Raw genomic sequence first — 113123 nt, forward strand, 5'->3', positions numbered from 1 at the left:
AATTCTCAGGGGTGATGAATTGGAGGGGGAGGACCTTCAGAATAACCACGCCCTCTTCCCGCCTCCATCGTTTTTACACGCTGTAACATCCCCCGCGAGGTTTTATCAACTGGTCAAGCCTTTAAGGCGAGATGCTAACTTTTTGTTACGTCCTTCAGCCTCATGTCAGCGATGCGGACATTTCACTTGCCAATACAGAAGCGCGAGAAGATCACCCCCAGCAGGTCGTCCGGCGTGAACCTGCCGGTGATGCTGGACAGACGCTCCTGCGCCAGGCGCAGTTCCTCGGCGAACAGGTCCAGCGCATGCTCGCCGGCCTCGTTGTCGAGGGCGGCGTGGGCGGCGGCGTGCTCCAGGTGTTCGCCGGCCGACTTCAGCGCCAGCAGGTGACGCTCGCGCGCGAGATAGCGCGACTCCACCGTCTGCTGCCAGCCGGCGATGCGCAGCAGTTCGCCGCGCAGCAGGTCGATGCCCTGGTCTTCGGCGGCCGAGACGTAGATGTGGGTGGCGTCCGGCATCTGGTCTACCGCCGGCTTGTGGCCGGAACGGTCGATCTTGTTCCAGATGCGGATGATGGGCACGCCTTCGGGGAAGCGCGCGGTGATCTTCTCGTCTTCCAACGTCGGGCCACGGTCGGCGTCGAGCATGTGCAGGATGACGTCGGCCTTGGCCACTTCGGCCCAGGTGCGTTCGATGCCGATGCGCTCGACTTCGTCGGGACCGCTGCCGTCCTCGCCCGCCTCGCGGATGCCGGCGGTGTCGATGATGTTCAGCGGCATGCCTTCGATCTGGATGGTCTGCGTGACCTTGTCGCGCGTGGTGCCGGCAATCGGCGTGACGATGGCCACGTCCGACCCGGCCAGCACGTTCAGCAGCGAGGACTTGCCGACGTTGGGCTTGCCGGCCAGCACCGCGTTCAGGCCGTCGCGCAGCAGCGCGCCCTGGGCGGCATGCTTGAAGACGTCTTCCAGCGTGGCGCGGATTTTGGAGAGCTGGCCGCGGGCGTCGGACTGCTTGAGGAAATCGATCTCCTCTTCGGGAAAGTCCAGCGTGGCCTCGACCAGCATGCGCAGGCTGGTGACCTGCTCGACCAGTTCATGGATCACCTTGGAGAAGGCGCCCGAGAGCGACTCGGAGGCCGACTTGGCGGCCGCCTCGGTGGTCGCCTCGATCAGGTCGGCGACGGCCTCGGCCTGGGCCAGGTCGATCTTGTCGTTCAGGAAGGCGCGCTGGGTGAATTCGCCCGGCTCGGCCAGGCGCAGGCCGATCTCGGCGCCGGCTTCGACGCAGCGCGCCAGCAGCATCTGCATCACCACCGGGCCGCCGTGGCCCTGCAGCTCCAGCACGTCTTCGCCGGTGTAGGAATGCGGCGCGGGGAAATGGATCGCCAGCCCCTGGTCGATGGCGCTGCCGTCGGCGCGGCGGAACGGCAGGTAGGTGGCGTGGCGCGGCTGCAGGCTGTCGCGGCCGCACAGGGCCGCAATCACCGGCGCCAGGTTCTTGCCGGAAATGCGGACGACGCCGATGCCGCCGCGTCCGGGCGCGGTGGCGATGGCGGCAATGGGGGAAGAGTCGAAAGTCATCGTGCTTCTGTCTTGTTGTGGTCTCAGGTCTTGCCGGCCCGGCGCATGCGCCCTCCCCGGCAAGACTCAATGTTAAGGCCTGTGAAGAATTTGCAGCCGAAAAAAAACCCGTGATTTCCACGGGTTCTCTTCGTTGCCGGCCCCGGGGCGCGGAGCCGGCGCAACATGTGGAGCGTATTACTTGGTCTTGCCGCTCTCGATGTTCTTGGTGATCACCCATTGCTGCGCGATCGACAGGATGTTGTTGGTCACCCAGTACAGCACCAGGCCGGACGGGAAGAAGAAGAACATGAACGAGAACACCAGCGGCATGAACATCATGACCTTGGCCTGGACCGGATCCGGCGGGGTCGGGTTCAGCTTGGTCTGCAGGAACATCGATGCCGCCATGATGATCGGCAGCAGGCCGATCGGCATGTTGAAGTACGGGATGGTGCCAAACAGCGTATCCGGTGCGGTCAGGTCATGGATCCAGCCCAGCCACGGCGCGCCGCGCATTTCCACCGACGCCAGCAGCGCCGAGTACAGGGCGATGAACACCGGGATCTGGATCGCGATGGGCAGGCAGCCGCCCAGCGGATTGATCTTCTCGGTCTTGTACATCGCCATCATTTCGCGGTTCATGGCCTGCGGATCGCCCTTGTGGCGTTCGCGGATGGCCTGCATGCGCGGTGCGACCGCCTTCATCTTGGCCATGCTGCGATACGACGCGGCCGACAGCGGGAAGAAGACCAGCTTGATCAGCACGGTCAGCAGGATGATGGTCCAGCCCCAGTTGCCGACGACGGCATGGATGTGGGTCATCAGCCAGAAGATCGGCTTGGCGATGATGGCAAGGTGGCCGTAGTCACGCACCAGGTCCAGGCCGGGGGCGATGGCTTCCAGGGTCTTGTTGACGGTCGGGCCGGAATACAGCTGCGCGTCCGAGGTCAGGCTGGCATTGGGCGCGATGGTGCCCAGCGGCAGCTTGACGCCGACGCGGTAGAGGTTGGGCGAGACCTGTTCAGCATAGATGTCGCGCTGGGCCTGCTGCGGCGGGATGATGGCCGACACGAAATAGTGCTGCACCATCGCGATCCAGCCGTTGTCGGCCTTCTTCACGTGCTCTTGCTTGCCGGTGGCGATCTTCTCGAAGTCCAGCTTCTCGAACTTCTCGGCCTCGGTGTAGACCGCCGGGCCGGTGAAGGTGCTGTAGAAGTGCGACTCGCCGCCCGGCTTGTTGCCGTCGCGCACCAGCTGCAGGTACAGGGTCGGATTGATCGCCGCGGCCGTGGTGTTGGTCACGGTATGCTTGACGTCGATCAGGTAGCTGCCGCGCTTGAAGGTGAAGGTCTTGGTCAGCTTCACGCCATCCTGTTCGGCATTGAACACCAGCTGCACGGTGTCGCCATTGCTCAGCGTGCGCGGACCGGATTCGGCGGCAAACAGGGTCTTGTGGTTGGGGAAGGCGCCACCGATCAGGCCGCTTTCGGCCAGGTAGGTGTGGCCGGCAGCGGAGTCGAACAGCACCAGGTTCTTGGTCGGATCCACCACGTCGCGCTGGTTCAGCAGCTCCAGGCGCTTGAGTTCGCCGCCGACGGTGTCGAAGTCGGCCTTGACCACGTCGGTGGTGATGGTGATGGTTTCACCCTTGGCTGCGGCGGCGCCGGCAGCCGGCACAGCGGCGGCGGACGCCGGGGCGGCCGTGCCGGCCTGCGGCACCGGCGAGCCGGTCGGGCTGGCGGCGGGGGCTGCCGGGTTGGCGGCGGCCTGCTCCTGAGTCTGGTTGGCCGACGGGAAGAACATCGACTGGTGTCCGTTATGGCGCATCCAGCTGTCCCACAGCAGCAGCAGGGAGAAGGAGAATACAACCCACAGGACGGTACGTTTGATATCCATATGCGTATTGATTGGTTCAGGAGTGGCTGCAACCGTCAGCGGCCACAGTGGGAGAAACTCGCGCAGCAGAACGCTGCGGCGGAGAATTCGGGGAAACGGCGGATGCCTCGGATTGCGCCGATGCCTCCGGAGAACCGGGCACCGGATCGAGACCGCCGGGATGCCAGGGGTGACACTTGCACAAACGCTTGCCTGCCAGGAGACTGCCCTTGAACGCGCCATGGATCCGCACGGCTTCGGCGGCATAGTCGGAACAGCTGGGATAGAAACGACAATTCTGCCCGAGGAACGGGCTTACTCCCAGCTTGTAGGCGCGTAACAGCAGGAGCAAAGGCGTTTTCATCACTTCCTATTTCCTGGCAAACGCTGGCGCGTTCGTCAAAAAGGCGAACAGTTGCGCCAGTTCGGCCCGCAATGCCGCCTTCAGGGCGGAATTGGTGGCTGGGTCGCGCTTGGCGTTGACCGGGCGCGACAGGCGCACGATGCAGTCGACGTCGGGCAGCGAAGCCTGGCGAAACAGCTCGCGCGTGGCGCGCTTGATCGTATTGCGGGTCACCGCGCGCGGCGCGAACCGCTTGGCTGCAACCACCCCGAGGCGCGCCTGCGGCAGGCTGTTGCGACGCGCGTACAACACGAAATGCTCCGTGCGATGGACAGGGCGCAAACGAAAAACGGATGAAAATTCATCCGTTTTAACGATTCGCCGATCGCGGGGGAAGTCGCCTGATTGAAGCGGTGAACGAACGTCCGTCACGCGAAACGGCAGCGCAATGCCCCGGCTTAAACTGCAGCCAGACGCTTGCGGCCCTTGGCGCGGCGAGCGTTGATCACGGCACGGCCGCCACGGGTTGCCATACGGGCACGGAAACCATGGGTACGCTTGCGACGCACGACGGAGGGTTGGTAAGTACGTTTCATGTTGGACTCGCTTAGTTGGGCTGCTTATTCAGCAAACATCAAAATTAAATCGGAATTCTGGAACCGCTTTCAATGTGCCTCGGGTTCCCACCCTGCATCACCGATACCCCTGCTGCCAGTTATCCCGGGCAGCCCCTGCATCGCTGACACCATTTGTTGGCCCCGCTTTGTCTTCTTGTCTTTATACGTGTGTATTCCGACCGGTCAAAAGCTGAAACAGCACTGCGACGGCACCGTGCGCAATTCTTCAGATGGTGAACCCTGAATTAGACTGCATTTTCTACTTACCTGTCAATGACTTATGCGCTTTCCGGGCGAGCCGGCGACGCTTGCGACGCACTTTCGCGCAAGAACGTGGCGGATTTGCCAAGCGCGACCGTGGCGCGCGGCGACAAAGTTTCCCGGATGACATCGTCCGGGCTTGCCGTTGTGCGGCAGCTGCTGCAACACCGGCGCACAGAAAAGATTCCTCCAGGCAATCAACGACCCGGTGCACGACGATGCCGGCGTTCGCTGCCGGACGCTGCGGCGCCTGCCGATATGTTCTAAAGAATTTCCGCCGTCCCCGCCGTCCTCGCCTGCCCCGCACTGCGATCAAAACGCGGCGCGCGCATATGCACATGCGCAAATCGCGCGCACCCGGCTTCCTGGGTCCCGCGATGAGGCTGATCAGCAACACTCAGTGCGGCAGGAAGCTGCCGTTACAAAAAAATATCCGCGCGCCGCCATCGTCGCCTGCGCATGCATATGCAGCCGGCGCCACCTCATCGCTGACGACGCAAGAAGGCAAATCGCCGGCAGCGCGCGGCAAGATTTTCCCTATCTGGCACGATTCCAGCTATAACGGAAAGGCGGCCGGCGACGCGGGCCGCGCGGGGGATCAGGCGATGCGGCGCGGGGAGCACAGGAGAGCGCCGAGGAGCGCCGCAACAGGCCGCAGGAGGTTGCGGGCGGGAGTTGAAAACTCCATTGTCCGGTCGCTTGTCCATGTTCGCCATCAGGGTTTTCACCATGGCGTGATGCGCAAAAATAGCGCACTGTGAAGTCAACCGCGGCGTCAGGCCGCACATTGAAAGAGCATGGGGAAGACGCATCTTCACGCAATCCGGCAAACGACCGACGCGCTGCCTGGCGCAGGCGATCTGCCCATTCCTGCAAGAAGGGATGCAAAACGCTGGCTGTTTGCCGCTACGCGAAAATAAATCCGACCTATGCTGAAACAAAGAAGGTGCGATTCGATCAGTAGCAGGAAGAGAAAAGGAATAGAATAAAAACGAGTTTTATCGCATCGCGCTGTTGATGCTACGGCTTTCAAAGAACACTTCGGCAATGGCCTTTTTCCAGAGTCACCGACGCGTTCTTTGATAACCGCAGATGGCAAGTCCAAACAACTAAATTCTGTTTCGTATTTTCGTTGCGACGGAGGTGGTATGGATATCTACAGCAGCTTTGCAAGCCGGTTCGACAAGACCAGAGAAGAAGAATTTTCGCTTGAAGAGTATCTGAATCTTTGCAAGAACGATCCGGCGGTCTATGCATCTGCTGCCGAACGGATGCTGATGGCCATCGGTGAACCCGAGAAGGTGGACACCCGGGAAGACCCGCGCATGTCACGCATCTTTGCCAACAAGGTCATCAAGGTCTATCCGGCCTTCAAAGAGTTCTACGGCGCCGAGGAAGTCATCGAGCAGGTGGTCGCCTACTTCCGCCATGCCGCGCAAGGCCTGGAAGAAAAGAAGCAGATCCTGTATCTGCTGGGTCCGGTCGGCGGCGGCAAGTCTTCCATCGCGGAGCGCCTGAAGCAGCTGATGGAACAGGTGCCCTTCTATTCCATCAAGGGTTCGCCGGTCAACGAATCGCCGCTGGGGCTGTTCGACTACGACGAAGACGGCGGCATCCTGGAAGAACAGTACGGCATCCCGCGCCGCTATCTCAAACCCATCCTGAGCCCCTGGGCCGTCAAGCGCCTGCACGAGTACAACGGCGACATCCGCCAGTTCCGCGTGGTCAAGCGCTATCCGTCCATCCTGCGCCAGATCGCGATCTCCAAGACCGAACCGGGCGACGAGAACAACCAGGACATCTCCACCCTGGTGGGCAAGGTCGACATCCGCAAGCTGGAACAATATTCGCAGGACGACGCCGACGCCTACAGCTACTCGGGCGGCCTGTGCCTGTCCAACCAGGGCCTGCTGGAATTCGTCGAGATGTTCAAGGCGCCCATCAAGGTGCTGCACCCGCTGCTGACGGCCACCCAGGAAGGCAACTTCAAGGGCACCGAGGGCTTCGGCGCGATCCCCTTCGACGGCGTCATCCTGGCCCACTCCAACGAGTCGGAGTGGAAGGCCTTCCGCAACAACAAGAACAACGAGGCGCTGCTGGACCGTATCTTCATCGTGAAGGTGCCATACTGCCTGCGCGTGTCCGAAGAGATCAAGATCTACGAGAAACTGATCCGCAGCTCCTCGCTGTCCAAGGCCACCTGCGCGCCGGGCACGCTGAAGATGATGGCGCAGTTCTCGGTGCTGACGCGCCTGAAGGAACCGGAAAATTCCAGCCTGTTCTCCAAGATGCAGGTCTATGACGGCGAGAACCTGAAAGACACCGATCCCAAGGCCAAGTCCTACCAGGAGTACCGCGACTACGCCGGCGTGGACGAAGGCATGAACGGCATCTCGACGCGCTTCGCGTTCAAGATCCTGTCGCGCGTGTTCAACTTCGACACCACCGAAGTGGCGGCCAACCCGGTGCACCTGATGTATGTGCTGGAGCAGCAGATCGAGCGCGAGCAGTTCCCGCAGGAGACGGAGCAGAAATACCTGTCCTTCGTGAAGGACACGCTGGCCTCGCGCTACGCCGAGTTCATCGGCAAGGAAATCCAGACCGCCTATCTGGAGTCGTATTCGGAATATGGCCAGAACGTGTTCGACCGTTACGTCACCTACGCCGACTTCTGGATCCAGGACCAGGAATACCGCGACCACGACACCGGCGAGAGCTTCGACCGGGCCTCGCTGAACGCGGAGCTGGAAAAGATCGAGAAGCCGGCCGGCATCAGCAACCCCAAGGACTTCCGCAACGAGATCGTCAACTTCGTGCTGCGCGCGCGGGTCAACAACGGCGGCAAGAACCCGCTGTGGACCAGCTACGAGAAGCTGCGCGTGGTGATCGAGAAGAAGATGTTCTCCAACACCGAAGACCTGCTGCCGGTGATCTCCTTCAACGCCAAGGGATCGACGGAGGAAATGCAGAAGCACGAGGACTTCGTCAACCGCATGGTCAGCAAGGGCTACACGCCCAAGCAGGTGCGCCTGCTGTGCGAATGGTACCTGCGCGTGCGCAAGTCCTCCTAAGCGCCGCGCACGCGCGCCGGCGGCCCGATGCCGGCGCGCGTCGCAGCGAGCCTTCGGCGCGCCCCTCGCCTTGGTGCGACAGGCCGCCGACCACTAGCAGGAGAACCGAGTGCTGCATCAGATCATCGACCGCAGGCTAGCTGGCAAGAACAAGAGCATTGCCAACCGGGAGCGCTTCCTGCGGCGCTTCAAGGGGCATATTCAACGTTCGGTGGCGGACGCCGTGCGCGACCGCAGCATCACCGACCTCGACAAGTCCAAGAGCATCAGCATCCCGCGCAAGGATGTCTCCGAACCCTTCTTCCATCACGGCAAGGACGGCCGCCGCGAGGCGGTGCATCCGGGCAACGAGGATTACCTGCAGGGCGACCGTATCCCGCGCCAGGGCGGCGGCGGGGGCGAAGGCGGCAGCAGCGCCAGCAATGACGGCGAGGGCCAGGACGACTTCAGCTTCGAACTCACGCGCGAAGAATTCATGCATTACTTCTTCGAGGACCTGGAGCTGCCGCGGCTGGTGGAAACCAACCTGCTGACGGTGCCCAACTGGAAGAACATGCGCGCGGGCTATTCGGTGGACGGTTCGCCCACCAACATCGACATCGTGCGTTCGCTGCGCAGCTCGCTGGGACGCCGCATCGCGCTGGGCGCGCCGCTGCAGAACAAGCTCGACGAACTGGAACTGCAGCTGGCCGAACTGAACCGCGATCCCAACGAGCACCTGGCGGAGATCAAGCTGCTCGAGGAAGAGATTCACCACGTGCGCTCGCGCATCTGGCGCATTCCCTTCATCGATCCGTTCGACCTGCGCTACGTCAATCGCGTGCGCCAGCCGCAGCCGTCCTCGCGCGCCGTGATGTTCTGCGTGATGGACGTGTCGGGCTCGATGGACGAGCAGCGCAAGGACTTGTCCAAGCGCTTCTTCATCCTGCTCTACCTGTTCCTGACCCGCAACTACGAGCACATCGAGGTGGTCTTCATCCGCCACCACACGCGCGCCGACGAGGTCGACGAGAACACCTTCTTCCACTCCCAGGAAAGCGGCGGCACCGTGGTTTCCAGCGCGCTGGAACTGATGCACGACATCATCACCAAGCGCTACTCGCCCAGCGAGTGGAACATCTACGGCGCCCAGGCCTCCGACGGCGACAACTGGAACGACGACTCGCCCAAGTGCCGCGACATCCTGGAGAACAGCATCCTGCCGCTGACGCGCTACTTCGCCTACATCCAGGTGGCGGAGCCGGAACAGAACCTGTGGACCGAATACCTGCAGCTGATCGAATCGCACCCGCACTTCGCGATGAAGAAGGTGCAGTCGGCCGCCGAGATCTACCCGGTGTTCCGCGAACTCTTTGAAAAGCAGGTGCACGCATGAATACCCGCTTCAAGTACGATCCGCTGCCATGCCCGTCGGACTGGAGCTTCGACCTGATCGAGCGCTACAACGACGAGATCGCGCGGGTGGCCAAGGGTTACCAGCTGGATATCTATCCGATCCAGCTGGAGATCATCTCGGCCGAGCAGATGATGGACGCCTATGCCTCGCACGGCATGCCGGTGAACTACCGGCACTGGTCCTACGGCAAGCATTTCATGCTGACCGAGCGCGACTACAAGCGCGGCCAGATGGGCCTGGCCTATGAGATCGTGATCAACTCCGATCCCTGCATCGCCTACCTGATGGAAGAGAACACGATGACCATGCAGGCGCTGGTCATCGCTCACGCAGCCTACGGCCACAACTCCTTCTTCAAGGGCAACTACCTGTTCCAGCTGTGGACCGACGCCAGCGCCATCATCGATTACCTGGTGTACGCGCGCAACTACATCGCCGAGTGCGAGGAGCGCCACGGCTTCGAGCGCGTCGAGGAGCTGCTGGACTCCTGCCATGCGCTGATGAACTATGGCGTGGATCGCTACAAGCGCCCGCAACGCCTCTCGCTGTCCCAGGAGCAGGCGCGCCAGCGCGAGCGCGAGGCGTACGCGCAATCGCAGGTCAACGAACTGTGGCGCACGCTGCCGGCCAAGAAGGAGGCCGCGGCGACCCAGACCGAAGAACGCTATCCCGCCGAACCGCAGGAGAACCTGCTGTATTTCGCCGAGAAGAACGCGCCGCTGCTGGAGCCCTGGGAGCGCGAAGTGGTGCGCATCGTGCGCAAGGTCGGGCAGTATTTTTACCCGCAGCGCCAGACCCAGGTGATGAACGAAGGCTGGGCGACGTTCTGGCATTACACGCTGCTCAACACCCTGTATGACCAGGGCCGGCTGACCGACGGCTTCATGATGGAGTTCCTGCATTCGCACAGCAACGTGGTGTTCCAGCCGCCCATCACCAAGCCCTACTACAACGGCATCAACCCGTATGCGCTGGGCTTCTCGATGATGAGCGACATCCGCCGCATCTGCGAGAACCCCACCAGCGAAGACCGCGAGTGGTTCCCCGACATCGCCGGCAAGAACTGGCTGGAGACGCTGCACCATGTGATGCGCAACTTCAAGGACGAGAGCTTCATTGCCCAGTATCTGTCACCCAAGCTGATGCGCGACATGCGCATGTTCGCGGTGCTGGACGACGAGGCGCGCAGCGAGATGGAAGTCTCGGCCATCCACAACGAGCGCGGCTTCCAGTACGTGCGCCAGGCGCTCTCGCGGCAATACGACATCAACCACCGCGAGCCCAACATCCAGGTCTGGTCGGTCAACACGCGCGGCAACCGCAGCCTGACGCTGCGTCACTTCCGCAGCGACGGCCGTTCGCTGGGCGAGAGCACCAACGAAGTGCTGCGCCACATGGCGCGCCTGTGGCAGTTCGACGTCTACCTTGAGAGCGTGGACGACAACGGCTACATCGTGCAGCGCTACGAATGCGTGGCCGAGAACCGGTATATGCTGCGGCCATGACCGCGACGCTTTCCTTCACAACGGCGCGGCGGAGCTGAACATGCCCGCCGCGCCCGCCACACCCCGCCCGCCGATCTCGGCGCAGACCATCCCGCTGTTCCCGCTGGCCAGCACGCTGTTCCCGGATGGGCGGCTGCCGCTGCAGATCTTCGAGGTGCGTTACCTGGACATGATCGCCAAGTGCATCGCCGAAGGCAGCGGCTTCGGCGTGGTGGCGCTGACCGAGGGTGCGGAAGTGCGGCGACCGGGACAGACCGAGCGCTTCGTCGGCGTCGGCACGCTGGCCAGGATCCGTGAATGGTCGACGCCGTCGGTGGGCCTGATGCGCATCGCATGCAGCGGCGCCGAAAGATTTCGCATCCTGCAGGCCGAGCAGCAGAAGCACGGCCTGTGGACCGCGGAAGTGGAGATCATGGAAGCCGACCACGCGGTGGCCATCCCCGACGAACTGAAGAACACCGCGCAGGCGCTTGAACACCTGCTGCAGTCGGTCATGCGCCAGGGCCTGCCCGAGGGCGAGGTGCCGATCGCGCAACCGTTTCGCCTCGACGACTGCGGCTGGGTCGCCAACCGCTGGGCCGAGATGATGCCGGTGCCGGTGGAGATCAAGCAGAGCCTGCTGGCGTTGGACAATCCCCTGCTGCGCCTGGAGCTGGTGCAGGATGCGCTGGATGAACTGGGCTGGCTGAAATAATCCGGCGCGAAACGATCGCGCCTACGGCGCCACGCCGCTGATGCCGGCCTCGGCCAGCAAGGCCGACATGCCCGACCAGAAGATCTGGATGCCGATGCACAGCAGGATGAAGGCCGACAGGCGCAGCACCACCATCGTGCCCAGGCGCCCCATCAGCTTCACCAGCTTGTGCGCGTAGTTGTAGCACAGGAAAATCGCCATCGCCGTCAAGGCCGCGCCCAGCGCGGCGCTTCCCACCGAGATCACCCAATCCAGCAAGCGCGTGGGCGTGTTCGCGCCCAGCGTGATCGACGCCGCGATGGTGCCCGGGCCGACCGTCAGCGGAAAGCTCATCGGATAGAAGCTGCGCGCCTTGATCTCGTCGTCGGGCAGGTCTTCATCGTCGTAGGTCTTGGCGACCTGGTTGGGAATGGAGCTGTCCTGGCTGTTGTCGTTGAGCAGCTTCCAGCCCGACACCGCCACCAGCAGGCCGCCGCCCACCCGCACGATGGGCAGGGAAATCCCGAAGAACGTCAGCACGTGCGAGCCGATGAAGATCGCTGCCACCAGCATGAACCAGCAATTGATCGCAACCTGGCGCGCGATGCGCTTTTCGGTGCTGCGGCTGACGTTGCCCAGCAGGTTGGCGAACACCGGCGCGATGCCCAGCGGGTTCAGGATCGGCAGCAGCGTGATCGGGATCAGGACGACGGCTTTGAGGAAGAGGATCAGCATGGCTGTGGCGGCGGGACGTTGTTCGAATTTTCTGTTGAAGTCATCTGCGCACAGCGTAGCCGAAAGCGCCGTGGCTGCCAACCGCAGCCACGACGCCGAACCGGCGCTCAGGCCGCCTTCAGTCGCGCGCCGCGCACCCGCGTCAGCAACAGGAAGGCGATGGCGAAGTTGAGCAGGTTCCAGCCGATGCCGTTGGCGAAGGCCGCATGATAGGAACCGGTCATGTCGAAGATCTTGCCCGACATCCAGCCGCCGATGGCCATGCCGAACATGGTGGTCATGATCACCGCGCCCACGCGCTGCCCGGCTTCGGCCGCCGGGAAGTACTCGCGCACGATGATGGCGTAGGACGGCACGATGCCGCCCTGGAACAGTCCGAACAAGGCCGAAATCACGTACAGCGACGCCAGGCTGTCGAACGGCAGGAACAGCAGCAGCGACACGCCCTGCAGGAAGGAGCCCAGCAGCAGCGTGCGCAGCCCGCCGATGCGGTCGCAGATGGCGCCCGACACCAGCCGGCTGACCACGCCGCAGGCCAGCATCAGCGACAGCATCTGCGCGCCGCGCGCCGGCCCGTAGCCGAGGTCGCCGCAGTAGGCGACGATGTGCACCTGGGGCATGGCCATGGCCACGCAGCAGGCGATGCCGGCCACGCACAACAGCAGCTGCGCCGCGCCGGGGGACAGGCCGAACGGCCGGTTGCCGGCAGCGGCGCGGGCCGCGCCCGCGGTGGCCATCTGCGCCGGAGGACGCGCGCGCATCAGCAGCGCCAGCGAACACATCACCGCGGCGCACACGATGCCCAGGCCGATATAGGTCTGGCGCCAGCCGACCGCCTCGACGAAATGCTGGACGATGGGCGGCCAGATGGCGCCGCCGAGATAGTTGCCGCTGGCGCATACGGCCACCGCGATGCCGCGGCGCTTCAGGAACCAGAGCGAGGTATCGGCCACCAGCGGCGAGAACGTCGATGCCGTGCCCAGGAGGCCGATCAGGATACAGTGCGCCGCCATGAAGGCCCAGATGTTGGGCGCCAGCGCCGCCGCGATGAAACCGCCGCCCAGGCAGGCGCCGCCCAGCAGCAGCGGTTTCATGATGCCGGACCTGTCGGCCATGCGGCCCATCATCATGCCGCCCACGCCCACGCCCAGCATGGTCAGGGTGTAGGGCAGCGAAGCCAGCCCGCGGTCGACGCCGAAATCGGCCTGCACCGCCGGCAGCACCACCGCCATCACGTACATGCCGCTGGCGCCGACGATCATCAGGATCAGCGTGATGAACAGCCGCATGGCGGCGTAAGGCGAGTCGACCTGATGCCGGCCGGCGGCCTGGCTGGATGGGCTGGAATCCACTGTTTGTCTCCGTGTTCTTGTATTGGGCCTGGGTGGCGCGTCGCTTGTTATTGTCGTTTCGGCATCATGCCGGACGGGATGGGGACGCGAGCGGGACAGACTAACACGGGGGAATTTCTCTTGCTGGGGGCGCCGCTGCGGCGCGGCCGGCGATGCTGCACGACCCACGCCCCACGACGCCGGGCGCCGGCGGCGTTGACGATCGGGCCGCCCCGCGCCTTGCCGCCCTGCCGCGCACAAGACGCCCGCCAACAAAAAAGCCGCCTTGTTACAGGCGGCCTTGTCGGCAATTCAAGCGGGAAGCGGCCTTACAGCCAATGCGAACGCACGTGATAAGGGTGCACCTGGTCGTACCCGCTGCGCTCCTTCTTTTCCGCGATCTTCTGCAGCATCTGCAGCCCGGCCTCGTGGCCGTCCACCACCAGGCGCTTGCCGCCGCCGCGCTGCCGGGAACCGCCCCAGGTCTGGGTCAGGATCCAGTCGCCCAGCAGATCCTGGCCGAGATCGACCGTAAAGGTGGTGCGCGCCTGGTCGGAGAAGTGCAGGCGCGTCGCCCCCGTGACGGGCAGCGAATGGGTGGCGTTGTCGGCGGAATCGATCATTTTGCTGGATGATAGCAGGACGGCGGGCGAGGATGATAGCAGGACGGCAGCCGAATTCAAGTCCGGGCCGACGGCTTGCAACACTGCGGCAAACCCGCCGGCCCGGCGTCCAAAACCGGCAACGACGCCTTACAGGTTCGGCGCCAGCCAGCGCTCGACTTCATCCTTGGGTACACCGCGCCGCTGGGCCATGTCGTCGACCTGATCCTCGCCGATCTTGCCCACCACGAAATACTTGGACTGCGGATGGGCGAAGTAGAAGCCCGATACCGCCGCGCCGGGGAACATGGCATAGGACTCGGTGAGCTGCATGCCGATTTCCTCGCACTGCATGACGCGGAAGGCATCGACCTTGACCGTATGCTCCGGGCAGGCCGGATAACCCGGCGCCGGGCGGATGCCGACGTATTTTTCCTTGATCAGATCGACGTTGGACAGCTGCTCGTCCGGCACGTAGCCCCACAGGTCCTTGCGCACGCGCTCGTGCAGGTATTCGGCGAAGGCTTCTGCCAGGCGGTCGGCCAGCGCCTTGAGCATGATGGACGAGTAGTCGTCGTGCGCGTCCTCGAAGCGCTTTTCGTGCTTCTCGATGCCCAGGCCGGAGGTCACGGCAAACAAGCCGATGTAATCCTTGATGCCGGATTCCTTGGGCGCGATGAAGTCGGACAGGCACTGGTTCGGGCGCGCCACGCCATCGACCACCGGCTTCTCGGTCTGCTGGCGCAGGCCGTAGTAGGTGAAGGCGACCTGGCTGCGGGTGTCGTCGGTGTAGATCTCGATGTCGTCGTCGTTGACGGTATTGGCCGGCAGCAGCGACACCACGCCGTTGGCGGTCAGCCAGCGGCCGTCGACGATCTTCTTGAGCATCGCCTGCGCTTCGGCGAACACCTTGGTGGCGGCCTCGCCCACCACTTCATCGCTCAGGATGGCCGGATACGGGCCAGCCAGATCCCAGGTCTGGAAGAACGGGCCCCAGTCGATGTAGTTGGCCAGCAGGCCCAGGTCGACGTTCTTGAACACGCGGCGGCCAATGAACTTGGGCTTGACCGGGGCGTAGTCCAGTTTGGTCTTGTTGGCGCGCGCGGCGGCCAGCGCCAGCATCGGCGCCGCCTTCTTGTTGGCGTGCTGCTCGCGGATGCGGTCGTAGTCGGTGTTGATGTCGGCGATGTACTGGTCCTTCTGCTCGGGCGTGAGCAGCGACTGCGCCACCGACACGGCGCGCGAGGCGTCAGGCACGTAGACCACCGGGCCGTCGTAGTTGGGCGCGATCTTCACCGCCGTGTGGGCGCGCGAGGTGGTGGCGCCGCCGATCAGCAGCGGCATCTTCACGCCGGAAAAATACGGGTCGCGCTGCATCTCCTTGGCGACGTAGGCCATCTCTTCCAGCGAGGGCGTGATCAGGCCGGACAGGCCGATGATGTCCGCGTTCTCTTCCTTGGCACGGGCCAGAATCTGCGAGCACGGCACCATCACGCCCATGTTCACCACCTCGAAGTTGTTGCACTGGAGGACCACGGTGACGATGTTCTTGCCGATGTCGTGCACGTCGCCCTTGACGGTGGCGATCACGATCTTACCCTTGGGCTTGGCGACCACGCCGGTCTCGATCTCGAGCTGGCGCTTTTCTTCCTCGATGAAGGGCACCAGGTGGGCCACGGCCTGCTTCATCACGCGCGCCGACTTGACCACCTGCGGCAGGAACATCTTGCCCTGGCCGAACAGGTCGCCGACCACGTTCATGCCGTCCATCAACGGGCCTTCGATGACGTGGATGGGACGTCCGCCCGAGGCGGCCACCTTCTGGCGCGCCTCTTCGGTATCTTCCACGATCCACTGCGTAATGCCGTGCACCAGCGCGTGCGACAGGCGCTGCTCCACGCTGCCGTTGCGCCACTCCAGCGTGGCTTCTTCCTTCTTGTCGCCGGCCTTGAGGGTGGCGGCGATCTCGATCATGCGTTCGGTCGCATCCGGGCGGCGGTTCAGCACCACGTCTTCCACCGCCTCGCGCAGTTGCGCCGGCAGGTCGTCGTAGACGCCGATCATGCCGGCGTTGACGATGCCCATGGTCATGCCGGCCTTGATGGCGTGATACAGGAACACGGTGTGGATCGCCTCGCGCGCCGGGTCGTTGCCGCGGAAGCTGAAGGAGACGTTGGAGACGCCGCCGCTGATCTTGGCGTAGGGCAGGTTGTCGTGGATCCAGCGGGTGGCTTCGATGAAGTCGACCGCGTAGTTGTTGTGCTCCTCGATGCCGGTTGCCACCGCGAAGATGTTGGGGTCGAAGATGATGTCTTCGGGCGGGAAGCCGACCTTGTCCACCAGCAGGCGATAGGCGCGTTCGCAGATCTCGATCTTGCGGGCGAAGGTGTCGGCCTGGCCAACCTCGTCGAAGGCCATCACGATCACCGCAGCGCCGTAGCGGCGGCACAGCTTGGCCTCGTGCAGGAATTTCTCTTCGCCTTCCTTCATCGAGATGGAGTTGACGATGGACTTGCCCTGCACGCACTTCAGGCCGGCCTCGATGACTTCCCACTTGGAGGAGTCGATCATGATGGGCACGCGCGCGATGTCGGGCTCGGAGGCGATCAGGTTGAGGAAGCGCGTCATGGCGGCGACCGAGTCCAGCATCGCCTCGTCCATGTTGATGTCGATCACCTGGGCGCCGTTCTCCACCTGCTGGCGCGCCACGGCCAGGGCCTCGTCGTATTGCTCATTCAGGATCAGGCGGGCGAACGCCTTGGAGCCGGTGACGTTGGTGCGCTCGCCGACGTTGACGAACAGCGACTGCTCGTTGATGGTGAACGGCTCCAGGCCGGACAGGCGCATCTCGTGCGTGGCCTCGGGAATCTTGCGCGGAGCGATCGAGGCGACCGTCTCGGCGATGGCCTTGATGTGCGGCGGCGTGGTGCCGCAGCAGCCGCCGGCCACGTTCACGAAGCCGCTCTCGGCGAACTCCTTGAGCAACGCGGAGGTGACGTCCGGCGTCTCGTCGAAGCCGGTGTCGCTCATCGGGTTGGGCAGGCCGGCGTTGGGATAGATGCAGACGAAGGTGTCGGCGATCTTGGACAGCTCTTCCGCGTAGGGGCGCATCAGCGCCGCACCCAGCGCGCAGTTCAGGCCCACGGTCAGCGGACGCGCGTGGCGGATGGAGTTCCAGAACGCGGTCACGGTCTGGCCCGACAGGATGCGGCCGGAGGCGTCGGTGACGGTGCCGGAGATCATGATCGGCAGGCGCTTGCCGGTCTCGTCGAAGAAGGTGTCGATGGCGAACAGCGCGGCCTTGCAGTTCAGGGTGTCGAAGATGGTCTCGACCAGCAGCACGTCGGCGCCGCCCTCGACCAGCGCGCGGGTCTGCTCCAGGTAGGACGCGACCAACTGGTCGAAGCTGACGTTGCGCGCGGCCGGGTCGTTGACGTCCGGCGAGATCGAGGCGGTCTTGGGCGTGGGGCCGAGGGCGCCGGCGACAAAGCGCGGCTTGTCCGGCGTCGAATACTTGTCGCAGGCGGCGCGCGCCAGCTGGGCCGACTTCAGGTTCATCTCATAGACCAGATGGGCCATGTGATAGTCGTCCTGGGCCACGCCGGTGGCGCCGAAGGTGTTGGTCTCGATCAGGTCGGCGCCGGCGGCCAGGTACTGCTCGTGGATTTCCTGGATGATGTGCGGCTGGGTCAGCGACAGCAGTTCGTTGTTGCCCTTGACGAACAGCTCCTTGCCGGGAACGCTGAAGTCGGCGAAACGCTCGCCGCGGTAATCTTCCTCGGTCAGCTTGTATTGCTGGATCATGGTGCCCATGGCGCCGTCGAGGATCAGGATGCGCCTGGACATCAGGTCGCGCAGCAGCAATTCGGTCTGGCAGAGTTCGTTCGGCTTCATCTGGCGTTCTTCTCTTGTTTCGGCAAAAATGCGGCCCGTGTCGTCCCGGATCGCCGGGACAAAAAAACCGGCCGTCGGAAGACCGGTTTCATGGGCGAAAATAGACGTAAATTATACGTCAACGCCGCGCCGCTCCCCGATTTCAACCCGGCTCGCGGCTTTCGCAAAACATTTCAAAAAAGCAATTTTTCATGCCAACCAGCCCTATCCTCATCCTCACCGCCCTGCCCAACGAACTCGACGCCGCCGACGCACCGGCCGGCGTGGACGTCGTCTACTGCGGCGTGGGCAAGGTCAACGCCGCCCTGTGCGCGGCCCAGGCCATCATCGAGCGCCGGCCGCGGCTGGTCATCAACTTCGGCACGGCAGGCAAGATCGATCCGCTGCACGACGGGCTGCTGGAAATCTCGACCGTGCTCCAGCGCGACATGATGGCCATGCCGCTGGCCCCGCGCGGGGTCACGCCGCTGATGCCGCAGCACGAGCAGCCGGCGCGGCTTGAGTCCGGCCATCCGGGCGTGGTGTGCGGCACCGGCGACAGCTTCGTCACCGCCGCCGACGACTGGCTGCTGCAACAGGAGGTCGACCTGGTGGACATGGAGCTGTTCGCCATCGCCCGCGTGTGCCGCCACTTCGGCGTCCCCTGGCGCGCCTTCAAGTTCATCACCGACGGCGCCGACGACGAGGCGGCGATGGACTGGGAAGCCAAGGTGCATCTCGGTGCCGAGCTGTTCTGGCGGCACCTGCCGCAGGTGCTGGCGCAGCACGGCTGACGCCTGCACCCAATCCCATGACAAAGGCCTCGCCGCAGATGACGGCGAGGCTTTTTTTACCGGCATGGCATGTCGGGTCAGGCGCTGCGCCGCTCCTTGGGCTCGCCGCGCATCGGCGCATTGGCCGCGCGCCGACGCGGCTCGGTCAGCTTCAGCGTCAGGCATTTGGCGGCGCCGCCGGCCTTCATGAACTCCGACAACGGCGTCTCGTGGACCTCGAACCCGGCCTGCTCCAGCCTGGCGCGCAGCGCCGGCGAGGCGCGGTTGAGAAACACATGGCCGGCGCTGTTGACGGTATTGCAGGCGAAGGCCAGGGCGTCCTCCTCGCCCACCACGATGCGGCGATGTTCCGGCACCCGCGCGGCGATGGCCTTTTGCGAGGCGGCGTCGAAGGCGGTCGGGTAGTACATCAGGTAGCCGCCCGCCAGCGGGCAGAAGCAGGTGTCCAGGTGGTAGAAGCGCGGATCGACCAGTTGCAGCGACTGCACCTCGATCTCCAGCCAGCCGGCGATCAGTGGCGCGGCGCGCACATCGGTGCGATGGCCATAGCCCATCCACAGCAGCTCGGCCTGGCGGTCCAGCAGGGCGTCGCCGGCGCCTTCGAAGGGAATGTGCGCAGGCATGCTCAGCACGCGCAGGCCCTGCGACTCGAACCAGGCCTTGAAGCGCGGCTCCTCGTCCTGGCGCTCGACATGGCGAAAGCGCGAGAGCACTACCGCATCTTCCAGCACCAGGCCGCCGTTGGCGGTGAACACCATGTCCGGCACGCCGGCCGCGGCAGGCATCTCGCGCACCTGCGCCACCTGCGCCAGGCCGTCCCGCAGCGCGCGCCACTGGCGCTGGGCCAGCGACAGGTCGGCATGCGCGACATTGCCTTCCATCCAGGGATTGATCACGTACGACACCTCGAAGTGCGCGGGCGGGCACATGAGGAAGGCTTCGTGGCGTTGCTGTTTCATGTTTGTTCTCCTTGTTGGCGTGGATCTGGTGCTTCTGCGACCGTCGATGCCGGATTCAATGCATCCGGCGTCATGCGTGGTGGTGCGGCAAACCCTGGAACACGTCGCGGATGGCCTGCAGGGCGAAATCGGTTTCTTCCGAGCCGATCACCAGCGGCGGCGCCAGGCGCACCACGGTCTCGTGGGTTTCCTTGCTGAGCACGCCGCAAGTCATCAGGCGCTCGCAGAAGGTGCGCGCGCGGATGAAGCGCGGGTCCAGCTCCATGCCCAGCATCAGGCCGCGCCCCCGTATCTCGCGCAGCGCCGGATGCTGGATGCGGCGCAGGCCCTCGGCCAGGCGATGGCCCTGCTCGCGGGTGTTGGCGAACAGCTCGCCGTCCTGCAGCAGGCCCAGCGCTTCGTATCCGACCGCCGCCGACAATGCATTGCCGCCGAAGGTGCTGCCGTGGTCGCCCGGCGCAAATACTTCCATGACCTCGTTGCTCGCCAGGAACGCCGACACCGGCAGCAGACCTCCGCCCAGCGCCTTGCCCAGCACCAGGCCGTCGGGCCGGATACCCTCGTGGTCGCAGGCCAGCAACTTGCCGGTGCGGCCCAGCCCGGTCTGCACTTCGTCGCAGATCATCAGCACGCCGTGGCGCGAACAGATCTCGCGGCAGCGGCGCAGGTAGCCGTCCGGCGGCGTCACGATCCCCCCTTCGCCCTGGATCGGCTCCACCAGGAATGCCACGGTATGCGGCGTGATGGCCGCCTCCAGCGCCTCGGCGTCGCCGAAAGGCACGCTGTCGAAACCGCCGTCGAAGGGGCCGAATCCGTCGCGGTATTGCGCCTCCGATGAAAAGCCGACGATGGTCGTGGTGCGCCCGGCGAAGTTGCCCCGGCACACCACGATGCGGGCCTGTCCGTCAGGCACGCCGCGGCGCCGATAGCCCCATTTGCGCGCGGCCTTGATGGCGGTCTCGACCGCTTCGGCGCCACTGTTCATCGGCAGCGCGCGCGGCATGGCCGTCATCTCGCACAGCCGCTGCAGGAACAGCCCGAGCCGGTCGCTGTAGAAAGCGCGCGACGTCACCGCCAGCCGCCGCGCCTGTCCGGCCAGCGCGGCCACCAGCCGCGGATGGGCATGGCCGAAGCTCACCGCCGAATAGGCCGACATCATGTCCAGGTAGCGCCGCCCGTGGTCGTCCCACAACCAGACGCCTTCGCCCCGGCTGAGCACCACCGGCAGCGGCGCGTAGTTGTGCGCGCAGTAGCGCTCTTCCAGCTCGACGTGCGGATTGCTGATGCGTGCGTTCATGACGCCTCCCTGCAGGACTTGGCGGAGCGCTTCCTGTGTAGAACGCAACGCAGCCCCGCGGTTCATTGCATGAATACATGATAGGTTCATTCACCGGAAATTTCTTTTCGTTTTTATTCTCAATTTACTTAAAATACGCAAGATTCTTTCTTCACGGCTGCCATCATGGAAAAATTCGATCGTTTCGACCGCATCATCCTGGAAACCCTGCAGGCGAACGGCCGGGCCAGCAACGTGGAGTTGTCCGAACGCGTGAACCTGTCGCCGCCACAGTGCTATCGGCGGGTCCAACGGCTGGAACAGGAGGGCGTCATCCGCGGCTACGCGGCGCAGGTGGAGCCGGCCGCGCTGGGCCTGGGCGTGATCGCCTTCGTCAGCCTCAGCCTGGCGCGCGAGCAGTTCAAGCAGGTGCGCAGCGTGGAAAAGGCGATCCGGCAGTTTCCCGAGATTCTGGAGTGCTACACCATCTCCGGCGACTTCGACTATTTGCTCAAGGTGGCGGCGGCGGACCTGAAGAGCCTGTCCGCCTTTCTCACCGACCGCCTGATGCAGGTGCCCGGCGTGGCCGGCGTGCGCTCGATGGTGTGCATGGAAGAGATCAAGCCGGCCAGCCCGCTGCCGGTGCCGTGACGACCCGCCGCGAGCTGTTGCGGTAGTGTGATGCCCGCAAAGACCGGGCTTTGATTTGTGCCGTGCGCGCACAAATATTGTGGCCGCCCGCTACTGTCGCCGTCGCGCCGGCTTGCCTATGCTGCGTCCTGTCCTTAACCCGCCAGGAGCATCGCATGCCACACCCGACCATCATGACCATCACCGGCGCCTGCGCCCCGGTCTCGCTTGACGCCGCCAGCACCGCGCTGCTGGTGATCGATTTCCAGAACGAATACTTCAGCGGCCGGATGCCGATCCCCGACGGCAGGCAGGCGCTGGAGCAAGCCCGGCGCCTGGTGGCGCTGGCCGACCGGCACCTGATGCCGGTCTATCACGTGCAGCATGTGACGCCGCCGGGCACGCCGATCTTCGCCGCAGACAGTCCCGCCGCAGCCTTCCATCCGGAGCTCCAACCGGCGCCCCACCACCGGATCGTGCAGAAGTCCAACGTCAGCGTGTTCCAGGGCACCGACATCGATGCGCAGCTCAAGTCGGCCGGCGTCAAGACCCTGATCATCGCCGGCCTGATGACCCACGCCTGCGTCGCCGGCGCCGCCCGCGATGCGGCGCCGGCGGGCTTCGAGGTGATCGTCGCCGCCGATGCATCGGCCACCCGCGACATCGACCTGCCCGGCGGCGGCACCGTCGGCCACGCGGAACTGCACCGCGCATCGCTGGCGACCATCGCCGACACCTTCGGCGCGGTCATGCGCACCGACGCCATCCTCGACCTGCCGGTGCGCTGATCGCCATAGCAGGCGCGTCACCCGATCGCGGATCGCCATACGACAACCACCAGGACACCCCTCATGCATCGCATCACTGCAATCGCCCTGATCACCGCCGCCCTGGGCGCGGCCTTCATAATGGCCACACCAGCCGCGCAAGCGGAGAAGCAGCCGCACGAAGCGGCGCCCCGGCCGCTGGTCTCGTTCCCGGCCGCCCAACTGACCTGGCGCGAACTGCCGGGCAGCGGCGGCATCCAGGTCGCGGACGTGCGCGGCAGCCTCACCGGAAAGGGCGCGTACGAGGCCTTCGTGATCTTCCCGGCCGGCAAGGACAATCCCTATCACCTGCATACCCGCAACCTGCCCACCGTGGTCATCAGGGGCAGTTTCTACGCGGTCATCGACGGCAAGCGCAGCGACTATCCGGCGGGCTCGTTCTACAACTTGCCGGCCGGCATGCCGCACTACAGCGGCTGCGCGAAGGGCGAGGATTGTCTGCTGTTCCAGTACCAGTCGGACCACTTCGACATGGTCCCCGTCGACGGCAAGTAGCCGCCGGCAAGCAAGCAGAAGCAGACGAAAAAAACCGCGGACGTCCGCGGTTTTTTTTCCCGAATCAGCAATGCCAACGGAATTGCGCGTAGTACTCGCTGACGAAATCGATGAAGGCGCGCACCTTGGGCGACATGTGGCGGTTCTGCGGATACAGCGCATAGAGATCGCGCGACTGCAGCTGGTAGCCGGGCAGCAGCTTCACCAGGTCGCCGCGCCGCAGGTCTTCATGCACCACGAAGGACGCCGACGCGGTGATGCCCATGCCCGCGCGCACCGCGTCGCAGACCACGATGCCGGTATTGGCCTGCAGGTTGCCGCGCACGGCGACGCTGAGCAGTGCGCCGGCGGGGTCGGTGAAGCTGAGTTCGGTGGTCTGCAGCGCCAGCGAATAGGCGAGATAGTTGTGCCGCACCAGGTCGGCCGGAACCGACGGCGTGCCGTGCCGCTCCAGGTAGGAAGGCGCCGCCACCAGCACCATGTCGCTGACCGACAGGCGCCTGGCCATCAGCGTCGAATCCGGCAGCGTGCGGGTGATCCGCAGGCCGACGTCGAACTCCTCGGCGATCAGGTCGACGAAGCGGTCGTTGCACACCAGGTCGATTCTCAGCTCCGGATAGCGGCGCATGAAATCGGGCAGCCACTTGCCCACTTCCATCGTGCCGAACACCATCGGCGCGTTGATGCGCAGCAGCCCGGACGGATGATTCTGATGGTGCTGCACCATCAGCGTGGCGTCTTCGACCTGGTCCAGTATCTGCACGCAGCGCCGGTAATAGGCCAGCCCCACTTCGGTCAAGGCGAAGCGCCGCGTGGTGCGGTTGAGCAGCTGCGCGCCCAGGGTCTCTTCCAGCCAGCGCACCTGGCGCGAGACCACGCTGTGCGACATGTCCAGCGCCTCGCCCGCGCGCGAGAAACCGCCGGCGTCGACCACCTGCCGGAACACGCGCATCGCTGACAACTGGTCCATGACTCCCCCGATTTGAAATGACTGTGCGGCAGCTTCGGGCGCGCCGTCCTGCGCCGCCTGTCCTTAGTTGAAGCGGGCGCCCTCCAGCGCAAACCCTTTCAGGAACTCCGATGCGGGCAGGCGCTTGCCGCCCGGCTTTTGCAGCTCGGTCAGCAGCAGCGCGCCTTCGCCGCATGCCACCACGATGCCGCCCTGGGCATCGGCCGACAACACCTCGCCCGGCGCGCCGGATTGCGCCACCGTGACGGGGCGCGCCTGCCACAGCTTGATCACCGTCTCGCCAACGCGGCCGGTGGCGCCCGGGAAGGGATTGAAGGCGCGGATGCGGCGCGCCAGCTGTTCGGCGCCCAGGCTGAAATCGAGCGCGGCCTCTTCCTTGGCGATCTTGGCGGCGTAGTTGGCGCCCTCCTCCGGCTGCGGCACGGCCGGCAGCTGTCCCAGCTCCAGCCTGGCGATCGCCTCGACGATCATCTTGCCGCCCAGCGCGGCCAGCTTGTCGTGCAGGCTGCCGGTGGTGTCGTCGTCCGCGATCGGCAGGCTCTCGATCAACATCATCGGTCCGGTATCCAGGCCCTCTTCCATCTGCATGATGGTGATGCCGGTCTCGGCGTCGCCGGCCTCGATGGCGCGATGGATGGGCGCGGCGCCGCGCCAGCGCGGCAGCAGCGAGCCGTGGATGTTGATGCAACCCAGGCGCGGGATGTCCAGCACGCTCCTGGGCAGGATCAGGCCGTAGGCGGCCACCACCATGATGTCGTGCGGCGTGGATTGCAGCAGTGCATGCGCCTGCTTCGCCACCTCGGGATACTTGCCGTTCAGGCGCAGCGATACCGGCTGCGCCACCGGCGTGCCGTGCTTCTGCGCGCATTGCTTGACCGGCGAGGCCTGCAGCTGCATGCCGCGGCCGGCCGGGCGATCGGGCTGGGTCAGCACCAGCGTGATGTCATGGCCGGCGGCATACAGCGCCTCGAGCGCGACGGCGGCGAATTCCGGCGTGCCGGCAAAGATGATCTTCATAGGAGACTCCGGGCGCGGCGAGCGATGTGCCGCCGCGAAAATTACAGGTTGCGCTGCTTGTGCGGGGCGCGCGCGAAAGCCATATCGTACAGCCAGTTCGGCGCCATCCTCAGCAGCTTGGCGACCACGCCCATCTGCCAGGGAATGACGCGATAGCTGACGCCGTCCTCGATGCTCTGCCGCGCGCGTTCGGCGAATGTGTCGACCGGCATCAGGAAAGGCATGCGGTAGTGGTTGACCTTGGTCATCGGCGTGTCGATGTAGCCGGGGGCGATGGTCACCACCCTGATGCCCGAGGCGCGCAGCTCCACCCGCAGCGATTCGCAATAGCTGATCATGGCGGCCTTGGAGGCGCTGTAGGCTTCGGCGCCGGGCAGGCCGCGGATGCCGGCCACGCTGCCGATACCGACCAGCCGGCAGCGGCGGCGCTGGTCTTGCGGCCGCGCCTTCATGCGCGCCACGAACGGCGTGAAGGTGGCGAAGGCGGCGGTGACGTTGACGGCCATGATGCGTTCGAAAGCGGCCAGGTCTTCCTGGTACTCGGTCAGCGTGCCTTGCGAGATGCCGGCGTTGGCGATCACCACGTCGGCGCCGTCGAATTCATCCATGAAGGCGTCGGCCGCCGCCTGCAGCGCCGCGTGGTCGGTGACGTCCAGCGCGTAGATGCGATGCGACTGCGCATCGGGCAGGCTCTGGCGCAGCGCCTCCAGCTCGGCCGCGCGCCGCGCCACCAGTCCCAGCACCGCGCCCTGTTGCGCATAGGCGCGCGCCAGCGCCATGCCGATGCCGCTGGAGGCGCCGGTCAGGAAGACCCGCTGCCGCGCCGCATTGCCTTGATGTGCCGCCATGCCTGCTCCCGTCGTCGGTATTGATTGGTTTGAATGGCTGGAAATGAAAACGGTCCGCGGCCTTGCGGACGCGGACCGTTCTGCGGTCTGGGGCGATTACTTCTTCTTGCCGCCGGCCGCCTTCTCGGCGGCAGCCTTGGCGATCAAGTGATCCATCACCTGCAGCGCCGCGGCCTGCTGCATCGACTCCGGCTGGTTGGCCAGCGCCACGCCGACCACGGCCGGCGAAGTCACGTAACGGCCTTCGATGGCGATCATCGGCACGCCGTCGACCTTGTAGGCTTCCTGCAGCTGGGCTGCGCGACGGGCCTTGGTCTGCACGCCGAAGGAGTTGTACAGGTCCTGGAATTTCTGCTTGTCGACGCCGACCTTCTCGATGTACGCCAAGATGGTCTTGTCGGTATTGACGCGCTGGCCTTCGACGTGGATGGCCTGGAAGATCTTCGGCACCAGGTCTTCACGCCCCATGGCTTCGAGCGTGTAGTACAGCTTCTGCTGCGGCACGAAGCTGTCGCGGAAGGCCACCGGCACCTTCTTGAAGTTGATCTTGTCGCCCTGCTTCTTGACCCATGCGGTCAGCGAGGGATCCCAGGCCGCGCAGTGCGGGCAGTCGAACCAGAAGAACTCGGTGACCTCGACCTTGTTGCCGGAGTCGGTCGGCTGGGCCTGGTCCAGCACACGGTAGTCGGTGCCGACCTGCGGATTGGCCGGCGAAGCCGACGCATTCACGCCGGCCGACAGGGCCAGCACGCCAAAGCTGACCGCCGCCAGCAGCTGTTGATAGAAACGCATGAAATTACCCTTCTCTGATGGATATTCGACAAGGGCCGGTGTCCTGCCGCGGCCCCGGAGCACCCTCGACCCGGCTATCCCCTGACACCGGATCGGGCGCGCCCCTGATGTTTTACAGATTACCTGGGAATGCGGACGATCGCCGCATCGACCCCGTTATCAGACAGCTTGCTGCGCGTGCGGTTCATCGCCTCGGCATGGTCGAAGGGACCGATGCGTACGCGGTACAGCACGCCGCTGTCGGCGGTGCGTTCGGTGACCTTGGCTTCGAAACCGAGCAGCGCCAGCTTGGCGCGGGCGCTTTCGGCATCGTTCTGGTCGCGGAAGGCGCCGGTCTGCAGGAAGTAGGTCCACTTGTCGTCGGCGGCGTCGTTCTTGGCCGAAGCGGAGGCCGACGGCTTGGCGTCGGCCGCCTTGGACTCAGCCTGTTTGGACGGCGCCGGCGTCGGTGCGGGCGCCGGCGTCACCGGGGCGGCCGGCTGGGCGGCGGCGGTGTTGGGCGGCACCGGCGTCTGCGACTGCTGCTGCTCCTTGGCCGCTTCGCGCGCGATGTCGCGGTTGCCGTACAGCGGACGGTTCGGGTCGGCCGCCTGCGCCGGCGTCGGATCCGCGCGCTCGGGGCGCACCACCTTGTTGACGAAGGGAATGGGCGACTTGGTGATCATCAGCGCCACGCCCACGGCAATGCCCAGACCGACGATCAAACCCAGGATCAGGCCCAGCAGCGTGCCGCCGGCCTGCTTGTGATGTTTCGCGTTCAACTGTTTCACGTTTCTCTTTTAGCTTAGCGGCTTGATGTTTACATGCGGGCCGGCGCCGACACGCCCAGCAACGCCAGACCATTGCGCAGCACCTGGCGGGTGGCGGCCAACAGGGCCAGGCGCGCGGACCTGGTTGGGACATCGTCGACCAGCACGCGTTCCGCATTGTAGTAGCTATGCAGTTCGCCTGCCAGATCGCGCAGGTAGAAGGCGACCTGGTGCGGACCCAGCTCGGCCAGCGCGTGCGCCAGCATTTCCGGGTACTCGGCCAGCTTGGCCAGCAGCGTGGCTTCGCGCGGTGCGGTCAGCGGCGACAGGTCGGCCACCGACTTGAGCTCGTCCTCGTTGCCGCCCCACTTGCCCAGCACGGTGCAGATGCGCGCGTGGGCGTACTGCACGTAGTAGACCGGGTTTTCGTCGGACTGCGCCAGTGCCAGGTCGACGTCGAACACGAACTCGGTGTCGGCCTTGCGCGAGATCAGGAAGAAGCGCACCGCGTCGCGGCCGCGGGTCAGGTCGCGCGGCTCGCCCTCGACCGCCTCGCCGGCCGACCATTCGATCAGGTCGCGCAGCGTCACGTAGGAACCGGCGCGCTTGGAGATCTTGACCTCCTCGCCGTTGCGCATGACGGTAACCATCTTGTGCAGCACGTAGTCGGGGTAGCCCTGCGGGATGCCCACGCCGGCGGCCTGCAGGCCGGCGCGCACGCGGGCGATGGTGCCGTGGTGGTCGCTGCCCTGGATGTTGATGACCTTGCCGTAGCCGCGCTGCCATTTGTTGATGTGATAGGCGACGTCGGGCACGAAGTAGGTATAGGTGCCGTCGGTCTTCTTCATGACGCGATCCTTGTCGTCGCCATAGTCGGTGGTGCGCAGCCACAGCGCGCCGTCCTGCTCGTAGGTCTTGCCGGCCTTGACCAGCGCGTCGACCGCGGCGGCCACCTTGCCGTCGGCGTACAGGGAGGACTCGAGATAATAGTTGTCGAACTTCACGCCGAAGGCCTGCAGGTCCAGGTCCTGCTCGTGGCGCAGGTAGGCCACGGCGAAACGGCGGATCGACTCGATGTCCTCGACGTCGCCGCTGGCGGTGGCGGGCTCGCCGTCGCTGGCGGAGACGGTTTTCTTGTCCAGGAAGTCGCGCGCGATGTCGCCGATGTAGTCGCCGTTGTAGGCCGACTCCGGCCACTGCGCGTCACCCGGCTTGAAGCCGCGGGCGCGCGCCTGCACGGAGGTGGCCAGCGTGGAAATCTGCACGCCGGCGTCGTTGTAGTAGAACTCGCGCAGCACGTCGTAGCCCTGCGCGTCCAGCAGCGACGACAGCGCATCGCCCAGCGCGCCCTGGCGGCCGTGGCCCACGTGCAGCGGACCGGTCGGGTTGGCCGAGACGAACTCGACCAGCACCTTCTTGCCCTCGCCGGCGCGGCTCCTGCCGAAATCGTCGCCCTGCTCGTGGATGACCTTGACCACCGCCTGCTTGGCGGCGGCGGCCACGCGCAGGTTGATGAAGCCGGGGCCGGCGATCTCGGCCGACTCGACCAGCCCGGTGCGGGCCGGATCGGCCATCACCGCGGCCACGATGGCCTGCGCCAGTTCGCGCGGGTTCTTCTTCAGCGGCTTGGCCAGCTGCATCGCCACGTTGCAGGCGATATCGCCGTGCGAGGCGTCGCGCGGACGTTCCAGCGTGATGGTCGGCTGCAGCTCGGTGCCGGCCAGCAGCGGCTTCAATGCGGACGAGAACAGGTCGGAGATGCTTTGTTTCTGTTGTGCGAGCATGGGAGTGACGGGTAAAGCGGAAGCGGCCGCGGCGCCAGGCTGCAAGCCATGCGCCGCGCGGAGGAATCGCTTGAAATTGGTTGAGCAGCCGAGATTATACCGGCTTGCCGCGCCGCTTTGCGCCCGAAGGGCATGCCTTGCCCGCCTTTTTGCGCCGTCGCTCCCGCCAGGCTCAGCCGGCGACGGGCGGCGTGTCGCCCGCGCCGGACAGCGCGCGGCGATAAAGATGCAGGATTCGCAACAAACGGCCGGCGAACACGCCCGCGAACATCCCGTACAGCGCCGCCTGCGGCAAGGCGAACCAGGGGTCCGCCGCCAGCTGCGGATGCAGGGCCAGCGCCACGGCCGCCGCGTATTTCACGCCGAAGATGCCGATGGTCAGCAACAGCGGCTGCCAGCTGCCGCGCTGGGCGATGCGGTGGTTGGCGGTGTCGACCCGGATCGCGGCGGCGGCGCGGCTGCTGAAGCTGAGCCAACCCGTCGCCAGCAGCGTGGCTGCGCCCAGCAGGGCATTGCCCGGATGCGCGCCGAAGCTGAGCAGCAGGCCGGAAAGCGACAGCCCGAACATCACCACCGGCACGGCCAGCGCCTTGAAGAGCGGGGTTTCGCGGTCGCGCGTGGCCTGCCAGCCGCGGTACAGCAGGAAGGCCAGCAGCGGCCAGACCCACAGGGGCGTATGAGAAATGATGCCGGTGATCATGGAAGGCTCCTGTTCGATGTGGACACGTCAATGGATGAACGGAAGCAATCGTAGTGGGCCCGCCGGCCGGCGCCCAGCGCTTTGCGACGAAACGCCGCAAACGCGGCGGCAGATGCGCCGGCAGGCCGCCAGGCGCGGCCGCGTGATAGACGGCCCCGCGCCGGGCCGGCGTTCAGATGTCGACCGGATCGACTTCCAGCGACCAGCGCGCGCGCGTCCTGATCTGCCGCAGCAGGGCCAGCCATTCCTTCAGGAAAGCCTGCAGCGCCGGGCGCGATGCGCATTCGACCAGCAGCTGGGCGCGCTCGGTATTGGCCACGCGCATCATGGTCATCGGTATCGGCTCGTTGATGGTGATGGCGGGAGCGTCGAGGATGTTCGCCGCCTCCTTCAGGAAAGCCATCGCCTGCTCCAGCTCGCGCGCCTCGGCGCGCAGCAGCGCCTGGTACATGAAGGGCGGGAAATACGCCTGGCGGCGCTCGTCCAGCAGTTCGCCGGCAAAGCCGTCGTAGTCGTGGCGCGTGACCGCCTGGTACAGCGGGTGGTGTGGATAGCGCGTCTGGATCAGCACCTCGCCCGAGCTGCCGTCGGCCGACAGCCCGGCCCGCCCGGCGCGGCCGGCCACCTGCATCAGCTGCGCGAACAGGCGCTCGCTGGCGCGGTAGTCGTGCGAGAACAGCGCGGTATCGGGGTTCATCACGCCCACCAGCGTCAGTTTTTTGAAGTCGTGCCCCTTGGCCACCATCTGGGTGCCGATCAGGATGTCCACCTCGCCGCGATGCACACTGTCGAAGGCGCTCTGGGCCGAGCCCTTCAGGCGCGTGGAATCGGCGTCGATGCGCAGCACCCGCGCCTCCGGGAAGATCGCGTGCAGCCCCTCCTCCACCCGCTGGGTGCCGCGCCCCAGCGGCTGCAGGTCGACGTTGCCGCAGGTCGGGCAGGATTTGGGGATGTGCAGCTCCAGGCTGCAATGGTGGCAGCGCAGCCGGCGCTCGGGGCGGTGCACCACCATGAAGGCGTCGCAGCGCATGCAGTTGCTGATCCAGCCGCAGGCGTCGCAGGCCAGCACCGGCGCATAGCCGCGCCGGTTCAGGAACAGCAGCGACTGTTCGCCATGCTCCAGGCGCTTGCGCACGGCGGCGATCAGGGTCGAGGTCAGGCCGTCGACCGGCTTGTCGCGCTCCATGTCGATCACCTTGACCTTGGGCAGCACCGCCTGCTGCGCCGCGCGCTGGCGCAGCTCGAGGCGGCGGTAGCGGCCGGCCTGGGCATGCTGCCAGGTCTCCAGCGACGGCGTGGCCGAGCCCAGCACCACCGGGATGCCGAGCTGGTGCGCGCGCCAGACCGCGAGGTCGCGCGCCGAGTAGCGCAGGCCCTCCTGCTGCTTGTACGAAGGGTCGTGCTCCTCGTCGATGACGATCAGCTTCAGGTGCGGTAGCGACGACAGGATCGCCAGGCGCGTGCCCAGCACGATATGCGCCTGGCCCAGGTGGGCCGCCAGCCAGTTGCGGGCGCGCTCGCCCTCGGCCAGGCCGCTGTGCAGCGCCACCACGTTGAGGTGCGGGAAGCGCGCGCGGATGTTGCCTTCGAGCTGGGGCGTCAGGTTGATTTCCGGCACCAGCACCAGGATCTGCGCCGGCGGGCCGTCCTGCGGCGGCCGGCCGTCTGCCTGCGCGGCATCGGCCGCGCGCCGCAGGATGGCGGCGGCGGCTTGCAGGTAGACCTCGGTCTTGCCGCTGCCGGTGACGCCGTACAGCAGCAGCGGCGCGAACGCATCGGCGCCGGCGATGGCATCGACCGCCTCCTGCTGGGCGGCGTTCAGCGACGGCGCGGGGCCGAACTGCATGGGATCGGGCAAGGCCTGCGGCTGTTCTGCGGCCGGCAGCTCGGCCGGATCAACCGGCTCGGCCCCGGCGGACCTGGCTTTGGCCTTGCGCTTCTTCGGCGCGGGCGTCTTGTCCAGGGCCTTGAGCGCCTTGTCCAGCGCCACCGTGGTCAGCGCGCGCAGGTTCTTGGGCAGGCCGGGCAGCATCACCTCGCCCAGCGGACGCTGGTAATAGTCGGCGGCAAAGCCGCACAGCGCCAGCCAGTGCGCCGACAGCGGCGCCATCTGGCGCCGCACGGCAATGACGTTCTTGATCTTGTCGGCGCCCAGCTCGCTGGCCTGGACATGGCCGACCACCACGCCGACCGCCTCGCGCCTGCCGAAAGGCACCACGACCAGATGACCGATGGCGGGAATCGCCTCGCCCTCTTCCTGCGGCCGCCAACAATAATCGAAGACGGTATGCAAGGGGGTATCGAGGGCGATCTGGAGGATGCGTTGTTCCACGAACTTAATGTAATTCCTGAAAAACCGGGCTAACTATTGGTTTCATTGGTATTTTTTGAGCTATCCACAAATACTGTGGATAACTTTGGGGACAAATCGCTATTGACAGGCCCTGCCTCAAGCTGGGGGCCGTTTACAATGAAATGCCCAAATCCAAAGCAAAAGAATTAACCCAATAAAATCAACAACTTATATTTTTATTCCCGCGCCGGAAAAATTTTTGGCGAATTTTTTTTCGCCTGCCGCCGCGCCCCTTCGATGTGCATAAGTCCCGCCGGCGGGTACCGGTCATGGACATTTGTCAAGCCTTTGCCGACAGCGTCGCACCGGAAATTTCCTACCCGCACCTTCGTCGGTCGTCCTACAAATTTAAAGTAAAACTTCAAAAGCGGCCGTAAACGGCGGTTTCATAAGCGCTTTTGGCCTTATTCACAGTTCTTGTGGATAACTTTGTTGAAAAGTGCCTCTTGACAGCCCCGAGACCCACCAACGATGCGGTTTACAGCGAAATGCCCAAAAGCGCGGCACAAAAATACACCAATAAAATCAACAACTTAGAAATACGGCCGGACCAAACAAATCCGCATGACGATATTAGTGATTCTCAATATGGCGTCGGCCAAAAATGTGCATAAGTGGCGATCGATCTTGCCAAAAGCATCATTTTCTGCGCCAAGCCGGTTCACGCGCCATGCTGCACATGAACCGGGGGCCTTCAGGCGCGCATCGAGCGGCTGATTTCGTGCACCGCCTGCGCCAGGGTCGCCACCGCCTCGGGCGGCGTGAACTGGGAAATGCCGTGGCCGAGATTGAAGACATGGCCGCTGCCGGCGCCGGGCTTGCCGAAGGACTCCAGCAGCTTGCGCACTTCCGCCCGGATGGCGTCGTCGCCTGCGAACAGCACGTTGGGATCGAGGTTGCCCTGCAGCGCCACCTTGTCGCCCACGCGGCGACGGGCTTCGCCCAGGTTGACGGTCCAGTCCAACCCGACGGCGTCGGCGCCGATGGCGGCGATCTGCTCCAGCCACAGGCCGCCGCCCTTGGTGAAGACGATGGCGGGAATGCGCACACCGTCCTTCTCCAGCTTCAGTTGCTTCACCACCTCGGCCATGTAGGCCAGCGAGAACTGCTGGTAGATGCCATCGGCCAGGGCGCCGCCCCAGGTGTCGAAGATCATCACGGCCTGGGCGCCGGCGTCGATCTGGGCGTTCAGGTAGGCGGCGACGGCCTGGGCGTTGGTCTTCAGGATGTGGTGCATCAGGTCCGGGCGGCCGTAGAGCATGCTCTTGACCAGGCGGAAATCGTCCGAGCCGCCGCCTTCGACCATGTAGCAGGCCAGCGTCCACGGACTGCCCGAGAAGCCGATCAGCGGCACGCGGCCGTCCAGCTCGCGGCGGATCTGGGTGACGGCATTGAACACGTACTCCAGCTTGCCCAGGTCGGGCGCCTGCAGCGCCATGACCGCGGCTTCGTCACGCAAGGGGCGCTCGAACTTGGGGCCCTCGCCTTCGGCGAAGTAGAGGCCCAGGCCCATGGCGTCGGGCACGGTGAGGATGTCGGAAAACAGGATCGCGGCGTCCAGCGGGAAGCGCTCCAGCGGCTGCAGCGTGACTTCGGTGGCGTAGTCCGGATTGGTCGCCAGGCCCATGAAGGAGCCGGCGCGGGCGCGCGTGGCGCGGTATTCGGGCAGGTAGCGGCCGGCCTGGCGCATCAGCCACAGCGGCGTGTATTCGGTGGGCTGGCGCAGCAGCGCGCGCAGGAAAGTATCGTTTTTCAGCGGGGCAAATTGAGACATGGGATCGACCTGGAAGCTATCGTGCGTCAATCCGCCATTATCTCATCCAACGCGCAGCGCTTCCGGCCTAATTGTCGGTATAGCCCTGCGCTGATATTGACGCAGGTCGTGGCGGGCCGTTTTTGACTCCGCCACGGCCTGCGCGAGCCGCCTCAAATGCCGCCCATGCACAGGTACTTGATGACGAGGTAATCGTCCAGGCCGTAGTGCGAACCCTCCCGCCCCAGGCCGGACTGCTTGACGCCGCCGAACGGCGCCACCTCGTTGGACACCAGGCCGGTATTGATGCCGACCATGCCCGACTCCAGGCCTTCGGCCACGCGCCAGATGCGGCCGATGTCGCGCGAATAGAAATAGCTGGCCAGGCCGAACTCGGTATCGTTGGCCAGCGCGACGGCTTCTTCATCGGTCTTGAAACGGAACAGCGGCGCCATCGGGCCGAAGGTTTCCTCGCGCGCCACGCGCATGTCCGGCGTGACGTCGGCCAGCACGGTGGGCTCGAAGAAGGTGCCGCCCAGCGCATGACGCTTGCCGCCCAACAGCACCCGCGCGCCCTTGCCGGTGGCGTCGGCCAGGTGTTGCTCGACCTTCTTCACCGCGTCCTCGTTGATCAGCGGCCCTTGCGTGACGCCGCTTTCGACGCCGTCGCCGACCTTGAGCTTCTGCACCGCCGCCACCAGCTTGGCGGCGTAGGCGTCGTAGACGCCGTCCTGCACGTAGATGCGGTTGGCGCACACGCAGGTCTGGCCGGTGTTGCGGTACTTGGAGGCGATGGTGCCCTCCACGGCCGCGTCGAGATCGGCGTCGTCGAACACGATGAAGGGCGCGTTGCCGCCCAGCTCCAGCGACAGCTTCTTGATGGTGGGCGCGGACTGCTCCATCAGCTTGCGCCCGATCTCGGTCGAGCCCGTAAACGACAGCTTGCGCACCAGCGGGTTGGCTGTCATCTCGCCGCCGATGTCGGAGGACGATCCGGTCACCACGCTGAACACGCCCTGGGGCACGCCCGCGCGCTCGGCCAGCACCGCCAGCGCCAACGCCGAGAACGGCGTGGCGCCGGCCGGCTTGAGCACCATCGGACAGCCGGCGGCCAGCGCCGGTCCGGCCTTGCGGGTGATCATCGCGGCCGGGAAATTCCACGGTGTGATCGCCGCGCACACGCCGATCGGCTCCTTGGTCACCACGATGCGGTTGCTCGCCAGCGGCGAAGGAATCACGTCGCCATAGGCGCGCTTGGCCTCTTCGCCGAACCACTCGATGAACGATGCTGCATAGCCGATCTCGCCTTTGGATTCGGCCAGCGGCTTGCCTTGCTCGGTGGTCATGATCAGGGCCAGATCGTCGGCGTTGGCCAGCATCAGCTCGCTCCATTTGCGCAGGATCTTGCCGCGCTCGGCGGCGGTCTTGGCGCGCCAGCCTTTCCAGGCGACATTGGCCGCCTCGATGGCGCGCCGGGTCTCGGCCGCGCCCATCCTGGGCACCGTGCCCACGACCTGGCCGTTGGCGGGATTGCTGACGGTAGTGGTCTCGCCGCTGTCGGCGTCGACCCACTTGCCGTCCAGATAGGCTTGCTGGCGCAGCAGCGCCGCATCGTTGAGCTTGATCATCTGTTCTCCCTGCATGGCTGACGGTTGCGCATGTCCGGCTGCGGCTGCGGATACGGCTGCAGGCGCGCCGGCGCTCGTCTGGTTTAGTAAGCCGCGCCGGGGATGAGTTCAGAAACGGCGCGTTGTCCTACGAAAGGAAGGCCGGTTTTGCTATGATCGTCGGGCTGCTCAAGAACGCAGACGGCGCCACAGAAAACCGGTCAACGATAAACCGCGCCGCATTGCCAAAATATCAATCAGGAGACAAGTTCATGAAGAAGTTCATCGGCGCCGCGCTGCTGGCCGCCCTCGCCCTCGTTTCGCTGTCGCTGCGCCCGGTGCTGGCGCAGGATGCGCCGCCGTCGCGGCTCGACCAGGTCATCAAGTCCGGCAAGCTGCGCGTGTGCATGACCGGCGACTACAAGCCCTTTACCTACTACCGTGCGGACCAGACCTTCGAGGGCATGGATGTCGAACTGGCCCAATTGCTGGCCAAGTCGCTGGGCGTGGAAGCGCAGTTCGTCAAGACCACCTGGACCAACCTGATGAACGACTTCGTCGCCCAGTGCGATATCGCCATGGGCGGCGTCTCGATCACGCTGGACCGCGCGAAGAAGGCCTCCTTCTCGGCGGCCACGATGGTGGACGGCAAGGCGCCCGTGGTGCGCTGCGCCGACAAGGAGAAATTCCGCAACTTCGACATGATCGACCAGCCCGGCACGCGCGCCATCGTCAACCCCGGCGGCACCAACGAGCGCTTCGCCCGCGCCCGCTACAAGCGCGCCACGCTGACGCTGCACCCGGACAACGTCACCATCTTCCAGCAGATCGTCGACGGCCGCGCCGACGTGATGGTGACCGACGCCAGCGAAACCATGTGGCAGGCCAAGCTGCATCCCGAGCTGTGCCCGGTCAACCCCGAGCAGCCGCTGCAGTTCGCCGAGAAGGCCTACCTGCTGCCGCGCGGCGATGTGGCGTTCAAGGAGTATGTGGATACCTGGCTGCACCTGGCGAAATCGACCGGCGAGTATCAGCAGGTGTTCGACAAGTGGCTGAAATGAGCTGAACAGGGGTGAAGGGCGGATTACGCCGTCCACAAGCCAAGGCCGGCGCCAAGTGAATGGCGCCGGCCTTTTTTTTCTTCCGTCATCGCATCGGGCGGCGCTGACGATCGCCGGCAACGCAGCAATCCCGAACGCGATCAATCGAACTTGAGCTTCTTCAACTCCGGCTTCGGGTCCGGATACTTCAGCTTCAGTTTCTGCAGCGCCTCCAGCACGACATTGGCCACCACCAGGTTGCGATGCGGCTTGGAATCGGCCGGCACCACGTACCAGGGCGCATGCGCCGTGCTGGTCGCCTGCAGCGCGTTCTGGTAGACCTGCTGGTAGGCGTCCCAGTACTTGCGCTCGGCCAGGTCCTGCGGGTCGAATTTCCAGTGCTTGTCGGGATCGTCGATGCGCGACTGCAGCCGCGCCTTCTGCTCGTCCTTCGAGATGTGCAGGAAGAACTTCAGGATCACCGTGCCGGTCTCGGCCAGCATGCGTTCGAAATCGTTGATCTGGCGGTAGCGGCGCTTGCACTCCTTGTCGTCGATCCAGTCGTGGACGCGGGTGATCAGCACGTCCTCGTAGTGGCTGCGGTTGAACACCGCGATCTCGCCCGCCTGTGGCACCTGCTGGTGAATGCGCCACAGATAGTCGTGCGACAGTTCGATGGCGGTCGGCGCCTTGAAATTGGCGATGCGGATGCCCTGCGGATTCACGCCGGCAAACACATCGTTGACGGTACCGTCCTTGCCGCTGGTGTCCATCCCCTGCAGGATCACCAGCAGCTTGTGCTTGCGGCCGGCGTAGAGCATCTGTTGCTGCTCGCCGATGGCCGCGGCCAGGCGCGCAGCCTCGGCGCGGTCCTTGTCCTTGTCGCCCTGCGACAGCGGCTTTTGCGTGGCGCCCTCATCCTTGACGAGGGTCTTCGGTCCGACGATGAATTGCGGGGCGATCTTCTTTGCCATGGTGTCTCTCGTGGTGTTGTTGTCGTGGATGTCTCACCGGCAGCTGGCTGCCGCGGCGCTCAGAGCACGCCGAGGAAATTGCCCATACGGTGCTCGATCTTGATGCACTTGTCCATGATCACCTTCAAGCCGGCCGCGCGCGCTTTGGCCGCGGCTTCGTCGTGGAATATCTCCAGCTGCATCCACACGCATTCGGCGCCGATGGCGATGGCGTCGTCGACCACCGGCGGGATGTCGGACGATTTGCGGAAGCAGTCGACGATGGAGATGCGCAGCCCCTCCTGCGCAAGCGCTGCATTGGCCTCCTGCAGCGTGGCGTGGCAATGCTCGCCGAGGATGGTCTGGCCCGCGTACATGGGATTGACCGCGACGATGCGGTAGCCGGCCGCCTGCATGTAGGCGGCGACGTCGTAGCTGGCGCGCTCGGGACGATTGGACAGCCCGACCACGGCGATCACCGGCTTGCCGCCGGCGCGGGGTGAAACCTGCTGGTTGCTGACGGTGCTGGCAGTGCTGGCGGATGGCGTCATCCGGGTTCTCCTGTGGGGTTCCGGCCTCGCGCGCCGGGGGGACGCATGTTGACCGATATTATCTAAAGGATTTGCGCGCGGCGATTTGGTTCGCCGCATGGGCGTATTCCCGCGTGACTTCACGATGTCGCCGGATCGCAGAACGGCGGGTGACCCGGCTCACGGCGCAGCGCATGGGAGCACTTTATCCGAAAGCGGGATCGCCGACAGGAAGCACCCCGCAACGAACGGCCCGCCAATGAAAAAAGGCAGCCGAGGCTGCCTTTCTTGATCTGTTGCTTTGCCTGCCGCGCAAACGGAGGCACGCCGACGAATCAGCGCTTCTGACGCAACTTCTGGATCGCTGCCAGCTGTGCCACGGCCGCGGCCAGTTCGGCCTGGGCTGCGGCGTAGTCGATCTTGGAATCGCGATTGGCCAGCGCTTCTTCCGCCAGTTTCTTCGCTTCAGCCGCCTTGGCTTCATCCAGATCGGCACCGCGGATCGCGGTGTCGGCCAGCACGGTCACGGCGTCCGGCTGAACTTCCAGCAGGCCGCCCGCCACGAACACGAACTCGTCAGTCGCCTGACCCGGCACCTTGATACGGACGGCACCCGGCTTGATGCGCGTGATCAGCGGCGTGTGGCGGGGATAGATACCCAGCTCGCCCGCTTCACCCGGCAACGCGACGAATTCAGCCTCGCCGGAGAAGATCGCCTCTTCCGCCGAAACCACGTCCACTTGAATAGTATGTGCCATGTCGTTTCCTAGTCGATTGACCGCCTCCGGCATATCAATGCACGGAGGCGGCGCCGAAAATCAATGAATGCTTAGTTGATCTTCTTGGCTTTTTCGATTGCTTCTTCGATCGTGCCGACCATGTAGAACGCTTGTTCCGGCAGGTGATCGAGTTCGCCGCTGGCGATCATCTTGAAGCCCTTGATCGTGTCCTTCAGCGAAACGTACTTGCCCGGCGAACCGGTGAACACTTCAGCGACGTGGAACGGCTGCGACAGGAAACGCTGCATCTTACGAGCACGCGCCACCAGCAGCTTGTCTTCCGGAGCCAGTTCGTCCATGCCCAGAATCGCGATGATGTCACGCAGTTCCTTGTAGCGCTGCAGGGTGCCCTGAACAGCGCGTGCGGTCTCGTAGTGCTCCTGGCCGACCACTTGCGGGTCCAGCTGGCGCGAGGTCGAGTCCAGCGGATCCACTGCGGGGTAGATACCCAGCGAAGCGATGTCACGCGACAGAACGACGGTCGAGTCCAAGTGGGCGAAGGTGGTTGCCGGCGACGGGTCGGTCAAGTCATCCGCAGGGACGTACACGGCCTGGATCGAGGTGATCGAACCGGTCTTGGTCGAGGTGATACGCTCTTGCAGGCGGCCCATTTCTTCGGCCAGCGTCGGCTGGTAGCCCACGGCGGAAGGCATACGGCCCAGCAGCGCGGACACTTCGGTACCGGCCAGGGTGTAACGGTAGATGTTGTCGACGAAGAACAGAACGTCCTTGCCTTCATCGCGGAAGCCTTCAGCGATGGTCAGGCCGGTCAGCGCGACGCGCAGACGGTTGCCCGGCGGTTCGTTCATCTGGCCGTAGACCATGGCAACCTTGGAGTTTTCCGGGTTTTCCAGGTCCACCACCTTGGCTTCTGCCATTTCGTGGTAGAAGTCGTTACCTTCACGGGTACGCTCACCAACACCGGCGAACACGGACAGACCGCTGTGCGCCTTGGCGATGTTGTTGATCAGTTCCATCATGTTCACGGTCTTGCCCACGCCGGCGCCGCCGAACAGGCCGACCTTACCGCCCTTGGCAAACGGGCACACCAGGTCGATCACCTTGATGCCGGTTTCCAGCAGCTCTTGCGACGGCGACAGTTCGTCGTACGCGGGAGCCTTGCGGTGGATCGAAGCGGTCTGGTCGTGAGCGACCGGGCCACATTCGTCGATCGGGTTGCCCAGCACGTCCATGATGCGGCCCAGGGTCGCCTTGCCGACCGGCACGGTGATTGCCTTGCCGGTGTTCGTGATGGTCAGGCCGCGGCGCAGACCGTCCGACGAACCGAGCGCAATGGTACGAACCACGCCGTCGCCCAGCTGTTGCTGAACTTCCAGGGTCAGTTCCGAACCTTCCAATTTCAAGGCATCGTAAACCTTGGGCATCGCGTCGCGCGGAAACTCCACGTCCACCACAGCGCCGATACACTGAACGATTTTGCCATCAGCCATTTTCGTTCCTTCAATAGATAAAATTTAAATTCTGTTTCGCATCGCTGCGTTACGTCAGATGATCAGCCGACCGCGGCCGCACCGGCCACGATTTCCGACAGCTCTTTGGTAATCGCTGCCTGGCGGGTCTTGTTGTAGACCAGCTTGAGCTCGCCGATCACGCTACCAGCGTTGTCGCTTGCCGCCTTCATCGCCACCATGCGCGCCGATTGCTCGGACGCCATGTTTTCTGCGACGGCTTGATAGATCAGTGCTTCGACGTAACGCACCAGCAGTTCGTCCACCACGGATTGCACATCGGGCTCGTAGATGTAGTCCCAGGAGTGCGCACCCTCGTCAGCTTTCAGCTTGTCGCTGGACAGCGGCAGCAGTTGCTGCAGGGTGGCTTCCTGCTTCATCGTGTTGATGAACTTGGTGTACACCAGGTACACCGCGTCCAGCTTGCCTTCCTGGTAAGCGTCGAGCAGCACCTTGACGGGGCCGATCAGCTTTTCCAGGTGAGGCGTATCGCCCAATTGCGTCACGTTGGCGGCAACGCGTGCGCCGATACGATTCAGAAAACCCAGACCCTTGTTGCCAATGGCAACGGATTCGATCGCCAGCCCCTGGCTCTCCAGTTCGCGCATCTTCGCTGTCACCAGCCGCAGCGAGTTGGTGTTCATGCCACCGCACAGACCCTTGTCGGTCGTCACGATGATGAAACCAACACGCTTGGCCGTATCCTGCTTGACCATGAAGGGGTGCACGTATTCCGGATTGGCCTGCGACAGGTTGGCCGCAATGTTGCGGATCTTGTCGCTGTACGGGCGGGCTGCGTGCATCCGATCCTGCGCCTTGCGCATTTTGGATGCCGCGACCATTTCCATCGCCTTGGTGATCTTCTTCGTATTTTCTACGCTCTTGATCTTGCCACGTATCTCTTTACCTGTAGCCATGAGTAAGACTCCTTATAGCTTCAGTAAAAATTAGTACGCGCCGGATTTCTTGAAGTCAGCGATGGCGGCTGCCAGTGCTGCTTCAGCATCCTTATCCAGTTGCTTGGTGTCTTCGATCTTCTTCAACAGGTCGGCGTGGCTGGTCTTCACGAAGTTGTGCAGACCGGCTTCGAAGGCCAGGATCTTCTTCACTTCGATGTCGTCCATGTAGCCCTTGTTCACGGCGAACAGGGTCACGGCCATGATGGAGATCGATTGCGGAGCGTACTGCGACTGCTTCAGCAGTTCGGTCACGCGTGCGCCACGATCCAGTTGCTTGCGGGTTGCCGCATCCAGGTCCGAAGCGAACTGCGCGAAGGCTGCCAGTTCACGGTACTGTGCCAGGTCGGTACGGATACCGCCGGACAGGCCCTTGATGACCTTGGTCTGGGCAGCGCCACCGACGCGCGACACCGAGATACCGGCGTTGATCGCAGGACGGATACCGGCGTTGAACAGCGAAGTTTCCAGGAAGATCTGGCCGTCGGTGATCGAGATCACGTTGGTCGGAACGAAGGCGGACACGTCGCCGGCTTGCGTTTCGATGATCGGCAGCGCGGTCAGCGAACCGGTCTTGCCGGTGACTTCGCCGTTGGTGAACTTCTCGACGTAGTCGGCGTTCACGCGGGCAGCACGTTCCAGCAGGCGGCTGTGCAGGTAGAACACGTCGCCAGGATAAGCTTCGCGGCCCGGCGGACGGCGCAGCAGCAGCGAGACCTGACGGTAAGCGACGGCTTGCTTGGACAGATCGTCATACACGATCAGGGCGTCTTGACCGCGATCGCGGAAGTATTCGCCCATGGTGCAACCCGAATAAGCCGAGACGTATTGCATCGCTGCCGATTCGGAAGCGGTTGCCGCCACGACGATGGTGTACTCCATCGCGCCGTGCTCTTCCAGCGCGCGCACCACGTTCTTGACCGAGGAAGCCTTCTGGCCGATCGCGACGTAGATGCAGGTCATGTTCTGACCCTTTTGATTGATGATGGCGTCGATCGCAACAGCGGTCTTGCCGGTCTGGCGGTCGCCGATGATCAGCTCACGCTGGCCGCGGCCAACGGGGACCATCGAGTCGATCGACTTCAGGCCGGTTTGCATCGGCTGCGAAACCGATTCACGGGCGATAACGCCCGGCGCGATCTTTTCGATCGGAGCGGTCAGCTTGGCGTTGATCGGGCCCTTGCCGTCGATCGGCTGACCCAGGGCGTTGACCACACGGCCGCGCAGTTCGGGGCCGATCGGCACTTCCAGGATACGGCCGGTGCACTTGACGGTGTCACCTTCGGAAATGTGTTCGTACTCGCCCAGGATAACGGCGCCGACCGAGTCGCGCTCCAGGTTCAGCGCCAGGCCGAAGGTGTTACCCGGGAATTCCAGCATCTCACCTTGCATCACGTCGGACAGACCATGGATACGGCAGATACCGTCGGACACGGAAATGACCGTGCCTTGATTGCGAATCTCAGCGGAATCGCCAAGGCCTTGGATCCGGCTCTTGATCAGCTCGCTGATTTCAGATGCGTTGAGTTGCATACTAACTCCTAAAAATTGTTCTTTCGCTTAGCCAGGCTCGGGCAATTACGCGGCCAGAGCAGCATGCAGCTGCTGCAGTTTCGCGCGCACGGAGGTATCGAACACTTCGTCGCCGACCACGACACGCACGCCGCCGATCAGGCTGTCGTCCACCGTCACCGAAGGGTTCAGCTTGCGGCCGAACTTCTTCTCCAGCGAGGAGACCACATCCTTGACCTGCGCATCGCTCAGCGCGAAGGCGCTGGTGATGTACGCGTCTGCCGAACCTTCCTGGGCGTTCTTGAGCTCATGGAACTGTTCGGCGATCTGCGGCAGCAGGACCAGGCGGCCGTTGTCGATCAGCGTCTTGACGAAATTCTGCGCCTCGACGGAGAGCGGGGTCTTCACGGCTGCGGTAAACACTTCGACCAGCTTGGCGTGCGAAACGGAAGGATTGTGCGCGAGATCTTTGAGCTCGGGATGCGCTGCCACCTGGGCCATCTCGGTGATGAGATCGGACCAGGCTGCCAGGCTGCCTGCCTTGGCCACACGGAACAGGGCTTCAGCGTAAGGGCGAGCGATCGTTACGAGTTCGGCCATATTACAGCTCTGTCTTCAGTTGGTTCAGCAGGTCGGCGTGCGCAGCGGCGTTCACTTCGCGCTTGAGGATCTGTTCCGCGCCCTTGACTGCCAGCGTAGCGACTTCGCCGCGCAGTTCTTCGCGCGCCTTGTTCACTTGCTGTTCAGCGTCGGCACGGGCAGCGGCGACGATGCGGGCAGCCTCGTCGGCAGCCGTCTTCTTCGCCTCTTCGATGATCAGCTGAGCGCGCTTTTCGGCGTCGCCGATACGCTTCTGGCCTTCATCGCGAGCCGTTGCCAGTTCGCCCTGGATGCGCTTTTCGGCGGCGGCCAGATCGGCCTTGCCGCGGTCGGCAGCTGCCAGACCGTCCGCAATCTTCTTGGCGCGTTCGTCGAGCGCCTTGATCAACGGCGGCCACACGAATTTCATCGTGAAGCCGGCGAGGATGAAGAAGACCACGAACTGCGCAATCAATGTTGCATTTAAGTTCACGGTAATTCCCTTCTCATAATAACAAGTGCCGGAACCAATCGTCCGGCAGGTGAGAGTCGGCTATGAAGCCCGAATTACTTGGCGATGAACGGATTTGCGAATGCGAACAGCATGGCGATACCAACACCGATCAGGAACGCAGCGTCGATCAGGCCGGCCAGCAGGAACATCTTGGTTTGCAGGGTGTTCATCAGTTCAGGCTGACGTGCGGATGCTTCGAGGTACTTACCGCCCATGATCGCGATACCGATACAAGCGCCGATAGCACCCAGGCCAATGATCAAACCGCAAGCCAAAGCAACGAAAGAGACATCAGTCATGACAATTCCTTAGAAAAGTTAAGTTAATACAAAAAATCAAAAAACAAACTGAAAAAACAGGTACTGCAAGCCTTGTTGTTAGTGCGCTTCGTGCGCCTGGCCCAGGTAAACCAGTGTCAACATCATGAAGATGAATGCTTGGAGCAGCACGATCAGGATGTGGAAAATTGCCCAGATAGAACCAGCGATCACGTGACCAATGAAGCCGAATGCGGTCGCGGTCGATCCCAGCAATGCGATCAGCAGGAACAACAGTTCGCCTGCATACATGTTGCCGAACAGTCGCATGCCCAGGGACACGGTCTTGGCGGCGAATTCGATGATGTTGAGCAGCAGGTTGAACGGAGCCAGCCAGATGCCGAACGGTGCAGCAAACAGTTCGTGGATGAAGCCGCCCGCGCCCTTGATCTTGACGCTGTAGTACAGCATCAGGGCCAGCACGCCCAGGGCGATGCCCAGGGTGCCGTTCAGGTCGGCGGTCGGAACGATGCGGTGGTGCATTTCACCCATGCCGAAGATGCGGAAGATGCCCGAAGCCAGGTCGACCGGCAGGAAGTCCAGCGAGTTCATCAGGGCCACCCAGATGAACACGGTCAGCGCCACCGGAGCGATAAAGCTGCGGTCGCCGTGCACGATGGCCTTGGACTGGTCTTCGACCATCTCGACCACCATCTCGACGAAGGCCTGGAAGCGGCCCGGCACGCCCGAGGTTGCCTTGCGGGCAGCCAGGAACATGAAGAAGCATGCGATGACGCCACAGAACACGGACCAGAACACGGTATCCATGTTGATGATGGAGAAATCGACGATCTTGGTTTGGTGATGCGTGGAGAGGTGTCCGAGGTGGTGGACGATGTATTCGGAGGCTGTTGGCGCGTGCTCAGCGGCTTCTACGGTCATGGTCGGTGTCTAAACAGTAAAATGAAATAACTCTTAAGCACCACGATGAAGCTCAGCACGAATGCGAGCCAGTTGACACCGTGGTACAACCAAACGATCGCCCCCATGAGTGCGAAAGTCGTAGCAATCTTGAAAAATTCCCCGAAGAAAAACGTCATCGGGTTGGTACCACCAGGCTTACGTGCGCTGACGTAGAGTCGCAAGGCAAACAGGGCATTCGGAACCAGACAGCAAATCCCGCCCAAGAGTGCGGACCATAGCGCCGGAAGTCCGCCCAACATGCCTGCAACGAGTGCAGCGACGACTGTGGTTACGAGCTGCAAAAGGATGATGCGCAGCATATATATCCAATATCGTGCATGCGCCGCACCCATTACGAGCGTACGGCAGCTTAAAAGCCCGGCGATTATAAAGGTTCGTTTTCCGGTTCGTCAAACCTTTTACAGCCAGATCGCTGCGTTATCTCAGCCATTTATAGGTGAGATGTGGCAAATAGTCTGCGACTTCGATTTTCCGCATTGCAGCAAACCAAATCCGGCTTGCCCGCATCGGAATGCGGCACGGGGAAAGCGAGGCCATGGCGTGTTTCTCACCCGGCGCGCACCTGCCGCCGCCGCACTTCCGCCGTCCGGGAATGTAGCCCCGGCACCGGGCCGGATCCGCAAACAGCGCCCAATTTAATCAATATCCGGACGACGCGCCAGAGAAAAATCGAGCAAATTCAATGATTTACAGCCCTCGATCAGGCGCTCGCAATCGTTCAAATGCGTTTCTTACAAGCCGTCAGGAAAACCGGAGTCATCAGACGACCTAGCTCGCTTTTTCGGCGAATCATGCTGCAGCACAGCGTAGCCGGCACGCCGCGGCCGCATCTTAATAGGGAGCCCGCGCCCATGTCGTAGAAATACGGCATTCGCGAACGCAGGGCGCCATGCACTCCTCTCGCCTTGCGGGCGCAAGCCTTGATGTCGCGCAAAGCGGCGCATGCTGCACGGCGGCATCATCACTCCCTTGTACGGAAGGCACTTTGTCCCGCGCGATGCGCAGGCGGATTGTCGACGTCGGAAAGATTTGTATTGCCGCGACGAAGAGAAACGAATCCGGCATGCAGCCTGCAAACCGGATTATTCTTTATCTGCGCGGGGGGATGGTGGCGCGGCTGGCGGGGATCGAACCCACGACCCTTGGCTTCGGAGGCCAATACTCTATCCACTGAGCTACAGCCGCATCATGGGGGTAACCCCAAGGAGGCCTGAAGGATACCGGTTTTCCCTTGGGCCGTCCATGCTGACGGGGAGTTTTTCCGTGTCAAACGGAAAGCATTGTGACTATAATCAAGAGTTCGGCGAGAGAGCGCAATGAAAGCCCTGCCTGATCCTAGTTCCACGCAATGCCAGGCGATACAAAGGGAACCGACGTTTTCCGCCCCAATTTCGAGGAAACATTAAGGAGGGACGCTAATGAGCTCTGCTCATCAAGAACACGAGTCGGCAATCAAGACTCCCAAGCAGTTGATCGCAGCAGTCGTCGCAGGTTTTCTGGTTCCCATCGTCTGTATCGTGCTGCTGGTCCAGTATGTGACCAACGGCCAGAAGACAGGGGCCGGCTCGGATGGACAAACTCCCGAAATGATCGCCGCGCGCATCAAGCCCGTGGCCGACGATGGCTTCACCTTCCGTGACGCCAACACTCCCAAACAGCTCCAGACCGGCGAAGAAGTCTTCAAGTCCACCTGCGCCGCCTGCCACGCCGCCGGTGTCGCCGGCGCCCCCAAGGTCGGCGACGAAGCCGCCTGGAAGGCCCGTCTCGCCGAAGGCTACGACACCCTGGTCTCGCACGCCATCAATGGCCTGCGCGCGATGCCCGCCAAGGGCGGCAACCCTGACCTGGACGATGTCGAGATCCAGCGCACCGTGGTCTACATGGCCAACCAGTCCGGCGCCAAGTTCAAGGAACCGGAAGTCAAGGCGCCAGCCGCACCTGCCGCAGGCGAAGGCGCCGCAGCGCCGGCCGAAGCCCCCGCTGCCGCACCGGCCAAGTAAGCTCGACGCATCATGAAAAAAGCCCCGATTGTTCGGGGCTTTTTTCGTTGTCCGCTCGGGCTTCTTCAATAACGCTGCGGAGGCGGTGGCGGCGGGTAGTTGCCCGGCGCGTAGCCGGCCGGCGGCTGCTGCGGCTGCGCGGCCTGTTGTTCCGCCACGAAGATTTCCACGCGACGGTTCTTGGCGCGATTGGCGTCCGAGGTGTTGGGCACCAGCGGCTCGTGCGAACCGCGTCCCTGGATGCTGAAGCGACCTGCGGCCACGCCGCGTGTGGTCAGGTAATCGCGCGTGCGCGCGGCGCGCTGGCTCGAGAGCGGATCGTTGATCGCATCGCTGCCGGTATTGTCGGTATGGCCGACGATGGTGACCGTGGTGGCGGGGTTTTCCGCCAGCGTCGCGGCGAAGCGGTCCAGCACCGGACGCAGGTCGGGCTTGATGTCGGCGCGGCCGGTATCGAAGGAAATGTCGCTGGGGATCTCGAGCTTCAGGCGGTTGTCGGCAGTCTGGGTGACCTGCACACCGGTGCCCTGGGTGGCCTGCTCCATGGCACGTTTCTGGTTTTCCATCCGGTTGGACCAGATGTTGCCGGCCACGGCGCCGATCGCGCCGCCGATGGCCGCGCCGCCCAGCGCGCGCCCGCCGCCGCCACCGCCGGTGGCGGCCCCGAGGATGCCGCCGATGCCTGCACCGATACCCGCGCCGGTCGCCGTGCCGCGTTGCGTCTGGCTCATGTCGGCGCAACCGGAAATGGCCAGCGCCCCGGCCACTGCCACGATCGATAATGTCTTCATGTGATGTCCTTTCTTGCCTTCTCAGCGTTGTTGTACAGGCCCTGCGGCCGGTCTGATTCAGAGCCTCGCCAAGGCTAATATGTTCCGTCTGCGCCGTGGCATTCTGTAACACAAAAAAACAAAGGCACCCGGAGAACCGGATGCCTTTGGATACCTTTGCCTTTGGATGCTTTTGCGAGAAGGACTGGACGATGTCGCGGGTCGCTTTACTCCTCGTGCGGCCCTGTTGCTTCCGGCAGGCCGGGCCCGGCTTCGCCGGACTGGCCGCCGCGCTGGGTGAAGTAGTAGGCCAGTCCGCCGACCGCCGCAATGATGCCGCCGTACATCAGCGGCTTGCGCAGCCAGCGGCGCGACAGCAGCGACGCCCCCGTCATCAGCAGCGGCGTCACCGACTGCAGGTTCAGGTTGGCGAAGCTGCCGCCGGCCAGCGACTTGATCGATTGCACCGTCTTGCCGCCGCCGACGAAGGACGCGGCGAAATGCCCGACGCGGCTCAAGGCGCCTTTGGCCAGGGATTCGGCGCTCAGGTTTTCACGCACCACCTGGCGCGCTTCCATCACGCCCAGGCGATACAACGCGCCCTGCGCCAGCACCTTGCGCTTGCGCTCCTCATGGGTCATGCCGTCATGTGGGTCTGTTTGCATGCGTCTCCCCAGGATAATCGGTACGCTCACCCGCTCAGAGCAGGGCGTCGCGGTCCTTGCGCAACTCGGCCATGGTGGCGGGCAACGACAGCTTGCCCTGCATCAGCACCGAACGCGCGTAAAACACCAGGGCCACCGTGGCCGCGCTGAAGACGAATCCCAGCAGCGCCAGAATCTTCCAGCCCCAGGTGTCCCAGGCCAGCAGCACGATCAGCACCGACCAGAAGGCGACCGCGAACCACAGCGCGACCGCCGCCAGCACGAAGATGACAGCGAACCGGACCAGATGGGCGCCGATCTCCGACATCTCGAGAGACGCCAGTTCGATGCGGCTGATGATGAGTCCGAGCAGGTTCTTGGCCAGGCCCAGAAGGCCGGCGGTCAGCCCCGGATTGGCGGGCTGGGCCGGCGGCCCATCCTTGTGCGCGGTCGCCATCGGCGCGCCGCTTACTTGCTGCGACCGATGACCAGGCCGACCAGCAAGCCCAGGCCGGCGGAGATGGCGACGGCGCGCCACGGGTTTTCATGCACGTAGTCGTCGGTCTTGGCGGCGACTTCCTTGCCCTTTTCGATGGCGGCGGCCTGCGCGCTTTGCGCGGCTTCGGCGGCGGCCTCCAGCAGGGTCAGGCCCTTGGCGCGCAGTTCATCGGCCTTGTCGCCGGTGGCGGCGGCGGCTTCTGCAAACAATGCCTGGGCATCCTTGACGAGAGTCTTCATGTCGTTTCTGACGGTCTTGAGAGCGGCGGATTGGGGCATTCGGATTCTCCTTTTTATCCCGGTTAACGAAAAGACAAGAAACAGCTGGAGCCGTTGCCTGAAAAATCAAGCGCCGGCTCCAGCCGATTTTACAGAGGCCGCCGCTGGGCGGGTAAGCAAAGCGGGGCAATATTGCGGCAACGCAAAGAAAGTTCGATGGCCTGTTCCGCCATTAGTTTCCGTCAATTGCGTTGCGCGCAGGCCCTGGTCAGAAGCGCGTCTCGCGCGCGGCGCGCAGGAAGCTGTCCAGGATGGGCGTGCAGTCCAGCAGATCGGCGCCGCCGGCGCGGTGAAACTCCGGATGCCACTGCAGGCCCATCACGAACGGCGCCTTGCGATAGCGGATCGCCTCGACGATCTGGTCGGGACCGGACACCGCCTCGATCGACAGGTCGCGCCCGACATCGCGCACCGCCTGGTGGTGGATCGAGTTGACCATGGCGTTCTCGGTCTTCACCAGCGAGGCCAGCGAGGAGCCCTGCGGGAACTGCAGCGCGTGGTAATTGCTGTCGTACTGGTCGTTGACGTGCGGGATCGCGGTTGGCACATCGGTGGCGATATCCTGGTACAGCGTTCCGCCGAAGGCCACGTTGATCAGCTGGCAGCCGCGGCAGATGCCCAGCACCGGCTTGCCGGCCTCGATGAATTCATGCAGCAGCTCCAGCTCGTACATGTCGCGCACGCGGTCGCCGCTCCATTCGGGCCGGGTGGCGGCCTGCGCGTAGCTCTGCGGCGACACGTCGGCGCCGCCCTGCAGCACCAGGCCGTCCAGATGCTTGGCGTAGTCGCGCAGGCGGATGTTGCTGGGGTGGACCATGCCGTTGGTGTTGACCGTCGGAATCATGAACACCAGCACGTCGCGCGACATCACCCATTGCGCAATCGACTCTTCCAGGTATTGCAGGGTCTTGCTGCGCAAGCCCTTGGCGCCGGATTCCGGGTGGAAGATGCGCGCCGACACGCCGATCTTGAGCGTGCGCTGCATGACGCGGCGCCCGGCCTTGTCGGACAGGGCCCGCAGGCGCGCGGCGAAGAAGCGCCAGGTCTGCGCCCACGGCGCATCGCCCGCATGGTGCGGCGGCGGAGGCAAAGGGGAATGCGGAGGCGGTTGATGCTGCGCGGCCTGGGCCGCCGGTTGCGCGCCCGGACCAGGCTGCGGATTTTGGGGTGCCTGCGCGGCGGGCGGGGCCGCAGAGGCGGCGGTCGCGTCGGCGGCAGGGGCGGGAGCGCTGGCTGGCTTGGCCGGACCGGGCTCCCTGGGCAGGTTGGCTTCGGAATCTTGGATATCGGACATGGCTGCAATAAGGACGGAATGTGAATAAACTGCGGCGAGTGTCAATTGCTGCGGCCTCCATGCACCGAGGGCGCACGGCAGCCGCTGGGTCGGATGAGTATAAGCGCATTGCCCGGCTTTTGATACCCGCAGGAAAATCGGCGGGAAGGATACGGCGCGCCGGCGAACATCCCTAGCCCCGGCTTGTTTCATCCAAGCGGCGGCGGGCGCTTTCGTGGCACACTCCCCTTCCCTTTATTGGCAGACAGCAAACCGGCCGCGCATGTTCCGGCATTTTTCCGTCCTGCCCCACGACAACAAGCGCTTCACCGCCACGACGACCCGATGCCCAAGGTACTCATCCTCTACGCCCATCCTGCCGCCGAGCTCTCGCGCGCCAACAAGCTGATGATCGAAGCCGCAGCCAGGCTGCCCGGCGTGGTGGTCAACGATCTCTACGAACGCTACCCGGACTTCATCATCGACGTCGCGCGCGAGCAGGCGCTGCTGGAAGAAGCCGACCTGGTGGTGATGCAGCACCCCATCCACTGGTACAGCATGCCCGCCCTGCAGAAGGAATGGGTAGACCTGGTGCTGGCGCGCGGCTGGGCCTTCGGCCATGACGGCAACGCGTTGCGCGGCAAGGGCTTCTGGCTGGTCGCCTCCACCGGCGGCGAGCCGGAGGCCTATGCGCCGCAGGGCCGCCACGGCCATCCCTTCGCCGAGTTCCTGCCCCCCTACCAGCAGACCGCGCGCCTGTGCGGCATGCGCTGGATCGAGCCGCTGATCCTGCACGGCGCGCACCATGTGACGCCGGTCGATTTCCAGCGCCATGTCGAGCGCTACCTCGACCTGCTGCAGCGCTACCCCGGTCACGAATGACCCCGGCCCCCCCACCCGACGACGCCCATTACACAAAGACGCCATCATGGATGAACACCTTCTCATCGCCCTGGTCTACCTGCTCGCCGCGGTCGCGGCCGTGCCCATCGCCAAGCGCCTGGGACTGGGCGCCGTGCTGGGCTACCTGCTGGCGGGCATCGTCATCGGCCCATGGGGCCTGGGCCTGATCACCGAGGTCAAGCACATCCTCGAGTTCTCCGAATTCGGCGTGGTGCTGCTGCTGTTCCTGATCGGCCTGGAGCTCGATCCCAAGCGCCTGTGGGCGCTGCGCCGCTCCATCTTCGGCTGGGGCAGCGCCCAGGTGCTGGCGGTGACGGCCGCGCTGCTGGCCGCCGCCATCGTCGCCGGCGTGCCCTGGCGCATCGCGGTCATCGCCGCGCTCGGCATGTCGTTATCGTCCACCGCCATCGCGCTGGCCACGCTGGGCGAGCGCAAGCTCACCGCCACGCCGGCCGGATCGGCCGGCTTCGCGATCCTGCTGTTCCAGGACATCGCCGCCATCCCGATGATGGCCGCCGTGCCGCTCCTGGGCGTGGCCGCCAACCAGGGCAGCGGCCAGGGCTGGCTGCACGCGGGCCAGGTGGCGCTGGTGATCGCGCTGCTGATCTTCGGTGGCCGCGTGCTGATCCGACCGGTGCTGCGCATCATCGCCAAGACCGACATGCGCGAGATCTTCACCGCCTTCGCGCTGTTGCTGGTGATCGCGACCTGCCTGCTGATGCAGTCGGTCGGCATGTCGATGGCGCTGGGCACCTTCCTGGCCGGCGTGCTGCTGGCCGACTCCGAATACCGCCACGCGCTGGAAAGCGACATCGAGCCCTTCAAGGGATTGTTGCTGGGCCTGTTCTTCATCGCCGTGGGCATGTCGGTGGATTTCGGCGTGTTCCTCGCCCAGCCCTGGCGCATCCTCGGGCTGGTCGCCGGATTCCTGGCGATCAAGGCGTTCATGATGTGGCTGCTGGGACGCTGCTTCGGCATCCCGCGCGGCCAGCAGCTGTTCTTCGCCTTCCTGCTCTCGCAAGGCGGCGAGTTCGCCTTCATCGTCTTCGGCGCCGCGGTCACCGCCAAGGTGCTCACGCCGGAAGTCTCGTCGATCCTGGTGGTGGTGGTGGCCCTGTCGATGCTGGTCACGCCGCTGCTGCTGCTGGTGCACGACCGCCTGCTGGTGCGCTGGCTGGAAGGCGGCAACCGCCGCCCCGAAGACAGGATCGAGCCGCAGGACCATGAAGTGATCATCGCCGGCTTCGGCCGCTTCGGCCAGATCGTCGGCCGCCTGCTGATGGCCAACGGCATCGGCGCCACCGTGCTGGACCACGACCCGGACCAGATCGACTTCCTGCGCAAGTTCGGCTTCAAGGTGTTCTACGGCGACGCCACCCGCATCGACCTGCTGCGCACCGCGGGCGCGGCCAAGGCGCGCGTGCTGGTGATCGCCATCGACGACGCCCAGGCCACGCTGGACATGGTCGAGAAGGTGAAGGAGGAATTCCCGCACCTGCAGATCGCCGCCCGCGCGCGCAACGTCACGCACTATTACGACCTGCTGGACCGCGGCGTCACCGTGCTGGAGCGCGAGACCTTCGAGAGCGCGCTGCAAATGGGCCGCCAGGTGCTGCAGCAGCTGGACTTCGGCGCCTACCGCGCGCGCCAGGCGGCGATGAAGTTCCGCGCCCACAACCTCAAGACCCTGTTCGAGCTCTACCCGCATTACAAGGACCAGCAGCAGATGGTGTCGATGGCGGTGCAGGCGCGCGAGGAACTGCAGGCCATGTTCGCCGGCGACCGCGCGGCGATGGAGCGTGAACACAACCACGACCACTGGCGCGGCGAACCGGCGCCGCAGGACAAGCCGCCGGCGGGCCAGGGCTGATCGCGCCGCCCATAAAAAAGGCCGGACACGCTTGCGCATGCCCGGCCAGTCCCTCACTGCTTACCACGTACTACTCACACTACTGCTACTGCGCACTACCCCACTGACTGCTTGCTCATTGCTCACTGCTACTGCTACCGGTACTACCCACTGCAAAATCAGTTCAGCGTCAGCGGCACGAAGATCTTTTCGTCGCCGCGCTCCACCAGCAGCGCCACGCTCTTGCCGGCCTGGCCGGCCAGCTTGCGCAGCTGCTCCACCGACGACACCGGCGTGCCGTTGAGCGCCAGGATCACGTCGCCGCTCTGGATGCCCGCCACCGCCGCGGGGCCGTTGACGTCTTCCACCAGCAGGCCGTTCTGGCCGCCCAGCTGCTTTTGCTCATCCTTGTCCAGCGGACGCACCGCCAAGCCCAGGCGGCCCTGATTCTCGGCCTTGTTGGCCGGCGCATCGTTCTTGGCCTGCTTCATTTCGCCCACGGTCACGTTGATGGTGCGAACCTTACCGCCGCGCATCACCTCGACCGGCTTGGACGTGCCGGGCGCGGTATCGGCCACCAGCGTGGGCAGGTCCACCGAATGGTCGATCGCATGGCCGTTGAAGCTGAGGATCACGTCTCCGGCCTGCAGGCCCGCCTTGTCGGCCGGGCTGCCCTTCTCGACCGAGGACACCAACGCGCCCTGCGCATTCTTCAGTCCGAAGGATTCGGACAAGGCCTGGTTCAGGTCCTGCACCGACACGCCCAGCCGGCCGCGCGTCACCTTGCCGTGCTGCGCCAGCTGCTGCTCCACCTTCATCGCCACGTCGATCGGGATGGCGAACGACAGGCCCTGGTAACCGCCGGTCTGGCTGTAGATCTGGGAGTTGATGCCGATCACCTCGCCGCGCAGGTTGAACAGCGGCCCGCCCGAGTTGCCCGGGTTCACCGCGACGTCCGTCTGCAGGAAGGGCACGTAATTGTCGTCCGGCAGGCTGCGCGACTTGGCGCTGACGATGCCGGCGGTGGCGGTATTGTCGAAACCGTAGGGAGAGCCGATGGCCAGCACCGGTTCGCCGACCAGCACCCGCGACGGATCGCCGATCTGCACCGTCGGCAGGTTCTTGGCATCGATGCGGATCACGGCGATGTCGCTCTGCTTGTCCACGCCCAGCACCTTGGCCTTGAACTCGCGGCGATCGGTCAGCTTGACCACCACTTCCTGCGCGCCGTCGACCACGTGGGCGTTGGTCAGGATCAGGCCGTCCTGCGAGATGATGAAGCCGGAACCCAGGCCGTGCATCACGCGCGGCTGGCGCGGCATCTGCAGTTGCGGGCCGAAGCGCTTGAAGAACTGCGCCATCGGATCGTCAGAGTCGTCGTCATCGTCGTCGGCCACTTTCTTGGCACGGCCGGTGACGCTGATGTTCACCACCGCGGGGCCGGCGCGCTGCACGATGCCCGAGAAGTCGGTCGCTGCCGCGACCACCGGTCCGGCCGGGGCCGCGGGCGCGGCATTGGAGGCCACCAGCGGGGTGTTGATCGCGGCCGCATGCGCGGACGGCAGGTCGGCGCCGCGAAAATAGACGTAGCTGCCGCCGACGACGGCGGCGATCATCACAGCCAAGGTGTTGCGAACGAAGACGATGCGACGGCTCATCATGCACTCCTTTTCTTCTCAGAGAAATGTCGGTGGCAAAGCGGCCGGCCTGCTTGCGTGTGCCGGGGTGCTCTGCCGTTGGAGTGAAGATTAAGACGCGAAAATTAAGACAGACTTAAGGCAGGAAACAGAAGTGGAAGGCGCGAGTGACGCGGGGCTCCGGCCTTCGCGGGACGACAGATAGCGGGTAGTCAGACTTGCGGAAGCCCGATCCCCGGGCCGGGCGGCCAAGCCTATCCCGCCAGGGCAAAAACGACCCGCGCCTGCAAGCCGTTGCCGGTGTTCTTCAGCTCCACCGGCACCCGGTGCAGATCGGCGATCTGCTTGACGATGGCCAACCCCAGCCCACTGCCGAACGCGGCGCGGCCGGCGTTCTGCTCCTGCGGGCGACGGGCGCGATAGAAGCGGTCGAACACGCGCGGCATCTCGCTCTCGGCGATGCCGGGGCCGCTGTCCTGGATCACCACCGTGCAGCGACCGGCGATGGAGGTGTCGAAGGACACATCCACCACGCCGCCCGCCGGTGTGTAACGCAAAGCGTTGTCGACCAGGTTGTTGAACAGGATGCGCAAGGCGTCGACATTGCCGCTCACCTGCAGCGGCCGCGCGTCGTCGTCGCCGGACAGGCCGAGGTCGATGCCGCCGTGTTCGGCCACAGAAGACAGGTCGCCCACCACGCCGCCCAGCAGCTCGCGCAGGTCGACCGGGGAAAACTTCATGGCGTCCGGTTCCTGGCGCGCCAGCGTCAACAACTGGTGCACCAGATGAGTGGCGCGCTCCAGCCCGTTCTTCAGGTCGGCGAAAGCAGCGCGGCGTTCTTCCTCGTCGGTAGCGCGTTCGGCCAGCTGCGCCTGCAGCCGCAGCGCGGTCAGCGGCGTGCGCAGCTCGTGCGCGGCATCGGCGACGAAGGCGCGCTGCGCTTCGGTGGAATGCTTCAGGCGCGCCAGCAGGTCGTTCATCGCGTGGGTCAGCGGCTGGATCTCCTGCGGCATGCCGACGTCGGCCAGCGGCTGCAGCGAGTTCATGTCGCGCGCGCCGACCTCGGCCGCCGCGCGCCGCACCGGCGCCAGCCCGCGGCTCACCGCCAGCCACGCCAGCACGCCGATCAGCGGGAACAGCAGCAGCATCGGCGCCACCGTCTTGACCGCCATCTGCGCCGCGATCTCGTCGCGCGCGCTCTGCGGCTGCGCCACCTGCACCACGGTGTTGCCGATCTGCGCGCTGTAGACGCGCCACATGCCGTTGGGCCCGCGCACGTTGGCAAAGCCCAGTTCAGCCTGGCGCGGCATGGCGCTGCGCGCGTGCGAGTGATAGATGACGGTGCCGCGGCTGTCCCAGATCTGCATCATGATCTCGTCTTCCAGCTCCGGCAGCTGCTGGCCGGGCGAGATCGGCGAGAAGGCCTGGCGCGGCAGCGAGGCCGCGATCTGGCGCATCTGGTAGTCGAAGATCTGGTTGGCTTCGCCGCGCGCCTGGAAGTACAGCCCGGCGCCGGCGATCACGATGATGGTGAACAGGCCCAGGCCCAGCCACAGCAGCAGCTTGTTGCGCACCGAATTCATGCCGGCACCAGGTAGCCGACGCCGCGCACGTTCTTGATGAAGTCGCTGCCGACCTTCTTGCGCAAGGCGTGGATGTGGACTTCGACAGCGTTGCTCTCGATGCTGTCGTCCCAGCCGTAGAGCTTTTCTTCCAGCTGCGCGCGCGAGAGCACCACGCCGGGACGATCCATGAAAGCATGCAGCAAAGTGAATTCACGTGCCGACAGATTGACCGGTTTGCCAGCCACGGTGACTTCATGGGTGGCCGGGTTCAGGATCACTTCACGCACCTGCACCAGGCTGTCGGCGCGGCCGGACTGGCGGCGCAGCAGGGCGCGCATGCGGGCCGAGAGTTCTTCCAGGTCGAAGGGCTTGATCAGGTAATCGTCGGCGCCGGCATCGAGCCCGGCCACGCGGTCGGCCACGGCGTCGCGCGCGGTGGTGATCAGCACCGGGATGCCGTTGCCGCGCTCGCGCATGGTCCGGAGCACCGCCAGGCCGTCCTTCTGCGGCAACCCGAGGTCCAGCAGCAGCATGGCGTAGTCCTCGTTGCGCAGGGCGGCGTCGGCCGACTTGCCGTCCTGCACCCAGTCGATGGCGAAGCCGTCCTGGCGCAAACCCTTGCGCACCGCCTCGCCTACCATGGGATCGTCTTCCACCAGCAATATGCGCATAGTCGTCTTGCCCTAGAGAATCTTCGCCAGGAGGAACACCACCGTCGACAGCAGGATGGTGGAGGCGAACGGCAACGAGAAATTGCGGCCGAACAGGCGAAAACGCAAGTCCCCCGGCAGGCGGCCGATGCCCAGTTTTTCCAGCCACGGCAGCAGCGTGGAAAACACGATCACAGCCAGAAAGATGACCAGCACCCAACGTATCATGCGTGCGCCCTCACAGCCTGTGCGTGCGGTCGTGGCGCAGCATGCGCTGTGGCCACTCGACGTTCTTGCCGATGACCAGCACCTTGAACAGCTCGCCCATCTCGGCCGGCGAAATCAGCTTTTGCATGGCGTTGGCCTGCGGCAGGTATTGCAGGCTCGCCTCGGGCGAGGTGCGCAGCAGCAGTTCGCCAATGCCGGCGTTGAGCAGGAAGGCGCCCTGGCTGGTGTAGGCCATCACTTCCGCGCCCTCTTCCACCGCGGCGATCGCCATGGCGGTGAAGTCGACGTGGGCGGTGATGTCTTGCAGGCCCGGCCAGTAGAACGGATCGTCGTGGGCGTGATGACGGTAGTGGCACATCAGCGTGCCGGCCGAGCGATCGTGCAAATAATATTCGGCCGCCGGAAAACCGTAATCCGGCAGGATCGCCGCCGCCCCGGCTCCGCTTGCGACCATGCGCGCCAGCGTGCGCATGAAGCCGATGGCCACCGGCGCCAGTTCGGTCAGGTAGCCGTCCGGCAGCTCATCGGCGTCCGGAATCTGCGCCACCGGCAGGTCGGCCACCGCGCGATCCTCGAAGCGGAAGCTGCCGGCGGCATCCAGCGCCACACCGCGCTCCAGCCAGCCCTGCGCCGACTTCACGGCCAGGCGCACCGGCATCGCGTCCAGCACCTCGTTGCCGACCACCACGCCGGAGAATGTCTCGGGCAAGGCGTCCAGCCATTCGACCAGCGCGGCGAACTCGCCCAGGGTTTCCTGCTGGCGCGCGCGCAGCTGGGACGATATTTCCACGATGAAATATTTCTCGGGCAGCCGGCCGCGCGCCTTCAGTTCGGCGAGGATATCGAAGGCCAGTTTGCCGGTGCCAGCCCCGAATTCGAGGAAGACGTTGGCAAGCGATTCACTTTCACTGATCAGTTCTGTCGCCAAATGCGCCAAAGTCGCGCCAAACAGGGGCGAAATTTCCGGCGCGGTTGTAAAATCACCGTCTTTGCCCAATTTGGCCGAACCGCCGCTGTAATAGCCGACTTGCGGCGCATACAGCGCCAGCTCCATGTAACGTTCGAAGGAAATCCAGCCCCCCGCCGCGGCAATCTCGCCGGCGATCAGCTGTTTCAGGGAGTGCGAGGCGGCCTGTGCGTCGGCGCCCGGTTCAGGTAGTTGCAGTTGCATGGGCGCTATTGTATTTGAACTTATGGAATCCCTATCCTCCCCATCAAGCGCCGTCGGCGTGGCGCTGGTCACCGGCGGCGCACGGCGCATCGGTCGCCATATCGCCCTGGCCCTGGCGCGCGCCGGCTGGGATGTGGCCGTCCATTACAACCGCTCGCGCGACGAAGCCGACGAGGTCGTGCGCGAGATCCTGGCGCTGGGCCGCCGCGCGCTGGCGGTGCGGGCCGAGCTGGGCGACGAGAATGAAGTGCGCGGCCTGCTGGGCCAGGCGGCGCCGCTGGGCCGCGTGTCCTGCGTGGTCAACAACGCCTCGCTGTTCGACTTCGACGACGCCGCCAGCTTCGGCAACGCGCGCCTGCTGCGCCACATGAGCGCCAACGTCGGCGCGCCGGTGCTGCTGGCGCAGGCGCTGTTCGAGGCCACACCCGAGGGCGAGCAGGCGGTGGCGATCAACCTGCTGGACCAGAAACTGTACAATCCCAACCCCGACTACCTGTCGTACACGCTGTCCAAGGCCGCGCTGCACAGCGCCACCACGCTGCTGGCGCAGGCGCTGGCGCCGCGCGTGCGGGTGGTCGGCGTGGCGCCCGGCATCACCATGGTCTCGGGCGACCAGACCACCGAACAATTCGGCCGCGCGCACCAGGTCACCCCGTTGGGCAAGAGCAGCACGCCCGAGGACGTGGCCGCCGCGGTCTGCTACGTGGCTTCGGCCAGGGCCGTCACCGGCACCACGCTGCTGGTCGATGGCGGCCAGCATTTGCTTCCCCTTTCGCGCGACGTCATGTTCGTGGCGAAATAATTTTTTCCTTTTCTATCATGCTCTCCGTTTCCCATCCTTCCCTGCAAGATTGCCGCCGCCTGTTCCTGCGCAACTACGAGGTGTTCATCAACATCGGCGTGCACGAATTCGAAAAGAAGGGCGAGCAGCGCATCCTGGTCAACGTGGACCTGTACGTCCCGCTGGCCGAAACCACGCCCAAGGCCGACCAGCTCGACGAAGTGGTGGACTACGACTTCATCCGCTCCACCATCGCCCGCCGCATGGCCCAGGGCCACATCCACCTGCAGGAAACCCTGTGCGACGACGTGATGGCCGCCATGCTGGCGCACCCCAAGGTGCGCGCGGTGCGCGTGTCGACCGAGAAGCCGGACGTCTACCCGGACTGCGACTCGGTGGGCGTGGAAACCTTCCGCATCAAGAACGGCAACTGAGCCACTGAACCGAACGGGCAGCATCATGAACGACCGACTCCATCCCGAAGCCACCGCCGACACTCCCGTCGACCAGGCCGCCATCGACCTCAAGAAGGCCGAAAAGATCGCCTACGAGAACAACAAGCTGCACAAGCGCCTGTGCCGCCAGGTCGGCCAGGCCATCGGCGACTACAACATGATCGAGGACGGCGACAAGGTCATGGTCTGCCTGTCCGGCGGCAAGGACAGCTATGCCCTGCTGGACATCCTGCTGACCCTGCGCGAGCGCGCGCCGATCCACTTCGACATCGTGGCGGTCAACCTCGACCAGAAGCAGCCGAACTTCCCGGCCGACATCCTGCCGGCCTACCTGGACAAGCTCGGCGTGCCCTACCACATCGAAAACCAGGATACCTACAGCATCGTCAAGCGCGTGGTCCCGGAAGGCAAGACCACCTGCGCGCTGTGCTCGCGCCTGCGCCGCGGCATCCTCTACCGCGTGGCCGGCGAGCTGGGCGCCACCAAGGTCGCGCTGGGCCACCACCGCGACGACATCCTGGAAACCTTCTTCCTGAACATGTTCTTCGGCGCCAAGTTGAAGGGCATGCCGCCCAAGCTGCAGTCCGACGACGGCAAGCGCATCGTGATTCGTCCGCTGGCCTACGTGAAGGAAGCCGACCTGATCCGCTACGCCGACGTCAAGCAGTTCCCCATCATCCCGTGCGACCTGTGCGGCAGCCAGGAAAACCTGCAGCGCAAGCAGATCAAGGGCCTGATGCGCGAATGGGAAAAGAAATTCCCGGGACGGGTGGACAACATCTTCTCAGCGCTGTCGACGGTGGTGCCTTCGCACCTGATGGACCGCGAACTGTTCGGCTTCGCCGACCTCAAGGCCAGCGGCGAGGCCGACGCCAACGGCGACATCGCCTTCGACGAAGAGCCGTGCAGCACCGGCACGCCGGCCGCCGGCGGCGAATTCAACGCGCAGGTCATCTCCCTTTTCCCTGCGGACTGACGTCGTATCACTTCCGATACGACGCGCGCGCCGCGATACACTTCGTTTCACCTCATCCTTGCAAAGCCGCTCCAAGCGCGGCTTTGCGAGCGTCGCCCGGGATTGCGCGCGTACCCAAAAGTAAAGTTTTGTTGACGCAAGGCATATACCCGGGATTAGGCGACAAATACCCTCCTGATCCTCGCTTGAACGCCAAAAACCGCGTGTTCTAATCTGACCGTCGCAGTTGATGCCATGGAGCACTGCTGCGGGGGAAGAACAACCATAACCATGAAGTCGTGGTTTCGCAGGGAAACGTGGCCCCGACACGGAAAAGACAGGGAGGCCGGCAACGTGTTTTTCCGGTCATCGCGTGAAACATCGCATTCGCGCCTCTGCACTCGAACGACTCTCAGCAATACGTGTATGAGGCTGCCTGATGGCTAACTTTTGGCGCGACAAGCGCGTTTTCGTCACCGGACACACCGGCTTCAAGGGCAGCTGGCTGACCCTTTGGCTGCACCTGATGGGTGCCAAGGTCAGCGGTTATTCCCTGCCCGCGCCGACCAATCCCAGCCTGTTCCACCTGGCGCGCCTGCAGAATTGCGTGCAGACCACCACCGGCGACGTGCGCGACCCCAAGCATGTGGCCGAGACCATGGCCGCGGTCCAGCCCGATATCGTCTTCCACCTGGCGGCGCAGCCGCTGGTGCGCGACTCCTACGTCACCCCGCTGGACACCTACGCCACCAACGTGATGGGCACCGCGCATGTGCTCGAAGCCGTGCGCAACACGCCCAGCGTGCGCTCGGTCGTGGTGGTCACCAGCGACAAGTGCTACGAGAACCGCGAATGGCTGTGGGGCTACCGCGAGGACGACCCGATGGGCGGCCATGACCCCTACAGCAGCAGCAAGGGCGCGGCCGAACTGGTCACCTCCGCCTATCGTCGCTCCTTCTTCGCCAAGGATCCGGACAACACCGTGGGCATCGCCAGCGTGCGCGCCGGCAACGTCATCGGCGGCGGCGACTTCGCGGCCGACCGCCTGATCCCCGACTTCATCCGCGCGCTGGAGAAGGAAGAGCCGGTCAGCATCCGCAATCCGCACGCCGTGCGTCCCTGGCAATTCGTACTGGAGCCGCTGTCGGGCTACCTGCAGATCGGCCAGCTGCTGTTCGAACAGGGCGGCAAGTACGCCGAAGGCTGGAACTTCGGCCCGGCCGACACCGACCTGCAAACCGTCAGCCAGCTGTGCGCCACCTTCAACCACTCGCTGCAGAAGAACGATGTGGCGCCGGTGGAAGTGCGCCTGGAGCCGCAACCCAACGCGCCGCACGAGGCGGCCTTCCTGCGGCTGGACATCTCCAAGGCGCGCCAGCGCCTGGACTGGATCCCCAAGATGGAGCTCTATACCGCGCTGGAACTGACCGCCCAGTGGTACGCCGGCTACCTCAACAATGAGGACCTGCGCACGCTCTCCGAGAACCAGATCGCTTTCTACCAGAGTCTGACATAATCGCCCTGTCGCGAACTTCAGATCGGGAAGCACCATGAATATCCTCGTTACCGGCGGCGCCGGCTACATCGGCTCGCATACCTGCGTGGAACTGCTCAAGGCGGGCCACGAGGTCATCGTCTTCGACAATTTCTGCAACAGCAGCCCCGAGTCGGTGGCGCGCGTGCAAAAGATCGCCGGCAAGTCGCTGTCGCTGGTCAAGGGCGACATCCGCAACCGCGAACAGCTGGAAAGCGTGCTGCGCGAATTCAAATGCGAAGCGGTGATCCACTTCGCCGGCCTGAAGGCGGTAGGCGAATCGGTCGAGCAGCCGCTGATGTACTACGACAACAACGTGGTCGGCACCGTGCGCCTGCTGGAAGCGATGGAAGCCACGGGCGTGAAGACCATCGTCTTCTCCTCCTCGGCCACCGTCTACGGCGACCCGCAATACCTGCCCCTGAACGAAAGCCATCCGCTGTCGGCCAGCAATCCCTACGGCCGCAGCAAGATCGTCATCGAGGACATGCTGCGCGACTACTACCGCGCGCATCCGGACTGGAAGATCGTGCTGCTGCGCTACTTCAACCCGGTCGGCGCGCACGACAGCGGCCTGATCGGCGAAGACCCGGGCGGCATCCCCAACAACCTCATGCCTTACGTGGCCCAGGTCGCCGTCGGCCGGCGCGAGAAGCTCAGCATCTGGGGCGGCGACTATCCGACCCCGGACGGCACCGGCGTGCGCGACTTCATCCACGTGGTCGACCTGGCCAACGGCCACCTGGCCGCGCTGGAATCGCTGACCGAGCCGCAGTGCTTCGCCGTCAACCTGGGCACCGGCATCGGCTACAGCGTACTGGACGTGGTCAAGGCGTATGAAAAGGCGTCCGGCAAGCCGGTGCCCTACACCATCGCCGGCCGCCGTCCCGGCGACATCGCCTCCTGCTACGCCGATCCGGCCGAAGCCCGCCGCAAGCTGGGCTGGGAAGCCAAGCTCGGCCTGGACGCCATGTGCGCGGACTCGTGGCGTTGGCAGCAGATGAATCCAAACGGCTTCAAGGCTTGAGCGCCTCCCACGAAATCGAAAAACCCAGGAATAACAACATGCTTTTTGTGACAGGTGGCGCTGGATTCATCGGCAGCAACTTCATTCTGGATTACCTCGCCGCGACGCAAGACGAGGCCTTGCTCAACATCGACAAGCTGACCTACGCGGGCAATCCCTACAACTTGTCCACGCTTGAAAACAACCCGCGCTATCGCTTCAGCCAGACCGATATCTGCGACAGCACAATCATTGCAGAACTGTTCACCCGCTACCGCCCCCGCGCCATCGCGCATTTCGCAGCGGAGAGCCATGTCGATCGATCGATCGCCAGCCCGGACGAGTTCGTCCGCACCAACGTCAACGGCACCTTCAATCTGCTGGAAGCAGCGCGCCGCTATTGGAGCACATTGGAAGGCAAGGAACGCGAAGAATTTCGCTTCCTGCACGTCTCTACCGACGAGGTCTACGGCACGCTCGGCCCCCGGGACGCGCCATTCAGCGAAATCACGCCCTATGCCCCCAACAGCCCTTACTCGGCGTCCAAGGCAGCCTCCGATCACCTGGTTCGGGCATATCACCACACCTACGGCCTGCCGGTGCTGACGACCAACTGTTCCAACAACTACGGCCCTTACCATTTCCCGGAAAAGCTGATCCCGCTGGTGATTTCCAACGCACTCGACGGCAAGCCGCTCCCAATTTACGGCGACGGCATGCAGATCCGCGACTGGCTGTACGTCAAGGATCACTGTTCGGCAATTCGTGAAGTGCTGGCTCGAGGTACGCCCGGCGAGACCTACAACGTCGGCGGCTGGAATGAAAAGGCCAACCTCGATGTGGTGCACACCTTGTGCGACATCCTTGACGAGCTTGCACCCAAGGCCGACGGAAGCTATCGGGACCAGATAAGCTTCGTCAAGGATCGCCCTGGTCATGACCGCCGCTACGCCATCGATGCCCGCAAGATCGAACGCGAACTCGGCTGGAAGCCGGCCGAGACCTTCGAAAGCGGAATCCGCAAAACGGTTGCCTGGTATCTTGCCAACCCGGAATGGGTGGCCAACGTGAGATCCGGCAATTACATGAATTGGATCGAGCAGCAATACGGCGGATCGGCTTCCGCCCAGCCGGCCTGAGGAGATGAAAATGGGCAAACCGACTATCCGCCGTAAAGGCATCATCCTTGCCGGTGGATCCGGCACGCGCCTGTACCCGGCGACCACGGTCGTATCCAAGCAGCTCATGCCGATCTACGACAAACCGATGGTCTATTACCCGCTGACAAGCCTGATGCTGGCGGGCATCCGTGACATCCTGGTGATCTCTACGCCGCAAGATACGCCGCGCTTTGCCGAACTCCTAAAGAACGGCGACCAGTGGGGCCTGAACATTCAGTATGCCGTGCAGCCTTCGCCGGACGGCCTGGCGCAAGCCTTCATCATCGGCCGCGACTTCATCGGCAACGATCCTTCGGCGCTGATCCTGGGCGACAACATCTTCTACGGGCGCGACCTGGAGCCGCCCATGCGCGACGCCAACGCGCGCGTGGACGGCGCCACCATCTTCGCCTACCACGTGCAGGATCCGGAGCGCTACGGCGTGGTCGAGTTCGACGCCCAACGCCGCGCCATCGGCATCGAGGAGAAACCGGCGCAACCCAAGTCGAACTTCGCAGTGACCGGGCTGTATTTCTACGACAACCAGGTCGTCGACATCGCCCGTTCGATCAAGCCATCCGCGCGCGGCGAGCTTGAGATCACCGACGTCAACAGCGCCTATCTTGAACGCGGCCAGCTGCAGGTCGAGCTGATGGGCCGCGGCATCGCCTGGCTCGATACCGGCACCCACGAATCGCTGCTCGATGCCGGCCAGTTCATCGCCACCATCGAGAAGCGCCAGGGCCTCAAGATCGCCTGCCCGGAAGAGATCGCCTATCGCCGAGGTTACATCGATGCGGCCCAGCTGGAAAAACTGGCGGCGCCACTGAAGAAAAACGCCTACGGCAAATATCTGATGCAACTGCTCACCGACATGAGCTACTGACCTGCCCTTGCCCATGCAGCTGACAACTACCCCGCTCTCCGGCGTGCTCCTGATCGAACCCCGTGTGTTCGGCGACAGCCGCGGATTCTTCTACGAGAGTTTCAATGCGAAGCGTTTTCGCGAAGAGGCCGGGGTCGACGCCCAATTCGTCCAGGACAACCACTCCAAATCCTCCCGCAACGTGCTGCGCGGACTGCACTACCAGATCCGCCATGCCCAGGGCAAACTGGTGCGGGTGACGCGCGGCTCGGTGCTGGACGTCGTTGTCGACATCCGCCGCAGCTCGCCCACCTTCGGTCAATGGTGCAGCACCGTACTGAGCGAAGAGAACAAGCTGCAACTGTGGATCCCGCCGGGCTTCGCGCATGGCTTCTCGGTGCTGCAGGACGACACCGAATTTCTCTACAAGACCACCGACTACTGGATGCCCGAGCACGAGCGCTGCATCCTGTGGAACGACCCCGCCATCGGCATCGACTGGCAATTGCAGGACGCCCCCGTGATGTCGGAAAAGGACAAGCTGGGCGCGCTGCTCAGCGTGGCCGACGTGTTCGAATGACGAAGACCCGATAAAGGAGTCCGTATGAAATCCATGCGCATCCTGCTCACCGGCGCAAGCGGCCAGGTGGGCGGCGAGTTCCTGCGCCGCCTGCGCGCCATGCCCAACCGCATCGAGGTCATCGCTCCCACCCGCGCCGAACTCGACGTGTCGCAGCCGCTGTCGCTACGCGCCATGGTGCGCGAGGCCAAACCCGACCTGATCATCCACCCCGCCGCGTACACCGCAGTCGTGAAGGCGGAGTCCGAGCCGGAACTGGCGCGACGCATCAACGCCGAAGCGCCGGCGGTGCTGGCCGAGGAAGCGGCCAGGCTGGGCGCGGCGCTGGTGCATTTCTCGACCGACTACGTCTTCGACGGCCGCCGCGACGGCGCCTATAGCGAAGACCTGCCGACCAATCCGCTCAACGTCTATGGCGCCACCAAGCGCGACGGCGAGCTGGCCATCGCCGCCAGCGGCGCCGCGCACTGGATCCTGCGCACCAGCTGGGTCTACAACCTGCACGGCAACAACTTCATGAAGACGGCGATCCGCCTGGCGCAGCAGAAGGAGACCTACACCATCGTCGGCGACCAGTTCGGCGCGCCGACCTGGGCCTCGACCATCGCCGCGGTGTGCTGCCGCATGCTGGCCGGCGCCGACGGCGGCAAGGACAAGGTCAGCGCCACCAGCGGCATCTATCACCTGACCGCGGCCGGCGCCACTTCCTGGCACGGCTACGCCAGCCTGATCGCCCGCGAGCTGGCCGCGCGCGGCGTCACGCTCAGGCTCAAGGGGCTGGAGCACATCACGCCGGTGCCGACGTCGACCTACCCGACGCCGCCGGAGCGCCCGCTGAATTCGCGCCTGGATTGCGGCAAGCTGGAGCGCACCTTCGGCATCACGCTGCCGCAGTGGGATGAAGATGCATTGGCCTGCCTGGCGCAGATGATCGCGCACTACGGCCTGGCCGAAGGCAAGCTGCTGCCCGACTGAGATCGGCCAACCAACGCGCCAGAAAAGAAACGCCGCCGTGCCTCTCGCGAGGGACGGCGGCGTTTTCGCATCGCGGCGCTGCAGCGCCGGATGTGCGTCAGTGGCTGGGCACGTACTGCTTGTTGTCACCCGCGGTGATCAGGTTGAGCTGCCCGAAGAAGCGTTCGTAGGCCGGCTCGCCATAGCGCGCGCGCAACTCGCGCAGCAACAGGAAGCTGCCCAGGCGCTCGGCGCAGAAGGCCCAGGCGCGGGTCTGATAGCCGTCGCGGCGGGTCTCGTAACGCTGCACGCAATACCAGGTCACCGCCTCGATCTGGCCGATCGCGCGCAACCAGAATTCAGCCGGGAACACGCCCAGCTCCACGCCGCCCATGAAGAAGATCTTCTCGTTGAAGAAGGCCTCGGCCTCGGACTTGTCGAACACGCCCAGCTCGGTGGCCGCGGCCGCATAACGCAGCAGGTCCTCTGCATGGTGGGCCAGCGCGTAATGCCGGAGATAACCGGCGCTGGCGCCGCCGACGTTGAAGCCGCAGGTGCGGCCGACGATGAACTCCTGGCTGCCGGGCTCCAGCATCTGCTCCAGGCTTTGCTGCGCAAATTCCTTGTCGGAGACGACATCCATCATCCAGTTGTCTTCGGCCGGAACGCCGCTGATGCGCTCGCGCGAGACGAACTTGCGGTACATGCACACGCCCACTCGCCTGACGTTGGGATATTCACGCAGGATCAGGTTACGCAGCGCGAAGTTGCCCAGCATTCCGCCCACGATGGGATGGTAGGGCACCCACTCCGGCGCCAGGTCGCGCAGGTTGAGCGCGCCCTCGTGCTGCGACTCACCCAGGTAGATGGGCAACACATGGTCGGGGAACTTGACCGGCAATGGTACGTGCGTCATGCAGCCGAACACCAGCTCGCCGCGCTGCGCCTCGACGGCGGCCGCGGAACCGGCCTGCGCGGCGCTGGCGGCAGGCGTCGCCGACAGGTTCAGGCCGCCCAGCGCGCCCAGGGCGGACGGCGCGGAAACGGGATCGGGCGCGACGGCAACCGGTGGCGGCAAGGTCGCACGCACGCGCTCCGCCGCGACTGCCGACGGCGGCCGGGCCGGCGCCTTGCGCTGCTCACGCAGCAGGCGCACGCCCAGCGCCTCGAAGCGCTGGCGGGCGGTCGGCTCGCCATTGGCGACATAGGCGGCGCGCAGGGTATCCAACGCCGCCAGGTCCTCTTCGGAGATTTGTTGCGCACGCGGCATCTCTGCTGGCGGGCAATGCCAGACCTGCAGTTGCTGGTCCAGCGCCAGCACCACCGACGCCAGGCGCTCGCCCAGCATGGCCTTGGTCACCACCGGCTCGCCCACCGGCGCGCGGCGGTTGAGGCGCTCATGCAGGGCGCCGCCTTCGTCGTCGGCGGCCTGGAACAGGCGCTCGGCGAGGTCGAACCAGGTGCGCCAGAATACCGGCTTGGCCGCCACGAAACCATTGAAGACATTGTTCTGCCACGCCGGCACGAAATGATCCGGGTCCAGCGTCAGGCCAAGCGACTCCAGGTAGGCGCCGGCCGCCTTGCACAAACCCGGCAGCAGGCGCTCGCCCTGCAGGAAGAGGTTCAGGTGGCCGGCAGCGTCCAGCGTACGCGGGAAGAAGGTCCAGGCGTCGGCCTCCGGCTGCGCCTGGATCAGTTCGCGCACGCGCGCGGCATCGAGTCCGGTCTGGGCCGTGAAGTCGCGCGGGACGAAAGCGTAGCAATCCAGGTCGTCGATCGCCTGATCCTGGAAGAAGCGGCGCAGCGCGGCGATGTCGCCCCAGGCGCCGGCATCGGGATTGGCCAGCGGCGTGAAGCCGGCGTCGCCGGCATCGATGGTGGCGGGAAGAATCTGGAACAGATGAATATTCATGGTCGCCTCCTCACCAGACCTGCAGATGCGGCACCGCAATCGCAAAGCGGCCGCCCCAGTTGCGGATCTCGGCCAGCTGTTGCGCCACCTCGTCCTTGATGTTCCAGGGCAGGATCAGCACCACGTCGGGCTTTTCGGCCAGCAGGCGCTGCGGCGAGACGATGGGGATGTGGCTGCCCGGCATGTATTTGTCCTGCTTGGAAGGCGCGGCATCGGCGACCAGGCCCAGCAGATCGGGATGCACACCCGAATAGTTCAGCAGCGTGTTGCCCTTGGCGGCGGCGCCGTAGGCCAGCACCTTCTTGCCCAGGCGCTTTTGCTCCAGCAGGAAGGCCAGCAGCTGCGCCTTGATCTCCTCGGCCTTGTGCTGGAAGCCGGCATAGGCGCCGATGTCTTCCAGGCCGAAGGCGCGCTCGCGCGCCAGCATCGCGGCCACCGCCGGTGTCGCCTCGATGGCCGCGCCGATGTGGCAGGCGTAGATGCGCAGGCTGCCGCCGTGGGTCGGCAGCTCCTCGACGTCAACCACCCGCAGGCCTTGCGAACGCATCACGCGCTCCACCGCCACCAGCGACAGGTAGGAGAAATGCTCGTGATAGATGGTGTCGAACTGCGACTGGGCGATCAGGTTCAGCAGGTGTGGACACTCCACCGTCACCATCCCCTGCGGCGCCAGCAAGGCGGACATGCCGCCGACGAAGTCGTTGATGTCGGGCACGTGCGCCAGCACGTTGTTGGCGGCGATCAGGTCGGCCGCGCCGTGGCTTTCGCGCAGGCGCTTGCCCAGCGCCACGCCGAAGAACTCCTCGACGATGGGAATCCCCTTGGCGCGGGCGGCGTCGGCGGTGCTCCTGGTCGGCTCAACGCCCAGGCAGGGGATGTTCTTCTGCTTCACGTATTGCAGCAGGTAGCCGTCATTGGCGGCCAGCTCGACCACCAGCGACTGTTCTCCCAGCTGCAGGCGCGCGGCGACCATGTCGACGTAGCGCGACGCATGCTCCAGCCAGGTGGTGGAGGTCGACGAGAAGTAGGCGTACTCGGTGTCGAACAGCTGGTCGTAATGCGTGTAGTCCTCAGTCTGCACCAGCCAGCATTGGCGGCACACCATGACCTTGAGCGGATAGTAGGTCTCGGGGCGGCGCAGGTCTTCCGCCTTCAGATAGGCGTTGGACGGGGGCGAGAAACCGAGGTCGATGAAGGTGTCCTGCAGCTCGGTCTGGCAGTGGCGGCATTTCATGGCGTGATTCCGTTGAAGTCGGCGCCCAGCAAGGGATGCTGGAGGTCGCGCGCCGACAGGTTGCGCGGCGGCAGCGGCCAGGCGATGGCCGCCCGCGGATCGTCATAGCGTACACCGCCTTCGGCATGCGGCGCATACGCGGCGGTGTGCAGGTAGAGCAGCGAGGCGCCGGCTTCCAGCACCTGGAAACCGTGAGCGCAGCCTTCCGGGATCAGGATGGCGCGGTCGTCGCCGGCGGCCAGCTCGACGGCGCGCCACTGCAGGAAGGTGGGAGAACCCGCGCGCAGATCCAGCACCACGTCGAACACGCGGCCGGCGATGCAGCGGATGAGCTTCTTCTCGGCGTGCGGCACATGCTGGAAATGCATGCCGCGCAAGGTGCCGGGCTCGGGCGTGACGGAGTTGTTGGCCTGCACGATGCGGCTGCCGCCGAGCACGGCGGCCAGCTCATCCTCGCAGAACCAGCGCGCGAAGCTGCCGCGCTCGTCGCCGCGGCGCGTGCTGGACACCACGACGGCGCCGTCGATACCGGTTTGCTCGATCTTCAGGTTCATGCGGCGGCCATCGGCTGCGACATCAGTTCCAGGTCTTCCATTGCGCCTGGCCCTGGTCCCACATCTGGTTGAGCTGGATCTTGTCGCGCAGCGTATCCATGCACTTCCAGAAACCGTGGTGCGGCCAGTTCAGCAGCTTGCCGTCGGCGGCGATCTGCTCCAGCGGCGCGCGTTCGAAGATGGTGCCTTCGCCGTCCTTCAGGTAATCGAACACGCCCTGGCGGCAGACCATGAAGCCGCCGTTGATCCAGCCCAGGTCGCCCGGCGGCTTCTCGCGGAAATCGCGGATCAGCCCGGCCTCGTCGGTCTGCACCATGCCGAAGCGCGCCTCCGGCTGCACCGTGGTCATGGTCACCGTCGCCTGGTGGCTGCGGTGGTGTTGCACCAGCGCGGTGACGTCGACATCGGAGACGCCGTCGCCGTAGGTGAGCATGAAGTCGTCGTCCTTGAGGTAGTCGCGCGCGGCCAGCAGGCGCCCGCCGGTCTGGGTATGCAGGCCGGTCTCGACCAGCGTGACCTTCCAGGGCTCGGACTTGTTGCGATGCACTTCGACCTTGTTGTCGGCCAGGTCGATGGTGACGTCGCCCTGGTGCAGGAAATAGTTGGCGAAGAACTCCTTGATCAGATAGCCCTTGTAGCCGAGCAGGATCACGAATTCATTGAAGCCATGCTGCGAATAGCCCTTCATGATGTGCCACAGGATCGGCTTGCCGCCGATTTCGACCATGGGTTTCGGACGCACATCGGTTTCTTCCCCGAGCCGCGTGCCCAGGCCGCCAGCGAGAATGACGACTTTCAATTTCTGCCCCTAAGCTGAATGTTTGTCCGGCGCCCGCGCGTGTTCGCCCGGCGCGCCGCACGGAAAGCGTTGCCTTGCTGCCAACGGATGCTTTCCGGCAAAGATGGATATGTTACCGGCTTTGCCATCGAAGTAACTGAGGGTCTGCGCGGTTTATCGGTTCCAATTTGGCTTTTTGCGGCCAGCGGCCGGCCCCGCTGATTCGAGGATTTGTCAGCCTCTTTGCCGCCATTTCGAGCAATCCGGCGAAATCCGCGCTGCTATACTTGCCCGCAACCCGGGCCCGCGCCGTACGCGCCGCCTTCCCCACACCATTCGAGCAGCACATGAAACAACACCTGTTTGCCCGCCTCAATCTCCCGTATTACGTGCATGGTCCGGCCTACGCGGAAGGCTCGGACGAAGCGCGTGCGCTGCACCATCTGTGCCACGCGCTGAATCTGGCCGGGGAAGAAGCCTATGTGACGGAAGAAGGTGACGGCGCCCTGAACACGCCGCGCCTGACGCAGGAGCGCATCGAGGCGCATCTGCGGGCCGGACGCAAGCCTATCGTCATCTATCCTGGCAGCATCGGCGACAATCCTTTGGGCGCAGACCAGGTCGTGCGCTACCTGCTTGAACCCGCCGGCATGCAGACCGCACTCGGTACGGATGCCCGCGAGATGCTTCTGGCGCGCCACACCGGGCTGGCCGCGCACGATGCGCTCCTGCTGGCCGTGCCCCTGGCCGACGACGCGGCCTATGCCGCGAGCCGCAACGAATTTGCCCGGCAGTTGCGCTCGTTCATCGACATGAGCCAGCGCCGCTTCAGCCCGTCCTTTGCCCCCCTGAAATCGACAGCTCCGGACGCTCCGCCGGCGCCCCCTGCCGCAGCCAGGATTTTCCCCGGCCGCCTGGCACGCCCGCTCGGACAGACCGCCGCCGCCGCACCGACGGCGGCTCGTCCGCCGGCACCCGCTAAAAACCGGCCACCGGTCCCGCCGCCGGCGCCAATGGCGCCAGCGCCTGTCGCACCGGTGGCGCCTCCGCCGCCGCTGTTCGAAGGTCTCAAGGCCACACCGGCGGCCCCTGCTTCGCCCCAGGCCCCGATCAAGCGCAAGAAACGCATCGTGGTGTATTCGGTCGAGTCGACCTGGAGCCCCTGCCCGCAAATCCGCCTGATCCGCCCGTTCGCGCATTTGCAGGACGAATGGGAACTGATATGGGGAATCCGCGATGGGCAACTCCAGGGGGACTATCTGAACGACGCCGACCTGATCGTCCTGCATCGCTTCACTCCTGGCCTGATGTCGATTCCAACATTGCAGACCATCTTCGCTTCGAAGGTGCCGATCATTTATGAGTCGGACGACCTGCTCAATGACATCCCGCATGATCATCCGGAAGCCCAGCAGGGAGCGAGCTGGAAGGAAGGCATCGAATATGCCGTCAGGAATGCCCGGGCGGTCGTGGTGTCGACCGAGTTTCTGGCATCGAAGTACCGGGAGCTCAACCCGGCGGTCCATGTGCTTCCGAACTACATCGACTTCGACATGTTCTACCGCCCTGTTCCGCAAGCCGCCGCAGAGGACGGAAAAATCAGGATCGGCCTGCTGGGCTCATCGATCCAGCCGTCCAATTTCGCGCTGGTTGATGAAGCGCTGCGCTCGCTGGTCGAGCGCTACGGGCAACGCCTGCATATCGATTTCGTCGGCTGGGAATGCCCGAAAGGCTGGGAAAACCATCCGCTGACCAAATTCCACTCTTTCGTCCATCAGTATGTGGACTATGCAACCCAATTGCGCCAATGGAATTGGGACATCGCACTCATCCCGCTGGCCTCGGACGAATACAACCAATGCAAAAGCTATATCAAGTGGCTGGACTATTCGGCGGCCGGAATCGCCTGCATCTTCAGCGACGTATCCGTCTACAACGAAGTGGTGACGCATGACGATACCGGCCTGCTGATGCCGAACTCCAGCCAGGTCTGGCTGGAGGCGATCACCTTGTTGATCGAGTCGCCCGAGAAGCGCCATACGCTGGCGGCAGCCGGGCAACAGGCTGTACGCGCGGGATTCGACCTGAGCTCCAAAGCCGCGCTGTACAACACGACTTACGGCCAGCTGACGAATTGATTCCGGGCCCGGCGCTTCCCACGAGGCGCCGGGTCGGTTCGCTTATTGCCCCTGGAAGACCTTGCGCACCTGCCCTTCTGCAGGGAAATTCTCGGTGATGAAACCGCGATGCAGCGACTTGAGCTGCGTGAAGGGGTATTCGCGCTCGACGAACGTCGGCTCGCTGGCATTCTCGTAGCGGCCGCTGACCGAAATGCGCATACGCTCGTCGCCGCGACGCGAGCTGCGGTGCACCGTGAAATTGGACATCAGGCATACGCCCGACTTGCGCACCTGGACGGGCACGAATTGCTCTTCCGAATAATGCTTTTCATCGACACGGTAGATATTGGGCTCCTGCACGCCGCTCAACAATCCGTTGAGATGGCTGCCGGGCACCACTTCCATGGTGTACAGGTTGGCGTCGACATCCATGAAAGGAATCCAGGTCGTCACGGTATCCAGGCTGCCCTGCACCGAGGTCCAGTCTTGATGTACATCAAACCCCTGATAACCGCCGGGGATGACAAGGCGCCGTGCCATCAGGTGCAATACCGGCGTGGTCTGGAACAAGGGCGTACTCACGCCGAGATCCTCCACTGCCCCGCGCAAGCGCGGCGCCGTCATCAGCTGATAGACGCCGTACAGCTTGGAACACATGCGCAGGGTCGCGAGATACAGCTGAACGTCGGCCTGCAGCAGCCCGGCCATGTTGTCGTGCAGCGCGGCCAGGCGTTCGCCCGTCGCGACAGGCAGCTTGCGCCGCTCCAGCTGCTGAGCGAAGGACAGGTTGAACGCGTCCAGCGTTTCGTCCAGCCAGGCCGGATCGAAGATGTCCTCGGCGATGAGGTAGCCGTTTTCCTTGTAAAAACCGACCTGTTGACTGTTTAATACTTTTCCCATAATTCACATTCCCTATGCCAATACAGGGAGGAAAGCCCGTTTTCCCCGCAATATGTCGCTTATAGATACAGTCTCATTCTGCTTTAATCCAGAATAGGGACTTCAGGAGACTACGATGCAAAAAGTTATCCTTTTCGGCATTTTGGACACTGCACAGCTGGCGCACTACTACTTGAAAAAAGATCCATCCGTGGAGGTGGTCGGCTTCACCGTGCATGAGCAATATATCCCCGAAAGCAAGACCTTCGAAGGCCTGCCCGTCGTACCCTTCGAATCGGTGACCGATTATTACCCGCCATCCGAATACAAGATGTTCGCGCCGATGACCGGCCGCAAGATGAACCGCCAGCGCGAATCGGTCTACCTGGAGGGCAAGGCGAAGGGCTATGACTTCATCTCCTACGTGAGCCCGAACGCCACCGTCAACGACAACCAGATCGGCGAGAACTGCTTCATCCTCGAAGACAACACGCTGCAGCCCTTCACCAAGATAGGCAACAACGTCGTCATGTGGAGCGGCAACCATATCGGGCACCATGGCGAAATCAAGGACCACGTGTTCTTCACCTCCCATGTGGTGCTGTCCGGCCATTGCGTGGTTCATCCGTATTCCTGGTTCGGCGTCAACGCCACCATCACCAACGATTGCACCATTGCGGAAGGAACCTGCGTTGCCATGGGCGCCTTGATTTCCAAGGATACCCAGGCGTGGCAGCTCTACATCGGCTCCCCCGCCCGTGCAGCAAAAAGCAGCCAAGATCTGGATTTCTGAACATGCCATGGAACAAACTGGGGCGCGTCTTCGACCCCGACATCGACTGGCTGGGCTCGCACGCCCAGGTGCCGACCACCCTCGTACTGGATGAGGTCGTGCGCGTCTTCATCTCGACCCGCAACGCTTCCGGAAAAAGCCTGTGCTACGCCATTGACCTCGATCGCCAGGACCCGAGCCGCGTCGTGCAGCGCCACCGCGACCCCTGCCTGGGTTTCGGACGCCCCGGCACCTTCGACGACGATGGCGTCATGCCCAGCTACGCGCTGCAGCGCGACGGCAAGACCTATCTCTACTACAGCGGCTGGAACCAGCGCGTCACCGTGCCCTATCACAACTCCATGGGCATCGCCGTATCGACCGATGAGGGCCTGCATTTCGAAAAGCTCTACGAAGGCCCGATCATGGACCGCACCGCCACCGAGCCCTATGTCGCGGTGACGCCGACGGTGCTGTTCGATGAGGGCCTGTGGAAGATGTGGTACGTCTCGGGCATCAGCTGGCTCAACGTTCAGGGCCATTACGAGCCGCTGTATGTGATCAAGTACGCGGACTCGAAGGACGGCGTGAACTTCACCCGCTATCCCGAACACTGCCTGGAATCGCGCTTTGCCACCGAGGCCTTCTCGCGGCCCAACGTCATCAAGGAAGACGGCCTCTACAAGATGTGGTTCTGCTCGCGCGCCTCCGAAGACTATCGCAACGGCGCCGGATCCTATCGCATCCGCTACGCGGAATCGAAGGATGGGCGCAACTGGACACGCTTTGACGACGATGGAATCCCACCCTCGCAGGAGGGTTGGGATTCGCTGATGACGTGCTACCCTTTCGTGTTCCAGGTGGACGGCAAAAAATACATGTTATACAACGGCAACCGATTCGGGACCACCGGATTTGGCCTGGCAATTTGGAGCGATGATGAGTAACGACAAGATTCAAGACGATGTCTACAAACTGGAGTCCACGGCCTCGGATGCGCAGTTCGCCTTCCGCGAGCAATTGCTGGACATGTATCGCAAGAGCCCGCTGTCCCAGGAGGACCTGCTGTTCAACGTCGGCCTCTATACGCGCAGCTCGGTACTGGTGAAGTTCATCGTGCTCAACGACCTGTACAAGCGCTTCAAGCACATCCCCGGCATGCTGGTCGAGTTCGGCACGTGGTACGGCCACAACCTGGTGCTGCTGGAGAACCTGCGCGCCATCTATGAGCCTTTCAACAAGCAGCGCCAGATCGTCGGTTTCGACACATTCGAAGGCTACTCCAAGCCCAGCGACAAGGACCGCCAGGAAAGCGGCGTATGGGTCGAACACTCCTATTCCACGCAGTCCAGCTACAAGGAATACCTGGAAGAACTGCTGCAGGTTCACGAAGGCAACAACGTCATCGGCCACAAGCGCAAGATCCACTCGCTGGTGGCAGGCGACGTGACCAAGACCGCACCCGATTACTTCGAAAAGAACCAGGCCAGCATCGTCGCCTTCGCCTATTTCGACATGGGCCTGTACGAGCCGACGCTGGCCGCGCTCAAGGCGGTCAAGCCGCATCTGGTGTCGGGCAGCATCCTGCTGATGGACGAGCTGACCTGGCCGGAATCCCCGGGCGAGGCGATTGCCTTCAAGGAAGTGTTCTCCAAGGACGAATACACGCTGGAGAAGTGCGAGCTCTATCCGTCCAAGTGCATCGTCACCATCAAGTGACCGGAGCCGCCATGATTTCACTCCAGGAATTCGACGCGGTAATGGATGAAAAAGGCTGGGTGGTGTTCGAAAACGCCATCCCGCAGGACATCGTGGCGCGCATGCGCGACGACATTCATCCGGCTTATGAAATCTGTCGTGATTACCAGATCAAGAACGGCATCGACCAGGACACCAGCTTCACCGTACACCACCTGATCGGCCAGTTCGACAGCTATCTGGATTGCCTCAAGGCGTACCCCATCTATGAGTACATAGAGCGCTACTTTGGCGGCAACTTCATCCTCAATTCCTTCGGCGGCGCGATCAACACGCGCAACTCGACCTCATATGCCCAGCGCGTTCATCGCGACATCCGCTCGTATTCGGGAGAGCTGACGCTGCTGCTCAATACGCTCGTGATGCTGGACGATTTCACTCCGCACAACGGCTCGACCTGGATGCTCTCCGGTTCGCACAAGTATGCCGAAAAGCCCAGCGACGAGTACTTCAAGCAGCACGCCCAGCAGGCGCTGGGCCCGGCCGGCAGCATCCTGCTGTTCAACTCCAACGTCTGGCATGCCGGCGGCAACAACGAAACCGACCTGCCGCGGCGCTCGGTCACGCCGATGTTTTCCAAACCGTTCATGAAACAGCAGTTCGATTATCCGCGCGCGATGGGCTACGACCGCGGCGACAGCTTCGACGAGCGGATCCGTCAGGTGCTGGGCTACAACGCGCGCGTGCCGGCCACGCTGGATGAGTGGTACCAGCCTCCGGCCAAGCGCATGTACCGCCCCAATCAAGGATGACCATGTCGCGCGACCTGAATACCGAATACCAGGATACGGAAAAGCGGCTGTACGCCTACGACTTCGACTACATCCATCGCGACTACATGCTCAAGGCGCTGGGCCCCTACCTGCGGCCCGGCAACGTGCTGGAGATGGGCTGCTATCACGGTGAATTCACCAAAAAGCTCCAGCCCTTCTTCGACGACATTACCGTCATCGAAGGCTCATCCGACCTCATCGAGATCGCGCGCAAGAACGTCGGCGACGGTGTGCGCTTCATTCTCAGCTACTTCGAGGACGCCGATCCGGGCCGGCTTTTCGACAACATCTTCCTGGTGCATACGCTGGAGCACCTGAACGACCCGCAAACCGTTCTGAAGAAAATACGCCAATGGCTGGCGCCCGGCGGACGTCTCTTCATCATCGTCCCCAACGCCAATGCGGCATCGCGCCAGATCGCCGTCGGCATGGGGCTGATCGATTACAACGCTGCCGTGACCGCCGGCGAGCACGCGCATGGCCACCGCGCCACCTACAGTCTCGATACCCTTGAGCATGAGGCCGTCCAGGCCGGCTTCCAGGTGGCGCATCGCGGCGGCATCCTGTTCAAGCCACTGGCCAATTTCCAGTTCGACGCTGCAATGCGCGGCGGCATCATCGACCAGGCATTCTTCGACGGTTGCTACAAGCTGGGAATGAAATATCCGGACCTGACGGCCAGTGTTTTCGTGGTCTGCGAAACCTGAGGCGAGCCGCCTCAGACAAAGTCGTAGGCATCAAGATGGGGCCCCATGTTTGCGGGCCCCACTTCCATCAAGGCGTCGATGATGGACAGATAGGGTGTGAACCCCGCGCTGCGCTGGACATACGCTTGCGGCCTCATGGCAATGAATCGCAAGTCGATACCCTCGCGGGCAAAGGACGCCGGCTCATACAGTTCCCTGCCGCCTTGCGCATTGATATAGACCTCGGCCTGTTCGCGGCGGCATATGTCGAGGATACGTTCCTGCGCCGCCAGGCCGTCGTTGCCGTAGCTGCGGCTGGTGAGCACAAATTGCGTGGACATGCCCATCAGGCGCGCCAGCAGCTCGAGCTGATGCGCCAGGAAGCGCGCGAGGTTGCGTTCATCCGAGGACAGGATGGTTTCCAGCACGGGAAACACCTCGGCGAAATACGGCGCCTTTTTGTAGGTCACCTCGATCATCCTCAGCATCTTCTTCTGCCATTGCGCGGCCGGGGCGATTTCGATGTCGCAGATCTTGCGGTTTTGCGACGCCTGCAGCAACGGCAAGGTGATGAAAGCCGGCTCGCCGTTGATCAACAGCCGGTTGCGATTGATCCAGCCGCGATTGATGTAGTTCACGTCATCGTAGACGACGAAGCGGTCCGCCGCCCGCATCAGCTGCCAGTAGCCGATGTAGGGAAACAGGTAGGGCTGCATGATCGCCAACCGCGTCATGCAGCCGCCGATTCCTTGATGACGGACAGGATGCGGCCGACTTGCTCCTCATCCAGCTCTGGGTAGATGGGCAGACATATGACCTCGCTTGCCACCCTCGTCGCCACCGGCAGGTTGGCCGGCTCCGCCGACGGCAAGGCACGGTACATCGGAAACTCCGTAATGAGCGGATGGAAGTAGCGGCGCGTGAAGATCCCGTGTTCCTGCAGTCGGCGGAACAATGCATCACGACTCAGCGGATATGTTGGACCGACCAGAATCGGGAAGTAGGCATAATTGGCGACCAGCTCGTTCTTGCCTTCGACGCAGGAGATCCCCTGGACCGCCGCCAGCTCCTGTCGATAACGCAGGTCAACGGCCTGGCGACGCGCCAGCGACGCCTCAATCCCTTCGAGCTGCATGAGACCGAAGGCGGCGTGAATCTCGCTCAGTTTTCCGTTGGTGCCATGCAGGGTAACGGTGCTGCCGTCAGCTTCAAAACCAAAGTTCTTCAGCCGGTCGATCTTCTGTTTGGTTTCCTTGTCGCGGCAGATAATCGCCCCGCCCTCGAACGTGCTGAACACCTTGGTCGCATGAAAGCTCAACACCGACATGTCGCCATGCCGCAGGACGCTGCCGCCGTCGTCCCGAACGCCGAACGCGTGGGCCGCATCGTAGATCACCTTGAGGCCATGCTTGTCGGCGATCGCGCGAATGGCTTGGACATCACATGGATGCCCGTAACAATGCACCGGCATGATGGCCGCCGTATCCGGCGTGATGGCCTCCTCGATGCGCGCAGGGTCGAGATTGAGGGTGACCGGGTCGATATCGACGAATACCGGCCGCAACGAATTCCACAGCAGAGAATGCGCCGTCGCCACGAAAGAGTACGGCGTGGTGATGACTTCACCATGAATGTCGGCTGCCTGCAGTGCAGTCACCAGCGCCTGAGTGCCGTTGTTGAACAGCGAGATGTGCGGCACGCCGAGGTGCTTGCACAACGCCGCTTCCAGCCGCTGATGCATCGGCCCGCCATTGGTCAGAATGCGCGCGTCCCATATCTCCTGCAGATACGGGACGAATTCCTCAAGCGGCGGCAATGCCGGCCGGGTCACGTAAATTGGTTCCCTGTCACTCATACGCTTCACCTGTTGCACGTCGAGATGCTGATGCCGGATACGACGCCTGCACGCGACTTACTTTTTCTGACAAACGAAAAGGAAATACTCCAGCGGCAAGCCAAAGCAATCATCCGACAGCTTGGCCCAGGAGAAATTGGTGAAATGCGTCCCGAACACCTGCTCGATATGTTCGAATGAGTCGAAACGATACATCAACGTCCCCTTCAGCAACCCACCGCCCCATTTGTTTTCCGGAGGATTGATCTGAATGCGGTTCTCGCCCAAATCGTCGCAATTGAGCAGCGAATAGCAATTCCGGGTCGGTACCGAGCACACCATGTAGCCGCCCGACTTCAGGGTGCGGGCATATTCAGCGACATGTTCGCCGATATCGGACTGTTTGTTATCCAGGTAATAGATGGCGTTCCAGGACAACAGATAGTCGAAGAGGCCGTCTTCAAAGGGAATGTCGACATTGGTGCCGGCCTTGATCTGGCTCTCGATCTTGAAGGGATGATCCAGCAGCTTCTGCTGCGTGATCTGTGCTGTCTTTTCGGTCACTTCCGTACCGTACAACTCAAATCCCAGCTTGTGCAGCAACACCATGTTGCGGCCATCGCCGCAGGACACGTCGCAGATCTTCTTGCCGCGATAGTTCTTGTCGATCTTCAGTTTCGGATATCCGCCGACGAACGAGCGCAGCACATATTCGTTAGGAAAAAGCAGCGAGCTGAGTCCGCTGTAGTAGTTTTCCCAGGCATCATATTTTTCTTGCATTTCCGACTCCACTTTTCAATCCACCAGACCCAAGAGGTAATTCATTGCCCGACGCGTTCACGCGTCATATTGCACGGTTGAACTCGTTTCGCGTCCAGAAATCGCGCAGGATGTTCCAGCACCTGGTCGATTCCTCCTGCGCCGCAACGGCAGACACCACCTGGCCTTGCTGCTCGTGAATACGGAAGAAGCTAAGGGCCTCGGTAAGATAGACGGTGCTGCCCTTCAACGCGAGGTTGATATAAATGGCGACGTCGGATGCCCAGGATATCTCCTGGTTGTCGACCGACATGAAATCCGGCTTTATCTCAGCAAGCTCTGCCTTGCGGAACATCACCGTGCTCGGCTCCCCGACGAAATTGACCTGCGTCGACAGCAACGCCGTACCCAGCGACAAGCCGTCGATGACGGAGTCGGCCTGAACCGGCAATTGAGTCGCGGTGATATCGGGCAGGAAATTGCCGTCGCGGTCGATGCGCTGGCGTTTGGACGTCGCCAGGGTGATGTCGGGGTTGCCGGCAAAGGCCGCGACCATTCGCTCGACGCAATTCGGCGCCAGCAGGTCGTCGTCGTTGAGGAACTTGATGAACTCGCCCCTGGCTTGCTCAAAGCAGAGGCAGTGATTGGAGCGCCCGATGTCGGTCCCGGCCTTGGGATTGCGCATGTAACGGATACGGTCATCGCTCTCCCTGTATTCGCGCACGATGTTCTCGATGGCGTCGGTCGGACAATCATCCGTTATCAGGATCTCGATATTGCGATAGGTCTGGGCGATCGCGCTTTCCAGCGCCTGGCGGAAATAAGCGGCCTTGTACGAAGGCATGACGATACTGACCAGAGGGTCGGCGCCCGCCGGGATCTGCCGCTGCGGCTTGCGGAATTCGACGATCAGCTGAGAAGACTCGCGATATTCCCGATTGTTCATCATCGGATCGGAGCTGACGCCGTATTGGCAACGCCCGACCACTTCCAGGCCGACCAGTTTGCCGATGCGCACGAGCTCTTCCTCGTCGTAAATCCACTCATGGCCCCACCAGCGCATGGCGATGTTGAGCCGCTGGCATCGGCTCGACGTCCAGGGCATGCCGAAACGTGCCCAGTCGGGATGAATCTGATTGTTCACGTAGTCGCCGATCATGTACTCCAGATCAGGCATGGCGAAGCGGACGATGCCGCCCGGCTTGAGCACCCGATGGCACTCATGCAGCAGGCGGATGCCCTGGTTGGCGCCGACGTGCTCGAAGAAATGCTCGCTGTAAATCCCTGTCACGGTCCCGCGCTCCCACGGAAGCTGCTTGGTCAGGTTCAGGTGCATGTCGGCGCCGGGCGCATCGAGATCGATGTTGACGAAACCCTCGAAACGTTTGCCGCCACAGCCAAGATGGAGGTAGATGGGATGCATGCTCGTCACTTTTTGATGGTCATCACGTTGAATAAACTCTGTCGGATCCGGTCCGTTCAATAGCCCAGCTTCTTGATCTCCGCCTGCGCCTGCGCCCGATGAATGATGCGCTCGAATTCATCGGCCCAGTCGCTGGTCAGGTTCTTGAGCAGCAGGCTCTTTCCCCCGCGGGTGATGCTGCGGCGCACGTCGTCGCTGGTGAGCACCATGCGCAGGTTGGAGGACAGCATCTCGACATTGCCCACCGGGTGCATCATGGCGTTGTGCGCATGGCGCAGGCCGATGTGGCGGTAGGTCTCCAGGTCGGAAAGGCAGACCGGCACTTCCAGCTCGAAGGCTTCCCAGATGGTCAGCGGCTGCGATTCGCTGTAGCTGGCCAGCACGTAGGCGTCGGCCGACGCCAGGTAGCACAGCGTCTCCTCGTTGGGCAACTCACCCAGGAAACGATAGCGTTCCGGCATGGCATCGGCCAGCTTGCGGGCGCCGTCGGAGAGCTGCAGGAACTTGCCGATGAACACCACTTCGACCTGGTTGCGCAACTCGGCCGGCATGGCGTTGACGGCCATGATGGTGTCTTCCATGCGCTTGCGCGGCTCGATGGTGCCGATGCAGACGATGCGTTTCTTGTCCTTCGGCTTGGGCTGCAGGTCTTCCTGGCGGTAGATGGCGTCGTTCCAGAACGGCAGCACGTGCGCCATGGCGGGACTGTCGAACAGGAAACTGCCGTAGACGATGCGCTGGTACTCGGTCTGGAAAACGATATGGGACGCATGCCTGAAGCCCGGCGCCAGCTGCGGGAAACGCAGGATCATGTCGCGCCCGACCTCGGCCTCGTGGATCCACCACACCACCGGCACCTTGGGGCCGGCTTCGGCCACGTGGGCGCCTGCCATCAGGGTATTGGCCACCACCAGGTCGGCGCTGTCGATGTTCTTGACGATGGGAATACCCAGCGCTTCGAACTTCTTCCTGATCTCGCCCTCGCCGTCGATGCGCGGCATGACGTACACCTCGTGGTTTTTCACCAGCCGCTCCGCCAGGCGCAGCATCGCGGTGCTGGCGCCGGTGGTGTAAAACTCGTCGTTCAACAGAAGGATCTTCATGCACTTTCCAGGAATGCGCGGGCCGTTGGCGAGGCCGGTTGTATTTGTCTGATGCCTTCGCCGCTTGTCTCCATGGCAATTTTCCTGTGTGCAACTCGCGGCAACGGGCGTGGCCCGGGCAGATTGCCATCATAATTGCCGCACGGCCACGCAAAGGGCCGAGCACAAGCGCAAATGCCCTTCAGCTTTACATTTGAGCAATCCCTCCTCTGCCGGGGCGCAGGCTGCATGCTAGACTTTGCGCTCCTTTCTACCGCCTGACACGACGCCTCACATGAACATCGTCATCCTCGCCGCCGGCATGGGCAAACGCATGCAATCCGCCCTCCCCAAGGTCCTGCATCCGCTGGCCGGCAAATCGCTGCTGGGCCACGTGGTCGACACCGCCCGCTCGCTGTCGCCGGCCAAGCTGTGCGTGATCTACGGCCACGGCGGGGACGCGGTGCCCACCGCCTTCGCCGATCAGGGCCTGGCCTTTGCCAAGCAGGAACCGCAACTGGGCACCGGCCACGCCGTGATGCAGGCGCTGCCGCACATCGACGACGGCGCTTCCACGCTGGTGCTCTACGGCGACGTCCCGCTGACCACCGCCGCTTCGCTGCAACGCCTGCTGGACGCGGCCGGCAGCGACAAGCTGGCGGTCCTGACCGTGACCCTGGACGACCCGACCGGCTATGGCCGCATCGTGCGCGAGAACGGCAAGATCGTCGCCATCGTCGAGCAAAAGGACGCCAGCGAGGCGCAGCGCGCCATCCGTGAGGTCAACACCGGCATCATCGCCGCGCCCACCGCGCAACTGCGCAAATGGCTGGCCAACCTCTCCAACAACAATGCCCAGGGCGAGTACTACCTGACGGATGTGATCGCCGCCGCCGTGGCCGACGGCGTCGAGGTGGTCTCGGCGCAGCCGGACGACGTGGCCGAAACGCTGGGCGTCAACAGCAAGGTACAACTGGCCGAGCTGGAGCGCGTGCACCAGCTGAACATTGCCCGCAAGCTGCTGGAAGCCGGCGTGGGCCTGGCCGACCCGGCCCGCATCGACGTACGCGGCACGCTCGAGTGCGGACGCGACGTCGCCATCGACGTCAACTGCGTGTTCGAAGGCCGCGTCACCATCGCCGAAGGCGCCGTCATCGGCCCCAACTGCGTGATCCGCAACGCCAGCATCGGCGCCGGCGCCAGCATCAAGGCCTTCACCCATATCGAAGACGCCGTGGTCGGCGCCGGCGCCCAGGTCGGCCCCTATGCGCGCCTGCGCCCGGGCACCGAGCTGGCGCGGGACGTCCATGTCGGCAACTTCGTCGAGGTCAAGAACAGCATCATCGGCGTGGGCAGCAAGGCCAACCACCTGGCCTACGTGGGCGACGCGGATGTGGGCAGCGGCGTGAACATCGGCGCCGGCGTGATCACCTGCAACTACGACGGCGCCAACAAATTCCGCACCGTGATCGAAGACGACGCCTTCATCGGCAGCGACAGCCAGCTGGTCGCGCCGGTGCGCGTGGGCCGTGGCGCCACGCTGGGCGCCGGCACCACGCTGACCAAGGACGCCCCGGCCGGCCAGCTCACGCTCTCGCGCGCCAAGCAGCTCTCGCTGGCGGGATGGCAGCGCCCGGTCAAGATCAAGAAGTAATCGTCGGCAATCCAAAGAAAACGGCCGGTCCCGCGCATCGCGGGCCGGCCGTTTTTTTATCGGGCAGGCTCAGGCGCGCGGAGCGTCGATCGGCACCGCCGTCTCGAACTTGCTGCGCAGGATGGAGAAATAGCTGCGCACGTTGCGCACATTCCTTTGCGAGGCGAACAGCCGGTGCGCCAGCGCGTGATAGGCCGGCATGTCCGCCACCAGCACCACCAGCACGAAATCCGGCCCGGGCGACACCCGATAGCATTGCTGCACCGCCGGCTCATCCTTCACCGACGCCTCGAAGGCCTGCTGCTCCTCCTCGCCCTGGCGGTCGAGCGTGATCTCGACGATGGCCGTCAGCGCCGAGGCCAGCTTTTCCGGATCCAGCAACGCCACCTGGCGCGCGATCACCCCCGCCTCGGTCAGGCGCTTGACGCGGCGCAGACAGGTCGGCGGCGACGCATGCACCGCTTCGGCCAGCTGATGATTGGTCTGGCTGGCATCGCCCTGCAGGGCCTTGAGGATGCGGCGGTCGAGGTCGTCCAATTCCAGCTTCATGAGACTCAACGAGGATTTATGAGATTTAAAGAGGTTTAATTGAAATTAAATTTCACCAAAACAAAATTTATTTATAATTATTTCAACATGGATTTATCAAGCAATAATAGTTCATATCAAGCCAATTTTAGAAATCTTATTTCACATCCGCTCGCCTAATATGACCTCACATTTTTTCAACGAGGTGTCCCATGTGCGGTATCGTCGGCGCAGTTTCGCAACAAAACGTCACTCCCATCCTGCTTGAAGGCCTGAAGCGCCTCGAGTACCGCGGCTACGACTCCTGCGGCGTCGCCCTGCATGTGGACGGCAAGCCGCAGCGCTCGCGCAGCACCTCGCGCGTGGCCGACCTGCAGGCGCAGATCGCCCAGACCGGCCTGGCCGGCTTCACCGGCATCGCCCACACCCGCTGGGCCACCCACGGCGCGCCGGCCACTCACAACGCCCACCCGCACTTCTCGCGCGACCGCGTGGCGCTGGTGCACAACGGCATCATCGAGAACCACGACGAACTGCGCGCCGAGCTGCAGGCCGCCGGCTACGTCTTCGAGAGCCAGACCGACACCGAAGTCATCGCCCACCTGGTCGACCACATGTATGACGGCGACCTGTTCCACACCGTGCAGCAGGCCGTGCGCCGGCTGACCGGCGCCTACGCCATCGCCGTGTTCTGCGCCGACGAGCCGCACCGCGTGGTGGCCGCGCGCCAGGGCTCGCCGCTGATCGTGGGCGTGGGCGAAGGCCAGAACTTCGTGGCCTCGGACGCCATGGCGCTGGCCGGCACCACCGACCAGATCATCTACCTGGAAGAAGGCGACGTGGTCGACCTGCAGCTGCAAAAGGTCTGGATCGTCGACGCCGCCGGCAAACCCGCCGAGCGCGAAGTGCGCACCGTGCAGGCCTTCACCAGTGCGGTCGAGCTCGGCCCGTACCAGCACTACATGCAAAAGGAAATCTTCGAACAACCGCGCGCCATCGCCGACACGCTCGAAGGCGTCGTCAGCATCATGCCCGAGCTGTTCGGCGACAAGGCCTACAAGGTCTTCAAGGACATCGATTCGATCCTGATCCTGGCTTGCGGCACCAGCTACTACGCCGGCCTGACCGCCAAGTATTGGCTGGAATCGATCGCCAAAATTCCGGTCAACGTCGAAATCGCCAGCGAGTACCGCTACCGCGACAGCGTGCCCAACCCGAAGTCGCTGGTGGTCACCATCTCCCAGAGCGGGGAGACCGCCGATACGCTGGCCGCGCTCAAGCACGCGCGCAGCCTCGGCATGCAGCACACGCTGACCATCTGCAACGTGGCCACCAGCGCCATGGTGCGCGAATGCGAACTGGCCTACATCACGCGCGCCGGTGTGGAAGTGGGCGTGGCCTCGACCAAGGCCTTCACCACCCAGCTGGCCGCGCTGTTCCTGCTCACGCTGGCGCTGGCGCAAACCCGCGGCCTGCTGACTGAAGAACAGGAAGAAGCCCATCTCAAGGCGATGCGCCACCTGCCCGCCGCGCTGCAAAGCGTGCTGGCGCTGGAGCCCAGCATCGCCGCCTGGGCCGAAGCCTTCGCCCGCCGCGAGAACGCCCTGTTCTTGGGCCGCGGCCTGCACTACCCGATCGCGCTGGAAGGCGCGCTCAAGCTCAAGGAAATCACCTACATCCACGCCGAAGCCTACGCCGCCGGCGAACTCAAGCACGGCCCGCTGGCGTTGGTCACCGACCAGATGCCGGTGGTCACGATCGCGCCCAACGACGCGCTGGTGGAAAAACTGAAGTCCAACATGCAGGAAGTGCGCGCCCGCGGCGGCCAGTTGTACGTCTTCGCCGACGGCGACTCCCACATCGCCTCAGCCGAAGGCTTGCACGTGATCCGCATGCCGGAGCACTACGGCGTACTGTCGCCGATCCTGCACGTGGTGCCGCTGCAGCTGCTGTCGTACCACACCGCACTGGCGCGCGGCACCGACGTCGACAAGCCTCGCAACCTCGCAAAATCGGTCACTGTCGAGTAAGAATGGTGGTGAGGCGCATTTGTGTTGTAATTGAACAATAAAGTTCGTAATGAAACAATAAAGTTCGTAAGGACGAGAGCCCGTGCGGGGCTCTCTGTTTTGAAACAATAAAGTTCGTAAAAATCGTCTGCAGACATTCCAAAACTAAATAGTACGGTGCCATCTCCCGTAGAGAAAATTAAAAGAAAATACGGCTTCCGATTTCTAGCTCGTGGCCGAAATGTCCTTTTCCCTTAACAAAATCTCCTCAGTTGAGTTCCTCGAACAAATTCGTAACGTACTCCAAGATGCCTTGATTGCCGGTGAATGGCCAGGCTACACATCCATCCGTGAAGAAGTTCGCGTTCGCTGCGGCAGAAAGCCCCCCCATGAACTTACTCGCCAAGAGATAGGAGCTTTCTGGAGCGAGTTGCTAGAACAAAAAAAAACGGCGAAGAAAGGCGGAAGAAGTTCAGAGATGCTGATCACTGCCATGTGGGAAATAGCTCTCCAGGAAGCGACGAAGGAAATAAACCGTATCGAAGCTGAAAAGCCAACGGAATCTGCATTGATCAAGCGGAACCAGAATCTTCAAGAAGCACTCACCCGAACGCTTCAAAGGTGTGCTGCGCAAGAGGCGACAATCCTCCGTCTCCAAACTTCTTAATTGGCCAGTCGGCATTGGCAACAGGCTAGAGCTTGCCTGACTAGAAGCCTATCAAATTAGAGTAATGAAAAACAAAGATCTTGGCGACAAGCCGACCGAGTTGATGACGGCCGTCCTCGAAAACGACTTTCTCAAAAACAAGGTGTGGCCAACTTATGTGCAGTTCCTGGACGCAATACGAGCAAGGTATGGCTACAGCCCCAGTGCAACAACCGTCGAAATTTTCTTTCAGAGAGTTTGGCGAGATCTATCTCCCAAAGCTGGAGCAAAGCCATCACCTCCTCTTTCATTTGCACGGTTCGCTCGAGAACTACTCAGCACAAAAGCAGAGAACTCTCCTGCTGAACAAAATTCCGGCACAGAATATTTTCAGCCCCAGCCGATCCAGAGGCACTTCAGTGCATTGCAGAATGAAGTAACCGAATCTGCCAAGCTGTTGCGCACTCGAGAATTACTGGTGCTAGCTCGTGATCGATGGCGACAGTCCTTGCAAATACACAAAGCAAAAATCCAGTCTTTGGAGGTCAAGCATGCGATACAACTTCGTGTCGGAGATGAACTTCGTCAGAAAAACCTTCGCGACTTTAATGATGCCCTTGTCGCATTTTCTGAAAACAAGCTGCTTTTGGTACAAAGTTATCAGGAAGATTTCGAGACGCTAAGAATCGCCCTAGTCGAAAGTGAACGACATAGAAAGCAATGCGCGGAAGAAGCTGAAGAATGGAAAGAGAAGTACACCCTCAAAGCGAGACAATGGGCGCACTTAAAGGTACAGAAGGAGTCGCTTGCGTTCAGACTTCGTGCGTATGAACCAATGCTAGTGCCAGACAAATTTAAGAAAAAAGAGACTTAAAAATCCCTCGCAAGAATCTTCGTATGAGATTTTGTGTCACGATCAGAGGATAAAAATAGAGCGCGGGTGCTGCTCGTGCTGCGCTCAAAAACTCTTTCGCAAACTGACTCATGGTGTCTCCTAAAAGATTGATGCGGATTGCACTAAGGATGCGAAGACCTCAGCAAACGCCTGAGTTGAATCTCACCGTCCATTATGCGCCAAAGCTCTGAGTACTTTTCGTCAGAAGAAATGGCAACTAATAGCGCGAGTAAAGGCCCTTGAACAATTTCTAGCCCTTTTCTTTGGGACAGTGCCTTTCGACTAGTACGTCGAAATAAAACGGGAAACTTAGAATATAGCCAACCCCTTGGGTAACTTTGCATAAGTCCTTCAGGCAATGCCTCGCTACTTTCATTGAACTGGGGCGCTAGCAAGCTCCCCACATAGCCACTGAATCTCGAATACGCAATTTCCCCAACTCCATACCTCGTTATGGAGACCGCGGTGCTGGCAAACCTTGTGATAGCCGGATATCTTTCATCCCAATTATCATCCTCATCAATCCCTGGCATGACAGGCCATCGGCTCAGAAAATCTGAAGGAGCCACATCAAATGGCCGCTTTTCGGCGACAGTTACTAAGGTCGTGGAATGTATCGGGCACTTTACATATACATTGAGTTGTAGGTCTCTCGACCAATACGAAAATCCCAGTTCGGCCATCTGAGTTTCAGCACATTCGCGACAGAATATCGCGGACTTCTTCTCATCACTCAAACGAAGAACGAACTTCTCTGCTCGTAGCTCCCTCATCAAGTCTGCTGTCTCGCTATGGTCGAAGAGATTGAAGTAATGGGCGGCATAGTGCTCCGCGACAAGCGCGTCGATATCCATGCCCAGTTGATCTGCTATATAGCTATGAACTGACACATCTGTCAGTGAATGAACATCAAAAAGATGGCGTAAAAATAAATACGTCGCACCGAACTCGGACAGCAACGCCATTCGGCCAAGATAGCCATTGATAAGCTCTCCAGGGGCAATCTGGAAGAAATTTACGCTATAGAGATCCGTCTTCGGAGTACTAATTCACTTCTCCACTAAAAAGGTCAGGTAGATTTATCCCAATCGCTCGTTGCGAAAGCTGCTTTAGTGCTCGCCGCGTAAGCGGCAATCTCTCTAGTTGAGCCAGCATGGGCCTAATGGATGGTTGGCGTCGGCAGATATCGCCGATCGACACGAATTTTCTACTGCGGTCCTCTTCGTACAGCACAAGAATCGTATGGAGGATAGTGCTAGCAAGCTCTGCATCACGGCGGTGCCATTCGACTCCCGCGTTTGGAGCCCTGCCCTGCTTCGGTAGATTTCGACATTGATCCGACAACCACTCTGGATCATTTCGATATAGCCACGCGTAAACTGAAGGCTGAATAGCCCTCAGCTCAGAGGTAGATAAGCCTGGACTTTCCAAACTTAGCCGGCACCATTGCTCTTTATTCTTTTCCTCAATACGGCGGTATTTCTCTGCCATCCACTGACTATGGAGATGCGGAGAAGTACGAAGAGTGCGCGTAACGACTTGGATGCTGACCCCGCAGTCTGCCGCAACCAGAGCCTTATCCAAACCTTGCCTCAATCCAGCAACTATCTTCTCCCTAACCTCCGGGAACACAGTCTTAGGGCGCCGACCAACTTCAATCCCGATCTGGGCCGCCCACGCTTGAATTGTGCCTACATCAACCCCTAATCTGGCGGCAGCAGCTCTGCATGAAAGCTTGTCATCGAGCAGAAGCTTTCCGATCTCCTCGCGCCTCTCCGGCCTTGAATGCTCGAAATCCAGCTGGAGCGTATCCGCGTTCACACAGAACTGGCCATCACAGAACGCGGGAGGTAGATCGCTAGCTAGCGCCAATCGCTCAAACTCCTCCCAGCTTCCATACAAGAACGATATGAACAGCGCATGATTCAGAGGATGAATGTGCCCACGACCACCAAACACACGGCCGAAGATCGAAGCCGCTGCCTTCTCATGATCTACGTAGAGGAAAGTCTCCAGTTTGGAGAGAGGTTGCAGATACTCCCGAAATTCCGCCACACAATTCAACCTGGAGACCTTCTCATTCTCGCCAAATTTCTCTTTGATGCGATTGCGATAGAGGGCCGCTATGTTTTCTGGCACGAGGCCGCCATCAAACTTCGATATACCTAAATTTATCTGAGCAATCCGTTGCAAAAGCAGATGTAGATGCCCATCAGGGTAGGCCAACAACGGGAGGCAATAGCTGGGGATTTGGTCTGGCAGATACCAAAGAAAACGCCCAACACCATTAGCTTTGATGTCGGCATCGGCCAGCACATTACCGTGATAGGGGCAGCACAGTGTCCCTGGCAGCTGGTGGCAAACATGCCAGTATGCAACGAAGAAGCTCTCGCGATCAGCTGCGGCACAAACGGGACATATCCGCAATGGATGATGTGCCCGAAACCGCCCACTAATTAGACCCAGACGGTATTTCAGCCCACCGATGCCACCTGAAGACAGCCCCCGAAGAACAGAGTCTTGTTCCGCCTCACTCCGAAGAAAAAGAAAATAGGGAGCGATGCTGTGATGGCGCAAGATTTCATTGCTGTCGCCGAACATGCCAAAGGTCGAAGAGACAAAATGATCCACCCAGGAAGGTAGATCGTGCTGCGAACCTTGAGTGTGATGACCGAAAAGTCGCCTACACGTAGTAGTCGCATTCTCCCCGGAGAGCACATGAATTCGGCTGACCAAACTATATACTGTCTCGTCCGGGAACCACGTTCGGACACCAAACTCGTCCGTGAATGGAAGTGGGTACTGAATATGACCAGACACCTCCATCAAGGACTCCTCAGACACTCTATTCAGGTGCTGTTATGGGCGCCTCTACTCTCTCATCGATCACGGCCATTGTCGCTGCGAGTAGCCCTTCATCGACTTGCCCCGCTATAGCGAATTGCACATAAAGGAGCCGACACAACTCCATACGTCTTTTACGGGAGAGTGAGGTGTGCAGCCCCTCCCACACTGAAATCCTATTCTGGATTTCATCAAGCAATTCCCAGTTAAATTTCGTTGCTACCTTGAATTGCTCTCGCTGCCCACTAATGACGTAGTCAATATCTACGCCTTCGGCTTGAACGCGCACCAGATATTCAACGTTGGGCACTCGCAGCCCACTTTCGTAGTTCACTTGAGTTTGCTTAGCAACCTCGCCAATCCTGGCAAGTTCGCCCTGGGCCAAATTCAGCCTCAGGCGCTCACTCCTCAGTCGTTCGTGTATAGCCATTGGTATTCCCGCCCCATCAACATGGGTCAATAATACCAACGAACGTAATTCAATACAAAATGTATTAAAACGAACGAATACCGCACCCATCACAAATATGAAAGGTGCCAAAAGAAATCGATAATTTTAAATTTAAATATTTTTGCAACCACAAATATAAATCACTATACTCAATTATGTAAACAAAATAGTAATTAGTAAATATTAGTGGTTGACTTATGGCTACGATCATTTAACAATACCGCCGCCCTTGCCCACCATAAAAATGCCAAGAAACAACCTTTCCCCCGATGAGATCAAGGCTCTATTTCGGCGCCATGGAGAAACTTTGGGCAATTGGGCGGACGCGCACGGATTCAAGCGACAAGACGTCTATTCCGTATTAAACGGAAAGACGCGCGGTTATCGGGGCGAGGCCCATCGAATTTTCGTTGCTCTTGGAATGAAGGCGCGAGACGAAGTGGTCGGTCTTTATCCGGACGAGGACAAAATCACAGCAATCGACAACTACCTAAAGGGAGAAAACGCGCAAGGAAGGGAAATAGAAGCCTGAATAGCACAAAGCCAATCAAGCTCTTGCAGGAGCATAGATTGGCTTTTTGAGAGTGCTGTCTGAGAGACACACTCATGTTGTCACGACGGTAGCCGGCCTGTCAAGCAGACCGGCTCCAGTTGTGCGTCTCGCTATTCATCCCCCGAATTTTCCTCCGATGCCCAGGGGCGTCGGGAGTCCTATCGTGTCCAAAGCGATGAAAAAGTCAGTTCGCATGACGGGTGACCGCACTAAGCTCATTTATAGCCGGCAACCACTCGGCCTCTGGCAGGATAGCTACGTCCCAAGCATTCTGGCCACAAAAGGGGAAGCGCCAAATATAAGCGGCGCTCGCCGAATTTTCTCCCTCAAGCTTGGACGCACACTTCACTGCCTGTCTCCAGCCGAAGCTTCTTTGGCTCGGTTGGCGGACTACCATCCGGCCGTTTTCGAAGTGCATGAACAAAAAATGTTGAGCCCTTTTCCGGCGCCTCATCCCTTGGATGGACACCCACGAAGCAAGGGACTGTTCCTCCCTCCAATAAAAGGAACTCTTGATGTCTTAGAGCGTGAAGGCATCGCGCAAAAGCAGGGGCGAATACAGATCCGCCAGACTAAAGATGCAGACCAATACACGGACGTTGCCATTCCCTATATAGGGGATCTGCTATTGTTTTTAGAGGATCAGGAAGGTCCGTATTGCCTCAACTGGAACATCAAAAGCACGGCAGAAGGCTTCGAGGTGGCGCCGAGAGACTCGCTGAGAAAAACTCGCGGACTGACGCCGTCTGAGCGCGCCCAGCTGGAGCGTCAGTATTACCTCGACGCTGGCATCAGAACTCTCGACCTCACGCCAGACAAGTTCTCCAGCCAATTTTTAGACAACCTGACATGGATCTTTAGCCAGCTTGAATCGCTGGAAGAAAACCCTGCACCGTTTAATCATACGCTGTTCAAATTCTTTCAGTCAGCATTTGCCACAAAGCCTAGCTCATCACCAAATGAATTGATAGCGCTGGCCGCGTCCCAACACTCGTATCCTGAGCCATACATAAAGAGACAGTTTTGGGGATGCATCTGGACCCGCCAATTGAGCGTCGAACTCTTTGAACCAATCTTCAACGACGCGCCTCTGCAGCCGCAAGCCAAAGACCCGCTGGCTTTCTACGATTTCTATTTCCGGCGCCAATCATGAAAAAGGGCGAAAAACTCCACTGTCCAGAGGGCTTCCAACAGTTGTCGCCCCATGAACACGTCTACTTTCTCCATCGCGATGATCAAAGAGTACTCCTAGTACGCTTTCGGAAATCGGCAAATGAGAACCGGGCCGATGTCCTACGAATCGAAAATGATGACTTCGATCTAGGCATACGCACCAGCAAAATCATCTCCGTCGATAAGCAACTCTTCGTACCACCGTGGATGGAGACACTAGCTGAATCTGGGATTGACCTAAGCAATATTGATTCACAACGCCCTAACGCCAAACGAACTCACCGAGACAGGGTCAATAAAACACTATCCGTGATTCAGCCGATCATTAAAGAGAAAGATAGCCTTTATGCAACGCAGAATTTCACAAAGGCCCTGAGCGCGCTCTCAAAGACGGCCGCAAGCACCGCAAACAGCGTCCGTGTCCGACTATGGTTCTTGTGCTTCGAGCTCTTTGGAGATATCAACTTCGCCCTTTTTCCAGCTTTTCAAAATTGTGGGAAAACGACCCAATCAGAGATCGAAAAAAAACGTCAAGTTGAAGGCAGTCCGCTCAATAAGTTAGGGGCTCCGTCGAAACTCAAAGGAAAGTCACATGGTTTCCCGATGACAGACGACCTAAGGGAGAAATGCCTGCAGGCGTTCCGAGCGCACAACCAAGTTGGAAGAAGCATGTCCGAATGCTACCGTGTGAGCCTGACCGCGGCATTCAATGTAAAGATCGTCAAAAATGAAAATGGGCTCTACGATTTTGTGCCAGAAAGTTCAGATCCGTATCCGTCCTTACGTCAGTACAAATACGCTATCTATAAGGCCTTACCTCGCAAGCGTGTTGAACAGAGCATTTACGGATCAAAGGAAATTCGTCTTAGCAGACGCTCTTCGCTAGGCCGATCGTACGGAAATCTTCGTAACATATATGAGCGTGTCGAGGCCGACGGCGTGTATACCAAAACGCGCCCCCGTGGCGTGCTAGGTGACTACGCCATGCCGCATATTTGCAAGATCGCCGGCGTAGACGGACTAAGCGGTGCAACTATCGGGATAGGTTTCTCCTTTGAAAAAGAAAAGGGCTTTGCCTACAGCTCGATGCTCTTCTGTGCTGCAATCGACAAGGTTCGATTTTGCGAACTTTTCGGACTAGAAATCTCCCCCGAAGAGTGGCCATGTATAGGCATACCGAGATTCATGCTCGTTGACCGAGGGCCTGGTAGCGGTAAAGAATTCCAGCAAATAGCAGAGGAGATATTTTCCAGTTCTGGAATTACTCCAGCTGGAGAACCCAGGAGCAAGCCTAACGTCGAGGGCTCCCACCCCCGCCATCGAAAGTACAATCAGTCGCCTGGATATGAAGTCAGTGACATGAATGTCATCCAGATGATCAGAAGTCTAATTCTTGAAACAATCCGCGATAACGATACATCGTCGGCAGAGCTACGCCTTACACCTAAAGAGACGATGGCCGGTGTGAAACCGACACCACTAGGTATATGGCAACATTACGATGCAATAGGAAGATCAGACGCAGTTCAGATGCCCTTTGAGACTGCGGTTAGAAGATTCCTGCAGCCGCTGGAGGCTGTCATAGGAATCGATGGAATTTACTGGAACGACTATCGTTTCTACTCGAGTGCTCTCTTGGATTGCCCCACCTACGAACGGCATGCAACAGCGAGAACACGGGCCAAGATCGAAGGCTATTACCTTTCCACATGTGTCCGATATATTTGGATCGAAATTGACAACCGACTTCTCCAGCTTGCCGCCATGCTTCCGCACTTGGATGATCAGGAGCAACGCTACGTCTCAGCGGAGGAAGCGAACCACTATCATCTTCAGCGGATGCATCAAGCTCTTGCCCTACGCCACCATCAAGCGGCAGCAAGGACATACTATGACCAGAAAGCAAAGCAACAAATCGGCAAGTCGTACTTACGATCACAGCGAAGATCTGGCCGGCCGAAGCTCACCAGAGACGCAATACGTGAGATTCGCGTTCTGAGAAAAATCCTCTAAACCCATGGACCTTCAATCTGAAATGGAGTCGAACCCATGGCTCCATCCGTATATTCCGCTCTTGGACGATGCAGAGATTGTGCGCCGCGCTCAGCGCGAACCTGCCCCGTTCAATGGCCCGCTCTCCTTGGGAATTGGCCCCACTCTTCTTCGCAACAAATTGGAAGAGATTTTCGTCTGCACTCCGTCAGCGACGAAGATCCTGAGGCACTTGCTAGGCATCAGTATGGGCCACCTCCTAGAGAGCTACCCATCTCCTCAGGAATTTGTTCAGAGACTCTACAAAAAGGAGCATGGGTTCAAAGCGCTCCCAAATGGACAGAGAAAGATGACTCTTATAACGGGCTTGAGCGGGACTGGAAAAAGCCAGGTGATGCAAGCGCTATCACGTATCACTCCATCTTCTTGCACCATCAGCGGCATTCCTTATCACGCCGATGTTGAAAATGAACCTCTGTGGATGAGGGAAGTTTCCGCACACGAATCACTTAAATCGCTACTTACTTCATTTGTTCGAGTAAATGCTCCGAAAGCGTACGAACAGTCAGCCTCTGTTATCGCATACAAGAAAGGTGTCGGCCGCATTGCCGTCGATGAAGTCCAGTTTCAAACAATGTCGGCATCAGCCATTACGACAACCACGAATACACTAAAAAAACTGTCTGACATCGGCCCGCCTCTAGTCGCATGCTGCAACTACAGCCTCGTCCACAAAATTCGCAATAGAGCACCACATGAGGTACGAAATAGAGTTCTAGCCGACGCGCACGTGCTTCTCCCTGATACTCCGGACAGCAGCGAATGGAGAATCTTTATTGAAACCATCGTACGTGTCGCCGGATCTTGGCTGGATATTTCTCTAGAAAAGGATCTGGACAGCCTCTACGCATACTCGCACGGAATAAAGAAGAACGTTGTTGACCTCGTGTGCTATGCCTTTCAACAGATGCTGGAGGACGGTAAGGAATCAATCCAAATCGAAGGAATTCGGCGAGCCTACATATCAGTCCGTTATGAAGCCCAACGATCAGATATCAACGCACTATCCAAGATCGCATCTGGAGTAAAGCAAACGCGACCAGACACCTCACTGGTCTGTCCGTTTGAGCTTAGTGAAAACTACACATCCAGTGTCAAGAATTTCTGGGAGGGCTTATATAAGGGCCAAGCCATGGCAGCGGTGCACAAGTCAGCTGCACCAATACAACCGCCTCCGCAGATGCCTACCTCAACTCAGAAACCTGTAGCTCAGCCGAAGGTTCGGAAAAAGCGTAGTAACGCGAAAGAATTAATGGAGAGTTCTATGCGCTTCGCAGCCAACCTGGCACAACCAAGCCGATAGATGACAAACCGTTCGTTCAAATGCGGAATTTCATTTCCGCAATCGATCAACAGCAACTTGTCATTCGCCGTCTTGCCAGATCGTTGGCACAAACGAAGAAAAACAATCGAGCAGTCGTGATACCTTTATTTCATCTACGAAGAGATGAAATCCGTCGCAGATGGGAGCCGCATGGACTTATGGCGCCTTAAGCGAAACCCTGTACTAATCCCAGCACGTAGGCATCTAACTTGACCTAAATTGGAGTGCCCATGTTTAAAACACGGAATGCGCACTATCCATCCTGGCGAGGTCTTGGTTGAAGACTATATTGAACCTGCGGGAATGAGCATACGTTCCGTGGCGATGGCGCTGTCTATACCGTATGCACGATTGAATGCCATTGCCAAAGGAAAACGGCCAATGGATGCAGACCTGGCGTTGCGCCTGGAACGATACTTCGGAAGCGAGGCACTTGGCTGGCTGAATCTTCAGACTGCCTACGACCTTCGGATTGCTGGGGATTCGGCTGGCAATGCCATTGCTAAGGCAATTACACCGTTGAGATTGCCAACTTAGAACGCAATATGCCGTTCTCTGCTGTCGCATTGAGATCCGACCTACGTGCCTTATCGCTTCTGACTGTTTTTAACGAAAGCAGGAAGTCCGCACTCGGCCAGAAGCCGACATTGCATTCCCTGATTTGCGCTTGCGTCTAACTAGGGAGATTTTCAGTATTGAGCTGTGCAACCAGCGCTTCACAGTGTTCGATTCCCTGCGCGAGAGCTCGGGAATCTGAAGCATAAAAGCCTCGTACTGGCATCCAATTACTCATTGGGTGACTGCCCATCAAGATTTGTACCGCATCTACACTCCAACCTTCTTCATGCTCGCTGTATTTGAGGCGATAGAGGTATAGACCGGCATGTGCCTTGTATTCGTAGATAGACATCCGACCTCCTAATGTTGAGAATAACACGAAGAGCCAAGTAGAGTTTTCTCCCTGCTTCATCGCAGATGGCCTGGGTCGCCTATCGCATCCAGCATCGCTTTAGTCAACCGCTGGCGCGGCGTTGCAATGTCTTTCCATGGATCGATTTGCGGCAGCTTCTGCACGCGGTCGGCCATATTGGCGACACGGAAACTGTCAGGCTTGACGCCGCCTTCCAGCTCTTCCCAGGTGATGGGCACCGATACCGGCGCGCCATCGCGCGAGCGCACCGAATAAGCGACCACCGTAGTCGAGCCAGGCGCATTGCGCAGGTAATCGACGAAGATCTTGCCGCTGCGCGCAGCCTTGCTCATGCGCGCGATGAATCGATCCGGGATATGCCGCGCCAGATGCGCAGCCACGCGATGCGCCCAATCCTTGACGATCTCCCAGTCGTGCTCGGGCCGGATCGGCACCAGCAGATGTAAACCCTTGCCGCCAGAAGTTTTGAGGAAGCATTCCAACCCTATCTCCTGCAACAGTCCACGCAGCAGTTGGGCTCCCTCCATCACCGTCGGCCACGGCACATCCGGTGCCGGGTCGAGATCGAACACGATGCGGTCTGGCTGCATCAGTGCGCGAGCACTTGAGCCCCATGCGTGCAGCTCCAGCACGCCCATCTGCGCCGTCGCCACCAGCCCCGCCACATCGTTGACCATCATGTACTGTGCCGTGCCATCGCCTTCTGGCACCTCGATCGGCTCGATGGCGTCCGGCATGCCCTGGCCGGCATGTTTCTGGAAGAAGCACTTGCCGGCGTGGCCGGCCGGGCAGCGCACCAGCGACAGCGGACGTTGCTTCAGTTCCGGCAAGATCCACTGGGCCACGCTCTGGTAGTAACGCACCAGCTCCAGCTTGGTCAGGCCGGTGTCGGGAAACAGGATCTTGCCTGGATGCGTGAGCCTGACGCCTTCCACTGTCACCGGCGATGATTGATCGACGTTGTTGCGGCGGCCGGCTTGCCTGCGGGGCGACGGCATTTGCTCGGCTGAGTCTTCTTCTTTCACAGGCGGGGCACCGCGCTGCTCCGCCTCCCGCACGATGTCGCGCGGTTTCTTGTCCTCGCGCAACGCCACAAACGCACCATGACGAACGATCCCTGCCTTGGTCCACTGCGCGAACTTGACTTCAGCCACTAGCCTGGGCGCGATCCAATGCACACCGCGGCGCTGCTGGCCAGTGGGTGGATTGACAAAGGCTGGCTCGTCTTGCTCCAGCGCCCGGAATGTCTTCAACAGCGAGCCCAGCAGACGCTCGTCGAATCCGGTGCCGACGCGTCCCGCATACTGCAACCCACCCTGCGCGTCATACACGCCGACCAGAATCGCGCCAAAGCCGCTGCGCTGCCCAGCCGGATCGGTATAACCGCAAATCACAAACTCCTGGCGCCGTTCGCACTTGATCTTGAGCCAGTTACGGTCGCGCCGCCCGCTATAGGGGGCATCGACGCGCTTGGCAATAATACCTTCCATGCCGTGTTGACAAGCGTGACTGAATACGTCGCGGGCATAACCGACAATGTGCTCGCTGTACAGCAGCAAACCGTCTTCATCGGCGCCGGGGATCAGCTCACGCAGCAGCTGCTTGCGATGGATCAGCGGGAGCTCACGCAAGTCGTGGCCGTTCAGATACAGCAGGTCAAAGGCATATAACGCCAGACGCACACCACCGGCCTGCTGCCGTTCACCGTTGGTGTAGTTCTGCAACGCCTCGAAGCTGATGCCGCCTTGCTCTTCCAGCGCCACCACCTCGCCGTCTATCCAGGCGTCGTCTACCGGCAGTTTTTCCAGCGCACGCACCAACACCGGCCAGCGTGCGCTCCAGTCCAGACCTTCACGGGTATGGATCTTCGCCTTTCCCTGCCTGATGCGGCACAGGCCACGGTAGCCGTCGAACTTCATTTCCGAGAGCCACTCGTCACCGTCCGGCGCCTGCTCCACCAGCGTGGCCAACTCAGCATCGATACGGGCTGGCATGCGTGAAGGCTTTAGTTCGGCCACCTGAATGTTCCCGGTCTTGGCCTTGGCGGGCTTGCGTACTGCCTTTTTCGGTGGCTTATCACGCTGGTCGGCCACGCTTTCCGGCCTTAGCTCGGTGACGACAGCATCCTTGCCATGTGCGGCCGCCTCGTCCTCTTCCTTGATCAATAGCCAGTTTTCCTTACCATGCTCGTCCGCCTTGCCCATGCGCACCAAGGCCCAGCGCCCCTCCAGCTTCTCGCCACGCAACTCGAAGGACAGATGTCCTTTTTTCAGGCCGGATTGAGGGTCGCCATGCGGCTCCCACTCCCCGCGATCCCACAGCACCACGTGACCTGCGCCGTATTGATGTTCGGGAATATCGCCCTCGAAGGTGCCGTAATCCAGCGGATGGTCTTCCACCCGCACGGCAAGGCGTTTGTCATGCGGATCCAGACTCGGCCCCTTGGGAACCGCCCAGCTTTTAAGCACGCCGTCCAGCTCCAGACGGAAGTCGTAATGCAGGCGGCGCGCATGATGGCGCTGAATGAAGAATTGCAGCGTCTCCGACTGCACATGCTTGCCGGCCTTGCCCTGCTTGCGCTTGGGAGCACCGGAAGGCTCAGGCGTGACACTGAAATTCCGCTTGGCGCGGTAACGGTCAAGGTGTCCGGCGCTCATGCCTGGGCTCTCTTCGCATTGCTGCGACCAGCCCCAGCGCGTGCTGCGATGGCTGATTTCCCGGCCTTCGGCTTGGCCTTGACTGCGGCAGCCTTCTTCGTCGTCGGTTTGCGCGCTGGTAGCTTGTGAACGCTCGCGCCTTTTGCCGCACGGGGCTTGGCTGCTTCCTCTATTTGTCCGGTGTCGGTCTTATGCGATGATTTTGCCGCCTTACCGCGTCCTTCCAGGCTGCTCTTCAACAAGGCCATCAGATCCACTACCTTGCCGCTGCCGACGGGCGCTGCCTGACGATCGTCAGGTTCTGCCACCTCATGCGTCTGGCGACTTTTTATCTTCTTGTTGATCAGCGCAAGCACGTCGTCGCGGTAAGTGTCGCGAAATTGCTCGGGCGCCCAGTCGGCCGACATGTGTTCGACCAGCGCGCGTGCCATTTCCACCTCCTGTTTGGAGACACCGGATTTCTTCGCCGTGCGCGACGGCACCGCGATGTCACCCGGCGCGCGCAGTTCGGTCGGGTAGCGCAAGGTGATCAGGTTCAGCATCTCGCCCTGCGGGAGCAACGCCGCCAGATGCTGGCGGGTGCGAATCACGATCTGGGCAATGGCCATCTTGCCGCTGGACAGCAAGGTTTCGCGCAGCAAAGCGTAAGCCTTGTCGCCGCCCTTGGACGGCGCCAAGTAGTAGGGCTGCTCGTAGTACAGGATCGGCACCTGCTTTACCTCGACGAAGCTCTGGATATCGATGCTTTGGGTGGCCTCGACGTTGGCGCGGCGCAAGTCCTCGTCGGACATCAGCACGTACTTTCCCTCTTCGTACTCATAGCCCTTGATGATGTTTTCCCACGGCACCTCACGCCCGGATTTCTTGTTCACGCGCTTGTAGCCGACCGGCGCCAAGTCGCCCCTGTCGAGCAGATGAAAGTCCAACTCATCATTCTTTTCGGCGGTGAAGAGTTCGACGGGAATATTAATCAGGCCGAAGCTGATTGCTCCCTTCCACAGTGCGCGGCGCATTATGGCCTCCGTTGGCAAGTTGGCCCATTGACTTGATTTTTGATTATCGAAGCGGAGCCGGGATCGCGCAGTCGGCCTTTGGATGAAGGCGATGTAGGAATGTGGCTTTCATACGGCTCGCTCAAAATACTGGCCTCAATGCGCCGAAAGCTCGTCTTGAGACTAGGGCCCTTCTTCGATTTTTTTAGGGCATCAGGGGCGGCACTCCTTTCCGTGCCATTGCCAGAACTTTGCATCTCTCTAGCGACGGAGAAATTTGATGTGGCGCTTACAAAAGGATGGGAGCTACGTGGGATACGTAGCTATTGAAGAACTTCCGAGCGAATTAGCAATGATCGTTAATGGCGGCTATCGGCCAGAAGTGGACTTCATGGCTACGATAAGTTTGCTTATTTCAGCGAAAGAGCCTCTACATGGCAGGACCATCTTTTCGTCCCGGTGAGTATCAGAAATTATCCAAGAAGCAAAAATCCATCTACTGGATAGCGATTACTTGTGTATTTTCTTTTGTTTTATCTGTCTGGTTCATGGGGCCATGGTGGCGTTAGCTACTGGGTATCCGCAATCGGCTAAGAACAGACGTTGCAAATATCCCTTTAACGAATAACAAGCAGAGTCCGCGCTTCTGGCTGTAATTCAATATTCTCCCCAACTAGCGGCGTGAGCGGCTTGTCGATGTGGAACACGCCAACCAAGTGCTGCAGGGCCTGGGATTGCTCCCTTAGCGCTTGCGCGGCTGCGGCGGCCTGCTCTACCAGTGCTGCATTCTGCTGGGTAGCTTCATCCATGTGCGTGATCGCCTGATTGACCTGCTCGATGCCAGCACGCTGCTCCTGCGTGGCCGTGCTAATTTCACTGACGATATCGGAGACGCGCTTGACGCTGGCCACCACCGCCTCCATCGTGGCGCCAGCCTGCAACACCAGACGCCCGCCGGCGTCGACCTTGGCCGCTGAGTCATCTATCAGGACCTTGATCTCCTTGGCGGCGGTGGCCGAACGCTGCGCCAACGAGCGCACTTCCGACGCTACCACGGCGAAGCCCCTGCCTTGCTCGCCGGCGCGCGCCGCTTCCACGGCGGCATTGAGCGCGAGGATGTTGGTCTGGAAAGCGATGCCGTCAATGACGCCGATGATGTCGACGATGCGACTGGATGCGTCACTGATGCCGTTCATCGTGCTCACCACCTGCTGTACCACCTCGCCGCTGTGTAACGCGACCTCCGAGGCGCTGGCCGCCAACTGGTTGGCCTGCTGAGCGTTATCGGCGTTCTGGCGTACTGTGGAGGTAAGCTCCTCTATCGCTGCAGCGGTTTCCTCCAGCGAGCCGGCCTGCTGCTCGGTGCGCGAAGATAGGTCGAGGTTACCGCCGGCGATCTCGGCCGAGGCGGTGGCGATGGTCTCGGCGCCGCCGCGCACTTCGGCGACGATGCGCGTGAGGCTGCCGTTCATCTGGCGCAGCGCCTCCAATAGCTGGCCGATCTCGTCGCGCGCCCCGGCTTCGATGCGGCTGCACAGGTTGCCATCGGCCACCTGCTGCGCCACCTCCACCGCATGACGCACCGGGCGCGTGATGGAGCGCGTGGTCCAGATCGCGAAGGCGCCGCCGAGCAGCACCGCCAGCGCCGCGATGGAGAGCATGATGATGGTCTTGCTGCGGTACTGGTCGGCAGCCTCCTCGCTGCTGCGGTCCATCATCATGGAACCGACCGCGATGTAGCCCTTGACCCGGCCGATGTATTTTTCCTGGTCCTCGCGCAGCGTGGTCAGCAGCAGTTGCGAAGCGTCCATGGTGGCGCCGGTGGAGGCCAGCTTCAGGTATTGCTGCTGCCCTTGCTGGTACTTGGCGCGCAACGCGGTGATCTCGGCGAAGGACTTGCGGCCCTGGTCGCTGGAGAGCCGTTCCTGCAACTTGCCGAGGTCGTCGCTGATGACTTTCTCGCCCTCGCCGATCAGGCGGATCTCATCGAGCAGCTTGGCGTGGTCGTCGATGAGCAGCAGGTTGCGCATCGAGCTGGCGTTCTCGCTGATCTTGAGCAGCACGTCGTTGGCCAGCAGCACCTGCGGATAGCGGTCCTTGACGATGCGTTGGGTTCCCTGGTGCAGGGTGTTGAGGCTTTCGATGCCCAGCGCGGTGATGCCGGCCAGCAGCGCCAGCACCAGGCCGAAGCCCAGTCCCAGCCGGGCGCCTAGTTTGAGGTTTGCGATCATGGGGTCCTCCGCATGCGGAACGCGGCCCGCACGTGCGCCGGCCGCAAGAAAATTCTGGAAGAAAGGCGCAGTAAAAAAACGGCGGAGAAAGAGCTCTCTTCCTCCGCCCAAGGCACTACGCAGCGCCGCCCCGCTCCAGGGACGACGAAGGCAAAACAAGACTATTCACAGAAGATGTTGCAAGCCATCAGAACGAGTGGTGCATGCCAATGGTAGTGACCAGCTGGCCCTGGCCGCCGGACACGCCGGTGGAACCGGAGGCGCCGGTGCCGTTCATGACCGCGAAGCGCGCGTCGCCGCCGGCGCGCTGGTAGGCGGCCTGCACGTACCACTGGGTGCGCTTGGAGAACTCATGCACGTGCGACAGGCTGAAGGTGTTCCAGCGCGCGCCTTCCAGCTTGGAGAGACCGTAGCCGAAGTTGATCGTGTCCAGCGTGGCGTAGCGCCATGCCGCGCCCAGATCCAGGTTCTTCTGCTTGGGGGTCAGGCCGGTGGGCATGTCCAGCTTGACCTGGGTGTAGGCCGCGTTCAGGCGCACGCTGCCGAGGGTGTAACCTATGCCGCCGGCGTAGGTGGTCAGGCTCTTGAACACGGTGGTCGCGTTGCCCAGGCCGACGCTGGTCAGGAAGGTGCCGGCATAGCCTGCAGCTCGGTTGTTGAGCTTGGAATAGGCCACCGCCGCGCGCAGCGGGCCGTTGCCGTAGGTGGCGCCGGCGCTGACGTTGCGGCCGTTGCTGTTGTCGCCGGCCACTTCACCGAAGCCGTACATCAGGCTGCCCTGGAAGCCGCCGACGGTAGGCGAGGTATAGCGCACCGCGTTGTCGAACTGGTAGGTGTTGGCCAGGCTGTCCAGGTTACCAGGGTGGAACAGGTACCAGTTGGTCAGCTGGAAACCGTTGGACAGCTTGCCGACATAGTCGAACACCACATCGGGCATGTGGCCCAGGGTCACCGCGCCGAAGTCGCCCGACAGGCCGACGGTGCTGTAGCGGTTGAACAGCTTGGTCGAATTGGGAACGCCGCCGGAGTCGGTATAGAAGCCGCCTTCCAGCTGGAAGTTGGCCTTCAGGTTGCCACCCAGGTCCTCGGTGCCGCGAAAGCCGATGCGGTCCGGTTGCATGGTGCCCTGGTCCAGGCGCGACACCGAACCGCCGCCGAGGTTGTTGATGTAGGCTACGCCGGCGTCGAGGCTGCCGTAGATGGTGACGCTGCTCTGCGCAAAGGCGCCTGCCGAGAGACAGGATGCCGCTGCGGCAATCATTAACTTCTTCATTAAACTCCCCTTCAACGAATAAGTACCAACATCGCGGCCGTACGCCGCATCTTTACTCACTGCTCCCTGCCACCCCTTGTGGAAGGAAGGTGATGGTTCCGGGCGCCCTGCCGCCGCATGGTCGGCTGGCGAAGGCTGGCCGGGTGGCCCGTGATCGGGCGGTATTTGTTCCACCTATGGATCAACGTTCCACAAAATTCATCGGGCTCAAAAAAATGCCCGGTGCATCGGCACGGGCATCGGAGTCGAGCGCGCCGGGTCAGATATCCAGCACCAGGCGTTGGCCCTTGCAGCCGGACACGCACACCATCATCGACTTGCCGGCGGCGCGCTCGGACTTGCTGAGCACGCCGTCGCGATGGTCCAGCTCGCCCTCGAGCACCCGGGTCTCGCAGGCGCCGCACACCCCTTCGCGGCAGCTGTGGTCGACGTTGACGCCGGCGTCCAGCAGCGCATCCAGCAGCGACTTGCCGGCCGGGACCGTGACGCTGGTCTTGCTGCGCGCCAGCTCGGCGACGTAGCTGCCGCTCTGCACCGGCGCCACCTTCTCGGCGGCGAAGCGCTCGATGTGCACGTTGGGCAGGCCCAGTTCTTCGCAGATCGATTCGAAGGCGTTCAGCATCGGGGTCGGGCCGCAGCAATAGAAGTGCGCGTCCTTGGGCCGCGACGCCAGGAAACCGCGCAGGTCGGGCGGCGCGCCGGCCTCGTCGTCGAAGTGGCTGGACACCCCGGGCTGGCCCAGCAGCTCGGCGGTGAAAGCGGCTTCCTTGCGCGAACGCGCGCAGTAGAACAGCTCCACCGATTTGCCCTGGCGGCCGAGACGGCCGTACATGCAGGAAATCGGCGTGATGCCGATGCCGCCGGCGATCAGCACCGAGTGCGCGGCCGACTCGTCGAGCGGGAAGTTGTTGCGCGGCGCCGAGATGGCGATGGTGGCGCCCACGCGCAGTTGCTCGTGCACGTAGCGCGAGCCGCCGCGGCTGTTGCGGTCGTTGAGCACGCCGACCACGTAGCGGTGGCGTTCGGTGGGCGGATTCGACAGCGAGTAGCTGCGCACGATGCCGTTGGGCAGGTGCAGGTCGACGTGGGCGCCGGCCTCGAAAGGCGGCAGCTCGCCGCCTTCGGGGGCGCGCAACTCGACGCTGACCACGCCTTGCGCCTCGAAGCGCATGGCCTGGATCCGGACAGAAATAGTAGGACTGCTCATGAATGCCACTTCCAGATAAAGAACTTCAGGAAACCACTTCTTGCACCGCTTGCCGCAGGTCCACGCCCAGCCGCGCGAAGGCGTCGGCCTCGACCGTCAGCTCGGGGAACACCAGGCCGCTGACCTCGACCAGCGTCGAGCACGGATACGGCGCCTCGAAGAAGTCGCGGCGCGCGCGCCCGACCTCATCCTTGTCGCCGATGTCCTTCACGTAGATCACCAGCTTGTAGATGCAGCCGATGTTGCCGCCGGCCGCCTCCACCAGGTCGCGCACCTTGCCCAGCACCACCAGCGTCTGCTCGTAGGTGCCGAGCTTGCGGTCACGCGAGGCCGGGTGCGCGGTCATGCCGGACATCGCGATCTCGTCGCCGATCACCAGGCAGTTGGACCAGGTCGCCGTCGCCAGCTCGGCCACCTTCGCGGTCTTCACGTGGCGCACTGCCGACTTGCCGGATGCCTCGCTCATGCCGCTTTCACCGGCGCCTTGGCCGCCGCCAGTTCCTCTTCACGGGCGATCTGGTCCTTGGCCAGGCCGCGCAGGTGGCGGCGCAGGCGCACGATGCCCATGTCGTGCTGGTACAGCATCTCGCGCTGGTTGGCGTCGGGCTCCATCAGCTCCAGCACCACGCGGTCCTGCTCCAGCACGTTCCAATGGCGCGCCTCCAGGCGGTTGCGGTAGAGGAAGCGCCAGGTATCCTTCTGCCAACCGGTCAGCTTGCGGCAGCGCCAGTGGAACACCGCGGCGATGTTGTCCACGATCGGGGTATAGCTGCCGATGATCACGAAGCTGCCGCCGGGACCGCCGGTCTTGGGATAGGGGATCGCCAGGCGCATCCAGTGCAGGTCGGTGTCGCCCCACTCGGTCCAGTCGAAGTTGACGTCGCGCTGGCCTTCCTTCTCGAACACGAAGCCGATGTCGGTCTCGCGGATGCCGAAGCTGGCCTTGTTGTCGCCCTCGGCCATCGAGTGCGACTGCTTGTGCAGGAAGGTGCCGTGCATCGGATCCATCACGTTGTCCAGCACGTAGCGGTAGTCGCCCTTCCATTCGGTGTAGCACAGGAAGTTGGAATACTCGGGGCTGGTCAGCTCTTCCGGCAGGCGCAGCGGCGGCGGCATGTCGACGTCTTCCAGGCTGTTGTAGAGGAAGATGGCGCCGGCCGCCTCGGTGACGTGGAAGCGGCGCGTGGCCTTGGCGCCTTCCAGCTTGCAGCCGGGGCTGCCGGGCACGCTGGTGACCACGCCGTCGAAGCGCACCTGCACGCCGTGGTAGCCGCAGGCGATGCGGTCGCCCATGGGGATGCCCATGGACAGCGGCGCGCCGCGATGCGGACAGTGGTCTTCCAGCGCGTGCAGCGTGCCGGACGGTTCGCGCCACAGCACGAACTTCTTGCCCAGGCGGCGCAGCGAGACGGGCTTCTCGGCCACGAACTCCGACGGGCAGATGGGGTACCACAAGTCTTTCAGGCCGACGGCGAGCACGGCGTCGACGGGATCATTGGCTGTCGTTCTCATTTCTGGTCTCTCCTGTTGGCTGGCGCTGGTCGCGGATGGCTCACGCGGCCAGGCGGGCGATTTCTTCCTGGTAGTTCTGTTCGGTCCACACGCCGCCGTTGTAGGGGCAGCTCGGGCCGGTGCGGTTCAGGTGCGCCACCAGGGCGTCCAGTTCATGCACGCCGGCGGCGTAGGCGCGCTCGATGGAGTCGCCCAGCAGGTCTTCATACTGGGTCGGCGGGCGGCGGCGCGCCTGGTGCGGATTGAGATAAACGTCTGTGACTGTTGCAACCATCATTGGCCTCCATTTCTGACGCGCTCGCGGATACGCTCACGCACGGGAACAAAATCGTAGCTGGGGTAGCATTCGGTGCGGAACACGCCCCATGCCGAGCGTTCGAGCTCGACGTTGACCAGCGGCAGCAGCGCCGGCGGCAGTTCCAGCGTGACGATCTGGCCCAGGCCCATGGCCACGGTCCACGACACCACGCGGGTGCCTTCGACGGGAAAGCGCTCCCACCAGTCCATCTTCTTCATGTGCGACTGGATGTCTTCCAGGTTCTTGGACTGGTCATGCTTCAACACGATGGTCAGCAGCATGGTGTCCGGCTGTTTCTCTTGGCTCATCTCGACTCCGGGCGTCAGGCGGTCGCGACTTCGGGTTCCGGCTGCAGCGGCACCTTCCAGGCGTCGTAGCCGTACACCCAGTCGGCGTTGCCGCCTTCGCGCAGCCAGTTGTTGCCGCGCGAACCGATCTGTATCTTCGAGGCGCGCGCCATGCGCAGCTGCTCATAGACATGCAAGGACCTTGCCACCTCGTCCAGCGTCGAGACGGTGACCAGGCAGCGCGCAAGCACCACCGCGTCTTCGATGGCCATGCCGGCGCCCTGCGCCATGAAAGGCATCATCGGGTGGCAGGCATCGCCCAGCAGCGCCATGTTGCCCTTGGCCCAGGCCGGCAGCGGATCGCGTTCGTACAGCGCGGTCTTGAGCACTTCGTCGCAGGCGTCCAGCAGCGCCGTGGCGTCGGGGTGGAAGCCGGCGTAGCTGTCGCGCAGTTCCTGCACGCTGCCCGGGGTGGTCCAGGACTCCAGGTGCCAGGTCTCCTGCGCGGTGGTGGCGAAGATGAAGATGTCCTCGCCGCGATTGAGCGGGAAGGTGACGATCTGGCTTTCCGGGTTGGGGCCCCACCACTTGGTGAAGGCCTGCAGGTTGGGCACGCCGGCCACCTTGTGCGCCGGCACCACCGCGCGGAACGCCACCACGCCGGTGAAGCGCGGCTTCTCGGCGCCGAACATCGCGGTGCGCACGGCCGAGTGGATGCCGTCGCCGCCGATCAGCACGTCGACGCGGTCATGGCTGCCGTCGGCGAATGCCAGTTCGATGCCGGCGGCAGTCTGCTCCACCTTCTCGGCGCGCTTGGCGAAGCGCACCTGCTCCAGCGGGAACACCTCGGCAAGCGCGGCCAGCAGGTCGGCGCGATGGATGGTCAGCTGCGGCGCGCCGTATTTCTGTTCGGCGGTGTCGCCCATGGCCAGGCGCGAGGTTTCCTCGCCGGTGTTCCAGGTGCGGCTGATGCGGTGGGTCGGGCGCGCGGCGGTCTTGCGCACGGCTTCGCCGATGCCAAGGCCGTCCAGCGCGCGCACCGCGTTGGGCGTCAGGTTGATGTCGGCGCCCACGCGCAGGAACTGCTTGGACTGCTCGTACACCACCACCTCGTGGCCGGCGCGCTGCAGGGCGATGGCGGCGGTCAGGCCGCCGATGCCGGCGCCCAGGATTCCGATCTTGAAGGACATGTGCTTTCCTCTTTGCTGTGAGCTTATTTGCCGGCCGGCGCGCGATCGGTCAAGAACTTGCCGCTGGGGCCTTGCGCATTCTTCTGGCGGCGCGTGTTGCCGTCGATGCCGCCGTCGATGGCCCATTCGGCGAACACCGTCGGGCCCGGCTCGAAGTCGCGCGGCTCCCAGTGCTCGTCCAGCTGGTCTTCGTCGGCGTAGTACTCGATCAGGCCGCCGGCCGGGTTCTTGAAGTACCAGAAGTAGGCCGAGGAAATCGGATGGCGGCCGGGGCCGAGCTGGGTGTCCCAGCCGCTGCGCGACATGTGCATGCCGCCGCCGAACACCTCATGGATGTCGCGCACGGTGAAGGCCACGTGGTTCAGGCCCGAGCGCGCCTCCGGCGGTTGCAGCAGGAAGATGTCGTGGTGGCCGCCGACGTCGGCGCAACGCAGGAAGGCGCCACGCTCCGGATAGCGGTCGGACGGCACGAAGCCGAAGTTCTCGCAGTAGAACTTCTCGCAAGCCTTCACGTCCTTGACGAAGAACACCACGTGGCCGACCTCGATCGGCGCGGCGCGCTCGTAGACCGGGCTGCGTTCGTTGATGCGGTTCTTCTCGTTCCAGGTATTCATGCGTGCGCACTGCACCTGCACGTCGCGCTTGACCGAGACCTGGAAGCGCACCGCCAGGCCGTTGGGATCGGTGCAGCCGACGCGCTTGCCGTCGTTGATGTAACCCTGCAGTTGCTTGATGCGGCCGGCGAACTTGTCCAGCACCGCGTCCGACGACACGCCCCACACCACTTCACGCAGGGTCGGGCCGGCTTCGATGGCCGGCGGCAGGCTGGGATCGCCGCTGTCGCGCACGATCACGCGGCAGCCGTTCTGCGATTCGAACACCAGCTCGGCGGCGCTCTGCTGCGCCAGCACCATGCCCCAGTCGAGGAAGAACTGGCGGCACTTGGGCAGGTCGTCCGCGCCGTAGATGATTTCGTCGATACCTAATACGTCCATGTGCTTCTCCTGATTCCTGTTCATTGCGAGGCCGGCAGGCCGGCCCACGGCAGCGGCTGTTCGTTCATGCCCCAGTACATGGCCTTCTGCTCCATGTATTGCAGGATGCCCAGCCGGCCCTTCTCGCGGCCCAGGCCGCTGTCGCGCCAGCCGCCGAACGGCGTCGAGATCGAAAACTGCTTGTAGGTGTTGATCCAGACATTGCCGGCCTGGACCGCGCGGCCGATGCGCCACGCCTTCTTGTAGTCGCGCGTCCAGATGCCGGCGGCCAGCGCGTAGACGCTGTCGTTGGCCTGTTCGATCAACGCTTCTTCGTCGTCGAAGGGCATGGCCACCAGCACCGGGCCGAAGATCTCTTCCTGGCAGATGCGCTGGTCGTTGGTCACGCCTTCGATGATGGTCGGGGTGTAGTAGTAGCCGCGCTCGAAGGCCGCGCCCTGCGGACGCGTGCCGCCGGTGCGGATGCGGCCGCCGTCGGTGATGCCGATGTCGACGTAGCGCTCGATGCCCTCGCGGTGGCGCGCGGTGATCAGCGGCCCCATCTGGGTGCGCTCGTCGGCCGGGTCGCCCACGCGCAGTGCGGCCGCGCCGGCGGCCAGGCGTTCCATGAAGCTGTCGTACACGCCGCGCGCCACGAACAGGCGCGAACCGGCGATGCAGGACTCGCCCGAGCTGCTGAAGATGCCGTACAGCACACCGGCCACCGCGTGGTCGAGGTCGGCGTCGTCGAACACCATCGTGGGCGACTTACCGCCCAGCTCCAGCGAGACCGGCATCATTTTGTCGGCGGCGATGTGGGCGATGTGCTTGCCGGTAGTGGTGCCGCCGGTGAAGGACACGCGCTTGACCAGCGGATGCAGGGTGATGGCGTCGCCGATCACCGAGCCTTTGCCCGGCAGCACGCTGATCAGGCCCGCCGGCACGCCGGCTTCGATGCAGATCTTCGCCAGTTCCAGCGCGGCCAGCGGCGTGACCTCGGCCGGCTTGACCACCACCGCGTTGCCGGCGGCCAGGGCCGGCGCCATCTTCTGCGCTTCGCTGGCGATCGGTGAATTCCACGGCGTGATCGCGGCCACCACGCCCATCGGTTCGTAGACGCTCATGGTGAGGTTGTCGCCGCGCATGGGGGTGATCGTCTCCTCCAGCGTTTCGCAGGCGGCGGCGAAGAACTGGAAGGTGCCGGCGGCGCTGGCCACCAGGTTGCGCGTCTCGGTAATCGGCTTGCCGTTGTCCAGGCGCTGCAGTTGGGCCAGCTCCTCGCCGCGTTCGCGGATCAGCTGGGCCACGCGGTACAGCACGGCGGCGCGCTCATGCGGTTTCTTCTGCGCCCAGCCGCTGGTGCGGAAGGCCAGGTCGGCGCCGGCGATGGCTTCCTCGACGTCGGCCACGCTGGCCGCGTTCAGGTGCGCCACCGCTTCGCCGGTAGCCGGGTACAGCGTGGCGTAGCGGTCGCCGCCGCCTAGGCGCCATTGGCCGGCTACGCAGATGGGCAGGGTCTCGTTCAGGTTCATCATGTCCGGTTCAACTCGATCAGATCGACAGCGCGTGGGCACGGTTGCCCAGCGCGCGCACCACGCTGTACACGGTCAGCGCGGATGTCTTGGGATTGGCCGCCAGCGGCTTGCCGCGCATGGTCAGCTCGAAGCCGCCGAAGGCGCCTTTGGCTTCCACGTGGTGCACGTTCTCGGTGACGCCGGGGTCGGCGTACAGGCGCACCCGGGTCTGATCCAGCCCCAGGCCGGCCAGCGACAGCGTGGCGGCGACGTTGGCGTTCTTGGGATACAGGCGCGCGGCTTCGCGGGCGCTGCCTTCGAAGATCACCGTGGCTTCCTTCAGGCCGACCAGGTCGAAGGGGCCGTCGGCCGGCGTGTCCTTCCAGGCCTGCGGCGGCTTGCGGCCGGTGTAGACCACCGACTCCAGCCCGCCCACCTTGGCCGCGGACAGCGCGTCGATGGCGCCGATCGCGCCCGACAGCAGCTGGACCTGGGTCTTGCCGGCGCGGGCAGCGGCCTCCAGCTTTTCCACCAGGCCCGGTTCGGACAACGCGCCGATCGACACCACCATGCAGGGGATGCCGCGTTCCAGCGCGGGGATGATGTGCTCGCCGATGGCCTGGTGGCCGGCGC

107 protein-coding genes and 1 tRNA gene (1 of these 108 cut by a window edge) are annotated in these 113123 nt (G+C 62.6%); 37 read left to right on the forward strand and 71 right to left on the reverse strand.

What is annotated here, in order from left to right; translation table 11 throughout:
* Positions 1-182 precede the first annotated feature (182 nt).
* The 5 genes from mnmE to rpmH all read right to left on the reverse strand — a co-directional run bounded on the left by mnmE (position 183) and on the right by rpmH (position 4379).
* Positions 183-1583 carry a tRNA uridine-5-carboxymethylaminomethyl(34) synthesis GTPase MnmE gene (gene mnmE, locus CEJ42_RS15550; protein WP_079217919.1) on the reverse strand — a complete coding sequence of 467 codons (1401 nt, stop codon included), beginning with the start codon at positions 1581-1583 and terminating at the stop codon, positions 183-185.
* A 177-nt stretch (positions 1584-1760) separates the two neighbouring features.
* On the reverse strand, positions 1761-3461 hold the full coding sequence (yidC, locus tag CEJ42_RS15555; RefSeq protein ID WP_079217918.1) for a membrane protein insertase YidC: 1701 nt from the start codon (positions 3459-3461) through the stop codon (positions 1761-1763).
* Between the two features lie 16 nt (positions 3462-3477).
* Positions 3478-3804: a membrane protein insertion efficiency factor YidD gene (yidD, locus tag CEJ42_RS15560; RefSeq protein WP_079217917.1), complete on the reverse strand. Its 327-nt coding sequence runs from the start codon at positions 3802-3804 to the stop codon at positions 3478-3480.
* Between the two features lie 6 nt (positions 3805-3810).
* A complete protein-coding gene (rnpA, locus tag CEJ42_RS15565) occupies positions 3811-4215 on the reverse strand; it encodes a ribonuclease P protein component (protein ID WP_079217916.1) in 405 nt (134 codons plus the stop codon).
* Positions 4216-4241: 26 nt separating this feature from the next.
* Positions 4242-4379, reverse strand: coding sequence for a 50S ribosomal protein L34 (gene rpmH / locus CEJ42_RS15570; protein WP_006461360.1), 138 nt, complete (start codon positions 4377-4379; stop codon positions 4242-4244).
* A 620-nt stretch (positions 4380-4999) separates the two neighbouring features.
* Between rpmH and CEJ42_RS24640 the strand changes: the two genes are divergently transcribed.
* From CEJ42_RS24640 to CEJ42_RS15590, 5 genes are all read left to right on the forward strand, one after another.
* Complete coding sequence (locus CEJ42_RS24640) at positions 5000-5422, forward strand: hypothetical protein (RefSeq protein ID WP_129587748.1); 423 nt, start codon at positions 5000-5002, stop codon at positions 5420-5422.
* A gap of 387 nt (positions 5423-5809) precedes the next feature.
* A complete protein-coding gene (locus CEJ42_RS15575; protein ID WP_079217915.1) occupies positions 5810-7732 on the forward strand; it encodes a PrkA family serine protein kinase in 1923 nt (640 codons plus the stop codon).
* A gap of 109 nt (positions 7733-7841) precedes the next feature.
* Entirely contained in the window at positions 7842-9107 is a 1266-nt protein-coding gene (locus tag CEJ42_RS15580; RefSeq protein ID WP_088751707.1) for a YeaH/YhbH family protein, read from the forward strand.
* A complete protein-coding gene (locus CEJ42_RS15585; RefSeq protein ID WP_079217913.1) occupies positions 9104-10633 on the forward strand; it encodes a SpoVR family protein in 1530 nt (509 codons plus the stop codon). The genes CEJ42_RS15580 and CEJ42_RS15585 overlap by 4 nt, the downstream gene beginning before the upstream one ends.
* Positions 10634-10673: 40 nt before the next feature.
* Positions 10674-11327: an LON peptidase substrate-binding domain-containing protein gene (locus CEJ42_RS15590; protein ID WP_079217912.1), complete on the forward strand. Its 654-nt coding sequence runs from the start codon at positions 10674-10676 to the stop codon at positions 11325-11327.
* 21 nt (positions 11328-11348) lie between these two features.
* Here CEJ42_RS15590 and CEJ42_RS15595 read toward each other — a convergent pair whose 3' ends face one another.
* From CEJ42_RS15595 to metH, 4 genes are all read right to left on the reverse strand, one after another.
* Positions 11349-12041, reverse strand: coding sequence for a MarC family protein (locus CEJ42_RS15595; protein WP_079217911.1), 693 nt, complete (start codon positions 12039-12041; stop codon positions 11349-11351).
* A 107-nt stretch (positions 12042-12148) separates the two neighbouring features.
* Entirely contained in the window at positions 12149-13330 is a 1182-nt protein-coding gene (locus CEJ42_RS15600) for an MFS transporter (protein ID WP_079219295.1), read from the reverse strand.
* Between the two features lie 371 nt (positions 13331-13701).
* Complete coding sequence (locus tag CEJ42_RS15605) at positions 13702-13995, reverse strand: WGR domain-containing protein (protein WP_088751708.1); 294 nt, start codon at positions 13993-13995, stop codon at positions 13702-13704.
* Between the two features lie 129 nt (positions 13996-14124).
* Entirely contained in the window at positions 14125-17868 is a 3744-nt protein-coding gene (metH, locus tag CEJ42_RS15610; RefSeq protein ID WP_088751709.1) for a methionine synthase, read from the reverse strand.
* Between the two features lie 191 nt (positions 17869-18059).
* Here metH and CEJ42_RS15615 point away from each other — a divergent pair, with 191 nt between their 5' ends.
* The gene (locus CEJ42_RS15615) at positions 18060-18641 is read left to right on the forward strand and encodes a phosphorylase family protein (protein ID WP_088751710.1); all 582 of its coding nucleotides are present in this window, start codon (positions 18060-18062) and stop codon (positions 18639-18641) included.
* Between the two features lie 77 nt (positions 18642-18718).
* Here the strand turns inward: CEJ42_RS15615 and CEJ42_RS15620 are convergent, their stop codons facing one another.
* Entirely contained in the window at positions 18719-19600 is an 882-nt protein-coding gene (locus CEJ42_RS15620) for a dimethylarginine dimethylaminohydrolase family protein (RefSeq protein WP_088751711.1), read from the reverse strand.
* 70 nt (positions 19601-19670) lie between these two features.
* Complete coding sequence (gene rocD, locus CEJ42_RS15625; RefSeq protein WP_079217906.1) at positions 19671-20897, reverse strand: ornithine--oxo-acid transaminase; 1227 nt, start codon at positions 20895-20897, stop codon at positions 19671-19673.
* Between the two features lie 165 nt (positions 20898-21062).
* On the opposite strand from rocD, the gene CEJ42_RS15630 reads away from it, so the two are divergent.
* The 3 genes from CEJ42_RS15630 (at position 21063) to CEJ42_RS15640 (ending at position 22828) form a co-directional block, all read left to right on the forward strand.
* Complete coding sequence (locus tag CEJ42_RS15630) at positions 21063-21527, forward strand: Lrp/AsnC family transcriptional regulator (protein WP_079217905.1); 465 nt, start codon at positions 21063-21065, stop codon at positions 21525-21527.
* 155 nt (positions 21528-21682) lie between these two features.
* Positions 21683-22294 carry a cysteine hydrolase family protein gene (locus CEJ42_RS15635; protein ID WP_088751712.1) on the forward strand — a complete coding sequence of 204 codons (612 nt, stop codon included), beginning with the start codon at positions 21683-21685 and terminating at the stop codon, positions 22292-22294.
* Between the two features lie 63 nt (positions 22295-22357).
* The gene (locus tag CEJ42_RS15640; RefSeq protein ID WP_088751713.1) at positions 22358-22828 is read left to right on the forward strand and encodes a cupin domain-containing protein; all 471 of its coding nucleotides are present in this window, start codon (positions 22358-22360) and stop codon (positions 22826-22828) included.
* Between the two features lie 64 nt (positions 22829-22892).
* Here the strand turns inward: CEJ42_RS15640 and CEJ42_RS15645 are convergent, their stop codons facing one another.
* The 10 genes from CEJ42_RS15645 to gabD form a co-directional block, all read right to left on the reverse strand.
* Entirely contained in the window at positions 22893-23798 is a 906-nt protein-coding gene (locus CEJ42_RS15645; RefSeq protein ID WP_088751714.1) for a LysR family transcriptional regulator, read from the reverse strand.
* 63 nt (positions 23799-23861) lie between these two features.
* Positions 23862-24815 carry a methionyl-tRNA formyltransferase gene (fmt, locus tag CEJ42_RS15650; protein WP_088751715.1) on the reverse strand — a complete coding sequence of 318 codons (954 nt, stop codon included), beginning with the start codon at positions 24813-24815 and terminating at the stop codon, positions 23862-23864.
* A 41-nt stretch (positions 24816-24856) separates the two neighbouring features.
* A complete protein-coding gene (locus CEJ42_RS15655; RefSeq protein ID WP_088751716.1) occupies positions 24857-25663 on the reverse strand; it encodes an SDR family oxidoreductase in 807 nt (268 codons plus the stop codon).
* Positions 25664-25759: 96 nt separating this feature from the next.
* Complete coding sequence (locus CEJ42_RS15660; protein ID WP_079217899.1) at positions 25760-26455, reverse strand: thiol:disulfide interchange protein DsbA/DsbL; 696 nt, start codon at positions 26453-26455, stop codon at positions 25760-25762.
* Positions 26456-26574: 119 nt separating this feature from the next.
* Positions 26575-27225, reverse strand: a complete 651-nt coding sequence (locus tag CEJ42_RS15665; protein WP_088751717.1) for an SPOR domain-containing protein — start codon at positions 27223-27225, stop codon at positions 26575-26577.
* 29 nt (positions 27226-27254) lie between these two features.
* Complete coding sequence (gene argS, locus CEJ42_RS15670) at positions 27255-28988, reverse strand: arginine--tRNA ligase (protein WP_088751718.1); 1734 nt, start codon at positions 28986-28988, stop codon at positions 27255-27257.
* Positions 28989-29160: 172 nt separating this feature from the next.
* The gene (locus CEJ42_RS15675) at positions 29161-29706 is read right to left on the reverse strand and encodes a DUF6622 family protein (RefSeq protein WP_338064260.1); all 546 of its coding nucleotides are present in this window, start codon (positions 29704-29706) and stop codon (positions 29161-29163) included.
* 154 nt (positions 29707-29860) lie between these two features.
* Positions 29861-32020: a primosomal protein N' gene (locus CEJ42_RS15680; RefSeq protein ID WP_088751720.1), complete on the reverse strand. Its 2160-nt coding sequence runs from the start codon at positions 32018-32020 to the stop codon at positions 29861-29863.
* A gap of 715 nt (positions 32021-32735) precedes the next feature.
* A complete protein-coding gene (hemE, locus tag CEJ42_RS15685; RefSeq protein ID WP_088751868.1) occupies positions 32736-33815 on the reverse strand; it encodes a uroporphyrinogen decarboxylase in 1080 nt (359 codons plus the stop codon).
* Between the two features lie 152 nt (positions 33816-33967).
* The gene (gene gabD, locus CEJ42_RS15690) at positions 33968-35422 is read right to left on the reverse strand and encodes an NADP-dependent succinate-semialdehyde dehydrogenase (RefSeq protein WP_088751721.1); all 1455 of its coding nucleotides are present in this window, start codon (positions 35420-35422) and stop codon (positions 33968-33970) included.
* Between the two features lie 251 nt (positions 35423-35673).
* On the opposite strand from gabD, the gene CEJ42_RS15695 reads away from it, so the two are divergent.
* Entirely contained in the window at positions 35674-36462 is a 789-nt protein-coding gene (locus tag CEJ42_RS15695; RefSeq protein ID WP_088751722.1) for a transporter substrate-binding domain-containing protein, read from the forward strand.
* 140 nt (positions 36463-36602) lie between these two features.
* Here the strand turns inward: CEJ42_RS15695 and CEJ42_RS15700 are convergent, their stop codons facing one another.
* The 12 genes from CEJ42_RS15700 to CEJ42_RS15755 form a co-directional block, all read right to left on the reverse strand.
* Positions 36603-37415 carry a polyphosphate kinase 2 family protein gene (locus tag CEJ42_RS15700; RefSeq protein WP_088751723.1) on the reverse strand — a complete coding sequence of 271 codons (813 nt, stop codon included), beginning with the start codon at positions 37413-37415 and terminating at the stop codon, positions 36603-36605.
* Between the two features lie 59 nt (positions 37416-37474).
* Positions 37475-37945: a CoA-binding protein gene (locus CEJ42_RS15705; protein ID WP_088751724.1), complete on the reverse strand. Its 471-nt coding sequence runs from the start codon at positions 37943-37945 to the stop codon at positions 37475-37477.
* A 314-nt stretch (positions 37946-38259) separates the two neighbouring features.
* Positions 38260-38682 carry a F0F1 ATP synthase subunit epsilon gene (locus tag CEJ42_RS15710; RefSeq protein ID WP_079217890.1) on the reverse strand — a complete coding sequence of 141 codons (423 nt, stop codon included), beginning with the start codon at positions 38680-38682 and terminating at the stop codon, positions 38260-38262.
* A gap of 71 nt (positions 38683-38753) precedes the next feature.
* Positions 38754-40154 carry a F0F1 ATP synthase subunit beta gene (atpD, locus tag CEJ42_RS15715; protein WP_079217889.1) on the reverse strand — a complete coding sequence of 467 codons (1401 nt, stop codon included), beginning with the start codon at positions 40152-40154 and terminating at the stop codon, positions 38754-38756.
* Positions 40155-40216: 62 nt separating this feature from the next.
* Positions 40217-41089, reverse strand: a complete 873-nt coding sequence (gene atpG, locus CEJ42_RS15720) for a F0F1 ATP synthase subunit gamma (protein ID WP_079217888.1) — start codon at positions 41087-41089, stop codon at positions 40217-40219.
* A gap of 30 nt (positions 41090-41119) precedes the next feature.
* On the reverse strand, positions 41120-42661 hold the full coding sequence (atpA, locus tag CEJ42_RS15725) for a F0F1 ATP synthase subunit alpha (RefSeq protein WP_079217887.1): 1542 nt from the start codon (positions 42659-42661) through the stop codon (positions 41120-41122).
* Positions 42662-42706: 45 nt separating this feature from the next.
* Positions 42707-43240 carry a F0F1 ATP synthase subunit delta gene (locus CEJ42_RS15730; RefSeq protein WP_079217886.1) on the reverse strand — a complete coding sequence of 178 codons (534 nt, stop codon included), beginning with the start codon at positions 43238-43240 and terminating at the stop codon, positions 42707-42709.
* A 1-nt stretch (position 43241) separates the two neighbouring features.
* Positions 43242-43712: a F0F1 ATP synthase subunit B gene (locus CEJ42_RS15735; protein WP_079217885.1), complete on the reverse strand. Its 471-nt coding sequence runs from the start codon at positions 43710-43712 to the stop codon at positions 43242-43244.
* A 74-nt stretch (positions 43713-43786) separates the two neighbouring features.
* Complete coding sequence (gene atpE / locus CEJ42_RS15740) at positions 43787-44032, reverse strand: F0F1 ATP synthase subunit C (RefSeq protein WP_006461334.1); 246 nt, start codon at positions 44030-44032, stop codon at positions 43787-43789.
* 78 nt (positions 44033-44110) lie between these two features.
* Positions 44111-44932: a F0F1 ATP synthase subunit A gene (atpB, locus tag CEJ42_RS15745; RefSeq protein WP_079217884.1), complete on the reverse strand. Its 822-nt coding sequence runs from the start codon at positions 44930-44932 to the stop codon at positions 44111-44113.
* The gene (locus CEJ42_RS15750) at positions 44929-45273 is read right to left on the reverse strand and encodes an ATP synthase subunit I (RefSeq protein ID WP_079217883.1); all 345 of its coding nucleotides are present in this window, start codon (positions 45271-45273) and stop codon (positions 44929-44931) included. Before CEJ42_RS15750 ends, atpB begins: the two co-directional genes overlap by 4 nt.
* Before the next feature lie 810 nt (positions 45274-46083).
* Positions 46084-46159: transfer RNA gene (locus tag CEJ42_RS15755), tRNA-Arg, on the reverse strand.
* Positions 46160-46392: 233 nt separating this feature from the next.
* On the opposite strand from CEJ42_RS15755, the gene CEJ42_RS15760 reads away from it, so the two are divergent.
* Positions 46393-46974: a c-type cytochrome gene (locus tag CEJ42_RS15760; RefSeq protein WP_079217882.1), complete on the forward strand. Its 582-nt coding sequence runs from the start codon at positions 46393-46395 to the stop codon at positions 46972-46974.
* Between the two features lie 65 nt (positions 46975-47039).
* Here the strand turns inward: CEJ42_RS15760 and CEJ42_RS15765 are convergent, their stop codons facing one another.
* The 5 genes from CEJ42_RS15765 to CEJ42_RS15785 all read right to left on the reverse strand — a co-directional run bounded on the left by CEJ42_RS15765 (position 47040) and on the right by CEJ42_RS15785 (position 50459).
* Positions 47040-47765, reverse strand: a complete 726-nt coding sequence (locus tag CEJ42_RS15765; protein WP_088751725.1) for a YiaD family glycine zipper/OmpA-like lipoprotein — start codon at positions 47763-47765, stop codon at positions 47040-47042.
* Positions 47766-47971: 206 nt separating this feature from the next.
* On the reverse strand, positions 47972-48409 hold the full coding sequence (locus tag CEJ42_RS15770; protein ID WP_088751726.1) for a hypothetical protein: 438 nt from the start codon (positions 48407-48409) through the stop codon (positions 47972-47974).
* Between the two features lie 34 nt (positions 48410-48443).
* Positions 48444-48845 (reverse strand): phage holin family protein, encoded by a 402-nt coding sequence (locus CEJ42_RS15775; protein WP_088751727.1) that lies wholly within the window; start codon positions 48843-48845, stop codon positions 48444-48446.
* An 11-nt stretch (positions 48846-48856) separates the two neighbouring features.
* Positions 48857-49165 (reverse strand): ElaB/YgaM/YqjD family protein, encoded by a 309-nt coding sequence (locus CEJ42_RS15780; RefSeq protein WP_079217878.1) that lies wholly within the window; start codon positions 49163-49165, stop codon positions 48857-48859.
* A gap of 208 nt (positions 49166-49373) precedes the next feature.
* Positions 49374-50459: a gamma-glutamyl-gamma-aminobutyrate hydrolase family protein gene (locus CEJ42_RS15785; protein ID WP_079217877.1), complete on the reverse strand. Its 1086-nt coding sequence runs from the start codon at positions 50457-50459 to the stop codon at positions 49374-49376.
* A gap of 324 nt (positions 50460-50783) precedes the next feature.
* Between CEJ42_RS15785 and kefF the strand changes: the two genes are divergently transcribed.
* Positions 50784-51320 (forward strand): glutathione-regulated potassium-efflux system oxidoreductase KefF, encoded by a 537-nt coding sequence (kefF, locus tag CEJ42_RS15790; RefSeq protein WP_079217876.1) that lies wholly within the window; start codon positions 50784-50786, stop codon positions 51318-51320.
* A 46-nt stretch (positions 51321-51366) separates the two neighbouring features.
* Positions 51367-53211 (forward strand): glutathione-regulated potassium-efflux system protein KefC, encoded by a 1845-nt coding sequence (gene kefC, locus CEJ42_RS15795; protein ID WP_079217875.1) that lies wholly within the window; start codon positions 51367-51369, stop codon positions 53209-53211.
* A gap of 158 nt (positions 53212-53369) precedes the next feature.
* On the opposite strand, the gene CEJ42_RS15800 is transcribed toward kefC, so the two are convergent.
* The 5 genes from CEJ42_RS15800 to CEJ42_RS15820 form a co-directional block, all read right to left on the reverse strand.
* A complete protein-coding gene (locus CEJ42_RS15800; RefSeq protein WP_088751869.1) occupies positions 53370-54848 on the reverse strand; it encodes a DegQ family serine endoprotease in 1479 nt (492 codons plus the stop codon).
* Between the two features lie 233 nt (positions 54849-55081).
* Complete coding sequence (locus CEJ42_RS15805; RefSeq protein ID WP_088751728.1) at positions 55082-56410, reverse strand: ATP-binding protein; 1329 nt, start codon at positions 56408-56410, stop codon at positions 55082-55084.
* Positions 56407-57063 carry a response regulator gene (locus CEJ42_RS15810; protein ID WP_088751729.1) on the reverse strand — a complete coding sequence of 219 codons (657 nt, stop codon included), beginning with the start codon at positions 57061-57063 and terminating at the stop codon, positions 56407-56409. Before CEJ42_RS15810 ends, CEJ42_RS15805 begins: the two co-directional genes overlap by 4 nt.
* Positions 57064-57075: 12 nt before the next feature.
* On the reverse strand, positions 57076-57270 hold the full coding sequence (locus CEJ42_RS15815) for a DUF2905 domain-containing protein (protein WP_079217872.1): 195 nt from the start codon (positions 57268-57270) through the stop codon (positions 57076-57078).
* Positions 57271-57280: 10 nt separating this feature from the next.
* The gene (locus CEJ42_RS15820) at positions 57281-58441 is read right to left on the reverse strand and encodes a class I SAM-dependent methyltransferase (RefSeq protein WP_088751730.1); all 1161 of its coding nucleotides are present in this window, start codon (positions 58439-58441) and stop codon (positions 57281-57283) included.
* Positions 58442-58463: 22 nt separating this feature from the next.
* Between CEJ42_RS15820 and CEJ42_RS15825 the strand changes: the two genes are divergently transcribed.
* The 9 genes from CEJ42_RS15825 to rfbD all read left to right on the forward strand — a co-directional run bounded on the left by CEJ42_RS15825 (position 58464) and on the right by rfbD (position 66752).
* Entirely contained in the window at positions 58464-59243 is a 780-nt protein-coding gene (locus CEJ42_RS15825) for an SDR family oxidoreductase (RefSeq protein WP_088751731.1), read from the forward strand.
* Between the two features lie 17 nt (positions 59244-59260).
* The gene (locus tag CEJ42_RS15830; protein WP_079217869.1) at positions 59261-59656 is read left to right on the forward strand and encodes a dihydroneopterin aldolase; all 396 of its coding nucleotides are present in this window, start codon (positions 59261-59263) and stop codon (positions 59654-59656) included.
* Positions 59657-59681: 25 nt separating this feature from the next.
* The gene (ttcA, locus tag CEJ42_RS15835; RefSeq protein WP_079217868.1) at positions 59682-60653 is read left to right on the forward strand and encodes a tRNA 2-thiocytidine(32) synthetase TtcA; all 972 of its coding nucleotides are present in this window, start codon (positions 59682-59684) and stop codon (positions 60651-60653) included.
* A 418-nt stretch (positions 60654-61071) separates the two neighbouring features.
* Positions 61072-62148, forward strand: a complete 1077-nt coding sequence (gene rfbG / locus CEJ42_RS15840; protein ID WP_175354831.1) for a CDP-glucose 4,6-dehydratase — start codon at positions 61072-61074, stop codon at positions 62146-62148.
* Between the two features lie 34 nt (positions 62149-62182).
* Positions 62183-63193: a UDP-glucose 4-epimerase GalE gene (gene galE, locus CEJ42_RS15845; RefSeq protein ID WP_088751732.1), complete on the forward strand. Its 1011-nt coding sequence runs from the start codon at positions 62183-62185 to the stop codon at positions 63191-63193.
* A gap of 38 nt (positions 63194-63231) precedes the next feature.
* Positions 63232-64311, forward strand: a complete 1080-nt coding sequence (gene rfbB / locus CEJ42_RS15850; RefSeq protein WP_088751733.1) for a dTDP-glucose 4,6-dehydratase — start codon at positions 63232-63234, stop codon at positions 64309-64311.
* Between the two features lie 10 nt (positions 64312-64321).
* On the forward strand, positions 64322-65218 hold the full coding sequence (gene rfbA, locus CEJ42_RS15855; RefSeq protein WP_207760441.1) for a glucose-1-phosphate thymidylyltransferase RfbA: 897 nt from the start codon (positions 64322-64324) through the stop codon (positions 65216-65218).
* Positions 65219-65231: 13 nt separating this feature from the next.
* On the forward strand, positions 65232-65777 hold the full coding sequence (rfbC, locus tag CEJ42_RS15860; RefSeq protein ID WP_088751735.1) for a dTDP-4-dehydrorhamnose 3,5-epimerase: 546 nt from the start codon (positions 65232-65234) through the stop codon (positions 65775-65777).
* A 24-nt stretch (positions 65778-65801) separates the two neighbouring features.
* Positions 65802-66752: a dTDP-4-dehydrorhamnose reductase gene (rfbD, locus tag CEJ42_RS15865; RefSeq protein ID WP_088751736.1), complete on the forward strand. Its 951-nt coding sequence runs from the start codon at positions 65802-65804 to the stop codon at positions 66750-66752.
* Between the two features lie 97 nt (positions 66753-66849).
* On the opposite strand, the gene CEJ42_RS15870 is transcribed toward rfbD, so the two are convergent.
* The 4 genes from CEJ42_RS15870 to rfbF are packed head-to-tail and all read right to left on the reverse strand — an operon-like array spanning position 66850 to position 71230.
* Positions 66850-68643, reverse strand: a complete 1794-nt coding sequence (locus CEJ42_RS15870) for a hypothetical protein (RefSeq protein ID WP_088751737.1) — start codon at positions 68641-68643, stop codon at positions 66850-66852.
* A 10-nt stretch (positions 68644-68653) separates the two neighbouring features.
* Positions 68654-69877: a class I SAM-dependent methyltransferase gene (locus CEJ42_RS15875; protein ID WP_088751738.1), complete on the reverse strand. Its 1224-nt coding sequence runs from the start codon at positions 69875-69877 to the stop codon at positions 68654-68656.
* Positions 69874-70431 (reverse strand): dTDP-4-dehydrorhamnose 3,5-epimerase family protein, encoded by a 558-nt coding sequence (locus CEJ42_RS15880; protein WP_088751739.1) that lies wholly within the window; start codon positions 70429-70431, stop codon positions 69874-69876. The genes CEJ42_RS15875 and CEJ42_RS15880 overlap by 4 nt, the downstream gene beginning before the upstream one ends.
* 22 nt (positions 70432-70453) lie before the next feature.
* Entirely contained in the window at positions 70454-71230 is a 777-nt protein-coding gene (rfbF, locus tag CEJ42_RS15885; protein ID WP_088751740.1) for a glucose-1-phosphate cytidylyltransferase, read from the reverse strand.
* 326 nt (positions 71231-71556) lie between these two features.
* Between rfbF and CEJ42_RS25275 the strand changes: the two genes are divergently transcribed.
* Complete coding sequence (locus CEJ42_RS25275) at positions 71557-73347, forward strand: glycosyltransferase family 4 protein (RefSeq protein ID WP_243397873.1); 1791 nt, start codon at positions 71557-71559, stop codon at positions 73345-73347.
* A 42-nt stretch (positions 73348-73389) separates the two neighbouring features.
* On the opposite strand, the gene CEJ42_RS15895 is transcribed toward CEJ42_RS25275, so the two are convergent.
* Positions 73390-74229 (reverse strand): phytanoyl-CoA dioxygenase family protein, encoded by an 840-nt coding sequence (locus CEJ42_RS15895; protein ID WP_088751741.1) that lies wholly within the window; start codon positions 74227-74229, stop codon positions 73390-73392.
* A 115-nt stretch (positions 74230-74344) separates the two neighbouring features.
* Here CEJ42_RS15895 and CEJ42_RS15900 point away from each other — a divergent pair, with 115 nt between their 5' ends.
* From CEJ42_RS15900 to CEJ42_RS15920, 5 genes are read left to right on the forward strand one after another with little or no spacing between them, the layout of a single operon-like run.
* On the forward strand, positions 74345-75001 hold the full coding sequence (locus CEJ42_RS15900; RefSeq protein WP_079217856.1) for an acetyltransferase: 657 nt from the start codon (positions 74345-74347) through the stop codon (positions 74999-75001).
* A 2-nt stretch (positions 75002-75003) separates the two neighbouring features.
* A complete protein-coding gene (locus CEJ42_RS15905) occupies positions 75004-75927 on the forward strand; it encodes a glycoside hydrolase family protein (RefSeq protein ID WP_079217855.1) in 924 nt (307 codons plus the stop codon).
* The gene (locus CEJ42_RS15910; RefSeq protein ID WP_079217854.1) at positions 75920-76699 is read left to right on the forward strand and encodes a class I SAM-dependent methyltransferase; all 780 of its coding nucleotides are present in this window, start codon (positions 75920-75922) and stop codon (positions 76697-76699) included. The genes CEJ42_RS15905 and CEJ42_RS15910 overlap by 8 nt, the downstream gene beginning before the upstream one ends.
* 11 nt (positions 76700-76710) lie before the next feature.
* Positions 76711-77490, forward strand: a complete 780-nt coding sequence (locus tag CEJ42_RS15915) for a phytanoyl-CoA dioxygenase family protein (protein WP_079217853.1) — start codon at positions 76711-76713, stop codon at positions 77488-77490.
* Positions 77491-77492: 2 nt separating this feature from the next.
* Positions 77493-78218, forward strand: a complete 726-nt coding sequence (locus CEJ42_RS15920; protein WP_088751870.1) for a class I SAM-dependent methyltransferase — start codon at positions 77493-77495, stop codon at positions 78216-78218.
* Positions 78219-78229: 11 nt separating this feature from the next.
* On the opposite strand, the gene CEJ42_RS15925 is transcribed toward CEJ42_RS15920, so the two are convergent.
* The 5 genes from CEJ42_RS15925 to CEJ42_RS15945 all read right to left on the reverse strand — a co-directional run bounded on the left by CEJ42_RS15925 (position 78230) and on the right by CEJ42_RS15945 (position 83316).
* Positions 78230-78931, reverse strand: a complete 702-nt coding sequence (locus tag CEJ42_RS15925; RefSeq protein ID WP_088751742.1) for a WbqC family protein — start codon at positions 78929-78931, stop codon at positions 78230-78232.
* Positions 78928-80052: a DegT/DnrJ/EryC1/StrS family aminotransferase gene (locus tag CEJ42_RS15930; RefSeq protein ID WP_088751743.1), complete on the reverse strand. Its 1125-nt coding sequence runs from the start codon at positions 80050-80052 to the stop codon at positions 78928-78930. The genes CEJ42_RS15925 and CEJ42_RS15930 overlap by 4 nt, the downstream gene beginning before the upstream one ends.
* A gap of 57 nt (positions 80053-80109) precedes the next feature.
* Positions 80110-80811 carry a class I SAM-dependent methyltransferase gene (locus CEJ42_RS15935; protein ID WP_088751744.1) on the reverse strand — a complete coding sequence of 234 codons (702 nt, stop codon included), beginning with the start codon at positions 80809-80811 and terminating at the stop codon, positions 80110-80112.
* Between the two features lie 64 nt (positions 80812-80875).
* Entirely contained in the window at positions 80876-82213 is a 1338-nt protein-coding gene (locus tag CEJ42_RS15940) for a glycosyltransferase (protein WP_088751745.1), read from the reverse strand.
* 56 nt (positions 82214-82269) lie between these two features.
* Positions 82270-83316 (reverse strand): glycosyltransferase family 4 protein, encoded by a 1047-nt coding sequence (locus tag CEJ42_RS15945; protein ID WP_079217848.1) that lies wholly within the window; start codon positions 83314-83316, stop codon positions 82270-82272.
* 274 nt (positions 83317-83590) lie between these two features.
* On the opposite strand from CEJ42_RS15945, the gene glmU reads away from it, so the two are divergent.
* Complete coding sequence (gene glmU / locus CEJ42_RS15950) at positions 83591-84949, forward strand: bifunctional UDP-N-acetylglucosamine diphosphorylase/glucosamine-1-phosphate N-acetyltransferase GlmU (protein ID WP_079217847.1); 1359 nt, start codon at positions 83591-83593, stop codon at positions 84947-84949.
* A gap of 69 nt (positions 84950-85018) precedes the next feature.
* Here glmU and CEJ42_RS15955 read toward each other — a convergent pair whose 3' ends face one another.
* Positions 85019-85498 (reverse strand): Lrp/AsnC family transcriptional regulator, encoded by a 480-nt coding sequence (locus tag CEJ42_RS15955; protein ID WP_088751746.1) that lies wholly within the window; start codon positions 85496-85498, stop codon positions 85019-85021.
* A 191-nt stretch (positions 85499-85689) separates the two neighbouring features.
* On the opposite strand from CEJ42_RS15955, the gene glmS reads away from it, so the two are divergent.
* The 3 genes from glmS (at position 85690) to CEJ42_RS24650 (ending at position 89006) form a co-directional block, all read left to right on the forward strand.
* On the forward strand, positions 85690-87507 hold the full coding sequence (gene glmS / locus CEJ42_RS15960; RefSeq protein ID WP_079217845.1) for a glutamine--fructose-6-phosphate transaminase (isomerizing): 1818 nt from the start codon (positions 85690-85692) through the stop codon (positions 87505-87507).
* 211 nt (positions 87508-87718) lie between these two features.
* Positions 87719-88153: a hypothetical protein gene (locus tag CEJ42_RS24645; protein ID WP_129587749.1), complete on the forward strand. Its 435-nt coding sequence runs from the start codon at positions 87719-87721 to the stop codon at positions 88151-88153.
* A gap of 64 nt (positions 88154-88217) precedes the next feature.
* A complete protein-coding gene (locus CEJ42_RS24650; protein WP_129587750.1) occupies positions 88218-89006 on the forward strand; it encodes a hypothetical protein in 789 nt (262 codons plus the stop codon).
* A 143-nt stretch (positions 89007-89149) separates the two neighbouring features.
* Here the strand turns inward: CEJ42_RS24650 and CEJ42_RS15965 are convergent, their stop codons facing one another.
* The 3 genes from CEJ42_RS15965 to CEJ42_RS15975 are packed head-to-tail and all read right to left on the reverse strand — an operon-like array spanning position 89150 to position 92391.
* The gene (locus tag CEJ42_RS15965; RefSeq protein WP_338064261.1) at positions 89150-90076 is read right to left on the reverse strand and encodes a TniQ family protein; all 927 of its coding nucleotides are present in this window, start codon (positions 90074-90076) and stop codon (positions 89150-89152) included.
* Positions 90072-91853, reverse strand: coding sequence for a TnsD family Tn7-like transposition protein (locus CEJ42_RS15970; RefSeq protein WP_129587751.1), 1782 nt, complete (start codon positions 91851-91853; stop codon positions 90072-90074). The genes CEJ42_RS15965 and CEJ42_RS15970 overlap by 5 nt, the downstream gene beginning before the upstream one ends.
* Before the next feature lie 19 nt (positions 91854-91872).
* Positions 91873-92391: a helix-turn-helix domain-containing protein gene (locus tag CEJ42_RS15975; RefSeq protein ID WP_129587752.1), complete on the reverse strand. Its 519-nt coding sequence runs from the start codon at positions 92389-92391 to the stop codon at positions 91873-91875.
* A 121-nt stretch (positions 92392-92512) separates the two neighbouring features.
* Here CEJ42_RS15975 and CEJ42_RS15980 point away from each other — a divergent pair, with 121 nt between their 5' ends.
* The 5 genes from CEJ42_RS15980 to CEJ42_RS15995 all read left to right on the forward strand — a co-directional run bounded on the left by CEJ42_RS15980 (position 92513) and on the right by CEJ42_RS15995 (position 97961).
* Positions 92513-92854 (forward strand): DNA-binding protein, encoded by a 342-nt coding sequence (locus CEJ42_RS15980; protein WP_207760443.1) that lies wholly within the window; start codon positions 92513-92515, stop codon positions 92852-92854.
* Between the two features lie 184 nt (positions 92855-93038).
* Positions 93039-94028: a PDDEXK family nuclease gene (locus CEJ42_RS15985; RefSeq protein WP_129587753.1), complete on the forward strand. Its 990-nt coding sequence runs from the start codon at positions 93039-93041 to the stop codon at positions 94026-94028.
* The gene (locus CEJ42_RS24655) at positions 94025-96061 is read left to right on the forward strand and encodes a hypothetical protein (protein ID WP_129587754.1); all 2037 of its coding nucleotides are present in this window, start codon (positions 94025-94027) and stop codon (positions 96059-96061) included. The genes CEJ42_RS15985 and CEJ42_RS24655 overlap by 4 nt, the downstream gene beginning before the upstream one ends.
* 4 nt (positions 96062-96065) lie before the next feature.
* On the forward strand, positions 96066-97403 hold the full coding sequence (locus tag CEJ42_RS24660) for a hypothetical protein (protein WP_129587755.1): 1338 nt from the start codon (positions 96066-96068) through the stop codon (positions 97401-97403).
* Positions 97404-97670: 267 nt separating this feature from the next.
* Positions 97671-97961 carry a HigA family addiction module antitoxin gene (locus CEJ42_RS15995; protein WP_088751753.1) on the forward strand — a complete coding sequence of 97 codons (291 nt, stop codon included), beginning with the start codon at positions 97671-97673 and terminating at the stop codon, positions 97959-97961.
* A gap of 136 nt (positions 97962-98097) precedes the next feature.
* On the opposite strand, the gene CEJ42_RS24665 is transcribed toward CEJ42_RS15995, so the two are convergent.
* The 14 genes from CEJ42_RS24665 to CEJ42_RS16060 form a co-directional block, all read right to left on the reverse strand.
* Positions 98098-98334 (reverse strand): hypothetical protein, encoded by a 237-nt coding sequence (locus CEJ42_RS24665; protein WP_129587756.1) that lies wholly within the window; start codon positions 98332-98334, stop codon positions 98098-98100.
* A gap of 56 nt (positions 98335-98390) precedes the next feature.
* Complete coding sequence (gene ligD / locus CEJ42_RS16000) at positions 98391-101012, reverse strand: DNA ligase D (protein ID WP_088751754.1); 2622 nt, start codon at positions 101010-101012, stop codon at positions 98391-98393.
* Positions 101009-102025 carry a non-homologous end joining protein Ku gene (gene ku / locus CEJ42_RS16005; RefSeq protein WP_088751755.1) on the reverse strand — a complete coding sequence of 339 codons (1017 nt, stop codon included), beginning with the start codon at positions 102023-102025 and terminating at the stop codon, positions 101009-101011. Before ku ends, ligD begins: the two co-directional genes overlap by 4 nt.
* A 596-nt stretch (positions 102026-102621) precedes the next feature.
* Positions 102622-104235, reverse strand: coding sequence for a methyl-accepting chemotaxis protein (locus CEJ42_RS16010; RefSeq protein WP_088751756.1), 1614 nt, complete (start codon positions 104233-104235; stop codon positions 102622-102624).
* A 187-nt stretch (positions 104236-104422) separates the two neighbouring features.
* Positions 104423-105508, reverse strand: coding sequence for a porin (locus tag CEJ42_RS16015; protein ID WP_243397875.1), 1086 nt, complete (start codon positions 105506-105508; stop codon positions 104423-104425).
* Positions 105509-105767: 259 nt separating this feature from the next.
* Complete coding sequence (locus CEJ42_RS16020) at positions 105768-106715, reverse strand: PDR/VanB family oxidoreductase (RefSeq protein WP_088751758.1); 948 nt, start codon at positions 106713-106715, stop codon at positions 105768-105770.
* Positions 106716-106740: 25 nt separating this feature from the next.
* On the reverse strand, positions 106741-107181 hold the full coding sequence (locus tag CEJ42_RS16025; protein WP_088751759.1) for a RidA family protein: 441 nt from the start codon (positions 107179-107181) through the stop codon (positions 106741-106743).
* Positions 107178-108227 carry an aromatic ring-hydroxylating oxygenase subunit alpha gene (locus CEJ42_RS16030; protein WP_088751760.1) on the reverse strand — a complete coding sequence of 350 codons (1050 nt, stop codon included), beginning with the start codon at positions 108225-108227 and terminating at the stop codon, positions 107178-107180. Before CEJ42_RS16030 ends, CEJ42_RS16025 begins: the two co-directional genes overlap by 4 nt.
* 40 nt (positions 108228-108267) lie before the next feature.
* A complete protein-coding gene (locus CEJ42_RS16035; protein WP_088751871.1) occupies positions 108268-108501 on the reverse strand; it encodes a recombinase-like helix-turn-helix domain-containing protein in 234 nt (77 codons plus the stop codon).
* Positions 108501-108833 (reverse strand): hypothetical protein, encoded by a 333-nt coding sequence (locus tag CEJ42_RS16040; RefSeq protein WP_088751761.1) that lies wholly within the window; start codon positions 108831-108833, stop codon positions 108501-108503. The genes CEJ42_RS16035 and CEJ42_RS16040 overlap by 1 nt, the downstream gene beginning before the upstream one ends.
* A gap of 14 nt (positions 108834-108847) precedes the next feature.
* Positions 108848-110002, reverse strand: a complete 1155-nt coding sequence (locus CEJ42_RS16045) for an FAD-dependent monooxygenase (RefSeq protein WP_088751762.1) — start codon at positions 110000-110002, stop codon at positions 108848-108850.
* A 23-nt stretch (positions 110003-110025) separates the two neighbouring features.
* Positions 110026-110997 carry a VOC family protein gene (locus CEJ42_RS16050; RefSeq protein ID WP_088751763.1) on the reverse strand — a complete coding sequence of 324 codons (972 nt, stop codon included), beginning with the start codon at positions 110995-110997 and terminating at the stop codon, positions 110026-110028.
* 20 nt (positions 110998-111017) lie between these two features.
* Entirely contained in the window at positions 111018-112508 is a 1491-nt protein-coding gene (locus CEJ42_RS16055; RefSeq protein WP_207760448.1) for an aldehyde dehydrogenase, read from the reverse strand.
* A 19-nt stretch (positions 112509-112527) separates the two neighbouring features.
* Positions 112528-113123 carry the 3' portion of an aspartate dehydrogenase gene (locus CEJ42_RS16060; protein ID WP_088751765.1) on the reverse strand. The gene runs 205 nt beyond the window's last position, so the window shows 596 of its 801 coding nt (coding positions 206-801); its start codon lies off the right edge, out of view; the stop codon is at positions 112528-112530.

Origin of the sequence: Herbaspirillum robiniae, assembly GCF_002213415.1 — a bacterium.
GTDB classification, from domain to species: Bacteria; Pseudomonadota; Gammaproteobacteria; order Burkholderiales; family Burkholderiaceae_D; genus Herbaspirillum; species Herbaspirillum robiniae.

What these genes read in the sequence shown, in the direction of transcription:
- atpA (WP_079217887.1), bottom strand. Translation starts at nt 42,661, where the DNA reads ATGCAACTCAACGCATCTGAAATCAGCGAGCTGATCAAGAGCCGGATC.
- CEJ42_RS15975 (WP_129587752.1), bottom strand. Translation starts at nt 92,391, where the DNA reads ATGGGTGCGGTATTCGTTCGTTTTAATACATTTTGTATTGAATTACGT.
- atpE (WP_006461334.1), bottom strand. Translation starts at nt 44,032, where the DNA reads ATGACTGATGTCTCTTTCGTTGCTTTGGCTTGCGGTTTGATCATTGGC.
- CEJ42_RS15730 (WP_079217886.1), bottom strand. Translation starts at nt 43,240, where the DNA reads ATGGCCGAACTCGTAACGATCGCTCGCCCTTACGCTGAAGCCCTGTTC.
- CEJ42_RS15940 (WP_088751745.1), bottom strand. Translation starts at nt 82,213, where the DNA reads ATGCATCCCATCTACCTCCATCTTGGCTGTGGCGGCAAACGTTTCGAG.
- CEJ42_RS16030 (WP_088751760.1), bottom strand. Translation starts at nt 108,227, where the DNA reads ATGAGAACGACAGCCAATGATCCCGTCGACGCCGTGCTCGCCGTCGGC.
- CEJ42_RS15600 (WP_079219295.1), bottom strand. Translation starts at nt 13,330, where the DNA reads ATGCGGCTGTTCATCACGCTGATCCTGATGATCGTCGGCGCCAGCGGC.
- rfbD (WP_088751736.1), top strand. Translation starts at nt 65,802, where the DNA reads ATGAAATCCATGCGCATCCTGCTCACCGGCGCAAGCGGCCAGGTGGGC.
- atpB (WP_079217884.1), bottom strand. Translation starts at nt 44,932, where the DNA reads ATGACCGTAGAAGCCGCTGAGCACGCGCCAACAGCCTCCGAATACATC.
- CEJ42_RS15905 (WP_079217855.1), top strand. Translation starts at nt 75,004, where the DNA reads ATGCCATGGAACAAACTGGGGCGCGTCTTCGACCCCGACATCGACTGG.
- yidD (WP_079217917.1), bottom strand. Translation starts at nt 3,804, where the DNA reads ATGAAAACGCCTTTGCTCCTGCTGTTACGCGCCTACAAGCTGGGAGTA.
- CEJ42_RS16025 (WP_088751759.1), bottom strand. Translation starts at nt 107,181, where the DNA reads ATGAGCGAGGCATCCGGCAAGTCGGCAGTGCGCCACGTGAAGACCGCG.
- rfbA (WP_207760441.1), top strand. Translation starts at nt 64,322, where the DNA reads ATGGGCAAACCGACTATCCGCCGTAAAGGCATCATCCTTGCCGGTGGA.
- glmS (WP_079217845.1), top strand. Translation starts at nt 85,690, where the DNA reads ATGTGCGGTATCGTCGGCGCAGTTTCGCAACAAAACGTCACTCCCATC.
- CEJ42_RS15605 (WP_088751708.1), bottom strand. Translation starts at nt 13,995, where the DNA reads ATGATCGATTCCGCCGACAACGCCACCCATTCGCTGCCCGTCACGGGG.
- CEJ42_RS24660 (WP_129587755.1), top strand. Translation starts at nt 96,066, where the DNA reads ATGGACCTTCAATCTGAAATGGAGTCGAACCCATGGCTCCATCCGTAT.
- yidC (WP_079217918.1), bottom strand. Translation starts at nt 3,461, where the DNA reads ATGGATATCAAACGTACCGTCCTGTGGGTTGTATTCTCCTTCTCCCTG.
- CEJ42_RS15945 (WP_079217848.1), bottom strand. Translation starts at nt 83,316, where the DNA reads ATGAAGATCCTTCTGTTGAACGACGAGTTTTACACCACCGGCGCCAGC.
- CEJ42_RS15800 (WP_088751869.1), bottom strand. Translation starts at nt 54,848, where the DNA reads ATGAGCCGTCGCATCGTCTTCGTTCGCAACACCTTGGCTGTGATGATC.
- CEJ42_RS25275 (WP_243397873.1), top strand. Translation starts at nt 71,557, where the DNA reads ATGAAACAACACCTGTTTGCCCGCCTCAATCTCCCGTATTACGTGCAT.
- kefC (WP_079217875.1), top strand. Translation starts at nt 51,367, where the DNA reads ATGGATGAACACCTTCTCATCGCCCTGGTCTACCTGCTCGCCGCGGTC.
- CEJ42_RS16050 (WP_088751763.1), bottom strand. Translation starts at nt 110,997, where the DNA reads ATGGACGTATTAGGTATCGACGAAATCATCTACGGCGCGGACGACCTG.
- CEJ42_RS24640 (WP_129587748.1), top strand. Translation starts at nt 5,000, where the DNA reads ATGCGCAAATCGCGCGCACCCGGCTTCCTGGGTCCCGCGATGAGGCTG.
- CEJ42_RS15895 (WP_088751741.1), bottom strand. Translation starts at nt 74,229, where the DNA reads ATGGGAAAAGTATTAAACAGTCAACAGGTCGGTTTTTACAAGGAAAAC.
- rfbG (WP_175354831.1), top strand. Translation starts at nt 61,072, where the DNA reads ATGGCTAACTTTTGGCGCGACAAGCGCGTTTTCGTCACCGGACACACC.
- CEJ42_RS15595 (WP_079217911.1), bottom strand. Translation starts at nt 12,041, where the DNA reads ATGCTGATCCTCTTCCTCAAAGCCGTCGTCCTGATCCCGATCACGCTG.
- CEJ42_RS15880 (WP_088751739.1), bottom strand. Translation starts at nt 70,431, where the DNA reads ATGAACCTGAAGATCGAGCAAACCGGTATCGACGGCGCCGTCGTGGTG.
- CEJ42_RS15590 (WP_079217912.1), top strand. Translation starts at nt 10,674, where the DNA reads ATGCCCGCCGCGCCCGCCACACCCCGCCCGCCGATCTCGGCGCAGACC.
- CEJ42_RS15935 (WP_088751744.1), bottom strand. Translation starts at nt 80,811, where the DNA reads ATGCAAGAAAAATATGATGCCTGGGAAAACTACTACAGCGGACTCAGC.
- CEJ42_RS15810 (WP_088751729.1), bottom strand. Translation starts at nt 57,063, where the DNA reads ATGCGCATATTGCTGGTGGAAGACGATCCCATGGTAGGCGAGGCGGTG.
- argS (WP_088751718.1), bottom strand. Translation starts at nt 28,988, where the DNA reads ATGCTCGCACAACAGAAACAAAGCATCTCCGACCTGTTCTCGTCCGCA.
- CEJ42_RS15640 (WP_088751713.1), top strand. Translation starts at nt 22,358, where the DNA reads ATGCATCGCATCACTGCAATCGCCCTGATCACCGCCGCCCTGGGCGCG.
- CEJ42_RS15635 (WP_088751712.1), top strand. Translation starts at nt 21,683, where the DNA reads ATGCCACACCCGACCATCATGACCATCACCGGCGCCTGCGCCCCGGTC.
- rocD (WP_079217906.1), bottom strand. Translation starts at nt 20,897, where the DNA reads ATGAACGCACGCATCAGCAATCCGCACGTCGAGCTGGAAGAGCGCTAC.
- ku (WP_088751755.1), bottom strand. Translation starts at nt 102,025, where the DNA reads ATGCGCCGCGCACTGTGGAAGGGAGCAATCAGCTTCGGCCTGATTAAT.
- CEJ42_RS15585 (WP_079217913.1), top strand. Translation starts at nt 9,104, where the DNA reads ATGAATACCCGCTTCAAGTACGATCCGCTGCCATGCCCGTCGGACTGG.
- CEJ42_RS15575 (WP_079217915.1), top strand. Translation starts at nt 5,810, where the DNA reads ATGGATATCTACAGCAGCTTTGCAAGCCGGTTCGACAAGACCAGAGAA.
- CEJ42_RS15660 (WP_079217899.1), bottom strand. Translation starts at nt 26,455, where the DNA reads ATGCGTTTCTATCAACAGCTGCTGGCGGCGGTCAGCTTTGGCGTGCTG.
- CEJ42_RS15930 (WP_088751743.1), bottom strand. Translation starts at nt 80,052, where the DNA reads ATGAGTGACAGGGAACCAATTTACGTGACCCGGCCGGCATTGCCGCCG.
- CEJ42_RS16055 (WP_207760448.1), bottom strand. Translation starts at nt 112,508, where the DNA reads ATGAACCTGAACGAGACCCTGCCCATCTGCGTAGCCGGCCAATGGCGC.
- CEJ42_RS15820 (WP_088751730.1), bottom strand. Translation starts at nt 58,441, where the DNA reads ATGCAACTGCAACTACCTGAACCGGGCGCCGACGCACAGGCCGCCTCG.
- glmU (WP_079217847.1), top strand. Translation starts at nt 83,591, where the DNA reads ATGAACATCGTCATCCTCGCCGCCGGCATGGGCAAACGCATGCAATCC.
- gabD (WP_088751721.1), bottom strand. Translation starts at nt 35,422, where the DNA reads ATGATCAAGCTCAACGATGCGGCGCTGCTGCGCCAGCAAGCCTATCTG.
- hemE (WP_088751868.1), bottom strand. Translation starts at nt 33,815, where the DNA reads ATGTCTCAATTTGCCCCGCTGAAAAACGATACTTTCCTGCGCGCGCTG.
- CEJ42_RS15955 (WP_088751746.1), bottom strand. Translation starts at nt 85,498, where the DNA reads ATGAAGCTGGAATTGGACGACCTCGACCGCCGCATCCTCAAGGCCCTG.
- CEJ42_RS15970 (WP_129587751.1), bottom strand. Translation starts at nt 91,853, where the DNA reads ATGGAGGTGTCTGGTCATATTCAGTACCCACTTCCATTCACGGACGAG.
- CEJ42_RS15920 (WP_088751870.1), top strand. Translation starts at nt 77,493, where the DNA reads ATGTCGCGCGACCTGAATACCGAATACCAGGATACGGAAAAGCGGCTG.
- CEJ42_RS15615 (WP_088751710.1), top strand. Translation starts at nt 18,060, where the DNA reads ATGCCAACCAGCCCTATCCTCATCCTCACCGCCCTGCCCAACGAACTC.
- CEJ42_RS15875 (WP_088751738.1), bottom strand. Translation starts at nt 69,877, where the DNA reads ATGAAATGCCGCCACTGCCAGACCGAGCTGCAGGACACCTTCATCGAC.
- rpmH (WP_006461360.1), bottom strand. Translation starts at nt 4,379, where the DNA reads ATGAAACGTACTTACCAACCCTCCGTCGTGCGTCGCAAGCGTACCCAT.
- fmt (WP_088751715.1), bottom strand. Translation starts at nt 24,815, where the DNA reads ATGAAGATCATCTTTGCCGGCACGCCGGAATTCGCCGCCGTCGCGCTC.
- CEJ42_RS15830 (WP_079217869.1), top strand. Translation starts at nt 59,261, where the DNA reads ATGCTCTCCGTTTCCCATCCTTCCCTGCAAGATTGCCGCCGCCTGTTC.
- CEJ42_RS15700 (WP_088751723.1), bottom strand. Translation starts at nt 37,415, where the DNA reads ATGGCAAAGAAGATCGCCCCGCAATTCATCGTCGGACCGAAGACCCTC.
- CEJ42_RS15705 (WP_088751724.1), bottom strand. Translation starts at nt 37,945, where the DNA reads ATGACGCCATCCGCCAGCACTGCCAGCACCGTCAGCAACCAGCAGGTT.
- CEJ42_RS15900 (WP_079217856.1), top strand. Translation starts at nt 74,345, where the DNA reads ATGCAAAAAGTTATCCTTTTCGGCATTTTGGACACTGCACAGCTGGCG.
- CEJ42_RS24650 (WP_129587750.1), top strand. Translation starts at nt 88,218, where the DNA reads ATGAAAAACAAAGATCTTGGCGACAAGCCGACCGAGTTGATGACGGCC.
- ligD (WP_088751754.1), bottom strand. Translation starts at nt 101,012, where the DNA reads ATGAGCGCCGGACACCTTGACCGTTACCGCGCCAAGCGGAATTTCAGT.
- CEJ42_RS15750 (WP_079217883.1), bottom strand. Translation starts at nt 45,273, where the DNA reads ATGCTGCGCATCATCCTTTTGCAGCTCGTAACCACAGTCGTCGCTGCA.
- rfbB (WP_088751733.1), top strand. Translation starts at nt 63,232, where the DNA reads ATGCTTTTTGTGACAGGTGGCGCTGGATTCATCGGCAGCAACTTCATT.
- CEJ42_RS15775 (WP_088751727.1), bottom strand. Translation starts at nt 48,845, where the DNA reads ATGGCGACCGCGCACAAGGATGGGCCGCCGGCCCAGCCCGCCAATCCG.
- CEJ42_RS15780 (WP_079217878.1), bottom strand. Translation starts at nt 49,165, where the DNA reads ATGCCCCAATCCGCCGCTCTCAAGACCGTCAGAAACGACATGAAGACT.
- CEJ42_RS15620 (WP_088751711.1), bottom strand. Translation starts at nt 19,600, where the DNA reads ATGAAACAGCAACGCCACGAAGCCTTCCTCATGTGCCCGCCCGCGCAC.
- CEJ42_RS16020 (WP_088751758.1), bottom strand. Translation starts at nt 106,715, where the DNA reads ATGAGCAGTCCTACTATTTCTGTCCGGATCCAGGCCATGCGCTTCGAG.
- metH (WP_088751709.1), bottom strand. Translation starts at nt 17,868, where the DNA reads ATGAAGCCGAACGAACTCTGCCAGACCGAATTGCTGCTGCGCGACCTG.
- rfbC (WP_088751735.1), top strand. Translation starts at nt 65,232, where the DNA reads ATGCAGCTGACAACTACCCCGCTCTCCGGCGTGCTCCTGATCGAACCC.
- CEJ42_RS15915 (WP_079217853.1), top strand. Translation starts at nt 76,711, where the DNA reads ATGATTTCACTCCAGGAATTCGACGCGGTAATGGATGAAAAAGGCTGG.
- CEJ42_RS15770 (WP_088751726.1), bottom strand. Translation starts at nt 48,409, where the DNA reads ATGCAAACAGACCCACATGACGGCATGACCCATGAGGAGCGCAAGCGC.
- atpG (WP_079217888.1), bottom strand. Translation starts at nt 41,089, where the DNA reads ATGGCTACAGGTAAAGAGATACGTGGCAAGATCAAGAGCGTAGAAAAT.
- CEJ42_RS15760 (WP_079217882.1), top strand. Translation starts at nt 46,393, where the DNA reads ATGAGCTCTGCTCATCAAGAACACGAGTCGGCAATCAAGACTCCCAAG.
- CEJ42_RS16040 (WP_088751761.1), bottom strand. Translation starts at nt 108,833, where the DNA reads ATGAGCCAAGAGAAACAGCCGGACACCATGCTGCTGACCATCGTGTTG.
- CEJ42_RS15925 (WP_088751742.1), bottom strand. Translation starts at nt 78,931, where the DNA reads ATGACGCGGTTGGCGATCATGCAGCCCTACCTGTTTCCCTACATCGGC.
- CEJ42_RS16015 (WP_243397875.1), bottom strand. Translation starts at nt 105,508, where the DNA reads ATGAAGAAGTTAATGATTGCCGCAGCGGCATCCTGTCTCTCGGCAGGC.
- mnmE (WP_079217919.1), bottom strand. Translation starts at nt 1,583, where the DNA reads ATGACTTTCGACTCTTCCCCCATTGCCGCCATCGCCACCGCGCCCGGA.
- ttcA (WP_079217868.1), top strand. Translation starts at nt 59,682, where the DNA reads ATGAACGACCGACTCCATCCCGAAGCCACCGCCGACACTCCCGTCGAC.
- CEJ42_RS15695 (WP_088751722.1), top strand. Translation starts at nt 35,674, where the DNA reads ATGAAGAAGTTCATCGGCGCCGCGCTGCTGGCCGCCCTCGCCCTCGTT.
- CEJ42_RS15710 (WP_079217890.1), bottom strand. Translation starts at nt 38,682, where the DNA reads ATGGCACATACTATTCAAGTGGACGTGGTTTCGGCGGAAGAGGCGATC.
- CEJ42_RS15630 (WP_079217905.1), top strand. Translation starts at nt 21,063, where the DNA reads ATGGAAAAATTCGATCGTTTCGACCGCATCATCCTGGAAACCCTGCAG.
- galE (WP_088751732.1), top strand. Translation starts at nt 62,183, where the DNA reads ATGAATATCCTCGTTACCGGCGGCGCCGGCTACATCGGCTCGCATACC.
- CEJ42_RS15910 (WP_079217854.1), top strand. Translation starts at nt 75,920, where the DNA reads ATGAGTAACGACAAGATTCAAGACGATGTCTACAAACTGGAGTCCACG.
- CEJ42_RS15825 (WP_088751731.1), top strand. Translation starts at nt 58,464, where the DNA reads ATGGAATCCCTATCCTCCCCATCAAGCGCCGTCGGCGTGGCGCTGGTC.
- CEJ42_RS15785 (WP_079217877.1), bottom strand. Translation starts at nt 50,459, where the DNA reads ATGTCCGATATCCAAGATTCCGAAGCCAACCTGCCCAGGGAGCCCGGT.
- CEJ42_RS16010 (WP_088751756.1), bottom strand. Translation starts at nt 104,235, where the DNA reads ATGATCGCAAACCTCAAACTAGGCGCCCGGCTGGGACTGGGCTTCGGC.
- CEJ42_RS15995 (WP_088751753.1), top strand. Translation starts at nt 97,671, where the DNA reads ATGCGCACTATCCATCCTGGCGAGGTCTTGGTTGAAGACTATATTGAA.
- CEJ42_RS24655 (WP_129587754.1), top strand. Translation starts at nt 94,025, where the DNA reads ATGAAAAAGGGCGAAAAACTCCACTGTCCAGAGGGCTTCCAACAGTTG.
- CEJ42_RS15815 (WP_079217872.1), bottom strand. Translation starts at nt 57,270, where the DNA reads ATGATACGTTGGGTGCTGGTCATCTTTCTGGCTGTGATCGTGTTTTCC.
- CEJ42_RS15870 (WP_088751737.1), bottom strand. Translation starts at nt 68,643, where the DNA reads ATGAATATTCATCTGTTCCAGATTCTTCCCGCCACCATCGATGCCGGC.
- kefF (WP_079217876.1), top strand. Translation starts at nt 50,784, where the DNA reads ATGCCCAAGGTACTCATCCTCTACGCCCATCCTGCCGCCGAGCTCTCG.
- CEJ42_RS16045 (WP_088751762.1), bottom strand. Translation starts at nt 110,002, where the DNA reads ATGTCCTTCAAGATCGGAATCCTGGGCGCCGGCATCGGCGGCCTGACC.
- CEJ42_RS15805 (WP_088751728.1), bottom strand. Translation starts at nt 56,410, where the DNA reads ATGAATTCGGTGCGCAACAAGCTGCTGCTGTGGCTGGGCCTGGGCCTG.
- CEJ42_RS24665 (WP_129587756.1), bottom strand. Translation starts at nt 98,334, where the DNA reads ATGTCTATCTACGAATACAAGGCACATGCCGGTCTATACCTCTATCGC.
- CEJ42_RS15655 (WP_088751716.1), bottom strand. Translation starts at nt 25,663, where the DNA reads ATGGCGGCACATCAAGGCAATGCGGCGCGGCAGCGGGTCTTCCTGACC.
- atpD (WP_079217889.1), bottom strand. Translation starts at nt 40,154, where the DNA reads ATGGCTGATGGCAAAATCGTTCAGTGTATCGGCGCTGTGGTGGACGTG.
- CEJ42_RS15765 (WP_088751725.1), bottom strand. Translation starts at nt 47,765, where the DNA reads ATGAAGACATTATCGATCGTGGCAGTGGCCGGGGCGCTGGCCATTTCC.
- CEJ42_RS16035 (WP_088751871.1), bottom strand. Translation starts at nt 108,501, where the DNA reads ATGGTTGCAACAGTCACAGACGTTTATCTCAATCCGCACCAGGCGCGC.
- CEJ42_RS15645 (WP_088751714.1), bottom strand. Translation starts at nt 23,798, where the DNA reads ATGGACCAGTTGTCAGCGATGCGCGTGTTCCGGCAGGTGGTCGACGCC.